This is a genomic window from Streptomyces sp. NRRL F-2580, from assembly GCF_000720115.1.
Classification (GTDB): Bacteria; Actinomycetota; Actinomycetes; order Streptomycetales; family Streptomycetaceae; genus Streptomyces.
Map to the genome: position 1 here is coordinate 1 of NZ_JOIR01000004.1, position 114,430 is coordinate 114,430.

General features: G+C 70.9%; 103 protein-coding genes, 3 tRNA genes and 1 pseudogene (1 of these 107 cut by a window edge). 38 read left to right on the forward strand and 69 right to left on the reverse strand.

The annotated features are described in order from the left end of the window. Nucleotides 1-93: 93 nt before the first annotated feature. From IF88_RS0104720 to IF88_RS0104730, 3 genes are all read right to left on the reverse strand, one after another. On the reverse strand, nt 94-873 hold the full coding sequence (locus IF88_RS0104720; RefSeq protein WP_030707575.1) for a TrmH family RNA methyltransferase: 780 nt from the start codon (nt 871-873) through the stop codon (nt 94-96). A gap of 210 nt (nt 874-1,083) precedes the next feature. After that, on the reverse strand, nt 1,084-2,247 hold the full coding sequence (locus IF88_RS0104725; protein WP_051836516.1) for an HTTM domain-containing protein: 1,164 nt from the start codon (nt 2,245-2,247) through the stop codon (nt 1,084-1,086). Beyond that, nucleotides 2,244-2,906 (reverse strand): DUF5819 family protein, encoded by a 663-nt coding sequence (locus IF88_RS0104730; protein WP_234323439.1) that lies wholly within the window; start codon nt 2,904-2,906, stop codon nt 2,244-2,246. The genes IF88_RS0104725 and IF88_RS0104730 overlap by 4 nt, the downstream gene beginning before the upstream one ends. A gap of 135 nt (nt 2,907-3,041) precedes the next feature. Between IF88_RS0104730 and paaA the strand changes: the two genes are divergently transcribed. The 6 genes from paaA (at nt 3,042) to IF88_RS0104760 (ending at nt 8,077) form a co-directional block, all read left to right on the forward strand. Continuing rightward, a complete protein-coding gene (paaA, locus tag IF88_RS0104735) occupies nt 3,042-4,091 on the forward strand; it encodes a 1,2-phenylacetyl-CoA epoxidase subunit PaaA (protein ID WP_030707582.1) in 1,050 nt (349 codons plus the stop codon). After that, entirely contained in the window at nt 4,088-4,372 is a 285-nt protein-coding gene (paaB, locus tag IF88_RS0104740) for a 1,2-phenylacetyl-CoA epoxidase subunit PaaB (RefSeq protein ID WP_030707584.1), read from the forward strand. The genes paaA and paaB overlap by 4 nt, the downstream gene beginning before the upstream one ends. After that, nucleotides 4,369-5,127: a 1,2-phenylacetyl-CoA epoxidase subunit PaaC gene (paaC, locus tag IF88_RS0104745; protein WP_030707586.1), complete on the forward strand. Its 759-nt coding sequence runs from the start codon at nt 4,369-4,371 to the stop codon at nt 5,125-5,127. The genes paaB and paaC overlap by 4 nt, the downstream gene beginning before the upstream one ends. After that, complete coding sequence (paaD, locus tag IF88_RS0104750) at nt 5,121-5,627, forward strand: 1,2-phenylacetyl-CoA epoxidase subunit PaaD (protein ID WP_030707587.1); 507 nt, start codon at nt 5,121-5,123, stop codon at nt 5,625-5,627. The genes paaC and paaD overlap by 7 nt, the downstream gene beginning before the upstream one ends. Beyond that, nucleotides 5,628-6,731, forward strand: a complete 1,104-nt coding sequence (locus IF88_RS0104755; RefSeq protein ID WP_030707588.1) for a 2Fe-2S iron-sulfur cluster-binding protein — start codon at nt 5,628-5,630, stop codon at nt 6,729-6,731. Nucleotides 6,732-6,934: 203 nt separating this feature from the next. After that, nucleotides 6,935-8,077 carry an acyl-CoA dehydrogenase family protein gene (locus IF88_RS0104760; RefSeq protein ID WP_030707589.1) on the forward strand — a complete coding sequence of 381 codons (1,143 nt, stop codon included), beginning with the start codon at nt 6,935-6,937 and terminating at the stop codon, nt 8,075-8,077. Nucleotides 8,078-8,083: 6 nt separating this feature from the next. Here IF88_RS0104760 and IF88_RS0104765 read toward each other — a convergent pair whose 3' ends face one another. The 6 genes from IF88_RS0104765 to IF88_RS0104790 form a co-directional block, all read right to left on the reverse strand. Continuing rightward, complete coding sequence (locus IF88_RS0104765; RefSeq protein ID WP_030383866.1) at nt 8,084-8,428, reverse strand: rhodanese-like domain-containing protein; 345 nt, start codon at nt 8,426-8,428, stop codon at nt 8,084-8,086. 80 nt (nt 8,429-8,508) lie between these two features. Beyond that, entirely contained in the window at nt 8,509-9,270 is a 762-nt protein-coding gene (locus tag IF88_RS0104770; RefSeq protein WP_107050477.1) for a hypothetical protein, read from the reverse strand. A 234-nt stretch (nt 9,271-9,504) separates the two neighbouring features. Continuing rightward, entirely contained in the window at nt 9,505-10,905 is a 1,401-nt protein-coding gene (locus IF88_RS0104775; RefSeq protein WP_030707593.1) for a DUF2252 domain-containing protein, read from the reverse strand. A 52-nt stretch (nt 10,906-10,957) separates the two neighbouring features. Further along, entirely contained in the window at nt 10,958-11,617 is a 660-nt protein-coding gene (locus IF88_RS0104780; RefSeq protein ID WP_037805511.1) for a response regulator, read from the reverse strand. Between the two features lie 8 nt (nt 11,618-11,625). Beyond that, nucleotides 11,626-13,314: a sensor histidine kinase gene (locus IF88_RS0104785; RefSeq protein WP_030707596.1), complete on the reverse strand. Its 1,689-nt coding sequence runs from the start codon at nt 13,312-13,314 to the stop codon at nt 11,626-11,628. Between the two features lie 206 nt (nt 13,315-13,520). Further along, a tRNA-Leu gene (locus IF88_RS0104790) sits at nt 13,521-13,603 on the reverse strand. Between the two features lie 293 nt (nt 13,604-13,896). On the opposite strand from IF88_RS0104790, the gene IF88_RS0104795 reads away from it, so the two are divergent. The 6 genes from IF88_RS0104795 (at nt 13,897) to pknB (ending at nt 21,994) form a co-directional block, all read left to right on the forward strand. Beyond that, nucleotides 13,897-14,754 (forward strand): FhaA domain-containing protein, encoded by an 858-nt coding sequence (locus tag IF88_RS0104795; RefSeq protein ID WP_030707599.1) that lies wholly within the window; start codon nt 13,897-13,899, stop codon nt 14,752-14,754. Between the two features lie 10 nt (nt 14,755-14,764). Continuing rightward, a complete protein-coding gene (locus tag IF88_RS0104800; protein ID WP_030707601.1) occupies nt 14,765-15,262 on the forward strand; it encodes an FHA domain-containing protein FhaB/FipA in 498 nt (165 codons plus the stop codon). A 138-nt stretch (nt 15,263-15,400) separates the two neighbouring features. Next, a complete protein-coding gene (locus IF88_RS0104805; RefSeq protein WP_037805523.1) occupies nt 15,401-16,861 on the forward strand; it encodes a PP2C family protein-serine/threonine phosphatase in 1,461 nt (486 codons plus the stop codon). Nucleotides 16,862-16,895: 34 nt separating this feature from the next. Continuing rightward, entirely contained in the window at nt 16,896-18,320 is a 1,425-nt protein-coding gene (locus tag IF88_RS0104810) for an FtsW/RodA/SpoVE family cell cycle protein (protein ID WP_030707604.1), read from the forward strand. Beyond that, on the forward strand, nt 18,317-19,783 hold the full coding sequence (locus IF88_RS0104815; protein ID WP_030707606.1) for a peptidoglycan D,D-transpeptidase FtsI family protein: 1,467 nt from the start codon (nt 18,317-18,319) through the stop codon (nt 19,781-19,783). The genes IF88_RS0104810 and IF88_RS0104815 overlap by 4 nt, the downstream gene beginning before the upstream one ends. A 195-nt stretch (nt 19,784-19,978) precedes the next feature. Then, nucleotides 19,979-21,994 carry a Stk1 family PASTA domain-containing Ser/Thr kinase gene (gene pknB / locus IF88_RS0104820; protein WP_030707612.1) on the forward strand — a complete coding sequence of 672 codons (2,016 nt, stop codon included), beginning with the start codon at nt 19,979-19,981 and terminating at the stop codon, nt 21,992-21,994. Between the two features lie 202 nt (nt 21,995-22,196). Here pknB and IF88_RS0104825 read toward each other — a convergent pair whose 3' ends face one another. The 6 genes and pseudogenes from IF88_RS0104825 to IF88_RS0104850 form a co-directional block, all read right to left on the reverse strand. Further along, nucleotides 22,197-22,919, reverse strand: coding sequence for a class E sortase (locus IF88_RS0104825; RefSeq protein ID WP_030707614.1), 723 nt, complete (start codon nt 22,917-22,919; stop codon nt 22,197-22,199). 14 nt (nt 22,920-22,933) lie between these two features. Continuing rightward, nucleotides 22,934-23,773 (reverse strand): annotated as a pseudogene (locus IF88_RS40035) (class E sortase); the annotation flags it as partial. Then, the gene (locus tag IF88_RS0104835) at nt 23,755-24,393 is read right to left on the reverse strand and encodes an aminodeoxychorismate/anthranilate synthase component II (RefSeq protein ID WP_030707619.1); all 639 of its coding nucleotides are present in this window, start codon (nt 24,391-24,393) and stop codon (nt 23,755-23,757) included. The gene IF88_RS0104835 and the pseudogene IF88_RS40035, both read right to left, overlap by 19 nt. Beyond that, nucleotides 24,390-24,566, reverse strand: a complete 177-nt coding sequence (locus IF88_RS47180) for a hypothetical protein (RefSeq protein WP_030707621.1) — start codon at nt 24,564-24,566, stop codon at nt 24,390-24,392. Before IF88_RS47180 ends, IF88_RS0104835 begins: the two co-directional genes overlap by 4 nt. A gap of 89 nt (nt 24,567-24,655) precedes the next feature. Next, complete coding sequence (locus IF88_RS0104845; RefSeq protein WP_051836469.1) at nt 24,656-25,438, reverse strand: class E sortase; 783 nt, start codon at nt 25,436-25,438, stop codon at nt 24,656-24,658. After that, nucleotides 25,410-26,183: a DUF881 domain-containing protein gene (locus IF88_RS0104850; RefSeq protein WP_030707623.1), complete on the reverse strand. Its 774-nt coding sequence runs from the start codon at nt 26,181-26,183 to the stop codon at nt 25,410-25,412. The genes IF88_RS0104845 and IF88_RS0104850 overlap by 29 nt, the downstream gene beginning before the upstream one ends. Before the next feature lie 91 nt (nt 26,184-26,274). Between IF88_RS0104850 and crgA the strand changes: the two genes are divergently transcribed. Further along, nucleotides 26,275-26,529 (forward strand): cell division protein CrgA, encoded by a 255-nt coding sequence (gene crgA / locus IF88_RS0104855; RefSeq protein ID WP_030383881.1) that lies wholly within the window; start codon nt 26,275-26,277, stop codon nt 26,527-26,529. 115 nt (nt 26,530-26,644) lie between these two features. Here crgA and IF88_RS0104860 read toward each other — a convergent pair whose 3' ends face one another. Further along, a complete protein-coding gene (locus IF88_RS0104860) occupies nt 26,645-27,526 on the reverse strand; it encodes a rhomboid family intramembrane serine protease (protein WP_030707625.1) in 882 nt (293 codons plus the stop codon). Nucleotides 27,527-27,637: 111 nt separating this feature from the next. After that, complete coding sequence (locus tag IF88_RS0104865; protein ID WP_030707627.1) at nt 27,638-28,165, reverse strand: peptidylprolyl isomerase; 528 nt, start codon at nt 28,163-28,165, stop codon at nt 27,638-27,640. Between the two features lie 175 nt (nt 28,166-28,340). Here IF88_RS0104865 and IF88_RS0104870 point away from each other — a divergent pair, with 175 nt between their 5' ends. Further along, a complete protein-coding gene (locus IF88_RS0104870; RefSeq protein ID WP_030707629.1) occupies nt 28,341-29,033 on the forward strand; it encodes a DUF5324 family protein in 693 nt (230 codons plus the stop codon). A 63-nt stretch (nt 29,034-29,096) separates the two neighbouring features. Here the strand turns inward: IF88_RS0104870 and IF88_RS48985 are convergent, their stop codons facing one another. Beyond that, entirely contained in the window at nt 29,097-29,651 is a 555-nt protein-coding gene (locus IF88_RS48985; RefSeq protein WP_051836471.1) for a LysM peptidoglycan-binding domain-containing protein, read from the reverse strand. A gap of 184 nt (nt 29,652-29,835) precedes the next feature. Between IF88_RS48985 and IF88_RS46425 the strand changes: the two genes are divergently transcribed. Together IF88_RS46425 and IF88_RS46430 are read left to right on the forward strand one after the other, a co-directional pair. Then, nucleotides 29,836-30,756, forward strand: coding sequence for a hypothetical protein (locus IF88_RS46425; protein WP_158754289.1), 921 nt, complete (start codon nt 29,836-29,838; stop codon nt 30,754-30,756). 85 nt (nt 30,757-30,841) lie between these two features. Further along, entirely contained in the window at nt 30,842-31,006 is a 165-nt protein-coding gene (locus IF88_RS46430) for a hypothetical protein (protein WP_158754291.1), read from the forward strand. A gap of 73 nt (nt 31,007-31,079) precedes the next feature. Here the strand turns inward: IF88_RS46430 and IF88_RS0104890 are convergent, their stop codons facing one another. After that, complete coding sequence (locus IF88_RS0104890) at nt 31,080-34,301, reverse strand: BTAD domain-containing putative transcriptional regulator (protein ID WP_078892719.1); 3,222 nt, start codon at nt 34,299-34,301, stop codon at nt 31,080-31,082. 176 nt (nt 34,302-34,477) lie between these two features. On the opposite strand from IF88_RS0104890, the gene IF88_RS0104895 reads away from it, so the two are divergent. Beyond that, nucleotides 34,478-35,920 carry an NB-ARC domain-containing protein gene (locus IF88_RS0104895; protein WP_107050472.1) on the forward strand — a complete coding sequence of 481 codons (1,443 nt, stop codon included), beginning with the start codon at nt 34,478-34,480 and terminating at the stop codon, nt 35,918-35,920. A 66-nt stretch (nt 35,921-35,986) separates the two neighbouring features. On the opposite strand, the gene IF88_RS0104900 is transcribed toward IF88_RS0104895, so the two are convergent. Genes IF88_RS0104900 through IF88_RS0104955 form a run of 12 tightly spaced genes read right to left on the reverse strand, consistent with a single transcriptional unit; the run spans nt 35,987 to nt 48,861 of the window. Beyond that, a complete protein-coding gene (locus IF88_RS0104900) occupies nt 35,987-36,991 on the reverse strand; it encodes an MmcQ/YjbR family DNA-binding protein (RefSeq protein WP_030707641.1) in 1,005 nt (334 codons plus the stop codon). A gap of 35 nt (nt 36,992-37,026) precedes the next feature. Further along, nucleotides 37,027-38,172 carry an NAD(P)/FAD-dependent oxidoreductase gene (locus tag IF88_RS0104905; protein ID WP_030707642.1) on the reverse strand — a complete coding sequence of 382 codons (1,146 nt, stop codon included), beginning with the start codon at nt 38,170-38,172 and terminating at the stop codon, nt 37,027-37,029. A 35-nt stretch (nt 38,173-38,207) separates the two neighbouring features. After that, entirely contained in the window at nt 38,208-39,470 is a 1,263-nt protein-coding gene (locus IF88_RS0104910) for an ATP-grasp domain-containing protein (RefSeq protein ID WP_030707644.1), read from the reverse strand. Nucleotides 39,471-39,475: 5 nt separating this feature from the next. After that, the gene (locus tag IF88_RS0104915; RefSeq protein ID WP_030707646.1) at nt 39,476-39,979 is read right to left on the reverse strand and encodes a YbaK/EbsC family protein; all 504 of its coding nucleotides are present in this window, start codon (nt 39,977-39,979) and stop codon (nt 39,476-39,478) included. Next, nucleotides 39,979-41,757: an ABC transporter substrate-binding protein gene (locus tag IF88_RS0104920; protein ID WP_030707648.1), complete on the reverse strand. Its 1,779-nt coding sequence runs from the start codon at nt 41,755-41,757 to the stop codon at nt 39,979-39,981. The genes IF88_RS0104915 and IF88_RS0104920 overlap by 1 nt, the downstream gene beginning before the upstream one ends. Further along, the gene (locus tag IF88_RS0104925) at nt 41,754-42,089 is read right to left on the reverse strand and encodes a hypothetical protein (protein ID WP_030707650.1); all 336 of its coding nucleotides are present in this window, start codon (nt 42,087-42,089) and stop codon (nt 41,754-41,756) included. The genes IF88_RS0104920 and IF88_RS0104925 overlap by 4 nt, the downstream gene beginning before the upstream one ends. Next, nucleotides 42,086-42,910, reverse strand: a complete 825-nt coding sequence (ddaH, locus tag IF88_RS0104930; protein ID WP_030707652.1) for a dimethylargininase — start codon at nt 42,908-42,910, stop codon at nt 42,086-42,088. The genes IF88_RS0104925 and ddaH (IF88_RS0104930) overlap by 4 nt, the downstream gene beginning before the upstream one ends. Then, nucleotides 42,903-44,150, reverse strand: coding sequence for an ATP-grasp domain-containing protein (locus tag IF88_RS0104935; RefSeq protein ID WP_030707654.1), 1,248 nt, complete (start codon nt 44,148-44,150; stop codon nt 42,903-42,905). Before IF88_RS0104935 ends, ddaH (IF88_RS0104930) begins: the two co-directional genes overlap by 8 nt. A gap of 14 nt (nt 44,151-44,164) precedes the next feature. Beyond that, a complete protein-coding gene (locus IF88_RS0104940; RefSeq protein ID WP_051836475.1) occupies nt 44,165-45,493 on the reverse strand; it encodes an MFS transporter in 1,329 nt (442 codons plus the stop codon). A 15-nt stretch (nt 45,494-45,508) separates the two neighbouring features. Continuing rightward, nucleotides 45,509-47,128 (reverse strand): class I tRNA ligase family protein, encoded by a 1,620-nt coding sequence (locus IF88_RS0104945; protein ID WP_030707657.1) that lies wholly within the window; start codon nt 47,126-47,128, stop codon nt 45,509-45,511. Next, on the reverse strand, nt 47,125-47,493 hold the full coding sequence (locus IF88_RS0104950; RefSeq protein WP_030707659.1) for a cupin domain-containing protein: 369 nt from the start codon (nt 47,491-47,493) through the stop codon (nt 47,125-47,127). Before IF88_RS0104950 ends, IF88_RS0104945 begins: the two co-directional genes overlap by 4 nt. 54 nt (nt 47,494-47,547) lie before the next feature. Continuing rightward, the gene (locus IF88_RS0104955) at nt 47,548-48,861 is read right to left on the reverse strand and encodes a SidA/IucD/PvdA family monooxygenase (protein WP_030707661.1); all 1,314 of its coding nucleotides are present in this window, start codon (nt 48,859-48,861) and stop codon (nt 47,548-47,550) included. A gap of 335 nt (nt 48,862-49,196) precedes the next feature. Between IF88_RS0104955 and ddaH (IF88_RS0104960) the strand changes: the two genes are divergently transcribed. Further along, complete coding sequence (gene ddaH, locus IF88_RS0104960; protein WP_030707664.1) at nt 49,197-50,063, forward strand: dimethylargininase; 867 nt, start codon at nt 49,197-49,199, stop codon at nt 50,061-50,063. A gap of 93 nt (nt 50,064-50,156) precedes the next feature. Here ddaH (IF88_RS0104960) and IF88_RS0104965 read toward each other — a convergent pair whose 3' ends face one another. Beyond that, nucleotides 50,157-50,933: an MGMT family protein gene (locus tag IF88_RS0104965; RefSeq protein ID WP_078892720.1), complete on the reverse strand. Its 777-nt coding sequence runs from the start codon at nt 50,931-50,933 to the stop codon at nt 50,157-50,159. Continuing rightward, entirely contained in the window at nt 50,930-51,544 is a 615-nt protein-coding gene (locus IF88_RS0104970) for an RNA polymerase sigma factor (RefSeq protein ID WP_051836477.1), read from the reverse strand. Before IF88_RS0104970 ends, IF88_RS0104965 begins: the two co-directional genes overlap by 4 nt. A gap of 437 nt (nt 51,545-51,981) precedes the next feature. Here IF88_RS0104970 and IF88_RS0104975 point away from each other — a divergent pair, with 437 nt between their 5' ends. Further along, nucleotides 51,982-54,183 (forward strand): BTAD domain-containing putative transcriptional regulator, encoded by a 2,202-nt coding sequence (locus IF88_RS0104975; RefSeq protein WP_051836479.1) that lies wholly within the window; start codon nt 51,982-51,984, stop codon nt 54,181-54,183. 16 nt (nt 54,184-54,199) lie between these two features. Here IF88_RS0104975 and IF88_RS0104980 read toward each other — a convergent pair whose 3' ends face one another. From IF88_RS0104980 to IF88_RS0105030, 11 genes are all read right to left on the reverse strand, one after another. Beyond that, complete coding sequence (locus IF88_RS0104980; RefSeq protein ID WP_051836481.1) at nt 54,200-54,844, reverse strand: LysE family translocator; 645 nt, start codon at nt 54,842-54,844, stop codon at nt 54,200-54,202. Between the two features lie 23 nt (nt 54,845-54,867). Beyond that, nucleotides 54,868-56,145: an ATP-grasp domain-containing protein gene (locus tag IF88_RS0104985; protein WP_051836483.1), complete on the reverse strand. Its 1,278-nt coding sequence runs from the start codon at nt 56,143-56,145 to the stop codon at nt 54,868-54,870. Beyond that, nucleotides 56,132-57,106 carry an alpha/beta hydrolase gene (locus tag IF88_RS0104990; RefSeq protein WP_051836486.1) on the reverse strand — a complete coding sequence of 325 codons (975 nt, stop codon included), beginning with the start codon at nt 57,104-57,106 and terminating at the stop codon, nt 56,132-56,134. Before IF88_RS0104990 ends, IF88_RS0104985 begins: the two co-directional genes overlap by 14 nt. Nucleotides 57,107-57,147: 41 nt before the next feature. Beyond that, on the reverse strand, nt 57,148-58,479 hold the full coding sequence (locus tag IF88_RS0104995; RefSeq protein ID WP_051836487.1) for an MFS transporter: 1,332 nt from the start codon (nt 58,477-58,479) through the stop codon (nt 57,148-57,150). Next, entirely contained in the window at nt 58,476-59,726 is a 1,251-nt protein-coding gene (locus IF88_RS0105000) for an ATP-grasp domain-containing protein (protein ID WP_030707682.1), read from the reverse strand. Before IF88_RS0105000 ends, IF88_RS0104995 begins: the two co-directional genes overlap by 4 nt. Nucleotides 59,727-59,868: 142 nt before the next feature. Next, nucleotides 59,869-60,246, reverse strand: coding sequence for a Rieske 2Fe-2S domain-containing protein (locus IF88_RS40040; RefSeq protein ID WP_107050473.1), 378 nt, complete (start codon nt 60,244-60,246; stop codon nt 59,869-59,871). Continuing rightward, nucleotides 60,237-61,652: an iron-containing redox enzyme family protein gene (locus tag IF88_RS0105010; RefSeq protein ID WP_030707683.1), complete on the reverse strand. Its 1,416-nt coding sequence runs from the start codon at nt 61,650-61,652 to the stop codon at nt 60,237-60,239. Before IF88_RS0105010 ends, IF88_RS40040 begins: the two co-directional genes overlap by 10 nt. Nucleotides 61,653-61,715: 63 nt before the next feature. Then, nucleotides 61,716-62,801, reverse strand: a complete 1,086-nt coding sequence (locus tag IF88_RS0105015) for a 50S ribosomal protein L11 methyltransferase (RefSeq protein WP_078892721.1) — start codon at nt 62,799-62,801, stop codon at nt 61,716-61,718. Nucleotides 62,802-63,060: 259 nt separating this feature from the next. Further along, complete coding sequence (locus IF88_RS0105020; RefSeq protein ID WP_078892722.1) at nt 63,061-63,852, reverse strand: 2OG-Fe(II) oxygenase; 792 nt, start codon at nt 63,850-63,852, stop codon at nt 63,061-63,063. A 66-nt stretch (nt 63,853-63,918) separates the two neighbouring features. Further along, nucleotides 63,919-64,473, reverse strand: coding sequence for a methylated-DNA--[protein]-cysteine S-methyltransferase (locus IF88_RS0105025; protein WP_051836490.1), 555 nt, complete (start codon nt 64,471-64,473; stop codon nt 63,919-63,921). A 216-nt stretch (nt 64,474-64,689) separates the two neighbouring features. Continuing rightward, nucleotides 64,690-64,762, reverse strand: a tRNA-Ala gene (locus tag IF88_RS0105030). A gap of 161 nt (nt 64,763-64,923) precedes the next feature. Here IF88_RS0105030 and IF88_RS0105035 point away from each other — a divergent pair. Then, entirely contained in the window at nt 64,924-65,472 is a 549-nt protein-coding gene (locus tag IF88_RS0105035) for a helix-turn-helix domain-containing protein (RefSeq protein WP_030707692.1), read from the forward strand. Between the two features lie 40 nt (nt 65,473-65,512). Beyond that, a complete protein-coding gene (locus IF88_RS0105040) occupies nt 65,513-66,799 on the forward strand; it encodes a serine/threonine-protein kinase (RefSeq protein ID WP_030707694.1) in 1,287 nt (428 codons plus the stop codon). On the opposite strand, the gene IF88_RS0105045 is transcribed toward IF88_RS0105040, so the two are convergent. The 11 genes from IF88_RS0105045 to dnaA all read right to left on the reverse strand — a co-directional run bounded on the left by IF88_RS0105045 (nt 66,786) and on the right by dnaA (nt 81,119). Beyond that, entirely contained in the window at nt 66,786-68,114 is a 1,329-nt protein-coding gene (locus IF88_RS0105045; RefSeq protein WP_037805528.1) for a hypothetical protein, read from the reverse strand. The two genes, IF88_RS0105040 and IF88_RS0105045, sit on opposite strands and share 14 nt — an antisense overlap. A gap of 122 nt (nt 68,115-68,236) precedes the next feature. Beyond that, the gene (locus IF88_RS47645; RefSeq protein WP_208809277.1) at nt 68,237-68,371 is read right to left on the reverse strand and encodes a DLW-39 family protein; all 135 of its coding nucleotides are present in this window, start codon (nt 68,369-68,371) and stop codon (nt 68,237-68,239) included. A gap of 144 nt (nt 68,372-68,515) precedes the next feature. Next, nucleotides 68,516-68,589: transfer RNA gene (locus IF88_RS0105055), tRNA-Ile, on the reverse strand. Between the two features lie 118 nt (nt 68,590-68,707). After that, a complete protein-coding gene (locus tag IF88_RS0105060; RefSeq protein ID WP_030707698.1) occupies nt 68,708-69,259 on the reverse strand; it encodes a DUF3566 domain-containing protein in 552 nt (183 codons plus the stop codon). Between the two features lie 114 nt (nt 69,260-69,373). Continuing rightward, nucleotides 69,374-71,989 (reverse strand): DNA gyrase subunit A, encoded by a 2,616-nt coding sequence (gene gyrA / locus IF88_RS0105065; RefSeq protein WP_030707700.1) that lies wholly within the window; start codon nt 71,987-71,989, stop codon nt 69,374-69,376. Nucleotides 71,990-72,032: 43 nt separating this feature from the next. Beyond that, nucleotides 72,033-74,093 carry a DNA topoisomerase (ATP-hydrolyzing) subunit B gene (gyrB, locus tag IF88_RS0105070; RefSeq protein ID WP_030707702.1) on the reverse strand — a complete coding sequence of 687 codons (2,061 nt, stop codon included), beginning with the start codon at nt 74,091-74,093 and terminating at the stop codon, nt 72,033-72,035. Between the two features lie 411 nt (nt 74,094-74,504). After that, nucleotides 74,505-75,038 carry a DUF721 domain-containing protein gene (locus IF88_RS0105075; protein ID WP_030707704.1) on the reverse strand — a complete coding sequence of 178 codons (534 nt, stop codon included), beginning with the start codon at nt 75,036-75,038 and terminating at the stop codon, nt 74,505-74,507. After that, complete coding sequence (recF, locus tag IF88_RS0105080) at nt 75,035-76,171, reverse strand: DNA replication/repair protein RecF (protein ID WP_030707706.1); 1,137 nt, start codon at nt 76,169-76,171, stop codon at nt 75,035-75,037. The genes IF88_RS0105075 and recF overlap by 4 nt, the downstream gene beginning before the upstream one ends. Nucleotides 76,172-76,250: 79 nt before the next feature. Next, the gene (gnd, locus tag IF88_RS0105085; protein ID WP_030707708.1) at nt 76,251-77,126 is read right to left on the reverse strand and encodes a phosphogluconate dehydrogenase (NAD(+)-dependent, decarboxylating); all 876 of its coding nucleotides are present in this window, start codon (nt 77,124-77,126) and stop codon (nt 76,251-76,253) included. A gap of 189 nt (nt 77,127-77,315) precedes the next feature. Beyond that, on the reverse strand, nt 77,316-78,446 hold the full coding sequence (gene dnaN, locus IF88_RS0105090) for a DNA polymerase III subunit beta (protein WP_030707714.1): 1,131 nt from the start codon (nt 78,444-78,446) through the stop codon (nt 77,316-77,318). 876 nt (nt 78,447-79,322) lie between these two features. Beyond that, a complete protein-coding gene (dnaA, locus tag IF88_RS0105095; protein WP_078892723.1) occupies nt 79,323-81,119 on the reverse strand; it encodes a chromosomal replication initiator protein DnaA in 1,797 nt (598 codons plus the stop codon). A gap of 357 nt (nt 81,120-81,476) precedes the next feature. On the opposite strand from dnaA, the gene rpmH reads away from it, so the two are divergent. The 9 genes from rpmH to IF88_RS0105130 all read left to right on the forward strand — a co-directional run bounded on the left by rpmH (nt 81,477) and on the right by IF88_RS0105130 (nt 87,971). Continuing rightward, on the forward strand, nt 81,477-81,614 hold the full coding sequence (rpmH, locus tag IF88_RS0105100) for a 50S ribosomal protein L34 (protein ID WP_008741645.1): 138 nt from the start codon (nt 81,477-81,479) through the stop codon (nt 81,612-81,614). 21 nt (nt 81,615-81,635) lie between these two features. Continuing rightward, complete coding sequence (gene rnpA / locus IF88_RS43185; RefSeq protein ID WP_078892724.1) at nt 81,636-82,010, forward strand: ribonuclease P protein component; 375 nt, start codon at nt 81,636-81,638, stop codon at nt 82,008-82,010. Next, nucleotides 82,007-82,288, forward strand: a complete 282-nt coding sequence (gene yidD / locus IF88_RS43190) for a membrane protein insertion efficiency factor YidD (protein WP_076043740.1) — start codon at nt 82,007-82,009, stop codon at nt 82,286-82,288. Before rnpA ends, yidD begins: the two co-directional genes overlap by 4 nt. 3 nt (nt 82,289-82,291) lie before the next feature. Then, nucleotides 82,292-83,395 (forward strand): membrane protein insertase YidC, encoded by a 1,104-nt coding sequence (gene yidC / locus IF88_RS0105105; RefSeq protein WP_030707718.1) that lies wholly within the window; start codon nt 82,292-82,294, stop codon nt 83,393-83,395. A 15-nt stretch (nt 83,396-83,410) separates the two neighbouring features. Beyond that, complete coding sequence (locus IF88_RS0105110; RefSeq protein ID WP_030707720.1) at nt 83,411-83,923, forward strand: protein jag; 513 nt, start codon at nt 83,411-83,413, stop codon at nt 83,921-83,923. Between the two features lie 161 nt (nt 83,924-84,084). After that, entirely contained in the window at nt 84,085-84,801 is a 717-nt protein-coding gene (rsmG, locus tag IF88_RS0105115) for a 16S rRNA (guanine(527)-N(7))-methyltransferase RsmG (protein ID WP_030707721.1), read from the forward strand. A gap of 275 nt (nt 84,802-85,076) precedes the next feature. Next, complete coding sequence (locus IF88_RS0105120) at nt 85,077-86,165, forward strand: ParA family protein (protein WP_078892725.1); 1,089 nt, start codon at nt 85,077-85,079, stop codon at nt 86,163-86,165. Continuing rightward, nucleotides 86,162-87,253: a ParB/RepB/Spo0J family partition protein gene (locus IF88_RS0105125; protein WP_030707723.1), complete on the forward strand. Its 1,092-nt coding sequence runs from the start codon at nt 86,162-86,164 to the stop codon at nt 87,251-87,253. The genes IF88_RS0105120 and IF88_RS0105125 overlap by 4 nt, the downstream gene beginning before the upstream one ends. 100 nt (nt 87,254-87,353) lie before the next feature. Continuing rightward, nucleotides 87,354-87,971, forward strand: coding sequence for a GNAT family N-acetyltransferase (locus tag IF88_RS0105130; RefSeq protein ID WP_030707724.1), 618 nt, complete (start codon nt 87,354-87,356; stop codon nt 87,969-87,971). A 63-nt stretch (nt 87,972-88,034) separates the two neighbouring features. Here the strand turns inward: IF88_RS0105130 and trxA are convergent, their stop codons facing one another. The 7 genes from trxA to IF88_RS0105170 form a co-directional block, all read right to left on the reverse strand. Further along, on the reverse strand, nt 88,035-88,370 hold the full coding sequence (gene trxA / locus IF88_RS0105135) for a thioredoxin (RefSeq protein ID WP_030707725.1): 336 nt from the start codon (nt 88,368-88,370) through the stop codon (nt 88,035-88,037). A gap of 46 nt (nt 88,371-88,416) precedes the next feature. Continuing rightward, entirely contained in the window at nt 88,417-89,382 is a 966-nt protein-coding gene (gene trxB, locus IF88_RS0105140; protein ID WP_030707726.1) for a thioredoxin-disulfide reductase, read from the reverse strand. 124 nt (nt 89,383-89,506) lie between these two features. Then, nucleotides 89,507-90,427 carry an anti-sigma factor family protein gene (locus IF88_RS0105145; protein WP_030707727.1) on the reverse strand — a complete coding sequence of 307 codons (921 nt, stop codon included), beginning with the start codon at nt 90,425-90,427 and terminating at the stop codon, nt 89,507-89,509. Then, nucleotides 90,424-91,119, reverse strand: a complete 696-nt coding sequence (gene sigM, locus IF88_RS0105150; protein ID WP_030707729.1) for an RNA polymerase sigma factor SigM — start codon at nt 91,117-91,119, stop codon at nt 90,424-90,426. Before sigM ends, IF88_RS0105145 begins: the two co-directional genes overlap by 4 nt. Before the next feature lie 97 nt (nt 91,120-91,216). Next, the gene (locus tag IF88_RS0105160; RefSeq protein WP_030707730.1) at nt 91,217-92,950 is read right to left on the reverse strand and encodes a protein kinase family protein; all 1,734 of its coding nucleotides are present in this window, start codon (nt 92,948-92,950) and stop codon (nt 91,217-91,219) included. 117 nt (nt 92,951-93,067) lie between these two features. Further along, on the reverse strand, nt 93,068-95,242 hold the full coding sequence (murJ, locus tag IF88_RS0105165; protein WP_030707732.1) for a murein biosynthesis integral membrane protein MurJ: 2,175 nt from the start codon (nt 95,240-95,242) through the stop codon (nt 93,068-93,070). A 46-nt stretch (nt 95,243-95,288) separates the two neighbouring features. After that, complete coding sequence (locus tag IF88_RS0105170; protein WP_030707733.1) at nt 95,289-97,553, reverse strand: DUF6049 family protein; 2,265 nt, start codon at nt 97,551-97,553, stop codon at nt 95,289-95,291. 185 nt (nt 97,554-97,738) lie between these two features. Here IF88_RS0105170 and IF88_RS0105175 point away from each other — a divergent pair, with 185 nt between their 5' ends. Continuing rightward, complete coding sequence (locus tag IF88_RS0105175; protein ID WP_030707735.1) at nt 97,739-99,205, forward strand: CCA tRNA nucleotidyltransferase; 1,467 nt, start codon at nt 97,739-97,741, stop codon at nt 99,203-99,205. Nucleotides 99,206-99,270: 65 nt separating this feature from the next. Here IF88_RS0105175 and IF88_RS0105180 read toward each other — a convergent pair whose 3' ends face one another. The 3 genes from IF88_RS0105180 to IF88_RS0105190 all read right to left on the reverse strand — a co-directional run bounded on the left by IF88_RS0105180 (nt 99,271) and on the right by IF88_RS0105190 (nt 102,380). Beyond that, complete coding sequence (locus IF88_RS0105180) at nt 99,271-100,539, reverse strand: MFS transporter (protein WP_030707737.1); 1,269 nt, start codon at nt 100,537-100,539, stop codon at nt 99,271-99,273. A gap of 106 nt (nt 100,540-100,645) precedes the next feature. Then, nucleotides 100,646-101,728 carry an inositol-3-phosphate synthase gene (locus IF88_RS0105185; RefSeq protein ID WP_030707739.1) on the reverse strand — a complete coding sequence of 361 codons (1,083 nt, stop codon included), beginning with the start codon at nt 101,726-101,728 and terminating at the stop codon, nt 100,646-100,648. Between the two features lie 49 nt (nt 101,729-101,777). Continuing rightward, nucleotides 101,778-102,380, reverse strand: a complete 603-nt coding sequence (locus tag IF88_RS0105190; RefSeq protein ID WP_030707740.1) for a PadR family transcriptional regulator — start codon at nt 102,378-102,380, stop codon at nt 101,778-101,780. 274 nt (nt 102,381-102,654) lie between these two features. Here IF88_RS0105190 and IF88_RS0105195 point away from each other — a divergent pair, with 274 nt between their 5' ends. Next, entirely contained in the window at nt 102,655-105,264 is a 2,610-nt protein-coding gene (locus IF88_RS0105195) for a transglycosylase domain-containing protein (RefSeq protein WP_030707741.1), read from the forward strand. A 94-nt stretch (nt 105,265-105,358) separates the two neighbouring features. Further along, nucleotides 105,359-106,819 carry a glycosyltransferase family 87 protein gene (locus IF88_RS0105200; protein WP_030707742.1) on the forward strand — a complete coding sequence of 487 codons (1,461 nt, stop codon included), beginning with the start codon at nt 105,359-105,361 and terminating at the stop codon, nt 106,817-106,819. A 9-nt stretch (nt 106,820-106,828) separates the two neighbouring features. Here IF88_RS0105200 and IF88_RS0105205 read toward each other — a convergent pair whose 3' ends face one another. The 3 genes from IF88_RS0105205 to IF88_RS0105215 form a co-directional block, all read right to left on the reverse strand. Then, nucleotides 106,829-107,860 carry an alanine racemase gene (locus IF88_RS0105205; RefSeq protein ID WP_030707744.1) on the reverse strand — a complete coding sequence of 344 codons (1,032 nt, stop codon included), beginning with the start codon at nt 107,858-107,860 and terminating at the stop codon, nt 106,829-106,831. A gap of 43 nt (nt 107,861-107,903) precedes the next feature. Further along, complete coding sequence (locus IF88_RS0105210) at nt 107,904-109,022, reverse strand: lipid II:glycine glycyltransferase FemX (RefSeq protein ID WP_030707746.1); 1,119 nt, start codon at nt 109,020-109,022, stop codon at nt 107,904-107,906. Between the two features lie 142 nt (nt 109,023-109,164). Then, nucleotides 109,165-109,467, reverse strand: a complete 303-nt coding sequence (locus tag IF88_RS0105215) for a hypothetical protein (RefSeq protein ID WP_030707747.1) — start codon at nt 109,465-109,467, stop codon at nt 109,165-109,167. 250 nt (nt 109,468-109,717) lie between these two features. On the opposite strand from IF88_RS0105215, the gene rpsF reads away from it, so the two are divergent. From rpsF to rplI, 4 genes are all read left to right on the forward strand, one after another. Next, nucleotides 109,718-110,008: a 30S ribosomal protein S6 gene (gene rpsF / locus IF88_RS0105220; protein WP_004950685.1), complete on the forward strand. Its 291-nt coding sequence runs from the start codon at nt 109,718-109,720 to the stop codon at nt 110,006-110,008. Nucleotides 110,009-110,080: 72 nt separating this feature from the next. Beyond that, nucleotides 110,081-110,677, forward strand: coding sequence for a single-stranded DNA-binding protein (locus IF88_RS0105225; protein WP_030707748.1), 597 nt, complete (start codon nt 110,081-110,083; stop codon nt 110,675-110,677). Between the two features lie 43 nt (nt 110,678-110,720). Beyond that, the gene (gene rpsR, locus IF88_RS0105230) at nt 110,721-110,957 is read left to right on the forward strand and encodes a 30S ribosomal protein S18 (protein WP_005315025.1); all 237 of its coding nucleotides are present in this window, start codon (nt 110,721-110,723) and stop codon (nt 110,955-110,957) included. An 18-nt stretch (nt 110,958-110,975) separates the two neighbouring features. Further along, entirely contained in the window at nt 110,976-111,422 is a 447-nt protein-coding gene (gene rplI / locus IF88_RS0105235; RefSeq protein ID WP_030707749.1) for a 50S ribosomal protein L9, read from the forward strand. Between the two features lie 135 nt (nt 111,423-111,557). Here the strand turns inward: rplI and IF88_RS0105240 are convergent, their stop codons facing one another. Beyond that, on the reverse strand, nt 111,558-112,895 hold the full coding sequence (locus IF88_RS0105240; protein WP_030707750.1) for an MATE family efflux transporter: 1,338 nt from the start codon (nt 112,893-112,895) through the stop codon (nt 111,558-111,560). A 452-nt stretch (nt 112,896-113,347) separates the two neighbouring features. Between IF88_RS0105240 and dnaB the strand changes: the two genes are divergently transcribed. After that, a protein-coding gene (gene dnaB / locus IF88_RS0105245; RefSeq protein WP_030707751.1) for a replicative DNA helicase crosses the window boundary here: on the forward strand, nt 113,348-114,430 show its 5' portion. 384 nt of this gene lie beyond the right edge of the window; the window shows 1,083 of its 1,467 coding nt (coding positions 1-1,083); its start codon is at nt 113,348-113,350; its stop codon lies beyond the right edge, outside the window.

Below are 114,430 nucleotides of genomic sequence, written 5' to 3' on the forward strand. Positions count from 1 at the left end.
TACAGTGCAGTCGCGAGGGTCTCCAGGTTTGTCGTCACAAACGAACCAACGAGACCCTCGCTTTATGCACCCGAAGACATCGGACTTACTCGTCTAGGCGTCCTCGCCGCCCTGTCCGCCGGCCGGCGGGCCGCCCCAGTGGAAGAGGGCCATGGCCACGCTGGTGGCGAGGTTGTAGCTGGAGACCTGCGGGCGCATGGGCAGGGAGACGAGGTGGTCCGCCCGGTCGCGGAGCTCGGGTGAGATCCCGTGGCGCTCCGAGCCGAAGGCGAGGAGGGCGTCGTCCGGGAGGGTGAGGGTACGGATGTCCACGCCCTCGGGGTCGAGCGCGTAGAGCGGCCCGGGCGGCAGCTCGTCCAGCGCGAGGCGCTCGACGGTGGTGGCGTAGTGCAGACCGGCCCCGGCCCGGACCACGTTCGGGTGCCAGGGGTCCAGGTCGCCGCGCGTCACCACGCCGGTGGCGCCGAAGCCGGCGGCGAGACGGACGACGGCGCCGACGTTGCCGAGGTTGCGGGGGTTGTCGAGCACCACGACGGGCGCGGACCTGGGCATCCGCCCGAGCCCGGCGAGAGCGGCCGCGCGGTCGGGACGTACGGCGAGGGCCGCGACGCCGGTGGGGTGCACGCGGGGGAGCAGCTCCTTGAGGCCGGCCCGGCGCACCAGCCGGGCCACGTCGGCCTCCACGTCGGGAGCGAGCTCGGCGGCGAGCGCGCGGACCGCGGCGGGGTCGTCCGCGAGGGCCATGCGTACGTCGGCGCCGAAGCGGAGGGCGTGCTTCAGCGCGTGGAACCCGTCGAGCAGCACAAGATCCGCCCGCCCGGCGGCCTCCCGCCACTCCCGCACGACCTCTTCAACGCTCTGACCTTCACTCATCCCCCGACCCTACGGTCTCCGGGGTGTGCCGCTGCGCGCGCCGATTGCGCCGGGCCTTGTACCGCTGCGCGGAGCCCTCCCGCCGCGCCATCCAGCCCCTCCGGCGCTTGAGGAGCGGGGTTCGGGGCGGAGCCCGGTCTTTCAGCCCGTCCGGCGCTTGAGGACCGGGGGTGTGGGGGCTGGCCCCCGGCAGCGGCGCCGCGGGCGGTGTCAGCGTTGGACCGGCTCGGGTTCGCGCGGTGCGGGGACCGGCTCGGCGGCGGGCACGGCGCGGCCGGACCGCACGGCGGCCGCGCGGACGCCGAGCCACACCAGGAAGCCCGTCGGCAAGAACACCGCGTCGGCGGCGATCATCGCCAAAGAGAAGAACGGCAGCCCCAACAGCACCGCGATCCCCACGTGCTCCAGCATCATCACGGCCAGCAGCACGTTCTTGATCCGCCGGTTGAACAGCGTGAACGGAAACGCCACCTGCACCGCCACCGTCCCGTACGACAGCAGCATCACCAGCGTCCCGCTGCCCGCGACCAGCGCCGACAGCCCCGGCCACGGGGTGAAGTAGTCCAGCCCGAGCGGGTAGTACAGCGCCGTACCGTCCTGCCATCGCGAGCCCTGGATCTTGTACCAGCCCGCCGTCGCGTAGATCAGGCAGACCTCCGCCATGATCACCAGCAGGCCCGCGTTGTGCAGCAGGTTGGCCAGGACGTCCAGGACCGCCCGCCCCTCGCCCTCCGGATCACGGCGGTCCACCAGCCACCACAGCCCGCAGACCACCCACACCGCCGCGAAGGCGGCCGGCCAGCCGTAGCCGGACTCGCCGGTCACGGTCCCGTACGCGAACACGAGCCCCAGCACGCCCCACAGCACCGGCCCGGCGGCTCCCGCGCAGGCCGACCCCTGCAGCCGGGCCCGCCGCGCGTCCAGCGACCACACCTGCGCGCACCGGGTCAGCACCAGGTAGATCGCCATCAGGTGGATGACGTTGTCCCCGCCGTCTCCCATGAACACGCTGCGGTTCTGCAGCGACAGCACCCCGACCATGAACACCACGGACGTCGCCCGCGTGCGCCAGCCCAGCAGCAGCCCCACGCTCGCCAGCATCGAGACGGCATAGACGATCTCGAACCACAGCGTCGAGTCGGACCACATCAGCACCGTGAAGGCACCGTTGGAGTCGGTCAGCCGCTCCGCGAGGCGCCAGCTCCACGGCCCGTCCGGCCCGTACAGCTCCGCGCGGTTCGGGAACTCGCACAGCAGGAAGAACAGCCAGGTCCCGGCGAAGCCGATGCGCACCACGGCGCTCTGGTAGGGGCCGAGCGCCTCTCCGGTGACCTTCGCGGCCGCCCGGCCGAGCACCGCGCGGGCCCGCCTCACACCGTCCACCACGGCAGCTCCCGGTAGTAGGTCTGGGTGTCGGTGGTCTCCGTGCTCCACTCCGGCGCGGGCACCGCCGTCGTCGCCGAGCGCAGCTGGATCCGCAGCATGTGGCCGCCCGGGTGCCGCGGGGAGAGCCGGTTCACGGCGATCCGCCGCAGGTACTCCTCGGACAGCTGGCCGCGATCGCCGGTGGGCTTGTTGTCCTCGTCATGGGAGCCGGTGAAGAAGTCCCAGGCCCGGCGCAGCTCGTTCTGCCGGATGTGGCTCGGCAGCAGGTTGTGCCGGATGGCGGCGGTGTCCTCGGCGCTCAGGTCGCGCCAGTCGGTGGTGATCAGCTCGCCGCCGGAGGTGCGCACCTCCGCGCGCGCCTCCACGGCGATGTTCTGCTGGAGCGGGTTGGGGGCGAAGAGCTTCCAGTTCTGTTCGAACTCGGGATAGATCCAGCTGTCGATCGTCCGCGCGTGCTGCTTGCTGACCGTGTTGGACGGGGCCACGTGCAGGAAGACGAGTGCGAGGTGCGCGCACGCCGCCACGGCGACGGCCCCCAGGGCCAGGGCCGTCACGACCCGGTACGGGGTGGACAGACCGGCCATTCCGGGCGCCCGGGGCGGTGGCGGAACGGCCCCTTCGGCGAGCTCGTGCCCGTTCGAATCCATCCCGCCCCGATCGTCCGGCGTCCACAGGGTTGACCACAGAGGTTGACACCCTACGGGCCGCCGTCTCACCATTGAAGCGGATGAACCGAACGATCGGTCGGTCGGGCGGACGGCAGACACTGACAAGGGGCCGGAATGGTGGCAGTGACCCCGGAGACGGGACCGGACACGGCCCTCGGGGCAGACAGGACGGACGGGACTGGCATGACTGCTGACCTGGGCGCACAGCTCGCGGCGGCGTTCGACGCTGCCGTGGCGGCGGACGAGCGCGTGGAGCCGCGCGACTGGATGCCCGACGAGTACCGCGCCTCCCTGGTCCGTCAGATGGCACAGCACGCCCACTCCGAGATCATCGGCATGCAGCCCGAGGCGAACTGGATCACCCGCGCGCCCTCGCTGCGCCGCAAGGCGATCCTGATGGCCAAGGTGCAGGACGAGGCCGGCCACGGGCTGTACCTCTACAGCGCGGCCGAGACGCTCGGCACCAGCCGCGACGAGCTGCTCGACAAGCTCCACTCGGGGAAGCAGAAGTACTCCTCGATCTTCAACTACCCCACCCTGACCTGGGCCGACGTCGGCGCGATCGGCTGGCTCGTGGACGGCGCGGCGATCACCAACCAGGTGCCGATCTGCCGCTGCTCCTACGGGCCCTACGCCCGCGCCATGGTCCGGATCTGCAAGGAGGAGTCCTTCCACCAGCGCCAGGGGTACGAGCTGCTCCTCGCCCTCTCGCGGGGCACCGAGGCCCAGCACGCCATGGCGCAGGACGCGGTGAACCGCTGGTGGTGGCCCTCCCTGATGATGTTCGGCCCGCCGGACGACGAGTCGGCGCACTCGGCACAGTCGATGGCCTGGCGGATCAAGCGCCACTCGAACGACGAGCTGCGCCAGCGGTTCGTGGACATCGCCGTCCCGCAGGCCGAGTCCCTCGGGCTGACCCTGCCCGACCCGGACCTGAAGTGGAACGAGGAGCGCGGGCACCACGACTTCGGGGCCATCGACTGGTCGGAGTTCTGGGACGTGCTCAAGGGCAACGGCCCCTGCAACGAGCAGCGGATCGGCCAGCGGCGCACGGCCCACGAGGAAGGCGCCTGGGTGCGCGACGCCGCCGCGGCGTACGCGGACAAGCAGGCGGCAAGGCAAGCGGCGGAGCACGCCGAACAGAACGAGGAGGCACGGGTATGACGCAGAACTGGCCCCTGTGGGAGGTCTTCGTGCGTTCGCGCCGCGGCCTCTCGCACACGCACGCGGGAAGCCTGCACGCCCCCGACGCGGAGATGGCCCTGCGCAACGCCCGCGACCTGTACACGCGGCGCGGCGAGGGCATCTCGATCTGGGTGGTGCCCTCCACCGGGATCACCGCCTCCTCGCCGGACGAGCGGGACCCGTTCTTCGCCCCGTCCGCCGACAAGCCGTACCGGCACCCCACCTTCTACGACATCCCGGAGGGGGTGAGCCACCTGTGAGCGGCACCGACACCACCGGCGTCGGCACGACAGGCACCTCCGGCACCCCCGTCGCCGCGGCTCTCGCGCTCGGCGACGACGCGCTGGTCCTCTCCCACCGCCTCGCCGAGTGGGCGGGGCACGCCCCCGTCCTGGAGGAGGAGGTCGCCCTCGCGAACATCGCCCTCGACCTGCTCGGCCAGGCCCGCATCCTGCTGTCCATGGCCGGCGACGAGGACGAGCTGGCCTACCTGCGCGAGGAGCGGTCCTTCCGCAACCTCCAGCTGGTCGAGCAGCCGAACGGCGACTTCGCCCACACCATCGCCCGCCAGCTCTTTTTCTCCTTCCACCAGCACGAGCTGTACGGGGAGCTGGCCCGCGGCGACGGCCCGTTCGCCCCGCTCGCTGCCAAGGCCGTCAAGGAGACCGCGTACCACCGCGACCACGCCGAGCAGTGGACCCTGCGGCTCGGCGACGGCACCGAGGAGAGCCGGCGCCGCATGCGGAACGCCCTCGACGCCCTGTGGAAGTACACCGGGGAGATGTTCCAGCCGGTGGAGGGGCTCGACGGCGTGGACTGGGCCGCCCTGGAAGAGCGCTGGCTGGCCGCGCTGACCGGCGTGCTGGAGCGGGCCGGTCTCGCTCTGCCCGAGGGGCCGCGCACCGGTGCCTGGGCCGCCGGCGCCGGCCGGCAGGGCCTGCACACCGAGCCGTTCGGCCGGATGCTCGCCGAGATGCAGCACCTGCACCGCAGCCACCCGGGGGCGTCATGGTGACCGCCGACGCCGGGGTGACCCGCCTGGAGGCGGAGCTGGCCGAGCTGGCCGGTTCCGTCCCGGACCCCGAGCTGCCCGTCCTCACCCTCGGCGAGCTCGGCGTCGTGCGCGGCGTGCGGATGCACGAGGACGGCCACGCCGAGGTCACCCTCACGCCCACCTACACCGGCTGCCCGGCCATCGAGGCCATGTCGGCGGACATCGAGCGGGTCCTGACCGGCCACGGCATACCCGAGGTGCGGGTGACCACCGTGCTGGCCCCCGCGTGGTCGACCGACGACATCAGCGCCGAGGGCCGCCGCAAGCTCGCCGAGTTCGGCATCGCCCCGCCCCGCCCGCACGCGGCCGGCGGGCCGGTCCCGCTCACCCTGTCGGTCCGCTGCCCGAACTGTGGATCGACCGACACCGAACTGCTCAGCCGGTTCTCCTCCACCGCGTGCAAGGCGCTGCGCCGCTGCGTCGCCTGCCGTGAACCGTTCGACCACTTCAAGGAGCTGTAGATGGCCGCCCCCCGCCACGGCGCGTTCCACCCGCTGACGGTGGCGGCAGTCGACCGGCTCACCGACGACTCGGTGGCGCTGACCCTCCGGGTTCCCGCGGAACTGCGCGAGGAGTACCGGCACGCCCCCGGCCAGCACCTGACCCTGCGCCGCACCGCCCCCGAGGGCGGCACGGAGGTCCGCCGCACCTACTCGATCTGCTCTCCCGCCCCGGCGCCGGACGGCCCGGGCCCGGCGGAGCTGCGGGTCGGGGTGCGGCTCGTGGAGGGCGGGGAGTTCTCCACCTTCGCCCACAAGGAGATCGCCGCCGGGGACGTCCTCGACGTCATGGTCCCGGCCGGCCGGTTCGTGCTGGAGCCCGCCGCCGCCCCGGCCTCGGGGCACTACGCGGCGATCGTCGGCGGCAGCGGCATCACTCCCGTGCTGTCCATCGCCGCGAGCCTGCTGGCCGCCCGCCCCGACGCCCGCTTCTGCCTCGTGCGCAGCGACCGTACGGCGGCCTCGACGATGTTCCTGGAGGAGGTCGCCGACCTCAAGGACCGGTACCCGGCGCGGTTCCAGCTGGTGACGGTCCTCTCCCGGGAGGAGCAGGAGTCCGGGCTGCCCTCGGGGCGGCTGGACGAGGAGCGACTGGCCGCCCTGCTGCCCGCGCTGCTCCCGGTGGCGGAGGTGACGGGCTGGTTCCTGTGCGGCCCCTACGGTCTGGTGCAGGGCGCCGAGCGCGCCCTGAGCGGCCTCGGCGTCGTACGGACCCGGGTGCACGAGGAGATCTTCCACGTCGAGGAGGTCACGGCGCCGGCCCGCACCGCGGCCTCGGCGGCCGCCTCGCACGGGCGGGTCACCGCGCGGCTCGACGGACGCTCCGGCACGTGGCCGGTCCAGGACGGCGAATCCCTGCTGGACGCGGTGCTGCGCAACCGTGCGGACGCCCCGTACGCCTGCAAGGGCGGGGTCTGCGGCACCTGCCGGGCCTTCCTGGTGTCGGGCGAGGTCCGGATGGACCGGAACTTCGCCCTGGAATCCGAGGAAACGGAGGCCGGATTCGTCCTGGCCTGCCAGTCGCACCCGCTGACGGAGGAAGTGGAGATCGACTTCGACCGCTAGGGAGACCCAGTCGGGAGTTCCCTCCGGGATTTCCTCTCGGGGAGTTCCGCTCCGGGAGTTCCGCTCCCGGAGTTCCCCTCCCGGAGTTCCGCTCCGGGAGTTCCCCTCCGGGAGTTCCCCTCCGGGAGTTCCTCTGTCCAATTTCCAGAACGTGTTCTATCTTGACGCACCGTCAGACCTGAACGCGCGCGGGAGGACAGGCAGTGGACTTCACCTTCACCGAGGAGCAGCAGGCCGCCGTCGAGGCGGCCAAGGCCGTGTTCGCGGACGTCGCACCCGACGGCGTGCCCAGCCCCGCGCTCACCCCGGGCGCCGTCGCCGACGACTTCGACCGCCCGCTGTGGGCCAGGCTCGCCGGATCCGACCTGCTGGGCCTGGTCCTCGCCGAGGAGCACGGCGGCGCCGGCCTGGACGCCATCGCCCTGTGCCTGGTGCTGCGCGAGGCGGGCCGGGTGCTGGCCCGGGTTCCGCTGCTGGAGCACTGCGCCGCCGCCATGGCGGTCCAGGCCCACGGCAGCCCCGAACTGGCCGCCGCCCTGCTGCCCGGCGCGGCGCGCGGCACGCTCGTGCTCACCGCCGCCGCGCACGGCCGCTCCGGCCACGACCCGGCCGAACTCGCCGTCACCGCCCGCCGCGAGGACGGGGCGTGGATCCTGGACGGCACGCAGACCACCGTCCCCTGGGCACAGAACGCCGACTGGATCGCCGTACCGGCCCACACCGGCGAGGGCGATGCCGTCCTCGCGCTCGTCCCGCGCACCGCCGAGGGCCTCGCCCTCGCCGAGCAGGTCTCCACCAGCGGGGAGCGGCTCGCCGAACTCGCCCTGGACGGCGTACGGGTGGAGGCCGCCCACCTCATCGACACCCCGGGAGCCTGGGAGCGGCTCCGCCAGCTCCTCGCCACCGGCACCTGCGCACTGGCCCTCGGGCTCGGCGAGAGCGTCCTCACGATGACCGGCCAGTACACCGGCAAGCGCGAGCAGTTCGGCTTCCCGGTGGCCACCTTCCAGGCCGTCGCCGTCCAGGCCGCCGACCGCTACATCGACCTGCGCGCCATGGAGGTCACCCTGTGGCAGGCCGCCTGGCGGCTCGACGCCGCGACCGGCGGCGCCGGCGGTCCGCTGCCGAGCTCCGGTGACGTCGCGGTCGCCAAGATCTGGGCCTCGGAGGGCGTGCGCCGGGTCGTGCAGACCGCCCAGCACCTGCACGGCGGCTTCGGCGCCGACACCGACTACCCGCTGCACCGCTACCACGCGTGGGCCAAGCAGCTGGAACTCCAGCTGGGCCCGGCCGCCGCGCACGAGGAGGCCCTGGGCGACCTGCTGGCCGCCCACCCCCTCGGCTGAGCGGGACTACAGCACGAAGGCCGGGTTCCCGTTGTCCGTCACCATCGGGCGCCCGGCACCGTCCCAGGCCTGCATCCCGCCGTCGACGTTCACGGCGTCGATCTCCTGGCGCACCAGGTACTGGGTGACCTGCGCGGAACGGCCGCCGACCCGGCACATCACGTACACCCGGCGGCCGTCCTCGACGGCCTCCGTGAGCTCACCGAAGCGGGCGACGAAGTCGCTCATCGGGATGTGCAGGGCGCCCTCGACGTGGCCGGCCGCCCATTCGTCGTCCTCACGGACGTCAAGGACAAAGCCTTCGGAGGGCACCGCGGCGGCGTCCACCGAGGGAAGCGGTCCGAAGTTCATACGTCGCCTTCTCTCATCGCAGATGGTCCTTCCAACCTATCCGACGGGCACGTTCGGCCCCGCCGGCACGGCCCGCCCGCTCACTCCGCGGCGAGCGCCGCCGCCAGCTCCGCCTCGCGCTCGGACACCTGCGCCAGCAGCTGCTCCGCGATCTCCTCCAGCAGCCGGTCCGGGTCCTCGGGCGCCATCCGCAGCATCGACCCGATCGCGCTGTCCTCCAGCTCCCGGGCCACCAGCGCCAGCAGCTCCTTGCGCTGCGCCAGCCACTCCAGCCGGGCGTACAGCTCCTCGCTCTCGCTCGGCGCGGCCGCCTCCGGGGCCGGTCCGGCCGCCCACTCCTCGGCCAGCACGCGCAGCAGCTCCGCGTCGCCCCGCCCGTAGGCGGCGTTGACCCGCGCGATGAACGCGTCGCGCCGCTCCCGCTCCGCCTCCTCCTGGGCGAGGTCGGGGTGCGCCCGGCGGACCAGCTCGCGGTACAGGCGGCGGACCTCCTCCGTGGGCCGCACCCGCTCCGGCGGCCGCACGGGCCGGTCGGTGAGCATCGCGCCGGCGTCGTCGGAGATCCCGTCCGAGCCCAGCCAGTCGTGGAACAGCTCGTCCACGCCCGGCATCGGCATGACCAGCGAGCGTGCCTCCCGGGCCCGGCGCAGGTCCTCGGGGTCCCCGCTGCGGGCCGCCTTCGCCTCGGCGATCAGCGCGTCCAGCTCGTCGAGCCGCGAGTACATCGGGCCGAGCTTCTGGTGGTGCAGGCGGGAGAAGTTCTCCACCTCCACGCGGAAGGTCTCGACCGCGATCTCGAACTCGATCAGCGCCTGCTCGGCGGCCCGTACGGCCCGCTCCAGGCGCGCCTCGGGGCGCTCGTCCGAGTGCTCGTCGGGGCGCGCCTCGGGGCGCTCCTCACCGGTGACGGAGGAGTCGCCGGAATCACCGGGGACTGTCTGCTCGGGCTGCTCGGTCTGCTCGCTCACCCGGCCAGCCTACGGCCCGCCCGCGCGGGCGATACCCCCACCGGGGCTTCCCCCCGGCGCCGGCCGGGGGGAGGGACACCGGCCGCCGCGCGGCGGCCCGACGCCGTACTAGACCCCGGGCTCCGCGGCGATCCGGCCCGCCCGCACCGCCGCCACCAGGTCGGCGTGGTCGGCCTCGGTCCGGTCGGCGTAGGCCACCGCGAAGGCCGCCATCGCCTCGTCCAGCTCCTCGTTCTTGCCGCAGTAGCCGGCCAGCAGCCGCGGGTCGGCGCTGTGCGCGTGCGCCCGGGCCAGCAGGGCGCCGGTCATCCGCCCGTAGTCGTCGATCTGGTCGGCGGTCAGCGCGGCCGGGTCCACGCTGCCCTTGCGGTTGCGGAACTGCCGGACCTGGAACGGCCGGCCCTCCACCGTGGTCCAGCCCAGCATGATGTCGGAGACCACCTGCATCCGCTTCTGCCCCGCGACCACCCGGCGGCCCTCGTGCTCCTCGGGCGGCGATACGAAGCCCAGCGCGGGCAGGTGCGGCAGCAGCACCGAGGGCCGGGCCTCCTTCACCTGGAGCACCAGCGCCTCGCCCCGGTGGTCCAGCAGCAGCACCACGTACGAGCGGGTGCCGACGCTCCCGGTCCCCACCACGCGGAAGGCCACGTCCTGGATCGCGTACCGGGCCAGCAGCGGCAGCCGGTCGCCCTGCAGCGTCCTGAGGTAGGGACCGAGCGAGGCCGCCACGGCCGCCGCCTCCCCGTCGCCGACCCGGCGCAGCACGGGCAGCGCGTCGACGAAGCGCAGCCCGCCGTCCGGCCCCGTCCGCGTGGACTTGGCGGCGAACCGGGCGGAGGTGTTGTTGCGGGCCTTCTCCGAGACCCGCTCCAGCGTGCCCAGCAGGTCCCGGGCGTCGGTGTGCGAGACGAGTTCCTCGTCCGCGATGGCGTTCCACGCGTCGAGGGCGGGCAGCTTGGCCAGCAGCCGCATGGTCCGCCGGTAGGCGCCCACCGAGTCCAGCGCGGCCGCCCGGCAGGTGCCCTCGTCCGCGCCGGCCACCCGGCCGGCCAGCACCAGCGAGGTCGCCAGCCGCTTGACGTCCCATTCCCACGGGCCGAACACGGTCTCGTCGAAGTCGTTCAGGTCGATGACGAGCCGCCCCTGGGCGTCCCCGTAGAGGCCGAAGTTCGCCGCGTGGGCGTCGCCGCAGATCTGCGCGCCGATCCCGGTCACGGGGCCGCCCGACAGGTCGTGGGCCATCAGCCCGGCCGCCCCGCGCAGGAACGCGAAGGGGTTCGCGGCCATCCGGCCCACCCGTATGGGAGTCAGCTCGGCGACCCGCCCCGCGTTGGACTCCTCCACCGCCCGGACCGCGTCCGGCCGCCCGGCCGGCGCCGCGAAGCCGGCGTGCGCCGACCGCGGCACGCGCACGCGCAGCGCCCTGCCCTCCGCCTTGGGCGAACCCGCCGCCGATCGCGGCGCGAAGCCCGCCACGTCCGGAATCCGCTGCCCCGCTACCGCCGCCATCGGCGCCGCCCCCACCCGTTCATCGATCGTTTCTCGAACGGGCTGACCGTATCTACAGCCCGGCGTCCCTGGCCAGCAGTGCGGCCTGGACCCGGTTCTCGCAGCCCAGCTTCGCCAGAATGCGGCTGACGTACGTCTTCACGGTCGCCTCGCTCATGTGCAGCCGCCGGGCCGCTTCCGCGTTGGACAGCCCCTCGCCCAGCAGCGCCAGCACGCCGCGCTCCCGCTCGCTCAGCTCCGCCACCTGCCGCCGGGCCTCCTCGCCGCGCGCGGCGGCCTTCCCCGACGCCAGCTGGTCCACGACGTGCCGGGTGGCCCCCGGCGAGAGGTACGCGTCCCCGGCCGCGGCGGCCCGGACGGCACCGATCAGCTCGCCCGGCGCCGAGTCCTTCAGCAGGAACCCCGCGCCGCCCTGGCCCAGCGCCCGCAGCACGTTCTCCTTCTCGCCGAAGGTGGTCAGGATCAGCGCGCGCACCTCCGGCGCGGCCCGCCGCAGTTCCGCCAGCGCCGTCAGCCCGTCCATCACCGGCATCTGGATGTCGAGCAGCATCACGGCGGGCGCGTGGGAGCGGGCCAGTTCCACCGCCTCCCGGCCGTTCGCGGCCTCCGCGACGACCTCGATGTCCGGCGCCGAGGTCAGGATCATCCTGATCCCGGCCCGGATCAGCGGCTCGTCGTCGGCGATCACCACGCGGATCACTTCGGCTGTCACCCGTGCTCCTACTGCTTGACCTCGTAGACCTGCTTGTCGACGAGCTTGCCGTCCTGGAAGCAGAACCGGAAAACCAGGTCCGTGCCCCAGCTCCCCGACGACTCCTCGGCCAGCAGGGCCAGGCACTCCGACCCCGGCGGCCTGGCCGGCCCCTTGCGCACCGCTCCCGCCGTCATGAAGCTCTCGCCGCTCGGCAGCCGGTCGCGGACGGACTGCTCCGACTCGCCCACGTGCACGGCGTCGTACTCGTCCCGGCCGATCATCGCGTCGCCCGCCGAGTCCACCAGCAGCACCACTCCGGCGCCGAGCACGATCACCAGCAGCACCACCGCCGCGAAGGCGATCCCGCAGCCCACCGCGACGCCGCCGGTCCGGCTGCGCACCCGTACGGCCAGCTCCTTGTCCACCGCCGCCCAGTCCATCGGCTGCTCCCCGGCCGGCGCGTGCGTCTGCGCGTGGGCCCGCTGCCCGAAGTCGTCGGCCACGTCCTCCACCCCGGCCGGCTCGGTCCCGTACGGGAGCACCCCGGCCACCCGGAACCCGCCGCCCTCGGTGGCGCCCGCGTGCACCATCCCGCCGACCAGCCGCGCCCGCTCGCGCAGCCCCGTCAGACCCTGCCCGCCCGAGACCACCCCAGGGTCCGCCGGACCGGCCGCCGGACCGTTGGCGATCTCCACCACCAGCGAGTCGTCCTCGTACCGCAGCTCGACGGCGATCGGCGCACCCGGAGCGTGCTTGTACGCGTTCGTCAGGGCCTCCTGGACGATCCGGTACGCGGCGTGGTCGCACGCCGCGACCAGCGGCCTGGGCTGCCCCGACGTGGTCAGCCGTACGTCGGTGCCCGAGCCGCGCGCCGCCTCCACGACCCCCGGGATCCCGGCCACGCCGCGCGCCGCGGGCTGGGCCTCCTCCACCGGCGCGGGCGCCTCCACGCCGTCGCGCAGGATGCCGACGACCTCGCGCAGTTCGTGCATCGCGGCCACCGAGGCCTGCCGCAGCACGCCCACCGCCTCGCGCTGACGGCCGGTGAGTTCCGGATCCACCTCCAGCGCCCCGGTGTGCACGGAGATCAGGGCGAGTTGGTGCCCCAGGCTGTCGTGCATGTCCTGGGCGATGCGCTGCCGCTCGCGCAGCCTCGCCTGCCCGGCGACCATGGCCCGCTCGCGCAGCAGCTGTCCGTTGCGCTCGTGGAGCGCCCGCAGCAGGGTGCGCCGCTGCGACCAGTACCGGCTGGCCAGACCCGGCATCACGATCATGGCCAGGAACATCAGCGTGGAGAACACGATCACCAGCACCGGCTGCATCTGCGCCGACTGGTCCGCCACGCTGGCACCGACCGCCGCGACGAAGGCCAGCGCGAAGGCGGCCACCGCCCGGCCCACCCCGACGATCCGCCGCCCCGCCGACCAGGCCAGCAGCGGCGTGATGAAGAACGTCCCCGGGAGGAGGGCGCCCACCGCCGAGGCGACCACGAGCGCGGTCCCCGGCAGCCGCCGGCGCATCAGGGTCAGCGCCACCACGACCACGGAGCCCGCGAGCATCCGCGGACCGGACCCGTCACTGAGCTCGTCGACGCCCAGCCCGAGGACGGCCAGCACCCCGCCGACCGCCAGGTCCGTCGCCAGCATCCGCCGGGTCCACGGCTCCGGCCCCCTCAGCCAGTCCCATCCCGCCCGCGTCTTCGCCTTCACATCCACCCGCCCGACCCTAGACACCCGTCCCCCGCCCGACTGCCCTCTTTCGTCGCCCCCGTCCCGACGAAAGTCGAACCTGGGCGGCGACTTCGACGACGTGTCCTGGATCACCCCCGGCACGGCGGCAGAAGTCACCGGGGGAAACAGAAGTGACGGGGAAACACGAAACGGCCGTCACCGCTTTCGCAGTGACGACCGTCTCGTCGATGTGGGCGAGGGGGGATTTGAACCCCCACGTCCCGAAGGACACTGGCACCTGAAGCCAGCGCGTCTGCCGTTCCGCCACTCGCCCGAGCAGCGTCCCAGTGGTTCTTCCCTTTCGGGCCGTTCCCCTGGCGACGTCGAAACATTAGCACGGTGAGCGGGGTGGTTTGAAATCGCTTTCCCGCCGCCCCCGCAGCCCGCCGTGGACGGCCCCTCCCGCACTCCGCTCCCGGTGCGGGACACTGTTCCTGCGACGCCCCTACGATCCCTTGTGAGGACCAACACTCGTCCTCACAGGAGCGACGGGGAACCACTGGAATCTGCCACGCGTGGATACGATCAGTAAGCAGTACAGGGCGACAACGACGGAGGAGGTGCCCCATGGGAGTTCTGAAGCGGTTCGAGCAGCGACTCGAAGGTCTGGTGAACGGCACCTTCGCCAAGGTGTTCAAGTCCGAGGTCCAGCCGGTGGAGATCGCCGGAGCCCTCCAGCGGGAGTGCGACAACAACGCCACCATCTGGAACCGCGAGCGGACCGTCGTCCCCAACGACTTCATCGTCGAGCTCAGCGCCGGTGACTACGACCGCCTGAGCCCCTACTCCGGGCAGCTCGGCGACGAGCTCGCGGGCCTCGTCCGCGACTACGCCAAGCAGCAGCGCTACAGCTTCATGGGCCCCATCAAGGTCGACCTGGAGAAGGCCGACGACCTCGACACCGGGCTCTACCGGGTCCGCAGCCGCACCCTCGCCTCCAGCACCTCCCAGCCGCAGGCAGGGCCGGCCTCACCGCAGGGCGGCTACGGCTACCCGCCGGAGAACCAGCCGCAGGGCGGATACGGCTATCCGCCGGTCGCCGCCCCGCCCATGCCCAGTGCACCGCCGCCCGGCGGCGCGGGCCCGCGCAGGCCCGCCCCCGGCGGACCCGCCGGACCGGCGCCCGCGGCCGGCTCGGGCGGCCCCCGGCGGCACTGGATCGAGATCAACGGCACCCGCCACCAGATCTCGCGTCCCACGCTCGTACTCGGCCGAAGCACGGAAGCCGACGTGCGGATCGACGACCCCGGCGTATCCCGCCGGCACTGTGAGATCCGGACCGGAACGCCCTCGACGATCCAGGATCTCGGGTCCACCAACGGCATCGTGGTGGACGGGCAGCACACCACCCGCGCTACGCTCCGCGACGGCTCGCGGATCGTCGTGGGCAGCACCACCATCATTTACCGGCAAGCCGAAGGGTGAAGCGGGGGCAATGTCAGAGCTGACCCTGACGGTCATGCGGTTGGGTTTCCTAGCCGTTCTGTGGCTGTTCGTCATCGTGGCCGTCCAGGTCATCCGCAGCGATCTCTTCGGGACGAGAGTGACCCAGCGCGGCTCCCGCCGCGGTGGGTCCACGGGCGCCCCGCAGCAGGCGGGCCGCCAGGCCGCGCCTCCGCAGCAGCGCCAGCGCCGCGGTGCGCCCACCAAGCTCGTCGTGTCCGAGGGCACCCTCACGGGAACCACGGTGGCCCTCGCCGGCCAGACGATCACGCTGGGCCGCGCCCACGACTCCACGATCGTGCTGGACGACGACTACGCGTCCAGCCGCCATGCCAGGATCTATCCCGACCGTGACGGCCAGTGGATCGTCGAGGATCTCGGGTCCACCAACGGCACGTATCTCGACCGGACCCGGCTGACCACCCCGACGCCCATTCCGCCGGGCGCACCGATCCGCATCGGCAAGACCGTCATCGAGCTGCGGAAGTAGTACGAGAATGAGCGAGCGGAGCGAGCGCGCGACGGCGATCCGTCCCACCGTGGACACGGACACGCGCGCGCTCCCGACCGGAGGGTGGGCAGTGTGGCTCGAGACCGGTTGTACCCGGAGCCGACCGGCGAGGTGCGCATGAGTCTGTCCCTGCGGTTCGCCGCCGGATCACACAAGGGCATGATCCGCGAGGGGAACGAGGACTCCGGCTACGCCGGCCCCCGTCTCCTCGCGATCGCCGACGGCATGGGAGGCCAGGCCGCCGGCGAGGTCGCGAGCTCCGAGGTGATCTCCACCCTCGTGCAGCTCGACGACGACGTCCCGGGCTCCGACATCCTCACCTCCCTCGCCACCGCCGTGCAGCGGGCCAACGACCAGCTGCGCGTCATGGTCGAGGAGGACCCCCAGCTCGAGGGCATGGGGACCACCCTGACCGCCCTGCTGTGGACCGGTCAGCGCCTCGGCCTCGTCCACGTCGGCGACTCCCGCGCCTACCTGCTCCGCGATGGCGTCCTCACCCAGATCACCCAGGACCACACCTGGGTGCAGCGCCTCGTCGACGAGGGCCGCATCACGGAAGAGGAAGCCACCACCCACCCGCAGCGCTCCCTGCTGATGCGCGCGCTGGGCAGCGGCGACATCGTCGAACCCGACCTCTCCATCCGTGAGGTCCGGGCCGGCGACCGCTACCTGATCTGCTCCGACGGGCTCTCCGGCGTCGTCTCGCACCAGACCCTGGAAGAGACCCTCGCCGACTACCACGGCCCCCGCGAGACCGTGCAGTCGCTGATCCAGCTGGCGCTGCGCGGCGGCGGACCCGACAACATCACGTGCATCGTCGCCGACGTCCTCGACACCGACAGCGGCGACACCCTCGCCGCCCAGGTCAGCGACACCCCGGTGGTCGTCGGCGCGGTCGCCGAGAACCAGCACCAGCTCTTCGACGGCGGCAACGCCATGCAGACGCCGGCCGGCCGGGCCTCGGGCCTCGGCCGCCAGGCCCCGCCCCCCGCCGGTGCCTTCGGCCCCCCCGGCAGCGGCGACGCCCCCGGCTACGGGTACTCCGAGCAGGGCCAGCGCGGCGGCGGTTACGGCAGCTTCGGCGAAGCCGACGGCTACGACGGCGACTCCGGCTACGAGGACACGTACGACCACCCCCGCAGGCGCCGCAGCAAAGGGCGCAAGTGGACCACCCGTACGCTGATCCTGCTCATCGTCATCGGCGTCATCGGCGGCGGCCTGTACGCCGGCTGGCGCTGGACCCAGACCCAGTTCTACGTCGGCAAGAAGGGCGAGCACGTCGCGCTCTTCCGCGGCATCAGCCCGAAGCTCGGCCCGCTGGAGCTCTCCAAGGTGGAGACCGACCGCCCCGACATCGAACTGAAGTACCTGCCGCCCTTCAAGCGGAAGCTGGTCGAGGCCACCATCAGCGAAGGCAGCCTCGACGTCGCCAAGAGGAAGCTCGACGACCTCGGCGTCCAGGCCTCCGCCTGCAAGAAGGACGAAGAGCGCCGCAACGCCGAGGCGCAGAACACTCCGACACCCGGTCCCAGCCTGACTCCCGAGGAGCAGCAGCTGGTCGGCCTGTGCGGGAAGTAGCAGTCATACGCGGGCGCAGGGGGCCTGCCACACCATGAGCGTTGTCACCAACACGACCACCATCGGGGCCATCGAGCTGCCGAGCCGGCGGAACACCGAGCTCCTGCTGCTCGTCTTCGCCGTGGTCATCCCGATGTTCGCCTACGCCAACGTGGGTCTCGCGATCAACGGCAGCCTGCCGCCCGGCATGGTGCTCTACGGCCTCGGCCTCGGCTGCCTCGCCGGGATCGCGCACCTCGTCGTGCGCCGGTACGCCAAGTACGCCGACCCGCTGCTGCTGCCGCTGGCCACGCTCCTCAACGGTCTGGGCCTCGTCCTGATCTGGCGCCTGGACCAGTCGGAGCGCCTGCAGAACCTGGCGAAGCGGTCCTTCGGCACCTTCTCCCCGTCGGCGCCCCGCCAGATGATGTACACGGCGGTGGCCATCGCCCTGTTCGCCGCCGTGCTGCTGATCCTCAAGGACCACCGCGTCCTGCAGCGGTTCACGTACATCTCCATGGCCGGCGCCCTGGTCCTGCTGATCCTGCCGGTCATCCCGGGCCTCGGCGCCGACGTCTTCGGCGCCAAGATCTGGATCAGCGTCGGCGGCTTCTCCATCCAGCCCGGTGAGTTCGCGAAGATCGTCATCGCGATCTTCTTCGCCGGCTACCTCATGGTGAAGCGCGACGCGCTCGCGCTGGCCAGCCGCCGCTTCATGGGCCTCTACCTGCCGCGCGGCCGCGACCTCGGCCCGATCCTGATGATCTGGGCGATGAGCCTGCTCGTCCTCGTCTTCGAGAACGACCTCGGCACCTCGCTGCTCTTCTTCGGCATGTTCGTGATCATGCTGTACGTGGCCACCGAGCGCACCAGCTGGATCGTCATCGGCCTGCTGATGTCGGTCGGCGGCGCCACCGTCGTCGGGGCCACCGCCAGCCACGTCAAGGCCCGCGTCACCGCCTGGCTCGACCCCTTCGCCTGCTACTCCACCTCCGGCGCCTGCGAGCAGGTCGGCCAGTCGATCATGAGCTTCGGCTCGGGCGGCGTCCTCGGCACCGGATGGGGCCAGGGCAACTCCGACCTCATCGGCTTCGCCGCCAACTCCGACTTCATCTTCTCCACCGTCGGCGAAGAGCTCGGGCTCGCCGGTGTGATGGCCTTCCTCCTGATCTACGGCCTGATCATCGAGCGGGGCGTCCGCACCGCCCTCGCCGCCCGCGACCCCTTCGGCAAGCTCTTCGCCATCGGCCTCTCCGGCGCCTTCGCGCTCCAGATCTTCGTCGTCGCCGGCGGCGTCATGGGGCTCATCCCCCTCACCGGCATGACGATGCCCTTCCTCGCGTCCGGCGGTTCCTCCGTCCTCGCGAACTGGATCCTCATCGCCGTCCTCATCCGGATCAGCGACACCGCCCGCCGACCGGCACCGGCCCCGGCCCCGTCCCCCGACTCCGAGATGACCCAGGTGGTCCGCCCGTCATGAACAAGCCCCTGCGCCGCATCTCGCTGTTCTGCGGGCTGCTCGTCCTCGCCCTGCTGATCCGTACGAACTGGCTGCAGTACGTCCAGGCCGAGGAACTCAGCACGCGCAAGGAGAACCGCCGGGTCCAGATCGCCCAGTACGCGACCGAGCGCGGCAACATCATCGTCAAGGGCGAGCCGATCACCGGCTCCGCGGTGACCGACGGCAGCGACTACAAGTTCAAGCGGACCTACAAGGACGGCGCGCTGTGGTCGCCCGTCACCGGGTACGCCTCGCAGGCCTTCGGCTCCACCCAGCTCGAATCGCTCGAGGACGGCATCCTCACCGGCAACGACGACCGGCTGTTCTTCGACCGCACCATCGGCATGTTCACCGGGGAGAAGAAGCAGGGCGGCAACGTCGTCACCACGCTCAACCCCGACGCGCAGCGGGCCGCCTTCAAGGAGCTCGGCGACAAGAAGGGCGCGGTCGCCGCCATCGACCCGCGCACCGGCGCCATCCTCGCCCTGGTCTCCACCCCCTCGTACGACCCCTCCAGCTTCGCGGGCAACTCCACGGCCGACGGGAAGGCCTGGAACGAGCTGAAGGACAGCGAGGACAAGAAGCTCGTCAACCGCGCCCTGCGCGAGACCTACCCGCCGGGCTCCACCTTCAAGGTGGTCACCGCGGCCGCGGCCCTGGAGCACGGCGTCGTCAAGAACATCGACGACCCGACGGACACCCCCGAGCCGTACATCCTGCCCGGCACCCAGACCAAGCTGCCCAACTCCCACACCGGGTGCGAGAAGGCCAGCCTCAACGAGGCCCTGCGCATCTCCTGCAACTCCGTCTTCGCGAACATGGGCGACAAGGTCACCCGCGACAAGATGGTGGAGACCGCGGAGAAGTTCGGCTTCAACAACGACAAGATCGACATCCCGGTCCGCGCCTTCGCCAGCATCTACGACAAGAAGATGGGCAAGGACGGCAACGCCCAGAGCGCCATCGGCCAGTTCAACACGGCGGCCACCCCGCTGCAGATGGCCATGGTCACCGCCGCGATCGCCAACGACGGCAAGCTGATGAAGCCGTACATGGTCGACCAGCTCACGGCCCCCAACCTGGACATCATCGAGAAGCACGAGCCGCAGGAGATGAGCCGGCCCCTCTCCGCCGCCAACGCGCAGAAGGTCCAGGAGATGATGGTCAACGTCGTCGAGAAGGGCACCGGCTCCAACGCCAAGATCAAGGACGTGAAGGTCGGCGGCAAGACCGGTACGGCGCAGCACGGCGAGGGCAACAAGAAGCGCCCCTACGCCTGGTTCATCTCCTACGCCGAGAACCCGGACGGCACCTCGCCCGTCGCCGTCGCCGTCGTCATCGAGGACAGCGAGGGCACCGCCCGTGACGACATCAGCGGTGGCGGTCTCGCCGCCCCCGTCGCCCAGGCGGTCATGAAGGCAGTGCTCAGCAGCCAGGGGTGACCAAGCAATGACGGGCCGGAGCGGAGTGACGCACCTCACTGAATTCCGCCCGGATCCGAGCGTACGGTACCGGTCCAGTATCAGCCTGTGGCCACGAACCGATCACGGACGATCGGCCGGTAGCCTTTGCGCGAACAGCACACCGCCGGACCACACACAGGTGCGGTCGGGACTGACGGAGAGGGCTGCAACGTTATGGAAGAGCCGCGTCGCCTCGGCGGCCGGTACGAGCTGAGCCACGTGCTCGGCCGTGGTGGCATGGCCGAGGTCTACCTCGCCCACGACACCCGGCTCGGCCGTACCGTCGCCGTCAAGACCCTGCGTGCCGACCTCGCCCGCGACCCGTCCTTCCAGGCCCGGTTCCGGCGCGAGGCCCAGTCGGCCGCGTCGCTGAACCACCCCGCGATCGTCGCCGTCTACGACACCGGCGAGGACTACGTCGACAACATCTCCATCCCGTACATCGTGATGGAGTACGTCGACGGCTCCACCCTGCGCGAGCTGCTGCACTCGGGCCGCAAGCTGCTGCCCGAACGCACCCTGGAAATGTGCATCGGCATCCTCCAGGCCCTGGAGTACTCGCACCGGGCCGGCATCGTGCACCGCGACATCAAGCCCGCGAACGTCATGCTGACGCGGACGGGCCAGGTCAAGGTCATGGACTTCGGCATCGCCCGCGCCATGGGCGACTCCGGCATGACCATGACGCAGACGGCCGCCGTCATCGGCACCGCCCAGTACCTCTCCCCGGAGCAGGCCAAGGGTGAGCAGGTCGACGCGCGCTCCGACCTCTACTCGGCGGGCTGCCTGCTCTACGAGCTGCTCAGCGTGCGGCCCCCGTTCGTCGGCGACTCCCCCGTGGCCGTCGCCTACCAGCACGTACGGGAAGAGCCGCAGCCTCCGTCGAACTTCGACCCCGAGATCACGCCCGAGATGGACGCCATCGTCCTCAAGGCCCTGGTCAAGGACCCCGATTACCGCTACCAGTCGGCCGACGAGATGCGCGCCGACATCGAGGCCTGCCTCGACGGCCAGCCCGTCGCCGCCACCGCCTCCATGGGCGCGGCCGGCTACGGCTACCCCGATCAGGGCCACGGATACGGGCAGCCCGGCTACGACCAGCCCACCACCGCCCTGCGCGCCACCGAAGGCGGCCAGACCGCGATGATGGCGCCGATGCCCCCGGGCGACGGCGGCTACGGATACGGCGACCAGGGCCACGGCGGCTATGACCAGGGCCCGAACCGCCGCCAGCAGAAGAAGAGCAAGGCCTCCACGGTCCTGCTCGTGCTGGCCGGCGTCCTCGTCCTCGTCGGCGCGATCCTCATCGGCCGCTCCCTCTTCAGCGAGACGGCCGACAACCGGCCCGCCGTGCCCAAGCTCGTCGGCCAGACCCTCGAACAGGCGCAGAAGAGCGGCGACAACGTCGGACTCAAGGTGGTCAAGGGCGGCGACGCGCCCTGCGACAACCAGCCCAAGGGCAACGTCTGCACGCAGGACCCGGCGGCCGACATCAAGGTCAAGGACGGTTCCACGGTCACGGTGACGGTCTCCTCGGGCGCGCCCAAGGTGCAGGTCCCCATCGTCACGAGGCTCACCTTCGAAGAGGCCGAGAAGACCCTGAAGGACAGGGGTTTCCAGGTCGAGCGCAAGACCGAGGAGTCCGACCAGACCCCCGGGCTCGTGCTGGAGCAGGACCCGAAGGGCGGCGAGGCGGAGAAGAACTCCGTCGTCAAGCTGACGGTGTCCAAGGAGCTGGCCAAGGCCGTGGTCCCGGAGCTCAAGGGCAAGACCAGGGACGACGCGGAGAAGGCGCTCAAGGACGTCAAGCTCAAGCTCGGCAGCGTGACGGAGGGCGAGCAGCCCGGAGCCGCTCCGGGGACGGTCGTCCTGCAGCAGTTCGCGGCGGGGCAGCAGCTCGAGGTGGGCAAGACGGTGAACATCACCATCGCCAAGGCCTCGACGGCGACCGTGGTGCCGAACTTCGCCGGCCGGACGCTGGGCCAGTACAAGGACGATCTGCAGCGCGCCAACCTGCGGGTCGGCATCGTCGGCGGCCCGACGGACGACAACGCGATCGTGGTGCAGACCAACCCGCCGCCCGGCACCCCGCTCAGCTCGGGGCAGCCCGTCAACATCGCCACCACCCAGGGCCAGCAGGACGGCGGCGGCCTCATCTCCGGCCTGACGGGCGGCAACGGCCGCAGGTAGTACGGAAGCCCGGAAGCCCGGCACACAGGTCCGGCCCTTCTCCCCCCGTCGTCGGGGGAGAAGGGCCGGACCTTTTCCGTACCCCGCCGCCGCGCGGCCGTCTGCGCCCCGCCCGGGACCGCTCGGGGCCCCGGTGGCCCCGGGGGCCCGCTGGGCCTCAGGAGGCGCCGCAGGAGCCCCTGGTGGCCCGTGGGGGCCTTCCTCAGCGCAGCTCCGCCGGCAGCGTGCGCTTCGCGTCCACCTTCTCCGTGCGGACCAGCTCGCCCCACACGATGTACCGGTACTTCGAGGTGTAGACCGGCGTGCAGGTGGTGAGGGTGATGTACCGGCCCGGGGCGGCCTTCCCCGACTCCTTCGGGACCGGGTTGATCACGTCGGTGTTGTACTTCGACGTCTGGCGCAGCTCCGCGAAGACCTTGTACACGTACCAGGTGTCCCGGGTCTCGAAGACGATCGCGTCGCCGTTCCTCACCTTGTCGATGTTGTGGAACTTCGCCCCGTGTCCGTCGCGGTGCGCGGCGAGCGAGAAGTTCCCCTTCTCGTCCCACGGCAGCGCCGACTTCACCGGCTCCGTGTAGTACCCGGCCACGCCGTCGTCGAGGACGTCCGGCGCCGTGCCCGGCTTGACGAGCACCTCGCCGTTCTTCATCGCCGGTACGTGCAGGAAGCCGACGCCGTCCTTGGTGTCCAGCGCCCCCGGCTCCGCGGGCCGGGCGGGTGTCTGCCACTGCTGGCGGACCTCGTCGCCCTTCGCGGAGGCCTGCCGGTCCGCGAGGACGTTCGTCCACCACAGCGAGTAGGCCACGAACAGGCCCAGCACCAGGCCCACCGTGATCAGGACCTCGCCCAGCAGGCTCAGGAAACCGGCGAGCACACTGCGGTTGCCGGCGGGCGGGGCCGCGGCGCGGCGGCGGGCTCGAGACACTGCTTGTTTCGTCCTTAACTGGTCAGCGCGGGCGGCGGACCCTGGCTGCGGGGCCGCTCCTCGGTCATCCTGCCCCATACGATCATCCGGTAGGTGCTGGTGAACTCCGGGGTGCAGGTGGTCAGCGTGATGTACCGGCCCGGGGAGGTGAATCCCGATCCTTCCGGCACCGGCTTGATCACCGCCACGTTCGTCGGCGGGGTCTGCGCGAGCGACGAGGTCATCTCGTACGTGTAGTACGCGTCCCGGGTCTCGACGACGACGGGATCCCCGGGCACCAGCCGGTTGACGTAGCGGAAGGGCTCGCCGTGGGTGTTGCGGTGACCGGCCACCGCGAAGTTGCCCTGCTCGTCCGAGGGCATCGCCGTCTTCAGCGCGCCCTCGCCGTAGTGCCCGACCATGCCCCGGTCCAGCACCCTGGGCTTGCTGATGCCTTCCGCCACCGGGACCTTCACGTCGAGCTTCGGGATGTGGAGGATGGCGAAGCCCTGGCCGGGCTCGAAGGCCGTCACCGGCGGCGCCGCGGCCCCGTCACCGCCCGGCGGGTGCTCCCAGGTCTGGCGCAGCGAGCCGGCGGCCCCGTTCGCCGCCCGCTCCGCCACGACGTTCGTGTACCAGAGCTGGTAGGCGACGAACAGCAGCATCACCAGCCCCACCGTGATGAACAGCTCTCCGCCCAGCCGGCTCGCGATGACCACCGGGCCGCCCGACGCCGGCCGCCTGCGCCGCCGTCCGCCCCGTCTCCGGGTGCGTCTGGCGGCCCGTTTCGCGGCCTCCTGAGCTGCCCTGCGTCGCGCGGCCCGGCCCTCCGTGGGCGCGGACGGCGCGACCGTCGTCACGCGACGGCCTTGCCCACCACCGGGGCCAGCCCCACCGAGCGCTCCACGGCACCCGCGTCACCGCACCGCACCAGCCAGTTCGCGAGCATCCGGTGGCCCCACTCGGTCAGCACGGACTCGGGGTGGAACTGCACGCCCTCGACGTCGTGCTCCCGGTGGCGCAGGCCCATGATGATCCCGTCCTCGGTGCGCGCCGTGACCTCCAGCGCGTCGGGCAGGGTGCCGGGCTCGGCGGCGAGGGAGTGGTAGCGGGTCGCGGTGAACGGCGAGGGCAGTCCCTCGAAGACGCCCAGCCCCTCGTGGATCACGGGCGAGGTCTTGCCGTGCAGCAGCTCGGGCGCCCGGCCGACGACGCCGCCGTAGGCGACGGCCATCGACTGCATGCCCAGGCACACGCCGAAGACGGGAACGGCCGTCCGCGCGCAGTGCCGGACCATGTCGATGCAAACGCCCGCTTCCTCGGGCGTGCCCGGCCCGGGGGACAGCAGGACCCCGTCGAATCCGTCCTGCGCGTGCGCGAGCTCGACCTCGTCGTTGCGCAGCACCTCGCATTCGGCGCCGAGCTGGTAGAGGTACTGGACCAGGTTGAAGACAAAGCTGTCGTAGTTGTCGACAACCAGAATGCGCGCGCTCACGGAGTGGCTCCCGATCCCTCGTCCACCGTCACATCGTTGAACGGCAGGAGCGGCTCGGCCCACGGGAAGACGTACTGGAACAGCACGAAGACCACCGCGAGGACCAGTACGAGTGAGATCAGTGCGCGGACCAACGCGTTGCCCGGCAGGTGCCGCCAGATCCAGCCGTACATGCCGCCTGTTTCCTTTTCGTCCACATTCGTTCAACGCACCGCGGGGGCGGTACGCGAACAGACTAAAGCCAGCGGCCCGACGGGGAGGGTCACCCGGACAAACCCTCCGGCCGGCCCTGCCCCACGGCGCGGGTCCCGGTCAGCTCCGCCCAGACGACCAGCCGGTGGCTGTGGCCCCACTCCGGATCGCAGGTCGTCAGGGTCAGGTACCGGCCGGGCGTGGTGAACGGCGACTTCTCCGGGACCGGGGCGACCACCCCGACCTGCGTCGGCAGCGTGCGCAGGGGCCCGCCCCGCACGGCGTACGTGTACCAGGTGCTCTCGTCCTTGAGGATGACCTCGTCCCCCGCGCGCAGTTCCGGGAAGTCCTTGAAGGGATCGCCGTAGGTGCGCCGGTGGCCGGCCACCGAGAAGTTCCCGGGGGCGCCGAGGCGGGCGGTGCCGGCGTAGTGGCCCAGGCCCTTCTTCAGCAGCTCGGCGTCCGTGCCCTCCAGGACGGGCTTGACCCAGTCCGGTCCGAAGCGCGGCACGTACATCTCGGCGAAGGCCCGGCCGGCGGGATAGGGGGGCGGTTCGGCCGGTCCGGCCGGCTCGGCGGGTCCGCCCGGCTCGGCGGGGGCCGCCGGCGGCGCGGACGGCGCGGACTGCGGCGCGGCCGCCGGGGCCGCCGCCGCCCAGCGGTCGCGCAGCCCGGCCCGCTCCCCGTCCATGGCCCGATCGGCCTTGACCCCGGTCCACAGCAGGACGTACGCGACGAACAGCACGATCAGCGTGCCCGCCGTCAGGCACACCTCGCTGAACGTCCGTACCACCAGGCGCAGTACGACGTCGCGACGGACCCGCTCACGGGGTGGGAGCCACCGGCTTCGCATAGTGGAGGTCCACTGTGCCGGAGTAGCCCGGAAGAGTCAGCGCCTTGTGCTCGTCCACTTTCCAGCCGAGCCCGTACGCGTTCACGTACAGCTGGTAGTTCTGCAGGGCCGGCGAGGCGGCCAGGGCCTTCTTCAGCGCGTTCGGATCGCCGACCGCCGAGATCTTGTACGGGGGCGAGTAGACGCGGCCCTGGAGGATCAGGGTGTTGCCCACGCAGCGCACCGCGCTGGTGGAGATGAGCCGCTGGTCCATGACCTGGATGCCCTGGGCGCCGCCCTGCCAGAGGGCGTTCACCACGGCCTGCAGGTCCTGCTGGTGGATCACCAGGTCGTTGGGCTGCGGCTCGGGCACGTTGGGGATGCGGGCGGTGGCGTTCGGCGGGGCGTCGTTGAGGGTGACCGTCAGCCCCTTGCCGGACAGCTCCTCGGTGCCCGAGGCCGCGCGCAGGGCGGCCAGCTTCGCGTCCTCGGCCTTGGTGCTGCCGTCGTCGCGGTCGGCGAGGGCGTCCACCCGGCGGCGGGCCACGCCGGTGCTCTGCTCCAGCTCCGCGTTGTCCTGGCTGCGCTCCTTGATGAGGTCCGACAGCTTGAGGAGCGATGCGTCCGTCCGGATGTTCGTACCCTTGGAGGTGTTGAAACTGGTGACGAAGAGCAGCCCGGCCAGGGCGAAGACGGCGGCCGTCAGCAGCCGGACCGGCCTGGCCCGGCGACGGGGACCCGCGGAGGAGTCGTCGGAATCGCTCAACGTACCCTTCTCCTTCAACGCCACAGGTCCACTACGCTAACGGACGCCCGGGGCAGGCAAGGTCCCCAGCGCATCGACAGGAGAGCCCCTCGTGCCGAAGTCACGTATCCGCAAGAAGGACGACTACACGCCGCCGCCCACGCGGCAGCCGCAGAGCATCCGGCTGACGAACCGCAGCTGGGTCGCCCCGGTCATGCTGGCGTTCTTCCTGATCGGACTCGCGTGGATCGTCGTCTTCTACGTGACCGAGACCCAGCTGCCGATCGAGGCACTGGGCAATTGGAACATCGTGGTCGGTTTCGGCTTCATCGCCGCGGGATTCGGTGTGTCCACGCAGTGGAAGTAGCACTTCTCGACCGCTGACGGAAGCTCTCCCCATGAGTTATCCACAGCGTCATCCACAGCTGAGGAAAAGACAGAAGATCTGTGGATAACTCTGTGGAGAGTTGACGCCGGTGTGATCAGGTGAGTTCCGCCGTGCGGGCCAGGATCACCGCCGCGACCAGCAGGAACACCCCCGCGCAGGTCCCCCACTGGATGAGTGCGCGGGTCCTGCCGGCGGCGGGCGTGAGCATGCCCAGCGCTACCAGGGCTCCGGTGACCAGGCCACCCACGTGGGCCTGCCAGGACACGCTGAGGCCGGTGCCGAGCGGCGCGAAGGTCAGCAGCAGCATCAGCGCGACCATGACGAGCACCGGGCGCATCTCGTACCGCAGCCGGCGCACCAGCACGACCGTGGCGCCCAGCAGGCCGAAGATCGCGCCGGACGCGCCGAGGGTCGGGGTGTTCGGCGCGGTCAGCAGATAGACGAGGGCGCTGCCGCCCAGGCCCGACAGCAGGTAGACCGTCAGGTAGCGGGCCCGGCCCAGGGCCGCCTCCAGCGGGCCGCCGATGACCCACAGGCCGATCATGTTGCCCGCGATGTGCCACAGCGCGGTGTGCAGGAACACCGAGGTCAGCAGCCGGTGGTACTCGCCGGTGGACACGCCCTCGATGGGGCCGGGTACGTACGCGGACTCCCGGTAGCGGCCGATCAGCTCCAGCTGGACCGCCAGGGCCGGGTCGATCGCGCCCACCAGGAAGACCAGGACGTTGATCCCGATGAGGATCTTGGTGACGAGGTGGGGGTCGGAGGCGACCACCCCGCCCGCGATGGTCCGCGGCGCGTTGGCGGTCGGCCGGTGCCCGGTGCCGGAGCCCTCGCGGACGCATTCGGGGCACTGGAAGCCGACCGAGGCGCTGATCATGCAGTCGGAGCAGATGGGGCGCTCGCACCGGGTGCAGCTGATCCCCGTGTCGCGGTCCGGGTGGCGGTAGCAGCCCGGCAGACGGTCGGTGTCCATCGGTTCCCTCGATCAGCGGCGAGGCAGGGGGGCGCCCCGCCGGTCCCGTATGCCCCATCACTTCATACGCATGCAGGACGGACGGGCGGGGCGGAAAGGTTCCCGGGGCCGTCAGCGCCTCTCGACGACCACGGACTTGATGATCACGTCGTCCAGGGGACGCTCGGTGCGCGGGTTGGTGGCGCTGCCGGCGATGGCGTCCACGACCTTCTGGGCGGCCGGGTCGGTGACCTCGCCGAAGATGGTGTGCTTGCGCGTCAGCCAGGCGGTGGGCGCCACGGTGATGAAGAACTGCGAGCCGTTGGTGCCCGGGCCCGCGTTGGCCATGGCGAGCAGGTAGGGCTTGGTGAAGGCCAGGTCGGGGTGGAACTCGTCGGCGAACTGGTAGCCGGGGCCGCCGGTGCCGTTGCCGAGCGGGTCGCCGCCCTGGATCATGAAGCCGCTGATGACACGGTGGAAGACGGTGCCGTCGTACAGCGGGTCCGTGGTCTTCTGGCCGTCGGTGGGACGGGTCCACTCCCGGGCGCCGGTGGCGAGCTCCACGAAGTTCCGGACGGTCTTCGGAGCGAAGTTCTCCAGCAGCTCGATCTCGATGTCGCCGTGGGTCGTCTTCAGGGTGGCGTAGAGCTTCTCGGCCACGGATCTGCCTTCCATAGTCATCACTGTCGGTCCAGATGGTCGCACGGAGCGCTCCACAGCACTGAAATCCTCCACCCGTATGCCCTGTCACGCATGCCTGTCGGCTATAGGAGAGGCATGATCCGACGAAGGGTGGAAAGGTGAACTGTGTCCGCCACCGAGGAGGAGGATCCCCGTGACCCGCAAGGACAGCGTGCGCCTGGCAGCCGAGAGCGCCAGGGAAAGTTTCCTGCACGCGGCGGAAGTGGTGGCACCGTACGCGGAATCCGCCAGGGACGCCGCGGTGCACTACGCCCAAGAAGCCAACGAACTGCTGGCGCCGAAGGTGTCGTACGCGGCCGACGCGGCCGCCCGGCAGGCGCGTACGACCTACGACAGCCATCTGCATCCCCGGCTCAAGGCGGCGCGCGCGCACGTGCCGCCGAACGTGGACCGGGCCGCGACGAAGGCGGTGCACCAGACCCGCGTCGCCGCGCGGCAGGCCGCCGACTACACCCAGCCGCGGATCGAGAGCGCGCTCGCGGCCGCCACGCCGGTGGCCGAGGAGGCCGCCTCGCGGTCCGCGGCGGCCTTCGCGGCGCTGCGCGGCCAGATCTCGGCCAAGGAAGTGCAGAAGCTGGTGCGGCGCCACGAGCGGCGGGAGCGCTACAAGGGCCTGCTGAAGGGTGCCGTCGTGGTCGGTGTGCTGGCCGGCGCCGCCTTCGCCGCGTGGAAGTGGTGGGACCAGCAGTCGAACCCGGACTGGCTCGTCGAGCCGCCGGCCGCCACGGAGCTGTCGACGCAGGACGCCGCTCCGGCGAGCTTCGACGACGAGCTCGCGGCCAAGGAACGCGAGTCCGGTCCGGCCGCGGACGACACGCAGCGCTGAGCGGCGCGGACACACGGAAGGGGCCCGGATCCGGCTGGATCCGGGCCCCTTCCGCGTGGATGCTCAGCCGGGGAGGGTGAGGACCATGCCCGGGCGGATCAGGTCGGGATTCGACCCGACGACACCCTTGTTCATGGCGTAGAGCTCCCGCCAGCGGGCCTCGTTGCCCAGCTCGCGGCGGGCGATCGCGGAGAGCGAGTCGCCGGGCTTGACGGTGTACGTGCGCTTCTTCGCGGTGGCCCCCGGCTTGGGCATCGGGGCCGCGGGCACGGCCTTGTGCGCGGCCGATGTGGGGGAGGGGGTGTGTGCGGCGCCCGCCGGCGCGGCGGGCGCGGGACCGGGCTTCGGCATCGGGGCGGGCTGGGGAGGGGCCGGCACGGCCTTGTGCGCGGCGGACGTGGGGCTCGGGGTCGCGGGGGCGGGCGTGGGCTTCGGCTTGGGCGGTGCGGCGGCCGCCATCCGCTCGGCGGCGGCCCTGGTGACCGCGGCGGCGTCGGCGGCCGAGCTCGCGGAAGGTGTCGCACGCGCGGCCGACTGCTGCTCCACCTGCTCCTTCGCCTTCTCGGCGGCCTCGTGTTCCTTCTTCTTGTCGGACTTCAGGAAGTCGAAGAGTCCCATGTGCGTACGCCTCCGGCGTGATGGTGCCCCCCTGGGCTCGGTGCCTTCCCCCACTGTCGGACACGGGGCGCCGGGCGGCCCTGTGACGGGGCCGTCCGGGGGACCTCCGGCGGTGCCCCGGCCGGCGGCCGGGAACAGGGCGGGAAGGGACCGGGAACGCGCGGCGCCAGCATCGTGGGACACGATGGAGGAGACTTCTGTGATCATCAACCAGTCCGCGGAACGGGTCGTGCTGGTCAGGCCCGGGCCAGGGCTCGTAAACGCCGCGGTCGTGGCGGGCCTGGACGTCTGGGTGGTGGCGGACATCGGCCCGTGTCCACCCCGGGCACGGCTTCCCGCCGAGCTGCCGCCGCAGCGACTCCTCCGGGTGGACTTCGACGACACGGCCGCGCTGCGCGCCCTGTTGTCGGACACGGTCGTCGAGCACGGCATCGGGCACGTCCTGTACCTCGCGAGCGATCTCGAGAAGGGTCTCGGCAGCGGGGCGGCGGCCGCCGCCGAGGAAGTGCTGCGGGAACTGCCCGCATGCCGGGAGACCCCCTCGGGGCAGCTGCCGGACGTGGTGACGATCCGGCGGATCCTCAACGAGAGCCGGACCTCGGCCGTACGCGCCGAGGAGGCGAGGTCCGTCGCCGAGGCGCGCTCGCTGGCGGAGGACTTCCCGCTGCCGGTGGTCATCAAATCGGCGGACAAGGCGGGCTGTTGGTGGACGGTTCCGGTGCACGACCGGCCCGCACTGGACCGGTGGGCCGAACAGGCCGTCACCGCCCGCCATTCGGCCCCCTATCTGGTCGAAGAGCTCTTGACGGGAGCCAAGTTCCGTGTGGAGACGCTGACGGTCGACGGAATGCACCTCGTCGCCGACATCACCCCCGAGGGGAACGCCGTACCGCTGCACGAGACGGAGCAGGCCGGGATCCGCGCGACGGTGCGGGCCCTGCTGGATCTGGCCGGCTACGAATCGGGCACCACACGGACGGACGTGCTGGTCAGCGCGCGGGGATCGCGGATCGCGGCGGCCACCGAGCCGGACCGGGAACAGGCCGGTAACGGCCGTTCCCGGCCCGCGGCCAGGAGCGGGATCGAGAGGGGAACGGACCGGTAAGGGCCTCGGCCAGTCTGTGTCTTGTCGAGAGCGGCCACCGCACCACACGGGAGCCGCACCGGTACACAACCTGGGGGTTCAACACATGCGCAGCAAGCTGGCCGGACTGATCGGGATCTTCGCGGCGACCCTCGTGATCGGCGTCGGTGTGACGGTCCAGTCCGCGGACGCCGGTCAGCCCTCCGGGTACGAGGTCCTCGCGGACGACAAGGGCCCCGGCGCCCCCTCCCCGGGCCCCACCACCCGCTGAGCAGCCGCTTCCCGCGCACCACGCGGATGTGCCCCGCACCGGATTCCGGTGCGGGGCACATCCGCGTGCCGGGTCAGTACGTCCGGCGGTGCTCCGGAAGACCCATGAACTCGAATAACTCCTCGACGGCCGCGCGGTGTCCGGCCGCCTCCGGGGAGCGGCCGAGCGCCTCCGCCGCACGGGCGAGGCCCACCAGAGCGGACGCCTCCTCGGCCCGGAAGCTCATCGGGGCCGCGATCTTGTGGGCGTGGGCGTGCAGGTCCAGCGCCTCCTCGTACTCCCCCCACGTCATGTGGAGCTGTCCGAGGACGTTCTCGACCTTGGCGAGCCGGATCGGGGCGCCGCTCGCACGGCCGAGGAACAGGGCCCGCTCGGCGAAGGAGCGGGCCTGCGTGCCGTCCCCCCGCTCCTGCGCCACCTGGGCGGACACCGCGAGCACCAGGGCGACGTCACCCGACGACCTGGTCTCGTCGCACAGGTCGCGGGCGCGCTTGAGGGTCTCGTGCGCGTCCGTGTAGTCGCCGAGGCCCACCTGGGCGAAGGCCAGATCGGCCAGGGCCACGATCTCGTTGCTGCGGTAGCCGAGGTCGCGGCCGATCCCGATCGCCCGGCGGGCGGCCTGGGCCGCTTCCGGGTAGCGGCCCCACCGCTCGTACAGCGTGCTGAGGGTGGTCAGGTTCTCGGCCTCCGCGCGCGGGTTGCCCAGCTCCCTGGACATGGCGAGAGAGCGCTCCAGAAGGGGCAGCGCCTCCCCGTACCTCCCGAGCATCGACAGCAGCAGCCCGATGGTCGATTCGCTGTGCGCCTCGGTGTGCCGGTCCCCGGCGCGCATCGCGGTGTCGCGCGCCTCCCTGGCCACCTCCAGCCCTTCCTCGAAGCGGCCGAGCTTCCAGCAGGCCGCGCCCAGATTGGCGAGGCTGATGCCGAGGAGCGCCGGATCGTCGAGCCGGCGGGCGGCGGCGACCGCGAGGTGGCCGACGCTCCAGAACTCGTCGAGCTGTCCGCGCGCGTGCAGGTGGAAGCCGACGTTGCGGCTCAGGCAGGCCGCGTACCGGTCGTGGCCGGACCGCTCGGCGAGGGAGACGGCGGCCAGCAGCCCGGCCTGCTCCCGGTCGAACCAGCTCACGGCCTGCTCGGCCAGCGTGAAGGTCGGCCGTTCGCCCTGGTAGGGCGGGATGCCGGTGGGCCGGCGCTCGCGACCGGGGAACAGCACCTCGCAGGCCGCGTTGGAGGTGGTCAGGTAGTAGCCGAGCAGCCGCTCGACGGCCGCCGCGTCGTCCTCCGCCGTCGCCGGTCCCCGCAGGCTCTGCGCGAAGCTGCGCACCAGGTCGTGGAAGGTGTAGAGGCCGATGTCGGGCTGCTGCACCAGGTGGACGTCGAGCAGGAACTCCAGGGCGTCCTCGGCGTCCCGGACGGCCGTGCCGAGCAGCGCCGCCGCCGAGTACACGTCGGTTCCCGCGCACGGGTACAGGCTCAGGATGCGGAACGCCGTGCGGTACTCCTCGTCCATCGCCAGGTACGACAGGCGCAGGGTCGCCGCGACGCTGCGCTCGCCCGAACTCAGCTCGTCCATCCGGCGTTTCTCGTCGCGCAGCCGCTCGACCAGGTAACGCACCGTCCAGCGCGGCCTGTTGCGCAGCCGGGCAGTCGCGATCCGCAGGGCCAGCGGCAGGTGTCCGCACAGCTCGGCCAGTTCGGCGGAGGCCTCCGGTTCGGCGGCCACGCGGGTCGTGCCGAGCGTCTCGGTCATCAGGCTGGTGCTGTCCTCGGGCTCCATCACCCCGATCGACACCCACTCGACGCCGTCGAGGTCCAGCAGCCGTCCCCGGCTGGTGATCAGGACCAGGCAGCCGGGCGAGGCCGGCAGCAGTGGCCGGATCTGCGCGGCGTCGACCGCGTTGTCGAACAGCAGGAGCATCCGCCGGCCGTCCAGCTTCGAGCGCCACAGGGTCGTGCGGCCCTCCAGGTCCTCGGGGATCCGGTCGCCCGGCGTACCGACGGTCCGCAGCAGGCTGTCGAGCGCGCTGGCCGGTGACACGGGCTGGCCGCCCGGGGTGAATCCGTGCAGGTCGATGTGGAGCTGCCCGTCGGGATACCCCCCGGCCAGGCGGTGTGCCGCGCGGACGGCCAGGGTGGTCTTGCCCATGCCGCCCATGCCGTCGATGGCCACGATCCGGGAGTACCGCTCGGCGCCCCGGCCCTCGTCCTGTACGTAGTCGAAGAGTTCGGCCAGTTCCTTGGCGCGGCCGGTGAAGTCGGGCAGGTCGTACGGCAGGGTGCATGGGGCGTCGGCCGGCCCGGCCGGCCCCGCCGGCGCCCCCGGCTCCCCGGGAACCGGATCCGGCGACCCGGCCGCCGCGGGCTCGGCGGCCGCCCGTACGGGAACGGCCGGCTCGGGCGCCTGCGGTACGGGGGCCGCCCGCTCGGCCGGCTCCTGACGTACGGGCGGGGCCGGTACGGGCGCCACGGGTACGGGCTGCGGGCGCTCGGGCGCGGCCAGCTCGGGGCTGTCCCGCAGGATCGCCTCGTACAGCCGGGAGAGCCGCGGTCCCGGATCGATCCCGAGCTCGTCGACGAGGAGCTCGCGGACCTCCCCGTACTCCTTGAGCGCCTCGGCCTGCCGGCCCGATCGGTACAGGGCGAGCATCAACTGGCCGCGCAGCGTCTCCCGCAGCGGATGCTGGGTGATCAGCGCGCGTAGCCCGGAGATGAGCTCGCCGCTCTCGCCCAGTGCCAGGCACAGCTCGAAGCGCTGCTCGGCCGCGGCCAGCCGGCGCTCCTCCAGCGCGGTCGCCGCGGCCTCGATCACCGGCCCGCCCGCGCCGGACAGCACCGATCCCCGCCACAGCGCGAGAGCGGCCCGCAGGTACTCGGCGGCCTCGGACTGCCGGCCCTCCCGCACGGCCTGGCCCGCCGCCCTGGTCAGTGCGTCGAACTCCAGCAGGTCAACCTGGTCGTCCGCCACCACCACGCGGTATCCGGGCCCGTCGGTCGCGATCACCGCGTTGCCGGCCGGTATGCGCCGCCGCAGATCGGCGACGGCCTTGCGCACCTGGTGCGCCGCGGTCACCGGCGGGTCCTTCTCCCAGGTCGCCTCGACCAATCGGGCGACGGGCACCACCCGGCCGGTCTCCAGAAGGAGCATGCACAGGACCCGTTCCTGAATCGCTCCCCCCAGCCTCAGCCGGACTTCTCCGTCCCACCCCTCAAGCGATCCGAGCACATGGAAACGCGGTCTTCCCCCCACGGGATCCGCGCTCCGTCTCTCCCCGGATTCCGCATCCGCCCCCGGCATCTGCTATCCACCCCCCAAGAACACGACCCCTGGCCAGGTCATGTCACCCGGATCATAGGGGTTCCCCCTAGCACGCGGTAAGCATCCGGTAGCAGATCGGGAATGGCGACACGGACAGTTCATGGGCAGGCCGCAGGAGCTGGCAGGACACAGAACGAGTGCCAAAGGAGCAAGGTGTGGGAAGACTGGAGCGACCACTGGCCCCCGATGCCGGACCAGTCACCGCGTTCGCCCGGGAGTTGCGCAGGCTGCGGACCGCGGCCGGCAGTCCCGGTTACCGCGACATGGCCACACGGGCCATGTTCTCCGCCTCGGTGCTCTCCGACGCGGCCGCCGGATACCGCCTCCCGACCCTTCAGGTGGCCCTCGCCTTCGCGGAAGCCTGCGGCGGGGACCGCGCCACCTGGGAGCGCCGCTGGCACGAGGCGGCGCGCGCCGACGGCGACGAGGGCGCGGCCCGCCCGGCGGCCAAGGCCGTGCAGCAGCACCAGGAGAACGAGCTGCGCGCCGCCGACGTGCGCGCCGTCCTGCCGCCGCCCGCCCAGCTGCCGATGGAGGCTCATCCCCTGGTGGGACGGATCGAACTGCTCCAGCGAGCCCGCGCGCTGACGGCCCCCTCCTACGGCGAACAGCGCCCGTCGGGACCGCTGCTGATAAGCGGTCAGGTCGGCGTCGGCAAGTCGGCCTTCGCCCTGCGGCTCGCCCACGAACTGGCGCCCGGCCTGCCGGACGGACAGCTCTACGCGAACCTGGACCCGGCCGCCGACGGACGCAAGGACGCGGCGGGAATCGCGGGCGGTTTCCTGGAGGCGCTCGGCATCCCCGCCGACCGCATCCCGAACGATCCCGGCCAGCGCATCGGCCTGTACCGCTCGCTGCTCCACCGGCGCCGGCTGCTCGTGGTGCTGGACGGTGTGCAGCACGAGCGGCAGGTACGGGAACTGCTCACCGCGGCGCCCGAGAGCCGTATCGTCATCACCAGCCGCTCAAGGCTCCTGGGACTGGACGGAATTGGCCGGATCAGGCTGCCCGCCCTGGACCGCGACGAGTCCATGGAGCTGCTCGCCCGACTGATCGGCGAAGACCGGGTCGGCACCGAGCCGCGCGCCTGCCTGCGTCTCGCCGACGCGTGCGGGGACCTGCCGCTCGCGCTGAACCTGGCCGGCCGGCGCATCGCGGCCCGGCCCGAGTGGATGCTGCAGGACTCCGTGGCCGAGCTGCTCGGCGAGGGACGGCGGGAACCCGGCCGTTTCCTGGGCCGGCTGCAGGTCGGCGACGACAGCCTGGGCAGCCGACTGGACAGCGCCTACCGGCTGCTGACCCCGTGGGCCCGCCTGATGCTGCGCCAGTTCGCCGTCTCCGAGAACCCGCCCTCCGTCGACAACGTGGTGTACGAGTCCACGGACGCGCTCGCCGTCCTGGTCGAGCGCTCCGCCCAGCCGGTGGAGGACCTCCTCGAACGCCTCCTCGACGCGGGCCTGGTCGAACACTCCGATCTGCCGGGGCAGTACGGGCTGACGCCGATGGCCAGGGCGTTCGCGCTGGCCCAGCCCGACCCGACGGAGGAGGAGCAGGTGCCCGTGGCGCGCTCCGAGGTGCTCGCGCGGGTCTCCCGCTAGTCCGCGGCCGCCCACCGGGAGGCGCCCCGCAGCTCCCGCTGCGGGGCGCCTTCGCGCGTCGTCCGCTCAGGCGTCGGAGCGCCCGGGGCCCTGCCTGCCCGCCGCGTGGGTGATCGTGAGGTAGAGGTGTTCGTCGAGGATCTTGGCGAGGGAGATCCCGGCCCGTCCGATGTCGGCGCACAGGGTCCGCTCGTCCGCGTCGCCGCCCTCCGCGAGCGCCGCCCGTGCCCAGGTCCGGCCGGTCTCCAGGTGGCGGGCGAAGGCGGCCCCGTCCCGTACCCCGTAGAGCCGGTCGGCGATGGCCGCGTCCCACGGCATGACCGAATCGGGACGCAGGGCGTACAGCGCCTTGGACGCGGCGGTCGGGCCGAGGCTGCGGCGGCCGATCGGCAGCGCGGCCAGTTCCTCGTAGGCCCGGGCGAAGCGGGAGATCTCGCGGGGGGTCAGCCGGGACAGCGGCGCGTGCGGCAGGGGGTGGCGCTCCCACCAGGCGGCGAGCCCGGCGCCGAACAGGTCGGGTTCCCCCTCCCGCGGGTAGCGGATCCGGCAGCCCCAGGAGTTCAGCCAGCGGTGCAGGGCGGTGCGGTGGGCGGCCACGGCGAGGTCGAGACCGGGCGCGGTCTCCTCGCGCAGCGCCAGCCAGCTCCGGTCCACCCCCGCGAAGCCGTTGAAGACCTCGGCCGAGGCCCGCAGTTCGGCCAGGGTGGGGGCGGGCGGGGGCGGCGGCGCGGCCGGGGCCGAGTGCGCGCGCGCCACCTTGGCCGGCACCACCATCCGCCAGGCCTCGGTGACCAGTTCCGTCAGCTCCTCCAGGTCCAGGGCCGCCATCCTGGCCTCGACCCAGTTGAAGCGCAGATCGGACTCACGGGGCATGAGGAACTTCGCCGGTTCGGCGGCGACGAGCGCCGCCCGCTCCTCCTTGGGGAAGGCGAAGCCCAGCTCGGTCTCGTCCCGGGAGAGCGCGAGGTAGACGATCTTCCCGATCCGGAACTTCACGCGGTCCCGGATCAGGTGCTCCTCGGTCCTCGGCAGGCTGAGCGCGAGCCCGCGCACGTCGTCCGTCGTGACCACCGTGTCCTCCTTCGGTTCCACCCTCGGCCGCCCGCTCACCGGCCCGCGAGCTGCGGGGCGAGCGCGTCGAGCGGCGGCCCGTCGAGCGCGCCGAGCCCGATCAGCGACGGGAGCCGGCCGGTCAGCCGGTCCGCCAGCGACCGCGCGATGAGCGGCGCGAACTTGAAGGATGTGCCACCGCAGGCCGCGTACGCGTACGCGTCGCCGCCGAGGGCGACCACCAGCGGTCCGCCGGTCTCGGAGAAGGAGGAGTAGTAGGCGTCCTTGGCGGCGGTGACCCAGGCCGGGCCGAAGCCGGGCAGCAGGTCCCCGAACTCCTTCTCCAGCCGGCGCTGCCAGTACGGATCGGTGGCGTGGTCGGTGAGTTCGTCCACCACCCGGCAGGCGGTGGCCGAGGTCAGCTTGAGGGCCGTGCCCGCCACCGGCGGGATCAGCCAGGCTCCCCCCTTGGTGCCGAGCGCGGGGATGGCCGGGGTGGACGCCCAGGCCTGCGCCTGCTGCCGGGGCACCCGGCAGTAGAGGAGGGACTGGCGGAAGAGCGTGAGCCGTTCGGCGATGCCCTCCGGCATCAGCCCTCGGGACCAGGGGCCCACCGCGACCAGGACCGCGTCGCCGTGCAGCACCCGCCCGTCCACCAGCCGTACGTTGCCGCTCTCGCCGTCGACGGCGGTCACGGCCCGGTGCTCGATGAGCTCGATGCCGGACTGCCACTTCAGCCAGCCGACGCACGCGGCGAGGACCCGTTCGGCGAGCAGGACCCCCGCCTCGTCCTCGAGTACCGCGCCGAGACCGCCGTCCACGCGCAAGTGCGGATAGCGGTCGGACAGGCCGGCCGCGGTCAGTTCGCTGACGCTGCCTCCGGCGTTGCCGAGCATCGCCGCCGCTTGCGCCGCCGCCGCGGGCGGCAGCACGGTGAGGGCGCCGACCTGCTCGTAGAAGCGGGTCAGGAAGAGCTCTTCCAGTTCGACCCAGCGGTGGTGCGCGCGCAGCGCGGCCGCCGTGGCCTGCGGATCCGAAGGGTGCAGGGCCCGCAGGATCCGGTGCTGGTCGAAAGAGGTGGCTCTGCTGTGCGGGATGGGGCCTTGGTCCACGACCGTGACCTTGTGTCCGTCGAGCACGCATTCGACTGCCGTGAGCAGGGCGATCACACCGCCGCCCACTACCGTCACCCTCGCCGACATCACACACCTCCTTTCCGTGTTCCGGTGCCGACGGGTCAGCTGTCGAGGACGATCGTGGTCAGTGCGGCGGCCTTGGCGAGGTGCTCCTCGCAGCCGGGGCGGTCGTCGCCGGCGCAGATCACGTTGGCGTACCGGCTGAGGTAGCCGTCCGGCGGCAGCAGCAGCGTCGTCCCGGGCCCGACCATGACGTTCGCCTCCAGCAACCCCGGGCTGTCGGACGCGGCAGGCACGTCGACCGAGCGGACGGTGCCGTTCTGGGGCGGGTAGAGGAAGCGGATGCCCACGGTGCGGGACCGGGTCGGTGTCCACTCGGGGCGGGTGCCGGTCGCCACTTCCGCGGCCACCTCGCCCGGCTCGATGCCGGTGGCGAGACTGCCCAGGTACGGGATGAGGTCGCCGCCCAGCCGGGCGTTCACCTCGATGATCACCGGCCCGCGGGAGGTCAGCTTCACCTCCGTGTGGGTGATCCCGTAGCCGACTCCCAGTTCCCGGTGGGCGTCCCGCAGGATGCCCAGCAGTTCCTCGTCGGCGAGGAGTGGGTCGGTGGCGCTGACCACGTGCCCGGTCTCCTCGAAGTAGGGCTCCAGGCCCACTTCCTTGTGCGCGAGGAAGAGCGGGGTCCACTCGCCGTCGAAGACCACGCCGTCGATGCTGATCTCGGGCCCGATCACGCACTCCTCGACCAGGGCGCCGCCCTCGTAGTCGCTGTTCCCGCCGTGGCCGGCGGCGTCGGCGACCTCGAAGGCCGCGCGGACCGCCTCGGGGCGGTCGACCCGGATGACGCCGATGCTCGCCCCCATGCCGCGGGGCTTGAGCACGACCGGGTAGCCGAAGGAGTCGGCCGCCGCGAGCGCCTGATCGGCGTCGGTCACGTAGGCGAAGTGCGGCTGGGGCAGTCCGGCGGCGGTCAGCAGCTGCCGGGTGTTGTGCTTGTTGCGGCAGTTGTCGGCGCCCCGCGAGGTCAGTCCGGGCAGGCCGAGCCGCTCGGCTATGAGCGCGGTGGTCACCACGAGCGTCTCGTCGTAGCTGAACACCCCCACCACCCGGTGTTCGGCGGCCACCGCCTCGGCGGCCTTGATCAGCCCTGCCTGGTCGGGCACCAGGCGTTCCCGGTCGAGCAGCCCGACGGTGGTCGAGCCGATGACGTACTCCTTCTGCCAGGTCGGGTCCACCGCGTCCAGGATCCAGATCGGGCGCCGGCGGGCGGCGCCCGCGAGCAGGTACTCGCGGTAGGCGCGCTGTCCGCTGCCGACCAGGATCACCACGCCGTCATCGGTCGTCTTGGCGTCTTCCGTCATCTTCGTCACCTCGCGGAGTGGGTCAGGACCCGGTCGCCGGCCGTCGCGATCGCCGCGAGCTGCGGCTGGGCGATGGCCAGGTAGTCGGGGGTGGACAGGGCCACGGAACGGTCCAGGCGGGCCGCGTTGAAGTAGATCTCTTCGGTGAGGATCAGGCCCTCGTCGACGACGAGGTGCAGATCGGGGTGGAAGCTGAGCGGCATCACCGTGCCGCAGACGCTGCCGGCCAGGCGCTCGGCGATCTCCGGCGTCGCGAACGCGGTCCGGCCGCCGCCGAACAGCGAGCCGACCGCCTCCAGGTCGACCTGCCGGTCACCGGGCACCACCGCGAGCACGTACTTGCCGACCCGCTTGGTGATGCTCACGCGGACGACGATGCACTTCGCGGCCTGCTCCAGCGGATGGCCGCGCAGCACGCTCGCCAGGTCCGTGCGGCCTTCGGCGGGGTGGTCGATCAGGCGGTAGCGGGCCCGGTGCCCGTCGAGGTGGTCGAGCAGCCTCTGGTACATCACAGCTCCTCGCCGACGTAGTGCCAGTCCTCGGGATTGATCAGCCCGAAGGGGTTGACCGGAGCCACGCCCCGGAGGTTCTTGGCGACCTCCAGGAGGCGGAAGGGGAAGTTGGGCATCCAGATGACCGGGACCTGCTGCGCGATGTAGTCCTGGTAGGCGTAGAGGTCCTCCAGGTCGTCGCTGACCACCGTGCGTGCGATCAGTTCGTCGGCCTTCGGGTCGCTGTAGCTGCCGAAGTTGACCGAGGATCCGGTGGAGTAGAGGGCCTCTCCGGTGGGGTAGAAGCCCGGGCCGTAGCCCCAGCCGCCGTTCCAGTCGCTGAACTCCCACAGGCACGGGCTGTCGGGGCCCGGGGTGCAGGTGGTGTCCTCCAGGACCAGGACGCTCGCCTCGACCTCGGTGAGCTCGATCTCGATGCCGGCCTGCGCGGCGTCCGCGGCGAACTTGCGCATGACCGCGGTCAGCGTCTCGTGCCCCTTGGCGTACCGCATGGAGAAGCGCAGCGGGGTGCCGGCCGGGATGCCCTCTCCCGCCTCACCGGGTCCGGTGCCCTCGCGGACGCAGATGCCCGGGGTGGTGCTGGTGTCCCAGCCGTTCTCGGTCAGGCAGCGGCGGGCCGCGTCGATGTCGAAGGGGTACGGGTCCTCGTGCGCGGCGGGCGAGAGCAGCGGGCTGTCCGGCAGGGCCGGGATGGGCCCGGTGGTCGGGTAGCCGTAGCCCTTGTAGACGTCGCGGATGGCGCCCCGGGAGTCGAGGCTGGACTGGAGCGCTTGGCGGAAGTAGAGCTGCTTGAAGATCTTTCCGGCGACGGTGGGGTTGTTGAAGTTGATCGGGAAGTAATGGATCTTGTAAGTGAGCTGGGGCACGAGGTCGTAGTGCTCGCCGAGCGGGTTGGGCCCGCCCAGCTGCGGGTCCTCGGCCGGCTCGGTGACCTCGTCGAAGGGCAGGAAGCCGATCTGCACGCCGTCGATGGCCTCGGGGCCCCGGCGGAGCATCTCGTACTGGTCGGTGTCCGAGTCGGTGGGCACCAGCCGGAACTCGTCCAGGTAGGGCTTGTTGGGGCCGCAGTAGCGCTCGTTGGGCACCAGGACGCACTCGCCCGCGGTGCCGTCGATGGTGTAACTGCTGAGCTTCCAGGGTCCGTTGACCACGCTCCAGACGGGGCTGGTGTCCCAGCCCTTGCGCTCGTCGTTGCAGGCCCGCAGGTAGGCGTAGACCGCGGAGGCCTGGGCCGGGTCGTGGGTGGCGTCGGCCGGGCGGTCGTCGCCGGTGCGGTCCCAGGCCTTCGGCAGCGGGGTGATGGTGCTGAACTGGTTCATCAGCACCCAGTTGTGCGAGTAGGCGCGGTCGAAGGTGAAGCTGACCTTGTCCTCGGCGACCTTCTCGTAGCCGGCCAGGTTGTCCGGGAAGAAGCCCGGCGTGTAGCCGCCGAAGCTGTCCTTCTCGGCCTCCAGGAGGTGCATCCACAGCATCACGTTGTCGGCGTTGACCGTCTCGCCGTTCGACCACTCGTACGGCTTGACGGTGATCGTCGCCGTGAGTCCGTCCTCGCTCCACTCGGGGGGCTCGGCGAGGCTGCGCTCGTAGTCGACGGTCGGCTGGCCGCCGGTGCCGTACCAGTACAGCGGGCGGTACATGAGGGTCTGGAACTCGTGCAGGTTGGCCACCCCGTAGTACTCGCCGGGGGTGAACGGGAAGATGAAGACCGGGCTGAAGCCGCTGGTGCAGGCCCAGGTCACGCTGCCCCCGCGGAGCGGGGTGGTGGGCGGGGTCATCTCGGTACCTCCTCCAGTGCGGATTCGCCGCTGTCCGAGTGGGCTCCGTAGCGCTCCCAGCGCTCGTTGAGCCGGATCCGTCCGTCGTCGAGGAACTCGGGGGTGCTCCAGCACCTGCCGGCGATCACCTCGCCGTCCGCGAGGACCATCGTGTAGGCGAATTCGAGGTTTCCGTCGGGCTCCACGCGGCCGTTCAGCGAGCCCCGGCGGACGGGGCCGCCGTCGAAGTCGGCCCAGAGCAGGTCGCCTTCCTGGCGGTAGTGGCCGACGGGGGCGTCCTCGCCCGCCGGGTAACCGGTGTTGCGGAAACTTCTGCCGTCGTAGTCGATCACCGGTGTCGTATCTCCTGAGTGATGCACTTGACCGCGCCACCGGCCTTCAGCAGTTCCGACATGTCCACGCCGTGCACCTCGAAGCCGCGCTCGCGCAGCTCACCGATCAGGTGCGTGGCGGTCTCCGTCAGGACCACGTTCAGTCCGTCGCTGACCGCGTTCAGACCGAAGGCGTCGGCATCGTCCCGGGTCGCGAGGATCGCGTCCGGGTAGAGCTCCCGCAGCACCTCCCGGCTCTCTTCGGAGAAGGCGGCGGGGTAGTACGTCACCAGGTCGTCGTCGAGGACGCACAGTGCGGTGTCCAGGTGGTAGAAGCGGGGGTCGATCAGGTCCAGGCCGACCACCGGCAGGCCGAAGAACGCACGGAGCTCCTCGTGCGCGACGGGGTCGCTGCGGAATCCCGCACCGGCCAGCACGCGCCGGCCGGCCGGGGCGAAGTCCCCCTCGCCCTCGTTGACGTGCTCCGGGACGAGGACCTCGGTGTAGCCGTGCCCTTCGAACCAGGCCCGGTACGCGTCGGCCTCGGCCGCCCGCTCCCGGTGGCGGAACTTCGCGATGAGCACCTTGTCGTCGATCACGGTGGCGCCGTTGGCGGAGAACACCATGTCCGGCAGGCCCGGGACCGGGTCGATGAAGGAGACCTCGTGGCCGAAGCCGAGGTAGAGGTCCCGGATCCGCTCCCACTGGGCCAGCGCCAGCTCGGCGTCCATCGGCTTGTCGGGGTTCATCCACGGGTTGATCGCGTAGCTCACCTCGAAGTGGGTGGGCCGGCACATCAAGTAGTGGCGCTTGGTGGCCGTGCGCCGCGGGGTCTCAGCCATGCTCCGGCCTCATCTCCGTACGGATGCGGCTGGCCACGATGTGGGCGGTGCTCAGCGCCTCCTCCAGCGACTGGCCCGTGGCGCCCAGGAAGCCGAGGATGTTGTTGCCCGCCGGCGGACGCTTGATGACGGTCCCCGCAGTGGCCGTGATCTTCAGGAAGAAGACGGCGTCCGGGACCTCCGCGGGCACCTCGATCGACTCCACCGTGCCCGCCCCGCTGATCAGGCACATGGCGGCGGTGTGCACACCGGTCGGCGCGTAGTGCGCGACGTCGGGCCGGGTGCCCCGGGCCACGTCCACCACGCACTTGATGGGGTCGTGGCCGGCGCTGATCCGCGCCATGTGGTCCAGTCCGCCGCCGCCGGGGCGGATCGCTATCTCCAGGATGAAGGGCTTGCCCTGGTGGAACCTCACCTCCGCGTGCAGCACGGACCGGCGCAGTCCCTGGGCGTGGGCCGCGTCCCGGACCACCTCGTGGACCGCGGCCACCTGCTCGGGGGTCAGCGAGCTCGGCGCGTGGTGGACGTCGTCGTCGAAGGTCCCGCTCTCCACGGTGATCCGGTCCACGATCGAGCCGAGGTACACCTCGTCGTCCCAGGCCAGCGCCTCGATGAGGTGCTCGTGGCCGTCGAGGTAGCCCTCGACGATGATCCCGTTCGGGCCGAGGTCCAGGCCGTCCGCCTCCATCAGCGCCCAGGTCATGGTCTCGATGCCCAGGGTGGCGTCCGCGAAGCGGGCCGCCATCTCCTCGGGGTCGTCGACCTTGAAGACGAAGTTGCTGGCGGCGCCCAGGGTCGGCTTGAGGATCAGCGGGTAGCCCAGCTCCTCGCCGGCGGCCAGCGCGGCCTCGACGTCGGGGGCGTACCGGAAGCCGGGGTGCGCCGCGCTGCCGCGCTCGTGCGCCTGGCGCATCAGCAGCTTGTTGCGGCTGGTGCGGGCCGCCTCGAACCCGATGCTCGGCAGGCCGAGGGCCTCGGCGACGACCGCCACCGTGACGACCCCGGACTCCGAGAAGGTCAGGACCCCCTCGAACTCCTCCTCGGCGTGCCAGACCTTGGCGGCCGTGACGATGTCCTCGATGTGCTTGGATCCCGCGATCCGGTACCGCTCCGCGTCCCAGAAGTCCTCGGTGCCCAGTCCGTTGAGGACGTAGACCTCCGCTCCGAGCTCCTGGACCTGCTGGTAGCGGGAGATGTAGTAGGTGGCGTTCTGGCTGGCCTCGATGGCGAGCAGCTTCATCTCTGCCTCCCCCCTCAGACCTTGGCCGGGACGGACTCGCGGGCCTCGGCCTCGGCGGCGGGCTCGCTGATCCCTGCCGCGGCGGCGGGCTCGGCGGCGGGCCCGGCGATGGATTCAGTCTCCGCCGCGGCGGCCGCGGCGGCGACCTCGCGGTCGTGCTTGCTGAGCGAGATCACGGTGATGGTGGCGATGACGACGACCAGGGCGGAGAGGGCGTAGAAGCCGTTCTTCACGTTGGTGGAGTCGACCAGGAGCGAGATCAGGACGACGGCGGTGGTGCCGGCCGCGAGGCCGAAGGCGTTGGTGGCACCGAAGACGAAGCCGGTCTTCTCCTCGGGCGCCGCGCTCATCAGGGCGGTGCGGGCCGAGATGCGTGCCACGCAGAAGGCGATGGCGGCGAAGGGGATGACGGCCATCATCGCGTAGAGGTGGATGGACTCCATGGACAGGAGCACCGCGAAGGCGAGGTAGCCGATCAGGGCCGTCTTCAGCACGGTGGCCTTGGAGCTGATCTTCTTGAAGGCCCAGGCCGCGAACAGCGCACCGATGCCGAACAGGGCGTCGACGATGCCGAGGTAGCCGGCGTTGGACTTGAAGCCCTCGATGACCAGGACCAGCATGATGCTGTTGCCGACGATGATGACGATGTTGCCGATGATGTAGAGCACCGCGAGACGGGCCAGCGGCGGGCGGGAGACGGCCAGCTTGGCTGCGGCGGCCGACGCGGCCTTGGCCGCGGCCTCGGTGAGGGCCTGGCCGGCCGGACGACGGCCGATGAAGAAGAGCAGGACGGCGGAGAGCAGGAACGTGATCGCGTTGAAGTAGAAGAGCGACGTGGTGCCGACCCAGACGATCACCCAGCCGCCGAGGGCCGCCGAGGCGAGCGTGCCGGCCTGGATGGCGATCTCGGCGTTGCCGTTGAACTGGGCGAGCCGGGACTCCGGGATGCGCTCCTTGATCAGGGCGTTGCTGGCCGGGAAGAAGAGGGCCGCGGAGATCGACAGGATGAAGCTGGCGACGTAGCTGACGGTCGACGGGTTGCCGCCGAGGGCCAGCCAGAGCGGCAGACCGATCGCGGCGGCGGCGCTGGCCAGGTCGGAGACCATCGCCAGGGTCCGGCGGTCGAAGCGGTCGGCGAGCTTGCCGAAGAACAGGGAGAGCGCCACCTGCGGGATGGTGACGGCGATCATCAGCCAGCTCACCGCGAGCATGGTGTTGGCCTCGGTGAAGACCAGGTACGAGGCGGCGGTGAGCTGGATGCCGTTGCCGAGGTTGGTGATGAAGGTCGCGGGGATGAGCAGGCGTTCTGCCCGATTGGGACGGGGCGGGGCGATCGTGGACACAGTGCTCCTCGGAGGTCAGGCTCGGATGTCGGCCGGCTCGGCCACGGGCGCGAACGCCCCGACCGCGGTGGACAGGAGGGGGAGTCGCAGCGGAGCGACGGGGTCGGTGGTGAACGCCCCGGCCGGCAGGGTCAGATCGGCCCCGGCCCGCTCGGCACGGGCCGCGAGGTCGACGAGCAGCGGAGCGGCGCAGGCCGTCAGCGTCCGGACGGCGAGGACCAGGTCACCGAGGTCGCTCGGGACGTCCACGGCCACCCGGTCCGCCTGCTTCAGCAGCCGGTCGAGGTGGACGACGACCAGGTCCGCCGCCCGGTGGAGGCTGAAGCTCTCCAGCTCGTAGTGGGAGCGGAAGCGCTCGACGACGATGCCCGCGTGGTCGGCGCCGGTCCGCGACACCGGGAGCAGCGCGTCCGCCGGGACGGCGGCGAGCAGTTCCTCCACGCGGCGGGCGAGCCGGTTCCACGGCTCGACCAGCCGGGAGCTCGCCAGGGTGTCGAGCGCCTCGCGGCTGAAGTTCGTCCGGGAGTGCTCCGGCGCGGTGAGCGCCAGGTAGAAGCGGACCAGGTCGCGGGGTACCTCGGCCACCAGATCGGCGGCCCAGACCACGTGGCCTTTGCTTGTTGAGAACTTCTGGTTCTCCAGCTCGTAGAACTCGTTCGACACGATGGCGTGTGGCTCGACGTACCGGTCGCCGTGCGCCATCAGCAGGGCCAGGTGCGTCATTCCCCAGAAGTAGACGTTGTCGAATCCGAGGAAGTACACGAGGTCGATGCCGTGCTCGGACAGCCAGTGCTCGTCGTACCGGTCGGTGTGCTCACCGAGCTGCTCGGCCGCGTACCACGTGCAGTACATCGAGGCGGCCATGCCCTCGGCCCAGGCGTTGAGGACCTGTCCGGGCGTCTCGACGAACGGCGCCGGGATGCCCCAGCCGGTGGGGTAGGTGATCGGGAAGTCCGGAAGCGGACGCTCCAGCGCCTCGCGGACCAGCTGCGCGGTGTGCGGCCGCAGCACGTCCCGGTGCCGGACGTAGTAGTCGGCGAGGCGGTCGCGGTACTCCTCCATCGGCAGGACGAGGATCTGCGCCTCGCGGTGCGTGACCACGGCGTCCGGGTCGACGGTGGAGCGCGGACGCAGCAGCTCGTCGAAGTTGTTGGGGTGTCCGCAGGACTCGCAGAGTCCGCCGCGGCTCTCCACCAGGCACACCGGGCAGTCGCCGGCGACCAGGCCCTCCATGAGGTACTCGCCGGTGGCCTCCACGTACGGCAGGCGCACGGTCTTCAGCCGGAACGCGCCGTCGTTGTGGAGGTCGGTGACGAAGTCGATGACGGTCTGCCGGTACCCCTTGTCGAAGGGGGCGAAGCCGTCCACGGAGATGCCCGCCGCCTCCAGGGTGGCGCGGATCTGCGTCGCGGAGCGCAGGGCCAGCTCCTCCGGCGTCAGGCCGGCCTTGGCCGCGCTGGACACCACGTAGGTCTGGCTGTCGTCGGTGCCGCTGGTGAAGATCACCGGGCGGCCGGAGGCCCGCAGGTAGCGCGCGTGCACGTCACCGGCCAGGTACGGGCCCGCCAGGTGCCCGGTGTGCAGATCCCCGTTGGGGGTCGGCGGCGGCGCGATGATGACCGTACGGCGTGTCATGCCTGGGCTCCTTCGTGGCGTGCTGCGAACCGCTGCGTCATGTCGAGGTCCCACCAGACCGAATACATCTCGAAGTCCTCCGCGGACTCGTTGATCACCCGGTGGTCCGAGCCGGGAGCGAAGTAGACGATGTCGCCGGTCACGAGGGGCTTGCGGACGCCCTGCGACTCCAGGACCGCGGTGCCGGAGACGGCGATGAAGATCTCGTACTCGTGGTGGGCGTGCGCCGTCGACGCGGTGCCGGGGCGTATCACGCACCAGGACCCCTCGAAGGGGGCGTTGAGCTCGGGCCAGGGCAGCAGGCGCTGGGCGTCCAGCCCGTTCTCGTGCGTCAGTGCGTCGCGGTCGAGTTGCTTGGTGAGCATGGGGGGCGTTCTCTCCTCGTCAGGCGGGTACGGCTCGTGAGGGGCGCGCGGGATTCAGACCGCGCCGGCGAGTGCCAGCTCGCGCTCCTGGGCCGGGATGTCCAGCGATCTCGTCCGGCGGTGCGCGAGGATGTCCTCGGTGATCTCGGCGGAGCGGCCGGCGAGCACGCTGAGCAGCGAGTCGGCGATGCCGTGGGTGGCCTCGTTGACGCCCTGCAGGTAGCAGGCGGCGGTCGCCGGGCGGCCCAGGTCGAGCCGGTACTTCCGGCTCACGTTGATCTCGTCGAGTCCGATCGACTGCGCGAGGGCCTTGACCGCCCACGGCATCTCGCGGACGAAACCGGTGCCCAGGAGCACGAGGTCCGTGCGCATCTCCCGCTCGGCACCCGACTTGCGGTCGACGAGGGTCAGGACGATCTCCTCGCCGTCCATCCGCGCGCCGGTCACGTCGGTCATGGGGTGGAGCGCCAGGCGCTCCTGGCCGCTGCGGCGGTCCTGGTAGAACTGGCGGTAGAGGCCGTCGAGGGTGGCCGGGGACAGACCGCCGTAGTTGGAGCGGTACATCTCGGCGAGCAGCTGCTGGCGGGCCTCGGGCGAGGACTCGTAGAACTCGTCGATGAAGGACGTGTAGTACAGCTCATTGGTGAACTTGCTGCTCTCGTAGCCGTTCAGCCCGATCGAGCGCATGATCATGGTCGGCCTGCACTCGGGCAGGTCCCGCAGCGCGGCGCCGAACAGCTCGGCCGCGCTCTGCGCCCCGCCGATGACCGCGACCCGGTGCGGCAGGTCCGCGCGCACCTCGGCGATGCGGTGCGTGTACTGCGTGCTGTGGATGACGCGCTCGGCCGGCAGGCCGTCGAACACCGCGGGGACGTGGGCGTCGCGGCCGGCGCCGATGACCAGGTAGCGGCAGCCGATGGTGTCGCCGTTGGCGAGGGTGACCACCCAGCCGGAGAGCTCGCCGTCCGCACCGTTCACGGCCTCGACGGAGGTGCACTCGCGGCCGTATTCGACCTTTACGGTGGCCAGTTCGTCGGCCACCCACTGCAAGTACTCGGATATCTCACTGCGGTACGGAACGAAGCTGGCCAGGTTGACGAAAGCGTCGAGCCGTTCCTGCGAGTGAAGGAAGTTGACGAAGGAAAAGCGGCTGCACGGATTGCGCATGGTGACCAGGTCCTTGAGGAAGGAGACCTGGCTGAGCGCGTCGGGCAGCAGCATGCCGCGCTGCCACACGATGTCCTGCTCGCGCTCGATCAGCAGGGTGTCGCCGGCCAGCTCGGGGGCGAGCTCCTCGACGGCGACCGCCAGCGCGAGGTTCGCCGGTCCTGCACCGACTGCGAGCAGTTCGACGTTGCGATGCGCCATGGAAGTACCTCCAGATGGAACAGGTGGACAGGTTCGTACGGTCGGGCAGGACGGTCCGGGGTCTCTTTCCCGTCCTTGCGTCGCCTCCCGAAACCGGGTGATGTCCACATTCCACGGGAGCGCCCGATTGCCCGGAAGCGAAGTCGGACACGGACAATCAACTCTGCGGAGGGCCTGGTCAGAGGGTTGATTGACCGGTGTTCCCGTCTACTTCCGGTCAATGCGGAACGCCTTTTCCATTGGCCGCAGTGATCAGTCGCGTTCGCGCTTCCGGCCGGCCCGCACATCCCGCGGGCCGCCGGGCCTCCCTCCCCACCCCATGATCAGGAGCCCTCGTGCCGCTCACCGAGCCCATCACCCCCGCCGGCGCTCTCTACCGTTCCGAAAGCCCCACCCGGGTCGCCACCCGCCGCCGTCTGCTGATGTGCCGGCCCCGGCACTACGACGTCACGTACTCGATCAACCCGTGGATGAACCCGCAGCACGCCACCGACAACGCCCTCGCGGTCAAGCAGTGGGAGGGGCTGCGCGAGCTCTACCTCGAACTCGGCCACGTGGTCGAGGAGATAGACCCCATCGAGGGCCTGCCCGACATGGTGTTCGCGGCCAACGGCGCCACCGTGGTCGACGGCAAGGTCTTCGGGGCCCGTTTCCGCCACGCGGAGCGCACCGCCGAGGGGCCCGCGTACCTGAGATGGCTGGAAGGCCGCGGTTACACGGACACGCTGTGGCCCGAGTACGTCAACGAGGGCGAGGGCGACATCCTCACCGTCGGGCGGCGCCTGCTGGCCGGCACCGGATTCCGCACCGACCCGCGCTCACACGCGGAGGCCCAGGAGTTCTTCGGCCTCCCGGTCACCTCGCTGACACTGGTGAACCCGGAGTTCTACCACCTGGACACGGCGCTCTCCGTGCTGTCGGACGACGAGGTCATGTACTACCCGGCCGCCTTCTCCCAGGGCAGCCAGGCGGTGCTGCGCGCCATGTTCCCCGGCGCGATCCTGGCCGACGCCGAGGACGCCGCCGTGTTCGGGCTCAACGCCTTCTCCGACGGCCGCCACGTGCTGCTGCCCGCCGCGGCCACCGGTCTGCACGCCAAGCTGCGCGCGCGGGGCTTCGAGCCGATCGGGGTCGAGCTCTCCGAGCTGCTCAAGGCCGGCGGCAGCGTCAAGTGCTGCACGCTGGAACTCCGCGACCGCTGAGCGGGAAGGTGACGGCCCGCGCCTTCCGTGCCGGCGCGGCGGCACGGAAGGCGGGACGGGCAGGGGGGCGGCCGGGCACGACCGGTCCGCCCGTCACACGGTGGCCGGCCGGCAGCTGCGGCACCCCCTGAATCCGGCGGCGGCGGCCTCGTCGGCCGAGGTGAACGGCACCTCGTGCCGGGCGGTGATCCGCCGCGCGTGCGCGCACGTCGGATAGCAGAAGATCCGCGTGGTCCCGCTGCCAAGGAAACGGGCACCGAGGCGCACGAACCGCTCCACCCGCTCGGCGTCCACGCCCTCCCATTCCCGCAGTCCCCGCTCGAATCCGGCCGGCAGCCCGCAGTCCGCCGGCAGCCCGTCGTCGCGGCACACCCGGTGCGCCGGTACGAGCACGGGCACGGGATTGGCCCGGACCGCCGCCATCACCTCCGCGGGGGCGAGGCCGGGCAGTCCGGCCTCGCGGGCCAGCCAGGCCGTCGGGCGCAGCTGCCCGAACGGGATGAGCCGGGTGGCCTGGAGGACCGCGCGCTGTTCCCCGGGCAGCGGCCCGAAGTCGTAGCGCAGGGTCCGGTCCCGCCCGCGCAGGGCCCGCGCCAGACCCGGCGGGGGCTTGGCCCCCGAGAGCACCGACCGCCGGGTCCGGGCCCGGTAGGCCTCCTCGAACTCCCCGTCGTCGGCGTACCAGTCCGTGGCGGCGGCACCCGTCACCGCTCCCCGCCCGTGAGCGACGTAGAGGGGGCCGACCGGGGAGTCGGCGCGTACGTAGCAGTCGTAGCGGTGCGCCGGAACACCGGCGCGCTCCAGCACACGTACCGCGAACCCCGCGGGTGCCACCTCGCGCAGGGTGCCCAACTCGTCCGGCAGTCTCATCCCGCCGCCTCCTTCCGTTCCTCTCGGGCCGGTCCGTACCGGGTGCGGTCGACGGCCAAGGCGGGCTCGGCGCGCAGAGTGGCCAGACCCCGCGACACCTGCGCCTTCACCGTTCCGACCGGACAGTCCAGGACCGTGGCCATTTCCTGGTAGCTCAGCTCGCCGATGTACCGCAGGACCACCGGCAGCCGGTGGTGGTCCGGCAGACCCGACAGCGCGGCCACCAGCCGGGCCCGCCGCGCCCCGTCGAGGGCGCGCTGTTCCGGCCCCGGAGCGTCGTCCAGGGTCTCGGCACACGTCGCTTCGACACCGTCGGCCACGCCGGGCCGGCGGCTCAGGGTGCGCAGGTGGTTGCGCCACACGTTCGCCGCGATGGTGAGCAGCCAGGCACGCGGCTGGAGCTGCCGACGGCGCTCGGCGGAGTACGCGCGCAGAGCCGAATAGGCCCGCAGGAAGGTCTCCTGCCCCAGGTCGTCGGCTTCCCGCGCGGAGCCCGAGAGACGCAGCAGAACGGAGCGCACGGCACCCGCCTGGGTGCGGACGAGTTCGGTGAACCCGTCGTCCAGGTCGGTCGCGAGCAGTTCCGTCAGCGGGAGCGGCATCTCGTCCATCGTCCTGGTAAACACCGGACCGCGCGAGACCGTTGCACCGGGCGCACGCCGGCACACAACAATTTTTCGCTTCTGGCCAAAACAACGGTGTTCTTGGCCAGAATCCACCCGTGATGGTCAAGGCTTTGGAGTTACGGTCGGATCGTGGGCGCTGAACCGCGCCCCCACGGTTCGAATTGTTCATGGTCCTGCGGGATTTCGGGGGACACGATGTCAACCATTGTGCACGGGGTATTGGGAAAATCTTTTTCCGGGCGTTGTCCTCTCCCGCTCTTTCCTGTCGCGGCGCGCCGTCCTGCACCGCGCAGTGACCCGATATCCGAAGATCCCAAAAGATCCCAACGGACTGCGTCCCGCGCGTTCCGTCGCCGCGCACCTTCCGCTCGCAGCCGCTGGAATGGGACCACCGCGCTGCACCTCAGCCACCAGGGGGAACGTTGGAGAACCGCGTTTTCGGGACGAGATCCACGGAGGACTGCGGCTGGTCGTTCGGTGAACGGCTGCGCTCGTTCCGGGGGCGGGCCGGCCTGCCCCAGCACGAACTGGCGGAGCGCGCCGGAGTGAGCGTGCGGACGCTGCGCGACATCGAGCAGGGCCGGGTGCTCCGCCCGCAGACCCGGACCATGCAGCTGCTGGCCGACGCGCTGGGCCTCGACGCGGACGCGGCGCGCCAGCTCTCCTTGCCCGCGCGCGGTGCCGTACGCCCCGCCGGCGGGCGACCCGGTGACCGGCGCCCTGGTGACGAGCGCCTCCACATCGGCATCCTCGGGCCGCTCTCCGTCCGGTACCGGGGCGCCGAGACACCCGTACAGGCGACGAAAGTACGGCGCTTACTGGCCCTGCTGGCGCTCCAGCACCCGGAGCCGGCCAGCCTGGGGGAGATCACCCACGCCCTGTGGCCGAACGACCCGCCCCGCTCGTACCAGAGCCTGGTCCACACCTACGTCAGCCAGGCGCGCCGGCTGCTGCTGCCCTCCGACTCCGTCGCCGGGTTGCCCGCCGAGTCGTTCCTGACGCGTACGCCTACCGGGTACGCCCTGGCCCTGGATCGCGACCAGGTCGACCTGACCCGCTTCCAGGACCTTTCGCTGCGGGCGCGGCAGGCGCACCGGGCCGGGGACGCGGCGGCCGCCCACGAGCTGGCCGGACGCGCCTACCGGTGCTGGCGCGGCCCCCTCTTGGGCGGCGAACCGCTGCTGCCGCACCATCCCGCCGCCACGGCGGCCGCCCGGGAACGGGTGGAGAGCCTGCTGCTGTACGCCGACCTCGCCCTGCACCTGCACCGGCCCGGTCAGGTGGTGCAGGAGCTGCGCGGCGCCGCCGAGGAGGAGCCGCTGCACGAGGGCCTCCAGGCAGCGCTGATGCTCGCGCTGGCGAGCTGCGGGGAACAGCAGGAGGCGCTGCGGGTCTTCGCCGCGGTGACGGACGGGCTCGACCAGGAACTGGGCGTCCAGCCGGGCGCCGAACTGCGCCGCGCCCATCTGCGGATCCTGCACCAGGAACTTCCGTGGCCGAGGACGGGACCGGTGGCCGAACGGACGCCTGCCGGCCCGGCGGCGCCCGTACGGCGGCCGGCCACCGCGCCGCCGCCGCGGCCCCGGCCGTCCCAGATTCCGGCCGCGAGCACGGGATTCGTCGGCCGCGGCGCCGAGCTGGACCAGCTGGACCGGCTCCTGCTGCTGCCCGCCGGCGAGCGGGGCGGACAGGTCCCGGCGGCGCTGATCACGGGCTTTCCCGGAGTGGGCAAGACGGCGCTCGCCGTGCGCTGGGCGCACCGGGCGAGAGAGCGCTTCCCGGACGGGCAGTTGTACGGCGACCTGCACGGGTACGGCGACCGGCGCGCCCTGGACCCGGGGAGGGTGCTCGCCTCGTTCCTGCGGGCGCTGGGCGTGCGGGACACGGAGATCCCCGACACCCTCGACGAGGCCGCGAACCTGTACCGCACCCTGCTGTCGGACAGGCGGATGCTGATCGTGCTGGACAACGCCCGCGAGGAGAGCCAGATCCGGCCGCTGGTGCCGGGGACGGCGCGGTGCGCGGTCCTGGTCACGAGCCGCAACACCCTGCCGGGGCTGGTGGCCCGGGACGGTGTGCCCCGGATCGACCTCGACGTGCTCGACCGGGACGAGGCGCTCGCACTGCTGGGCCAGCTGGTGCGCGGCGGCCGCGTGGAGGCCGAGCCGCTGGCCGCGATGGCACTGGTCCGGCACTGCGGCGGGCTCCCGCTGGCGATCCGGCTGCTCGCGGCCCGGCTCGCGGAGTATCCCGGGAGCGGTATCGCCCAGCTCTGCGTCGAGTTGCAGGAGGCCGGGGCGTTCGCGGACCTGCCCGTCGCGAGCGACGACCTGTTCGCCGCGGCCCACGCGGCGTTCGAACCCTCCTACCGGTCCATGCCGGAACCCGTGCGCCGCTGTTTCCGGCTGCTCGCGCGGACCGGGGGACGGCTGGTCAACGCGTACACCATGGCGGACCTGGCGCAGACGACCCCGCCGGAGGCGACGCACGTGCTGCGGCGCCTGGTCGGTGCGAGCCTGCTCCGCGAGGGCGTGCCCGGCCGCTTCTCGCTCCCCGCGCCGCTCCTGCGCTACGCGCGCAGGCTGGCGCTGCGGGAGGACACGGAGCGGTTGCACGCGGTGTGACGCGGCGGCGGCCGCGTCATCCGCCGAGTGCCAGCCGGACGGCGAACACGCCGAACACGACGGCGGTGAGCCCGTCGGCGATGCGCAGCGTCCGCGGGGACCGCAGGTGCCGGGCGAGCCGGTGGACCAGTCTCATCCAGGTCAGGAGCCAGATCAGGCCCAGGGCCAGGTAACAGGCCGCCAGCAGGGGCACTCCCGCCTCGGGGGTCATGCCGACGGGCACGAACTGCGGCAGGAACGCCATCAGGAAGATGCCCACCTTGGGGTTGGACCCGGTGCACAGCAGGCCCTGCACGAAGGCCTGCCGTTCGGAGGGGCCGGCTGCCGTGACCGCGGCGGCCCCGGCCGGAACCGCCCCGGCCTCCGGAACGGTCCCGGCCGCCGCGCCCTCGGAGCCGGCCGGGCGGGAGAACCGCCGCAGGGCGAGCACCGCCCAGCCGAGCAGGACGAGCGCGCCGGCCCACCGGAAGGCCGCGAACAGCTCCGGGCTGGCGGCGAGCAACGCGGCCAGCCCGGCCGCACCTAGCCCGGCCTGGACGGCCCCCGCGGTGATCATCCCGAGGGCCGCCGCGGTGGCCACCCTCAGGGACCCGTTCAGCACCAGACCCGTGATCAGGACGAGGTCGGGGCCCGGCATCATGATCACGATCAGGGAACTCACCAGGAACGCGGCGGTGTTGATCTCTACTCCTGGATGGACAGGAGGCGCTCCGCCGCTCGGACCGCCTCGTAGTCGCGCCGGATCTGCTCCTCGTCGGGGTGGGCGAGGATCACGAACCCGAAGTTGAGGCTGTCGACCAGGTCCCGGGTGGCGCGGACGTGGTCGCCGTCGTTCAGGCTCTGCACCGAGAAGTGGTGACTGGGCAGGTCACGGATGAACTCCAGGGCCGCCGTGCCGGAGACGGTCCCGGTGCGGGGCGCGATGTGGAAGACGCACATCTGGTGCAGGAGCAGCTCGTAGCCCTGCGGGAGTTCGCCCCCGGTCAGCCACCGCACGGTCCGGTCGATCTGGCTGTCGGAGGTGGCGTTGCGGTTGAAGCGCGGCTGGCCGCCTCCGTGCGGGCGGGCACCGAGCTCGATGAGCAGCGGACCCTCGGCGGTGCCCATCACCTCGACGTGGGCCGAACCGAAGCGCAGGCCCACCGCGTCCAGGACCCCGAAGACGTACTCCGTGAGGCCCGGGATGGCCGGGTCGTCCGGCGGGAGCCACCGCATGGTGTCGTAGACGGCCATGTGCGGGCCGTTGTCGACCTTGCGGTAGGCACACACGTCGACCACGGCGTGCTTCCCGTCGTGGCTGAAGGTGTCGATCACGTACTCGGTGCCGGTGACGAACTTCTGGACGATGAGCCGGTCGTCCGTCTCGCCGAACTGGTTGGTCCGGCCGAGCTGGCGGCCGAAGACCGCCCGCCAGTCCGCGCCGCCCGCCAGTTTGATCACGCCGTCGGTGCTGGCGCTCTTGGGCGGTTTGACCACCAGGTCCGCCCCGGCCAGGCCCTCGCGTTCCAGCCAGGCCGCCACCTCCTCGGCGTCGTCGGTGCAGATCTGCGGGATGACCGGCAGGCCGGCCGCCGCGACGGCGGCCGCCATGCTGCTCTTGTCCCGCCGGGCCGCGGCCAGTTCGGGCACGTTGCTGCGCGCGGGCACCACCCGGGGGGCGAGGCGCTCGGCCAGTTCCACCCCGGACTCGCAGCCGGCCAGGACGGCCCGCGGATCCAGCTCCCGCAACCGCTCGACGACCGGCTCCAGGTCCCCCTCGTACACGATGGTCTCGGCGAAGTCCTGCGGCCGCCACGAGGAGGCGTAGGCCTCCGGCGGGCGGGGGCCCGTGACCACCGCCACCACCGGGACGCCGTGTCCGGTCAGCGGCTCGGCGAAGAGGGCCCCCGAGGAGTAGGGGTCGACGATCACGCAGGGCCCGTCGCCCCGCGGTGCGCCCGTCCCCCGGTCAGCGTCCGTCACGGCCGGCCGCCTTTCCGTCCTGACCGGCCGGCGCGGCCAGAGCGGCCACGGCGTCGCAGTAGCGCGCGAAGAACTCCCCGGCCGGTTCGCTGATGCGGCGGGCGCGCACCGGAGCGTGCACCATGCCCGGCTCCATGACGTACGTCACCGGCGTCCCGTTCTGCCGCAGCCGTTCGGTGTACTTCTCGGCGTCGACGCGCAGCGAGTCCATCTCGCAGCCCACCACGTAGGCGGGCGGCAGGTCGTGGAAGTCTCCGGTCAGCAGCGGCGAGACGTACGGGTCCTCCGCCTGTTCGGGCTCGGGGCAGTAGCAGGCGGTGTAGAACTCCATCTCGCCGCCGGAGAGCAGGGGGGCGTCCTCGCCGCCGTGCCGCCACCGGGTGAAGTCCAGGACCGGGCTGATCACGGCCTGTCCGCGCAGCCGGGGGCCGCCCCGGTCGCGCGCCATCATCGAGAGGACCACGGCCATGTTGGCCCCCGAGCTCTCCCCGCAGAGCACCGCGGCGTCGGGGTCGATGCCGTCGAGCCCGAGCGCGGGCAGGTCGGCCAGGGTTGCGCACAGGCCGGCGTAACAGTCCTCCAGCGGACCGGGGTACGGGTTCTCCGGGGCCATGCCGAAGTCCAGGGCGACCGCCACCAGACCGGTGCGGTCGGCGAGTTCGGCGACCAGGCTGTGGTGGCTGTGGAGCGAGCCGATGACGAAGCCGCCGCCGCGTATGTAGAACAGCGGGGCGTCGCCCGTGCGCCGGGCCGGTTCGTAGACGCGGATCCGGGCGGTGCGGCCCGCGTGGGTGACGGTCGCGTCCCGGTGGCTGACCCCCTCGGGCAGCGGGATGGGCAGCACCTCGGTCAACGCGTCGTACAGGGCGCGCTGTCGTTCGACGGGGTAGGTGTAGAAGTCGGGTGGCAGGGCGCCGTCGACGGTCTCCACGAACTTCTCGATGCCGTCTGCGTAGGCCATGGGCAGCTTCGCTCACTTCCGGATGCGGGGCGGGGAGGTGCTCAGGGGGTTTCCGCGGTCGCCGGTGCGGCCGGGCCGCCGGAGGCCGCCGCGGTCGGCGTGGCGGGACGGGCGTCGGCCGCTCCGGGCTCGGCGGCCCGTTCCTTCTCGGCGGCCGGTGGTTCGGCCATGCCGAAGAGGGTGGCGACGACCGCCACCGCGGTCAGGCCGCCGCACAGCCACCACACGGAGGCCGCCGACGCCTGCCAGGCGGCGATGCCGATCACCGGGCCGACGGCGTAGCCGATCTGCATGGGGAACGCACAGGCGGCGATGTACCGGCCGCGCAGATGGGCGGGGGCGACCCGGCCCGGCCAGGCGGAGGCGGTCGGGGTGCCGACGATCTCACCGATCGTCCACACCACGGTCGCGACGACGAACACGGCCATGCCGGGGCCGGCCACGTACAGGTTCATGCCGACGCCGACCAGGCCGATGCCCAGGGCGACCGCGAACCGGGCCGGGAGGTGCTGCACGTACTTGGTGAACAGCAGCTCCAGGCAGATGACCATGGCCGCGTTCATCGACAGCAGGACCGAGTAGAAGGTCGGGCCGTGGCCGTCGGCCTTGAGCTGGAGCGGCAGGGCGGAGGTGTGCTGGATGTAGACGACGGCGTTGAGGAACAGCGCCAGCAGGAAGAGCAGGTAGCGCCTGTCCCGCAGCACGGCCGCGTACGAGCGGCTGCCCTCCTGCGGCTTCGGCCCGGCGGAGGCGGCGGTCGTGCCGGTGCGGACCAGGACCAGCGCCAGCAGGGCGAAGGCGGCCTGCGCCCCCGCCTCGGCGTAGAACATCAGGTTGTACGAGTACGTGATGAGCAGGGCGCCGATCAGCGGTCCCGCGGTGGTGCCGAGGTTGAACGCCATCCGGTAGACGGCGAACACCATCACGTGGTGTTCCTCTGGGGTGGCCTCCACCAGCAGCGCCGAGGAGGCGGGCCGGTAGGCCTGCGCGACCACGCCGATCACCGCGGCCACCGCGATCACCAGGGGCAGGGTGTCCAGGTAGACCAGGCTGAGGGTGAGCAGGCTGGCGAAGGCCATGGAACCGACGATGGTCCGCGCGTAGCCGATCCGGTCCGAGACCGAACCGCCGACCAGGACGCCGACGACCGAGCCCACTCCGTACGCGCCGAGCGCGAAGGCGGCCGCGGAGGTGCTGAAGCCCTTGTCGGTGAGGTAGAGCACCAGGTAGATCTGGAGGAAGGTGCCCAGCCGGTTGATCAGCATGCCGACCAGGACCAGCCAGATCGGGCCGGGGATCCCCCTCAGTGTCTCGGTGACGGAGGGCCGGCCGGCCTTCTGCCCCTCCGGGGAGCCTTGTCCGGTGGTGCTCACGGAGCCGGCACCTCCACCGGCCGGGAGGCGACTTCCACGATCTCCGGGGCGCGCAGCAGCGCGGCGCGCGCCTGCTCGACGGAGTCGGACAGGGCGATCACGCGGGCGTAGCGGGAGATGTAGCCGCGGGGCGGCAGGCGCAGCACCGCACCGGGATCGACCATGGCCTCGGCGCTGTGCACGTCGGGACCGAAGCGGTCCTCGTGGACGGTCACGGAGTCGATCTCGACGTCCTCGTCGGGGTAGAGGAACGCGATCGCGGCGGCCTTGCGGTGCCGCGCCGCGGTGTCCGGCGTACGGCCCGCGGCGGTGTCGGCCGCCGCCATCGCGACGTCGACCCCGGTGGCCAGCTGCCCGAGGTAGGGGATCATGTCGCCGCCGAGGCGGGCGTTGACCTCCATCAGGCGCAGCCCGCCGGCGGTGATGCGGAACTCGGTGTGGCTGACTCCCGTGTGGAAGCCGAGCGCGGCGTGCGCGGCGCGCAGCGCCTCCAGCAGCTCGGGGTCGGTCAGCAGCGGGTCGGCCCCGTCGACCTCGTGGCCCGTCTCTTCGAAGAAGGGCGCCAGGCCGACCTGCTTGCGGGCCACGACGAGCGGCACGCACGCGCCGTCGAAGAAGACCGCGTCGACGCTGATCTCCGGGCCGTCGGCGTACTCCTCCACCAGGACCGACACGTCGAAGACGGGCACTCCGGGGTAGGAGGCGCCGGAGGCGGCCCGGTAGGCGCTCTCCATGTCCTCGGGCCCGTCCGCCCTGCGCACGCCCATCCCGCCGGCCAGGCCGCGCGGCTTCACCACGACGGGGAAGCCGATCTTCTCCGCCGCGGCCCGCGCCTCGCCCAGCGAGCGGACGCCGATCGAGACCGGCTGCGGGACCCGGGCCGCGTCCAGCGCGATCCGGGTGGCGTTCTTGTCGCGGCAGGCGGTCACCGCCTCGGGGGAGTTGCCCGGCAGCCCGAGCGCCTGCGCCACGTGGGCGGCGGGCGTGACCAGTCCCTCGTCGTAGCAGAACACCCCGGCCACCTCGTGCGCGGCGGCCACCTGACGGGCGGCCTCGACCAGGGCGTCGGGGTCGGTGTTGTCGACGACCGTGCTCCCCGCCACGTACGGGTCCTCCCAGCTCACCGGTGCGGGCTGGAGGAGCCATAACGCGTAGCGCCGGCTCACCGTCCGCAGGATGAACTCCCTGCTGCGCCGGCCACTGCTCCCGATCAACAGCAGCAGGGGCTTCTGCCCGTCCCACGCCATGGTCCACTCTCCTCGTTCGTCGTCATGCGTCCGGCGGGTGCGGTGCGGGCCCTTCACGGCCCCGCGCCGCACCCGCCATCACCTGTAGAACACCGGCCCGGCCCACGGCGTTGCAGCCGCCCGGGGGCTTGGCCGGAAGGGGTCAGACCGCCGCGCCGGGGCGGGCCAGTTCGGGCGACAGCGGCCGGTACTCCCGGCTTGTGACACCGCACGGGCGGCCGGATACCGCCGGCCGCCCGGCCGGCCGGCGGTCGGGGAAGACCGCGGTGACCCGGCTGCCGGCCCGTACCGCGGGGATCTCGGCGCGCAGCCGCGCCGCGGACGTCCTGCGGTCGTGCCAGGGGCAGACGAGCCGGGAGGCGTCCGGCGTCACTCCGGCCAGGTGCAGCGGACCGCCGCGGTGCGGGCACTCGGCGTTCATCACGAAGCCCCGGCCGTCGACCGTCGCGTACACGTACGAAGTGCCCGCGACGACCACGCAGTTGTCCCGCCCGGCGACGGGGAAGGTCACTACAGGCATTTGCGGTAGTCCCCCACCGAGTGGATCTCGTAGACGCACTCCTCGGACAGGATGTCGGCGCCGTGCAGCCGGTTGCGCCGGATGACGACGCCCTCGCCGGCCTCCAGCGTCAGCGAGGAGCCCAGCCCGCTCTCGAAGCGCATGGTGCCCGAGACGATGTGGCAGAGCTCGTCGCCCTCGTGGCAATGGGTGTTCGACAGCTCGTTGAACGGCTCGACCAGGTGCGCCACCGGCGCCTCCACCCGGCCCTCCCGGATGGCCTCGTAGACGGGACCGTGCAGCTTCTTGAGCTCCGGCTGGTCGTCCATCCAGCCGATCTGCGCGCAGAAATCCTGGTCGGCGACCTCCAGGAGTACGCGGTACTCCTCGATGCCCCGGACGATCTCGGGGATGATCCCCTCGCCGTGGGCCTCGATCAGCGGCGCGATGATCTTCTCGCGCGCCATGCGGCCGTGGTGCTGGTCGATGTGGACGTGCTCGGTGAAGTACGTGGTGTCGACGGAGTCGCCGAAGACCCCGTGCAGCAGCCGGTCGGCGCGCTGGCAGAAGTCGACCAGCGAGCTCTCCGTGTAGAACAGCGCGCCCACGTAGCGGAAGAACAGCTCGTGGTTCTTGCCGAGGTAGTGGAAGTAATTGTTCAGCAGCAGGCTGCTGTTGAGGTAGTACTGCCAGTACCGGTGGAGGTCGGCCTGGAGGCCGACGGACTCCAGCGTCCGCTCGAACAGGGTGCTGTGCTTGGTGTCGTGCACGCCGTAGCCGTACTCGTCGATGACGACCTTGAACCACTCGGACTGGACGGGACCGTAGTAGCCGAGCACGTTGCGGATCATCGGCGACGCCTCGGAGAGGAAGTCGGCGGCGAACTGCACCAGCCACATGCGCGCCGCGCGTTCGGGGTCGCTGGACCCGGTGATGGCCTGCTCCACCGGCGTCCGCTCCTCGCCGCCGCCCATGTCGAGGGAGTCCAGGTAGCTGTCGAGGCTGGCCTTGGTCCACTTCCCCGAGGTCTCGACCTCGTCGTCGAGGAAGCCGAAGGCGTACCGCTCCAGGGCGGGGCGGACGCGCTCGCCGAGCGCGCGGTTGGCCGGGCTGTAGAACGCCCGGAAGTCCTCCTCCTTGCCCTCCAGCCCGGACTTGGGGAAGAACACCAGGTCGGCCTCGTATATGGAGGTGAGCAGGCGCTGCACGGCCAGGCTCGTGTAGTCGAGGATGTTCTCCCGGCCCGGCACCTTGTCGAAGTCGAGGTGCGGGAGCACCTGCGGCCGCAGCTGTCGCCGGTACGGATTGTCGTGGTTCTGCCAGTCCGTGTTGTCGAGGAAGATCGGATTCGTGGCGTACTGCACGATGGCGTCGCGCAGGGCGGCGCCGCTGAGCTCGAACGGGATGTGCTCGGGTACGTGACTCATCGCGTGCTCCTTGGTCCGGATCGCAAGACGTACGGCCGTGTGCCTGGTGGGCGGGCCGGTGGGTCAGATGTGCGCGCTGAGGGAGAAGTCGCTCCAGCGCAGGCGGAGGGGGAGCGTCTCGCCCGTCTTCACCGGCACCGGCTTCTCCAGGGGGACCCACCCCTGCATCCAGTGCGAGCGGGTGCCCTCCGGGGAGTTGCACAGCGTGGTGCCGTGCCCCATGTCCAGTTCGAACCAGACGACCAGGGCGTGCGCCTCGCCGTCGGCACGCGCGAGCAGGTCGACCGACCGCTCGCCCGGCTCCAGGGCGTCCTCCGCCAGGTCGAACGCCAGTACCTCGGCGGCGTCGGACAGGAACCGGTGGGGCCAGGTGTTGAGCCGCACCGGGAGGTGACCGCGGGTGGCGAGCACGTTCATCAGGGAGACGTCGAAACCCTCGGCCGTCGTCACCTGGTTGAGCCGCAGGATGTCCTCGCTGCTGACGAGCCGGCCGTACAGCCGGCCCGCGGACGGGAGCATGATCCCGTCGGGTTTCAGCAGGTTCCGGCGCGCGTGCCGGATCGACGGCAGGAGGCCCTCGCCGATGAGACCGCAGTCGACGATCTCCGAGATCAGCACGTCCACCGGACCGTCGAGGTCGGGGCCGATCTCCAGCAGATGGGAAGGCTTCCCGATCACCGTGATGACATCGCTGAACCCGTGGGCGTCGACCACCTGACGGGCGACCTCCGCGAGCATCGGGTTCATCTCACAGGTGATCACGCGGCCCGCGCCGGCCCGCGCCGCGGCCATGGCCAGCAGCCCGCTCCCCGAGCCGATGTCCAGGACGGTCGCCCCGACCGGTATGCCCCGCTCCAGGGCGCCGACGAGGGCCTCGTTGCGCTCGGTGTCGTTCAGCATCGCGAAGTGCCAGCGGGGCACGGTTCTGCGGGCGATCCGCCCGAAGACCTCGGAGTCGGTGGCCGCGCCGCCCGCCGGCGTCGTGAGCAGCGCCGACGCCTGCTCGGCGATCTCGTTCATCTGCTGCGCCAGCGTCTGCAGCGAGGCCGTGATCAGGCGGTGCTGCGAGCTGGTGGCCGACGGACCCGGACCGTCCGGTCCGGGGTCCAGCCTCGTCGTCGCGCCCTCCGCGCCCTGGACCTGCTGCATGTTCGCTCCTCCCGTTGAACCGCCGGATCAACCGTGGTGCACGAGCGGCCGGCAAGATCCCCGCGCCGTCGCAAGGTCGACCGTACGGAAGGTCGGTGGTGCGAAACTCCAGCGATCCTCCAGCCGTACCGGCGGTTCTGCCAGGCATTGACTCCCGGGAGGCAGGGGTTGACCTGCGAACGTGACAGTGCTGCCGGTTCACTGGAAGCAGGCGGCAGAAACCGGGTCCCCGCGCCGGTTGATTCCGGCGATTCCGCCGCTACCGGGCGTCGTGGAAGATCACGCCCAGCACGTGGCGCTGCCCGCTGGTCACGGAGCTCACCCCGTGCCTCAGGGTCACCCGGCTCCAGCCGCGCACCGAGCGCACCGGGCGGTGGCTGACCGTGAAGATCATCCCCTGCCCCTGTCCGGGCCGCCTGACGAGCGGGCGGGACTGGGCGCGCGGGCGCTGCTCGACGAACACGCTCTCGCCACCGGTGAAGTCCTCGTCCGGCCGGTCGAGCATGATCGCCACCTGGAGCGGGAAGGTCAGGTCGCCGTAGACGTCCTGGTGCAGGCAGTTGTAGCCGCCCCGCTCGTACCGGAGCAGCAGCGGCGTCGGGCGGTGCTGCCCGGCGGCCGCGCACGCCGCGATCAGTCCGTCGAACTCGGGGGCGAACGCCGGCTGCCCCAGGCGCCGCGCCCAGTCGTTGGCGATCCGGGCGAGCGGCGGGTACAGCTGCTCCCGCAGGTTCTGGACGAGCTCGGGCAGCGGGTGCGAGAAGTAGCGGTAGAGGCCCTCCCCGAAGCGGTGCCGCGCCATCGTCACGGTGCTGCGGAACGCGGTGGGATCGTCGAAGAGCTCCCGGAGGTCCGCGCACTGCCCGGCCGTCAGCAGCGGCGGGGTCAACGCCACTCCCTCCTCGTCCAGTTCGGCGGCGAGCGCCCGCCAGTCGAGGTTTCCCGGCGGCGGAGCGCCACCCGTCACCCGGGCGCCTTCCGGCGGGTACGGGGCGACGTCCGGGCCGGGCAGGTCGAAGCCCGGAAGCTGCGGGGGCTCGTAGACGCTCACGTGCTCTGCTTTCCGTAGCGGGGAGGGGCGGGAATGGCGGGAAAGGCGGCGACGGGCCGGGACGGGTCAGTGCGCGGCCGGTGCGCCGGAGGCCTCCAGGGCGAGCAGATCGCGCTTGGCCTCCGGCCCTCCCGCGTACCCGCTGAGGCTCCCCGTGGAGCCGATGATCCGGTGGCAGGGCAGCACCACGCACAGCGGATTCGTGCCCAGCGCGGTGCCCACGGCGCGTGCGGCCCGGGGCCGGTCGAGCGCCTCGGCCAGCTGCCCGTAGGTCGCGGTCCGCCCGTACGGGACGAACTCGGTGAGCAGCAGATTGGTACGCCGGCTGAACGGGGTGGCCAGTCGCAGGTCCACCGGAACGGTGAATTCGCGGCGCCCGCCGCTCAGGTACTCGTCGATCTGCGCCCGGGCCTCGTCCAGCACCTTGAGCCCCGGCGCTCCCGCCTCCCCCGGCTCCACCGGCCCCAGTCCGGCCCGGCCCAACCGCTCCGCCGCGATATCGGCCGTGCCGTAGCAGCACAGGATGAGCGCGTCGTCCGTGGCCGCCAGCACGAGCGACCCCACGCGCGTGGCATGGAACGCCACCGTGGCGACGCCGGTGGCAGGGCTGGTGGTCGGCATGGCGCGACTCCTTCGTTCGTCGTGATCCTCGTGCAGCCCGCTCGCGTTCCGCTCGGGAAACCCACGAGGCGGCCGACGGTAGAAACACCGCCTCCGTGCGAACAGTTGCGAAATGCCGCGCCCCACCCCCACCGGGCCCGTCCACAGCGGTCGCCCAGGGCACACAAAAAGGTCCCCTGACCGGCGTTTCCGCAGGTCAGGGGACCTTTGATGATGTGGAGCCTAGGAGATTCGAACTCCTGACATCTGCCTTGCAAAGGCAGCGCTCTACCAACTGAGCTAAGGCCCCGTGAAACTGGACGCACCCGTCCCACGCGGGAAGGGGGTCGTTCCGCAGAACAGAGTACCGGGTGTACCCCCTCATCTCGCAAAATGATAGGGACTCCCGTCGTGCGACCACTCTCCGTAAGATGCTCGCGAGGTTCGCACCAGCGAAGGGGAGTAGTAAGAGTGGACGCAGTACAGCAAGAGGCCACGGCCAGAGCCAGAGAGCTTCAGCGCAGTTGGTACGGGGAGCCGTTGGGAGCGCTCTTTCGCCGGCTCATAGATGACCTCGGCTTGAACCAGGCCCGCCTCGCTGCCGTGCTCGGCCTGTCGGCGCCCATGCTGTCCCAGCTGATGAGCGGCCAGCGCGCCAAGATCGGGAACCCGGCCGTGGTGCAGCGCGTCCAGGCCCTCCAGGACCTCGCCGGCCAGGTGGCCGACGGGAGCGTCAGCGCCGGGGAGGCCACGGACAGGATGGACGAGATCAAGAAGACCCAGGGAGGATCCGTCCTGAGCAACAGCGGCCAGACCACCATCAGCTCCGGCGCACCCACGGTCAAGCGGGTCGTCCGCGAGATCCAGTCGCTGCTGCGCTCGGTCTCCGCGGCCGGCGACATCATCGACGCGGCGAACACCCTCGCCCCCAGCCACCCGGAACTGGCAGAGTTCCTCCGGGTCTACGGCGCGGGCCGCACCGCCGACGCGGTCGCCCACTACGAGGCCCACCAGAACTGACGGCACGAGGGCGGACGACGGACGGGGGACGGGCACAGCCATGGGTGAGATCTTCGGCGGTCGGTATGAGCTGATCGATCCGATCGGGCGCGGTGGCGCGGGTGCCGTGTGGCGGGCCTGGGACCACCGCCGTCGCCGCTACGTCGCCGCGAAGGTCCTCCTGCAGAGCGACGCCCACACCCTCCTGCGCTTCGTGCGGGAACAGGCCCTGCGGATCGACCACCCGCACGTGCTCGCTCCCGCCAGCTGGGCGGCCGACGACGACAAGGTCCTCTTCACCATGGACCTGGTCGGCGGCGGCTCCCTCGGACACGTGATCGGGGACTACGGCCCGCTGCCGCCCCGCTTCGTGTGCCTGCTGCTCGACCAGCTCCTGTCGGGGCTGGCCGCGGTGCACGCGGAAGGCGTGGTCCACCGCGACATCAAACCGGCCAACATCCTGATGGAGGCCACCGGAACCGGGCGGCCGCACCTGCGGCTGTCCGACTTCGGCATCTCCATGCGCAAGGGCGAGCCCCGGCTGACCGAGACCAACTACGTGGTCGGCACCCCGGGCTATTTCGCCCCCGAGCAACTGCTGGGCGCCGAGCCCGACTTCCCCGCCGACCTCTTCGCCGTCGGGCTGGTCGCCCTGTACCTCCTCCGGGGCTCCAAGCCCGACTCCCAGGGCCTCGTCGAGCACTTCCTGGCCCATGGCACCCCGGGCGCCCCGGAGGGCGTCCCCGCCCCGCTGTGGGACGTCCTCGCCGGTCTCCTCCAGCCGGACCCCCAGAGCCGGTTCCGTACGGCCACAGGGGCGCGCAAGGCCCTTGCCGAGGCCGTGGAACTGCTGCCGCCGCCCGCCCCGGACGAGGATCCGGTGGAGGTGTTCGACCAACTCGGCCCGCTCCCGCCCGCTTTCGGCCCGCAGGGACCGTTGGCCACGGCCGCGGTGACCCCGCAGGCGCCCACCGCCGGCGTGGCGCCGCTCGGCGCGTCCGCCTCCGTGCCGACGGCCGCGGAGCCCACCCGTACCGATCCGCGCGCGACGGCGTCGACGGCGTCCACCGCGCCCGCGGCCGCGACCGCGCCCAGCGCGCCCAGCGCGCCCGCTGCCCCGTACTCGGCCGTCCCGGCCCAGGTGCCCGCGTACGGGCCCTCGGAGACGGGCAGCTTCCACCTGCCGCCGCCCTCAGCGGCGACCGTGCCGACGACGCTCGCCTCCACCGCCCCGCCCGTCCGGACGGGCGGCGGCATCGCCCCGCCTCCGGCCAAGGCCGTGGCCTCGATCCTCGCCGCGGCGCTGCTCTGCTTCGCCGTCGGCGTCTGGGCCCTCACCCAGTTGTAAGGGGGCGGCGCCCGCGCCGCCCGAGCAGCGTCCAGCCGCCGAGTACGAGCAGCAGCACCGTCCCGGTGCCGAAACCGGCCCCGGCGACGACCCGCATCACGGACTGCTTGTCGGCGGCCGCCGCGGCCTCCGGGGCGGTCAGCCCCTCCTCGGCGGCGGCCCGGTCCGCCTCGCCCACCCCGAAGCCGCCCGCGGCCGGACTCCCCTTGTACGCGGGCGCCTTGGCCGGGGTGCCGCCGACCTCCAGCCGCAGGGTCAGCGGCACGGGCACCGCGTCCTCGGTGAAGTCGGCGACCTTCGAGCCCATCGTCACCGCCACGTAGTACCAGCCCGCGACGGCCACGGGCCGCACGGCCCGGTCACTGGCGAACCGGTTCTCGTAGGCGACGGGAGGGGTCTTCCCCAGGGTGATCCCGGCCTGCTTGCCGTCGTACGAGACGTCCTTGTCGGAGATCAGGCCCCGGTACGGGGTGTAGAGCGCGACGGTGAGCCCGCCCGAGGCGGAGCCGTACGGCTTGGTCATCCGGGCGGCGGCGAGTTCGGCGCCGACGCCCAGCTGCTGTCCCCAGTCCAGCGGGACCCGGTAGTACCGGGTCTGGCCGGGCCGCATCTCGTCGCGCCACACGCCGGCGCCGAGGGCGCGCGCGTCGTTGAAGCCGGTGCCCCCGGTGCGGCCCACCGCCTCGGTCCCCGGCAGGGCGGGGGCCCCGGAGGGCCAGCTGCTCGGCGCGGTGGTGGGAGCGCCCGCCCCGCGCCCCGGTTCCCGCTGCACCTTGATCTCCAGCGGCCAGGGGCTCTGGTCGTAGCCCTTGGCCGACGTGCGGGTGATCTTGGCGTAGTACACGCCGGCGTCCGCGCAGTCCTCGTCCTCCCCGCCCCACCGGACGCCGGCCGCGCTGATGGGGTAGGGGTCGTAGCCGAAGTGCGCCCGGCCGGCGCTCTCCCGGCAGGAGCTCCCGGCGGTGGTCATGATCTCCACCTCGATGCCGTCGCCGCCGGACACCTTCGCGCCCGCCGCCGGCCGGACCACGGCGGAGACGTAGACGTTCGAGTCGTCCTTCTCCAGGACGAGCCGGTACACGCGCTCCCCGGGGCCGAGCGTGTCCTTGTAGACGCCGCCGGGCTCGATCTGCGGGGCGTCCGCGCTGGAGGGCTTGCCCTCGATCGCCTTGGCGCCGTCCGCGGCCCGGTACGTCGGCGCCGACTGCGGCTGTGCGTCCTCCGCGCCGGCGGCCGCCGGCAGCGCGGCCGCCAGGCCCAGGGCCGCCGCCCCCACCACGGCTCCCAGCCGCACCGTCGTCCGCACCCGACCCATCACGTCCACCCCGAGTTTGCTAGCGCAAGCCAAATCTTTGCATAACGTAAGTTTTCGTCACAGAACAGCACAAAGCCCCGGCCGCAGCGGCAGCCGGGGCTTCATGGGATCAGCCTTGGGTCTCACACACCGGAACCAGAAGGCACGGAGTCAGTTGCCTCCGTCCACAGGTCCTGCTCGGCGCGGTCCGCCTGGATCTGGCGGTACACGAGGAGCCCGCCGATGGCGGCCAGTGCGACCAGGAGCAGCTTCTTCACCGCGCGACCTCGTCTTTCGTTGACGTAGGGGACTTCTGGCAGCCAACAATACACACCGACCGATACCGATCGGTGACCTGGGAACCCGCCAACTGGTCCTACGACAAAGACCCCCAGGCCTTGGCCTGGGGGTCTTCGACACTGTGGGGCTAACAGGATTTGAACCTGTGGCCTCATCCTTATCAGGGATGCGCTCTAACCAACTGAGCTATAGCCCCATCCGCGCTGCGCGCTGACTCCTGAAGATTAGCGCACAGACCCGGTCAGGCCAAAATCCGTTCCGACGGGGCGTCTGCGCAGGTCATCCGACCCCTCGCGGACACTTCGGCGAAGGCCCTATTCGTCCTCGGCGAGGGTCAGCTCCACACCACCGACGAAGCCCGCCGACAGGTTGTAGATGAACGCGCCGAGCGTGGCCAGTGCCGTCGCCAGCACCACGTCGATCACCGCGATCACCGACGTGAAGGTCAGCACGCGCGGCAGCGACAGGAACGACTGGAGGTCGAAGCCGTTGCTCTCGTTCGAGCCGGTCGCCTCGCTGATGGTGCCGCCGACGGTCGAGAAGACGCCCATCGCGTCCATGACCATCCACAGCACCGACGCCGCCACGATCGTGCAGATGCCCAGCGCGATCGACAGCAGGAAGCTGACCTTCATCACCGACCACGGGTCGGCCTTGGCCACCCGCAGCCGTGCCTTGCGCGTCCTGGGCGCCGTACGGACCCCAGGACGCGGCTTGCGCTGGGCGGCGGCTCCCCCGCCCGTCTGCGGCGTGCCCGGGCCCGAGGGCGCCGCGTACGCCTGCGGCGGCTGGTACGGCGGCGGCGCGGGCCGGTCCTGGCCGGCTTCCGCGCCGGCCGTCGGCTGCGGCCCTCGGGTGTCCGTCACGGCGATTCCCCTGCCCTCGGCGGTGGCGTCGCCACCCTGGGAGTCCGCGGCGGGGCCACGGGCACCGTTCGCCCCAGTCTTGGCCGGTCCGGCGCCCGTGGCTCCACTCACGACTTACTCCTCGTGCTCCCCGGCCGAAGGCTGCGTGCCCTCGGCGGCCTCGGCGGCCTGTCCGTCGGCCACCTCGGTCTCGTTCTCGTCGGCCTCGACCTCGTCAGCTTCCTGACCGGCCTCGGCGTTCCGGGCGATGCCGACCACGGCATCACGCTTGCCCAGGTTGATCAGCTGGACGCCCATGGTGTCACGGCCGGTCTCCCTGACTTCGTTGACGCGCGTACGGATCACACCACCGCCCAGCGTGATGGCGAGAATCTCGTCCGTTTCGTCCACCACGAGCGCCCCTACGAGCGACCCGCGGTCCTCCACGATCTTCGCGGCCTTGATACCCAGACCGCCACGACCCTGGACGCGGTACTCGTCCACCGGCGTCCGCTTGGCGTAGCCGCCGTCGGTCGCGGTGAAGACGAACGTACCCGGCCTCACAACGCTCATGGAGAGCAGTTCGTCACCTTCGCGGAAACTCATGCCCTTCACGCCCGAGGTCGCGCGGCCCATCGGGCGCAGCGCGTCGTCGGTCGCCGTGAAGCGGATCGACTGCGCCTTCTTGCTGATCAGCAGCAGGTCGTCCTCGGCGGACACCAGCTCGGCGCCGATCAGCTCGTCGTCACTGCCGTCCGCGGTCTCCCGGAGGTTGATGGCGATCACACCACCCGAACGGGGCGAGTCGTAGTCCTTGAGCGCCGTCTTCTTCACCAGGCCGCCCTTGGTGGCCAGGATCAGGTAGGGCGCCGCCTCGTAGTCGCGGATCGCGAGGATCTGGGCGATCTTCTCGTCCGGCTGGAAGGCCAGCAGGTTCGCCACGTGCTGCCCGCGGGCGTCGCGGCCGGCGTCCGGCAGCTCGTACGCCTTGGACCGGTAGACGCGGCCCTTGTTCGTGAAGAACAGCAACCAGTGGTGCGTGGTGGAGACGAAGAAGTGGTCGACCAGGTCGTCCTGCTTCAGCTTCGTGCCGCGCACGCCCTTGCCGCCGCGCTTCTGCGAGCGGTAGTCCTCGGTCTTGGTGCGCTTGACGTAGCCGCCGTGCGTGATCGTGACGACGATGTCCTCTTCGGCGATCAGGTCCTCGATGGACATGTCACCGTCGAAGGGCACCAGCTTGGAACGCCGGTCGTCGCCGAACTTCTCGACGATGGCCGCCAGTTCCTCGCTCACGATGGAGCGCTGACGCTCCTCCGAGGCCAGGATCGCCTGGTACTCGTTGATCTTGGCCTGGAGCTCGTCGTGCTCGGCGACGATCTTCTGCCGCTCCAGGGCCGCGAGGCGGCGGAGCTGCATCTCCAGGATCGCGTTGGCCTGGATCTCGTCGATCTCCAGGAGGCCCATCAGGCCCTCGCGCGCGATCTCGACCGTGTTGCTGCGCCGGATCAGCGCGATGACCTCGTCGATCGCGTCCAGCGCCTTGAGCAGACCGCGCAGGATGTGGGCGCGCTCCTCCGCCTTGCGCAGGCGGAACTTCGTGCGCCGGACGATGACCTCGATCTGGTGCGTCACCCAGTGGCGGATGAAGGCGTCGATCGACAGCGTGCGCGGCACGCCGTCCACCAGCGCCAGCATGTTCGCGCCGAAGTTCGTCTGCAGATCGGTGTGCTTGTAGAGGTTGTTCAGCACGACCTTCGCGACGGCGTCCCGCTTCAGGACGATCACCAGGCGCTGGCCGGTCCGCGACGAGGTCTCGTCACGGACGTCGGCGATGCCGCCGACCTTGCCGTCCTTCACCAGGTCCGCGATCTTCTGCGCGAGGTTGTCGGGGTTGGTCTGGTACGGGAGCTCCGTGACCACCAGGCACTGGCGGTTCTGGATCTCCTCGACCTCCACCACCGCGCGCATCGTGATGGAGCCGCGACCGGTCCGGTACGCCTCCTCGATGCCCTTGCGGCCCACGACCAGGGCGCCCGAGGGGAAGTCCGGGCCCTTGATCCGCTCGATGAGCGCGTCCTGGAGCTCCTCGTGCGAGGCCTCCGGGTGCTCCAGCGCCCACTGGGCACCGGCCGCGACCTCGCGCAGGTTGTGCGGCGGGATGTTGGTCGCCATGCCGACCGCGATGCCGGCGCTGCCGTTGACCAGCAGGTTCGGGAAGCGCGCCGGCAGGACCGTCGGCTCCTGGTTGCGGCCGTCGTAGTTGTCCTGGAAGTCGACGGTCTCCTCGTCGATGTCCCGGAGCATCTCCATGGCCTGCGGCATGAGCTTGCACTCGGTGTAGCGCATGGCGGCCGCCGGGTCGTTGCCCGGGGAGCCGAAGTTGCCGTTGCTGTCCACCAGCGGCATGCGCATCGACCACGTCTGGGCCAGGCGGACCAGGGCGTCGTAGATCGAGCTGTCACCGTGCGGGTGGTACGTGCCCATGACGTCACCGACGACGCGGGCGCACTTGTAGAAGCCCTTCTCGGGCCGGTAGCCGCCGTCGTACATCGCGTACAGCACGCGGCGGTGCACCGGCTTGAGGCCGTCCCGCACGTCCGGCAGGGCGCGCGAGACGATGACGGACATCGCGTAGTCGAGGTAGGAGCGCTGCATCTCCGTCTCGAGCCCGACGGGCTCGATGCGCAGCACGGGCTGGTCCTCCGCGGCGTTCTCGGCGTTCTCTGCGGTGGGGGTGGTTTCGTCGGCCATTGCTGGTCAGAAGTCCTTTCAGGCGGCGGTCAGCGGAGCCGACTCAGATGTCGAGGAAGCGGACGTCCTTGGCGTTGCGCTGGATGAAGGAGCGGCGCGCCTCGACGTCCTCGCCCATCAGCACGGAGAACAGGTCGTCGGCCTGCGCCGCGTCGTCCAGCGTGACCTGGCCGAGGACACGGTGGTCCACGTCCATGGTGGTGACGCGCAGCTCCTCGGCGTTCATCTCGCCCAGACCCTTGAAGCGCTGGATCGAGTCTTCCTTGATCCGCTTGCCGTTCTGCTTGCCGAGCTCCACCAGCGCGTCGCGCTCGCGGTCCGAGTACGCGTACTCGAAGTCGTCCCGGCCCCACTTGATCTTGTAGAGCGGCGGGCGGGACAGGTACACGTGACCGGCCTCGACCAGCGGCCGCATGAAGCGGAAGAGGAAGGTCAGCAGCAGGGTGTTGATGTGCTGGCCGTCGACGTCGGCGTCCGCCATCAGGATGATCTTGTGATAGCGGAGCTTCTCGATGTCGAAGTCCTCGTGCACACCGGTACCGAAGGCACTGATCAGCGCCTGGACTTCGGTGTTCTGGAGGATCTTGTCGATCCGGGCCTTCTCGACGTTCAGGATCTTGCCGCGGATCGGCAGGATGGCCTGGTACATCGGGTTGCGGCCGGACTTCGCGGAGCCACCGGCCGAGTCGCCCTCGACGATGAAGATCTCGCACTTGGTCGGGTCGTTCGACTGGCAGTCGGACAGCTTGCCCGGCAGCGAGGCGCTCTCCAGCAGGCCCTTGCGACGGGTGAGGTCACGGGCCTTGCGGGCCGCGACGCGCGCGGTGGCCGCCTGGATCGACTTGCGGATGATGTCCGCGGCCTCGACCGGGTTGCGGTCGAACCAGTCGTTCAGGTGCTCGTGGACGACCTTCTGCACGAAGGTCTTGGCCTCGGTGTTGCCCAGCTTGGTCTTCGTCTGGCCCTCGAACTGGGGCTCGCCCAGCTTCACCGAGATGATCGCCGTCAGACCCTCGCGGACGTCCTCGCCGGCGAGGTTGTCGTCCTTCTCGCGCAGCAGCTTCTTCTCGCGCGCGTAGCGGTTGACGAGACCCGTCAGCGCCGCACGGAAGCCCTCCTCGTGCGTACCGCCCTCGTGCGTGTGGATCGTGTTCGCGAAGGAGTACACGCCCTCGGTGTACTGCGAGTTCCACTGCATCGCGATCTCGACCGAGAGCATGCGCTCCTTGTCCTCGGCCTCGACGTCGATGACGGTCGGGTGGATGAGCTCGCCCTTGCGCGAGTTCAGGTACTTCACGAAGTCGACGATGCCGCCCTCGTAGTGGTACTTCACCGTGCGCGCCTGGGGCTCGGCCGCGTCCGCGTCCGGGTCGTCGGCGCCGGCGGTGGCCTTCGCCGACTCGCGCTCGTCGGTCAGCGACAGGGTGAGGCCCTTGTTGAGGAAGGCCATCTCCTGGAAGCGCCGCGACAGCGTCTCGAAGGAGTACTCGGTCGTCTCGAAGATGTCGCCGTCGGCCCAGAACGTCACCGACGTGCCGTGCTCGTCGGTCTCCTCGTTCTTGGCCAGCGGGGCCGTCGGCACGCCCAGCTTGTAGTCCTGGGTCCAGCGGTGGCCGTCCGTCTTGACCTCGACCGCGACCTTGGTCGACAGGGCGTTCACGACGGACACACCGACGCCGTGCAGACCGCCGGAGACGGCGTAGCCGCCACCGCCGAACTTGCCGCCCGCGTGCAGGACCGTCAGGACGACCTCGACGGCCGGCTTCCCCTCGGACGGCACGATGCCGACCGGGATGCCTCGGCCGTTGTCGATGACCCGCACCCCGCCGTCGGCGAGGATCGTGACGTCGATGGTGTCCGCGTGCCCGGCCAGGGCCTCGTCGACCGAGTTGTCGACCACCTCGTACACGAGGTGGTGGAGCCCGCGCTCACCGGTCGAGCCGATGTACATGCCTGGCCGCTTGCGGACCGCGTCCAGGCCCTCGAGGACCTGGATCGCACTGGCGTCGTACGAGGCGGTGACCTCGCCGTTCCCGCCGGCTGTGGACTGGTTGTCGTTGGGGTTGCCGGAATCGGCCACGAAGCGCCCTTTCTGGCACAGCACAGGCCGTACTCCGGGCCAGCAGGCATGCAAGCAGGAGCGGCTGCGTCAATCTGCGTTGTCAGCGTGTATCAGCTAGATCCCGCAATCGGGCGGGATTCGCTTCAGTCTACCGGTACCACGGACATGAATGGGGGTTTGCCGGTACCTGAGTCCGCATGTGCCGCCCTGAACCTCCTCTCTCCGACTCCCCACATCCGGGAAGGGGCTCAAAGAGGCTCACACGGGCATCCAGCGCTTCGGCCTGTCAACCTCCGGCTACCGTGAGGGACGCCACCCAAAACAGCCCCGGCCGCACCTTCCGGCCCCGCCGCACCCGCCGGCGTTTGAGGCGCGGGGTCCGGGGCGGGGCCCCGGGTCCCGCGGAGCGGGCTGTCCGTAGCAGCACGGGCATGCCCGCAGGGCCACGGCGGCCTAGCCGTAGGTGTCCCCGGGACCCTTGCTGCCGGGCGCCCGCCACGGCCCGTACCCCTTCGGCCGCCCGCCCGGCCCCTGCACCTTGATCATCCGCACCGTCCCCTGCCCCAGATCCGCGTTCAGCCGCGCCACCAGCTGCGGCGCCAGCAGCTTCAGCTGCGCCGCCCACGCCGAGGAGTCGCACCGCACGACAAGCTCACGGTCCTCGTACCGCTCCGGTTCACAGTGCGCCGCGATCTCCGGGCCGACGATCTCCGGCCAGCGCTCCATCACGCCCGCCACCGCCATCGGCATCTCCCAGCCGCGTTCGGTGCGCAGCCGGTCCAGGGCCGCCATCAGCGGCATCGGGTCCCGGCCGTCCGCGCGGGCCCCCGAGCGCAGCCCCGGCTGCCGGCCCTTCCTGGCGCCGGCCGCGTTGCCCCGGGCCCGCGCCTGCTCGCGCGCGGCCGCGAGGGCCTGGCGGGCGAGGTCCACCCCGGAGACCTCCGGGGCCTTGCGGCCCTCTTGCGGGTTCTTGCCTTGCTCGCTCACAGCCGGGTCACCTCACCGCCGGACACCGCGAACCGCGTCCCCACCAGCACCCCCGGGACGTCGTCGTCCACCGCCGCCGTCACCAGCACCTGTTCGCCCGGCGCCACCAGCTCCGCCAGCCGCTCCCGGCGCCGCGCGTCCAGTTCCGCGAACACGTCGTCCAGGATCAGCACCGGCTCGCTGCCCTCCGAGCGCAGCAGCTCGTAGGAGGCCAGCCGCAGCGCCAGCGCGTACGACCACGACTCTCCGTGGCTCGCGTACCCCTTCGCGGGCAGTTCCCCGAGCCGCAGCAGCACGTCGTCGCGGTGCGGGCCCACCAGGGTCACGCCGCGCTCGACCTCCTGCTTGCGCACCTCCGCCAGCGCGGCCAGCAGCACCTCGTAGAGCGCCTCGCGGGTACGCGCCGTGCCGTTGTCCACCGGTTCGCCGGCCGAGGACTTGTACGCCAGCCCCAGCGGGCCGCCGCCGGGCGCGAGCTGCTCGTACGCCTTGTCCGCGAGGGGCAGCAGCGTCGCGATCAGGTCCAGCCGCTGCGCCAGCAGCTCCGCGCCCGCGCGCGCGAGGTGCTGGTCCCACACGTCGAGGGTGGACATGTCCATCGAGCGGCCGCCGTGCCGGCGCGCCATCGCCGCCGACTTCAGCAGGGTGTTGCGCTGCTTGAGCACCCGCTCGTAGTCGGAGCGGACCGCCGCCATCCGCGGCGAGCGCGCGGTGACGAGCTCGTCCAGGAACTTCCGCCGCTCCCCGGGGTCGCCCTTGACCAGGGCCAGGTCCTCCGGCGCGAACAGCACCGTGCGGACGATCCCCAGCACGTCCCGCGGCCTGACCTGCGAGGACCGGTTGATCCGGGCCCGGTTCGCCCGCCCCGGGTTCAGCTCCAGCTCCACCAGCTGCTGGCGCTCGCCCTGGGTGACGGCCGCGCGGATGATCGCCCGGTCCGCGCCCATCCGGACGAGCGGGGCGTCTGCGGAGACCCGGTGGCTGCCCAGCGTCGCGAGGTAGCCGATCGCCTCGACGAGGTTGGTCTTGCCCTGGCCGTTGGGCCCCACGAAAGCGGTGACGCCCGGGTCGAGGGGAACCTCGGCCCGGGCGTACGAGCGGAAGTCGGCCAATGAGAGATGCGATACATGCATACGGCGCCGACCTCCCCCGGCTTCCCACTACTCGCTGTGGTGCTGTGCTGCTGGTGATCCTGTGCGGCTCTGTGAGCCGCTACTTCTTCTCGACCGCGTGGCCGCCGAACTGGTTGCGCAGGGCGGCGATCATCTTCATCTGCGGGGAGTCGTCCTGCCGCGAGGCGAACCGCGCGAACAGCGACGCGGTGATCGCGGGCAGCGGTACGGCGTTGTCGATCGCCGCCTCCACCGTCCAGCGGCCCTCGCCCGAGTCCTGCGCGAAGCCGCGCAGCTGTTCCAGGTGCTCGTCCTGGTCGAGGGCGTTCACGGCCAGGTCCAGCAGCCAGGAGCGGATGACGGTGCCTTCCTGCCAGGAGCGGAAGACCTCGCGGACGTCGGTGACCGAGTCCACCTTCTCCAGGAGCTCCCAGCCCTCGGCGTAGGCCTGCATCATGGCGTACTCGATGCCGTTGTGGACCATCTTCGCGAAGTGGCCCGCGCCGACCTTGCCGGCGTGTACGGCGCCGAAGTCACCCTCGGGCTTGAGGGCGTCGAAGATCGGCTGGACCCTGGAGACGTGGTCCTTCTCGCCGCCGTACATGAGGGCGTAGCCGTTCTCCAGGCCCCACACGCCGCCGGAGACACCGCAGTCGACGAAGCCGATGCCCTTGGCCGCCAGCTCCGCCGCGTGCTTCTCGTCGTCGGTCCAGCGGGAGTTGCCGCCGTCGACGACGATGTCGCCGATCGAGAGCAGCTCCGCGAGCTCGTCGACGGTGGACTGGGTCGCCGCACCCGCCGGGACCATCACCCACACGACGCGGGGGGCCTGCAGGCTGTCCACAAGTTCCCGCAGGCTGTGGACATCGGCGAGGTCCGGGCTGCGGTCGTATCCGATGACGGTGTGGCCTGCGCGGCGGATGCGCTCGCGCATGTTGCCGCCCATCTTGCCGAGACCGACGAGACCAAGCTCCATCAGGTGGTTCCTTAAGCGTTGTGGCCGTCTTTGCCGGGGCGTCCGTGGATCCCGGGGACACCCCAGGCCCCGAGCCTACGCCGGGCCGGGCCGCCCGTCCCCATGGGGCGCGCGCTGCCGGCCGGCTGTCCCGGCACGTGCGCAGGCCCGGTCTCGCGGACCGCGAAACCGGGCCTGACCTGCGAAGAATCAGCCGGAGAGGCGTACCGGCATGATCAGGTACTTGTAGGTCTCGTCGGCTTCCGCGTCGACCGCCGGACGGCCGCTGAGCAGCGCGGGCTTGGTGGACGTGGTGAAGCTCAGCTGCGCCACCGGGGAGGCGATCGCGCTCAGGCCGTCCAGCAGGAAGGTCGGGTTGAAGGCGATCGAGATGTCGTCGCCGTCGAGCTGTGCGTCGACCCTTTCCACAGCCTGTGCGTCGTCGGAGGAGCCGGCCTCCAGGATCAGCACCCCCTGCTCGAAGCTGAGGCGGACCGGGGTGTTGCGCTCGGCCACCAGGGCCACGCGCTTGACGGCCTCGACGAAGGGCGCGGTCTCGATCACGGCGACGGAGTTGAACTCCGTCGGGAAGAGCGTCCGGTACTTGGGCAGGTCGCCTTCGAGCAGCCGGGTGGTGGTGCGGCGGCCGGCGCCCTCGAAACCGATGAGGCCTTCGCCCGCGCCGGAGCCGGACAGCGCCAGGGTGACGGTGTCACCGCTGGTCAGCGAGTTGGCGATCTCCTGGAGCGTCTTGGCGGGCACCAGGGCCACGGCCGACGCGTCCGGGTTCTCCGGCTTCCACAGGAACTCGCGGACCGCGAAGCGGTAGCGGTCGGTGGAGGCCAGGGTGACGCGGTCGCCCTCGATCTCGATGCGGACACCGGTCAGCACGGGCAGCGTGTCGTCGCGGCCGGCGGCGGTGGCCACCTGCTTGGCGGCGGAGGCGAAGACCTCGCCGGGCACGGTGCCGGTGGCGGTGGGCATCTGCGGCAGCGCCGGGTATTCCTCCACAGGCAGGGTGTGGAGTGTGAATCGCGAGGAGCCGCAGACCACGGTCGCCCGTACACCGTCTGTGGAAATCTCCACCGGGCGGTTGGGGAGGGCGCGGCAGATGTCGGCGAGCAGCCGGCCGGAGACCAGGACGGTGCCGTCCTCCTCGACGTCCGCCTCGACGGAGACGCGGGCCGAGACCTCGTAGTCGAAGCCGGAGAGGCTCAGCGTGCCGTCCTCGGCCTTGAGCAGCAGCCCCGCGAGAACGGGCACCGGCGGCCGGGCCGGGAGGCTACGGGCAGCCCAGGCCACCGCCTCCGCGAGTACGTCGCGCTCCACCCGGATCTTCACCGGAACCGCCTCCTGCTGTTGCTCGCTCGTCTGCCGGCCTTCGTCGTCGGCTCGTCGATGCCTCGACCGATGCCGGGGACCAGTCTGACGTACGGCGCCGACAGTCCGTGCGGCCGGCGGTCAAGTCGGGAGCGAGGCGCCGGGGCGGGCTCTCGACGAGTTGTGCACAGGACCCGCTTGAAAACCGAAACCGGCCTAACTCTCTATGGGGGTAGTAGTAGGGCCTGTGGAAACGGTGGATAAGCCCGTTTTCGCAGGTCACACCGCGTTTTTTATCCACCGACCCTGTGGGTGACACCGGTGGACAACCCCGCGTCTCTGTGGAGAACGAAAAGTTCTGCACAGGCCGTCCCCAGGGGACCCCGACTACTCCACAGGTGTGTCCCCAGCTTTCCCCCGGTACTCCACAACCCAAACGTCTACTTCCGTGTGACCGCTTTCACTCCGGGCGGTGAGAGGGGCTGGTGTGTTGCCGAACAGTGGACAAGGGTGTGGAGAACAGACCCGATCCTGTGCACAGGGTGCGCGAACCTGTGGGGAGGCGGTGGACAACGTCGTGGACAGGCCTGTGGACGAAATATTTGTCCACAGCCTGTGGATGACGCTTGCGCACAATTCCACAGGGTGCTGACCTGGCCTGATGGAACCTCACCCCGCAGGCCTGTGGACAGATTGTGGGTGACGGAACCCGTCCCCAGGGTGTGGACGGAAGAAAGTCCCGGAATCTGTGGATGAGTTGCTCCCCAGGGGGCGTATTCGAACAGGTCAGGGGCGCACGGACGAAGAAGGGCGCCCCCGTCGCAGCCCGGGAGCGCCCTCTGAAAGCGTGTGAAGGGGCCCTTTCACGGCCCTGGCGAGCGGTACGGGAGCCCGCGCTCAGCCGTTCTTGATGCGGTTGGTGAGCTCCGTGACCTGGTTGTAGATGGATCGCCGTTCGGCCATCAGAGCGCGGATCTTGCGGTCCGCGTGCATCACCGTGGTGTGGTCGCGGCCGCCGAACTGGGCCCCGATCTTGGGCAGCGACAGGTCGGTGAGCTCCCGGCAGAGGTACATGGCGATCTGCCGGGCGGTCACCAGGACCCGGCTGCGCGAGGAGCCGCACAGGTCGTCCACGGTCAGACCGAAGTAGTCGGCGGTGGCCGCCATGATGTCGGAGGCGGTGATCTCGGGGGCGCTGTCCTCCCCGCCCGGGATCAGGTTCTTCAGGACGTCCTCGGTGAGGCCCAGGTCGACCGGCTGCCGGTTGAGGCTCGCGAAGGCCGTGACCCGGATCAGCGCCCCCTCCAGCTCGCGGATGTTGCGCGAGATGCGGGAGGCGATGAACTCCAGTACCTCCGGCGGGGCGTTGAGCTGCTCCTGGACTGCCTTCTTGCGCAGGATCGCGATCCGGGTCTCCAGCTCGGGCGGCTGGACGTCGGTGATCAGGCCCCACTCGAAGCGGTTGCGGAGCCGGTCCTCCAGGGTGACGAGCTGCTTGGGCGGCCGGTCGGAGGAGAGCACGATCTGCTTGTTGGCGTTGTGGAGCGTGTTGAAGGTGTGGAAGAACTCCTCCTGCGTCGACTCCTTGCTCGCGAGGAACTGGATGTCGTCGACGAGCAGGATGTCCATCTCGCGGTAGCGCTTGCGGAACGCGTCGCCCTTGCCGTCGCGGATGGAGTTGATGAACTCGTTGGTGAACTCCTCGGAGCTCACGTACCGCACGCGGGTGCCGGGGTAGAGGCTCCGCGCGTAGTGCCCGATGGCGTGCAGCAGGTGCGTCTTGCCGAGGCCCGACTCCCCGTAGATGAAGAGGGGGTTGTAGGCCTTCGCCGGCGCCTCGGCGACGGCCACCGCGGCCGCGTGCGCGAAGCGGTTGGAGGCGCCGATGACGAAGGTGTCGAACAGGTACTTGGGGTTCAGCCGGGCGGTCGGCTCCAGCGGGCCCGAGGTGGAGCCGCCGGACGGGGCCGGGGGCGCGGCGGGCCGGCCGGGGGCCTGGCGCGGCGCGGGCTGCTCGTACTGCTGCTGTTCGTACTTCTGTTGCTCGTATTGACGTGACTGGTGCGACTGGTGGGGCTGCTGAGGCTCGTACGGGGACTGCTCGTACTGCTGCTGCTCATAGGAGCCCTGGTCGTAGCCGGAGGGCTCGGACTGCTGGAGGTAGCCCGGCTGCGGCGAGGCGTAGGGGTCGCGCTCGGGGAAACCGCCGAGGCGGGGCTGCTGCCAGCCGTAGTCGTCCTGCTGGCCGCCGCGGGGCCAGGCGCCGGGCTCGGGGCGCTGCTGCTGGTAGTCCGGGTAGGCGGGTCGGGCGGTGGGGAGCTGGTCGTCCCCGTTGCCGGTGCCGCCGCCGGGGCGCTGGCCGCCGTACGGCTCGTACCCGCCGGACTGCTGCGCGGGCGGGGCGGGGGGCGCGGGCTCGCCGGCGGAGTCGTCCACCGTGATGGCGATCCGGATGGGGCGGCCGCATTCGCGGCTGAGGGCGTCACTGATCAGCGGGGCGAGCCGGCCCTCGAGGACGCGCTTGCCCCATTCGTTGGGGACGGCGAGCAGTGCGGTGTCGGCGACGAGTGCCAGGGGCTGGCACCTCTCGACCCACTGCTTGTCCTTCGGCTCGATCCCCGGCTGTCCCTCCCCGAGGAGCTTTTCGAGCACCCTTGGCCACACTGCGGCAAGATCGGCAGGTACGTCAGCCACAGAGCACGCTCTCTCACAGGGGTCCCACGAATGTGTGGTTCTTTGGGACGGTCGGGACAAAAAAACCGGGGTCGGACAACGGTAGTCAGGCCAGCGGGTACGGTTCAAGTCGTTGTCCACAGCCTGTGCACAGTGTGCGGCCCCGTCGGCTCGGTTTGACCGGATGGCGTAGCCGCGCGTACCGTAACGAGGTCGAGTTGTCGATGGCTGCTGCCGCCTGCCTACCGATGGGCGAAGGTCACTAATAGTGATCATTTAGCGGTGCCACTCGGGCGAACACGCGAGTTTCTCCTCGTGGGCGCACGGTGACAGCCAGGCGATGTCCCGCCACAACGATTCATTCTCTGGAGCCCCCGAGTGAGCAAGCGCACCTTCCAGCCGAACAACCGCCGTCGTGCCAAGACCCACGGCTTCCGTCTCCGGATGCGTACCCGTGCCGGTCGCGCGATCCTCGCGAACCGTCGTGGCAAGGGCCGCGCCGCCCTTTCCGCGTAACAACACGCAGGTCGTGACGTCGTGCTGTCTCCCGAAAATCGGCTGAGGCGGCGCGAGGACTTCGCGAGCGCGGTACGCCGAGGTCGCCGGGCTGGTCGCCCGCTCCTCGTCGTCCACCTACGTACAAGCGGTGCAACGGACCCGCACGAGTCGGGGGAGATCGATCCCTCGTCGCGTGCGGGTTTCGTCGTCAGCAAGGCTGTCGGCAACGCCGTCATACGTAACCGGGTGAAGCGCCGTCTTCGCCATCTGGTCCGGGAGCGGCTCTCTCAGCTGCCCGCCGGTAGCCTGGTGGTGGTACGTGCGTTGCCCGGAGCGGGTGATGCCGGCCCCGAGGAACTGGCCCGGGACCTGGATGCCGCTCTGGTGCGGCTCCTGGGAGGCGTGGCTCGATGAAGTACCCGCTGCTCGCTTTGATCAAGCTGTACCAGTGGACGATCAGTCCGCTGCTCGGGCCGGTGTGCCGGTACTACCCGTCGTGTTCGCACTACGGGTACACGGCCATCGACCGGCATGGTGCGGTGAAGGGGACGGCCCTGACCGCCTGGCGGATCCTGCGGTGCAATCCGTGGTCCCCGGGTGGTGTGGACCACGTCCCACCCCGTAAACGCCCGCGTTGGCACGAGCAGCTGCGCAGTGCGTTGCGTAGATCTCGCAATGCTCAAGGAGCCTGATTAGTGGACACGATTGCCAGTCTGTTCAGCTTTATCACCACGCCCGTCTCGTGGGTCATCGTCCAGTTCCACTCGCTGTACGGCGCCATCTTCGGCGCGAACAGCGGATGGGCCTGGGGTCTTTCCATCGTGTCCCTGGTGGTCTTGATCCGCATCTGTCTGATCCCGCTCTTCGTGAAGCAGATCAAGGCGACGCGAGGCATGCAGGCGCTCCAGCCGAAGATGAAGGCGATCCAGGAGCGCTACAAGAACGACAAGCAGCGCCAGTCCGAAGAGATGATGAAGCTGTACAAGGAGACGGGTACCAACCCGCTCTCCTCGTGCCTTCCGATCCTGGCGCAGTCCCCGTTCTTCTTCGCGCTCTACCACGTGCTGGCGAGCATCGCCAACGGTGAAGAGATCGGCTACATCGACGGTCCGCTGCTGGCCAGCGCGCGTGAGGCCCACATCTTCGGGGCCCCGCTGGCCTCCAAGTTCACCGACAGCGCCGCCGAGGTCGCCGCCCTGGGCGCCTCGATCACCGACGTGCGCATCGTCACCGCCGTCATGATCGTCCTGATGTCGCTGTCGCAGTTCTACACGCAGCGCCAGCTGATGCAGAAGAACGTCGACCTCTCGGTCAAGACGCCGTTCATGCAGCAGCAGAAGATGCTGATGTACATCTTCCCCGTGATCTTCGCGGTCATGGGCATCAACTTCCCCGTCGGTGTTCTCGTCTACTGGCTGACCACGAACGTGTGGACCATGGGCCAGCAGATGTACGTGATCAACCAGAACCCGACGCCGGGCAGCAAGGCGCAGGACCAGTACCTGACCCGCCTGCTGAAGCACATCGGCTCGCACGGTGACGTCAAGGGCCGGAGCAAGAAGAAGATCGTCGCGGCGATCGTGGCCAAGGGCCCGGACCGCAACGACAACGAGCGGAAGTTCATCACGGCTCTGACGAAGCAGGGCCTCGCCGCCCAGCCGGACGGCTCCGTGATCAAGAGTTCCGAGGCCACGGCGGATTCGGATGCGGCGAGCGGCGGTGTCGCGAAGCGGCAGCAGCCGAAGCGGCAGTCGAAGTCGCAGCGTCAGACGCCCAGCAAGCCCTCTCCCAAGAAGTAAGAAGGAGTCCCTCCCGTGACGGAAGGCACCACCACCGCCGCCGCTGAGAGTGGCGACACCCTGACCCGCCTCGAGCAGGAGGGTGAGATCGCGGCCGACTACCTCGAGGGTCTGCTGGACATCGCCGACCTGGACGGCGACATCGACATGGACGTCGAGGCCGATCGGGCCGCGGTGTCGATCGTCAGTGACTCCGCCAGCCGCGACCTGCAGAAGCTCGTGGGCCGCGACGGTGAGGTTCTGGAGGCTCTGCAGGAGCTGACCCGCCTCGCCGTGCACCGGGAGACCGGGGACCGCAGCCGGCTGATGCTGGACATCGCCGGGTTCCGCGCGAAGAAGCGCGAGGAGCTGGCGGCGCTGGGCGCTCAGGCGGCGGCGGATGTGAAGGCTTCGGGCGAGCCGATGAAGCTGGCCCCGATGACCCCGTTCGAGCGGAAGGTCGTCCACGACGCCGTGGCGGCCGCCGGTCTGCGGAGCGAGTCCGAGGGCGAGGAGCCGCAGCGCTTCGTCGTTGTGCTCCCGGCCTGACCCCTGGCGCGAGTATTCGGCCCCGTCTGTCTCGCAGGCGGGGCCGATGTTTGTCAGCCTGGCTTGTGAACGACTGGCTTGTGAACGACTGGCATGTGAACGACGCGGCATCTTGAAGACGTGGTTTCTCCAGAACCATGCGGTACGGAAGGACGGTCCCCGTGACGGAGGCAGCTGAGCTTCCCCCGGCGCCTGAAGAGGCGCGCGCGGTGTTCGGTGAGTTTTTCCCGGAAGCTGTGCGATACGCGGAGCTGCTGGCGGACGCGGGAGTCAAGCGGGGCCTGATCGGGCCGCGTGAGGTGCCGCGGCTGTGGGAGCGGCACCTGCTGAACTGCGCTGTGCTGTCGGAGGTGGTGCCTCAGGGCGTCACCGTGTGCGACGTGGGTTCGGGCGCCGGTCTGCCCGGTATCCCGCTGGCGCTGGTGCGCCGGGATCTCAAGATCACACTGCTTGAGCCGCTGCTGCGGCGCACGACCTTCCTCCAGGAGGCCGTGGAGCTGCTGGGCCTGGACCACGTCACGGTGGTGCGCGGCCGGGCCGAGGAGGTTCTCGGCAAGGTGCAGCCGGTGCACGTGGTGACGGCCCGTGCGGTGGCCCCGCTGGACCGGCTGGCCGGCTGGGGCGTGCCCCTGCTGCGCCCGTACGGGGAGATGCTGGCGCTCAAGGGCGACACCGCCGAAGAGGAACTGGTGTCGGCGAAGACCGCACTGGCGAAGCTCGGTGTGGTGAAGACCTCGGTACTGCACGTGGGCGAGGGTCTGGTGGACCCGTTGTCGACGGTGGTCCGGGTCGAGGTCGGGGAGAGCCCCGGTGGGGTGAGGTTCGCGGCCAAGCGGGCTAAGGCGGCTCGGGTGGGACGCACCCGCCGTCGCCGTTGATTCTCTGACGTGTGGGGGCCCGACGGAGATTTCACCTCCGTTGGGCCCTATAGGTATGGATTTCGGAGTGTCGTAGCGGCCCGAAGACCCTGTCTGGGCACTGTCCGGGCATCGTGTTTCACGTGAAACGTCGCTCTCTGCTGCACGGAATCATCAGCCGCGGTCGTGCGGCTGCGTCCCCCCCTCACCGCAAGGACGCAAGGGGGACGGAGTTGTCCACATCGGTGGATTCATCCACAGGAGTACAGGCCCCGCTGGTTCGCGACCCGGGTGACATGGCAGGCTCTGTTCATCGCGAGCCTGATGTCGAGGAGAGTGACACCGTGCGGTCCGACGCCAACCTCGCGGGGCCGATGGCCGATCCGGTCCCCGGTCCCCGCTCTGAATCGGCGGGAGACGATGTTTCACGTGAAACATTGCCTCCGCCCCTTGTAGACAACGACACCCCCATCGGCCGAGCCGCCCAGCAGGCGGTCGAGGCGCTGGGACGTACCGGAGAGAGGCTGCCCCGGCCGGAGCAGACCCGTGTCATCGTGGTCGCCAACCAGAAGGGCGGCGTGGGCAAGACCACGACGACCGTGAACCTGGCGGCCTCCCTGGCCCTGCACGGGGCGCGGGTCCTCGTGGTCGACCTCGACCCGCAGGGCAACGCCTCTACGGCCCTGGGCATCGACCACCACGCGGACGTGCCGTCGATCTACGACGTACTCGTGGACAGCCGGCCCCTCCTGGAGGTAGTTCAGCCGGTCGTGGACGTGGAGGGTCTCTTCTGTGCTCCCGCCACGATCGATCTGGCGGGCGCGGAGATCGAGCTGGTGTCGCTCGTGGCGCGGGAAAGCCGGCTTCAGCGGGCGATCCAGGCGTACGAGCAGCCCCTCGACTACATCCTGATCGACTGTCCCCCCTCCCTCGGGCTGCTGACGGTGAACGCGCTGGTGGCCGGCGCGGAGGTGCTGATCCCGATCCAGTGCGAGTACTACGCGCTGGAGGGCCTGGGTCAGCTGCTGCGCAACGTCGACTTGGTGCGGGCCCACCTCAACCCGACGCTGCACGTGTCGACCATCCTGCTGACGATGTACGACGGCAGGACCCGGCTGGCCTCGCAGGTGGCGGAGGAGGTGCGCAGCCACTTCGGCAAGGAGGTGCTGCGGACGAGCATCCCCCGATCGGTGCGCATTTCGGAGGCGCCGAGCTACGGCCAGACGGTGCTCACGTACGACCCGGGATCAAGCGGTTCCCTCTCCTATCTGGAGGCGGCGCGAGAGATCGCGTATCGAGGGGTCGGAATGCAGTACGACGCTCAGCACGCCCATCTGGGCGCGGGCATGAACAGCACGCAGAGTGTGGCGGAGGGGATCCAGTGAGCGAGCGACGTAGAGGTCTGGGGCGGGGGCTCGGTGCGCTGATTCCCGCGGCCCCGCAGGAGAAGACACCGCCGGTGATCAGTGGCGGTTCGACGTCTCCGTCGGCGGTGCCGGTCATGACGTCGGAGCGCGGGGTCGCGGCGGCGAAGCTCGCTTCGCTGGCGCAGGCGGATGTTTCACGTGAAACATCGCTCGCGATCGTGCCGGCGCAAGAGCCGGATCCGGTGCCTGCTGAGACCAATGGAGTGGCGGGAGCCACGTTCGCGGAGCTTCCGATGGACGCGATCACGCCGAACCCGCGGCAGCCGCGCGAGGTGTTCGACGAGGACGCGCTCGCCGAGCTGGTGACCTCCATCCAGGAGGTGGGCCTGCTTCAGCCGGTGGTGGTGCGGCAGTCGGCCCCGGGTCGCTATGAGCTGATCATGGGTGAGCGGCGCTGGCGTGCCTGCCGGGAGGCCGGGCTGGAGGCCATTCCGGCGATCATCCGGGCGACGGACGACGAGAAGCTGCTGCTGGACGCGCTGCTGGAGAACCTGCACCGGGCTCAGCTGAACCCGCTGGAGGAGGCTGCTGCGTACGACCAGCTGCTCCAGGACTTCAACTGCACGCACGACCAGCTGGCGGACCGGATCGGGCGTTCGCGTCCCCAGGTGTCGAACACGCTGCGGCTCCTGAAGCTGTCGCCGCCGGTGCAGCGCCGGGTGGCCGCGGGCGTGCTCTCGGCCGGGCACGCGCGGGCACTGCTCTCCGTGGACGACTCCGAGGTGCAGGACCGGCTGGCGCACCGGATCGTGGCCGAGGGCCTGTCGGTGCGCGCGGTCGAGGAGATCGTGACGCTGATGGCTTCGGAGCCTTCGAGCGGGGTGAAGCCGAAGGGGCCGCGCGCGGGCACCCGGGTGGCTCCGGCGCTCAGCGAGCTGGCGACGCGGCTGTCGGACCGGTTCGAGACGCGGGTGAAGGTGGATCTGGGTCAGAAGAAGGGCAAGATCACCGTCGAGTTCGCGTCGATGGAGGATCTTGAGCGGATTCTGGGAACGCTGGCGCCGGGCGAGGGCCGGGTGCTGGAGCAGGGTCTTTCCGCGGAGTGATCGCAGAGCCGCCGAGGGGCGGGTCGTGCCGGTGAACCGGCGCGGTCCGCCCCTTTGTCGTGCTGTCGAAGAACGAGGGGCCAGTGGATACGATGCCGTCATGGGTCGTCGGCTGGTACCGCTCACGCTGGACAACCTCCAGGATCTGCCGCGTCGTTGCCGGTCCTGTGTGTTCTGGGAACTGGACCCGGTCAGTGGTGAGGCCGCTGTGAAGGCAGGGACTCCGGCACTGGAGAAGGAGGCGTGGATCTCCGCTGTCCTTCTGGAGTGGGGATCCTGTGGCCGCGTGGTCTACGTAGACGAGGTTCCGGTGGGGTTCGTGCTGTACGCGCCGCCGGCCTACGTGCCGCGGGCCACTGCGTTTCCGACCAGCCCGGTCTCGCCGGACGCGGTGCAGCTGATCACCGCGTGGATCATGCCGGGGTATCAGGGGCAGGGCCTGGGGCGGGTCATGGTGCAGACGGTGGCGAAGGACCTGCTGCGGCGCGGCTTTCGGGCGATCGAGGCATTCGGGGACGCGCGCTGGGAGGGTCCGGCGTGTCTGCTGCCCGCGGACCATCTCCTGGCCGTGGGCTTCAAGACCGTACGGCCCCATCCGGTGCATCCCCGGCTGCGACTGGAGCTGAGGTCGACGCTGTCCTGGAAGGAAGATGTGGAGCTGGCGCTGGACCGGCTGCTGGGCGCGGCGCGCAAGGAGCCGGCGCTGCGTCCGCTCTGAGCGGGGTACGTGAAACGGGACCGCCCCCAAGGGGCGGTCCCGTTTCACGTGAAACTCTGCGCGTCAGGCGGTCTTGACCTGGACGAAGTCCGAGAGGTCACGCAGGATGGCGGCCTTCGGCTTGGCTCCGACGATCGTCTTGGCGACCTCGCCGCCCTGGTAGACGTTCAGCGTCGGGATGGACATGACGCCGTACTTGGCAGCCGTGGCCGGGTTCTGGTCGATGTTGAGCTTGACGATCTCGATCTGGTCGCCGTACTCAGCGGCGATGGCCTCGAGGGACGGCGCGATCTGGCGGCACGGTCCGCACCATTCGGCCCAGAAGTCCACCAGTACGGGCTTCTCGCTCCTGAGGACCTCGGCGTCGAAGTCAGCGTCGGTCACGGTCTTGAGAGCCACGGCGGGCCTCCTTCTTTCCTGCGGGGTGGGGTGTGGGGTGAAGCGGTCAGACAGTGGCGGTCGCGGTCGCCTTCTCGGCGTCCGCGAGGGCAGCGAGGAAGCGCTCTGCGTCGAGGGCGGCAGAGCAACCCGTGCCCGCAGCGGTGATGGCCTGACGGTACGTGTGGTCCACGACGTCGCCGGCGCCGAACACGCCGGTGACGCTGGTCCGGGTGGAGGGGGCGTCGACCTTGAGGTAGCCCTCGTCGTCGAGGTCCAGCTGGTCCTTGAACAGCTCGGTGCGCGGGTCGTGGCCGACGGCGATGAACAGGCCGGTCACGGGCAGCGCGGAGGTCTCACCGGTCTTGGTGTTGCGCAGGGTGAGGCCGGAGAGCTTCTGGTCGCCGTGGATCTCGGCGACCTCGCTGTCCCAGGCGAACTTGATCTTCGGATCGGCGAAGGCGCGGTCCTGCATGGCCTTCGAGGCGCGCAGGCTGTCACGGCGGTGGACGATCGTGACGGACTTGGCGAAGCGCGAGAGGAAGGTGGCCTCCTCGATCGCGGTGTCGCCGCCGCCGACGACGGCGATGTCGTGGTCCTTGAAGAAGAACCCGTCGCACGTGGCGCACCAGGAGACACCGCGGCCGGAGAGGGCGTCCTCGTTGGGCAGGCCGAGCTTGCGGTGCTGGGAGCCGGTGGTGACGATGACGGCCTTGGCGCGGTGCACGGTGCCGGCGGTGTCGGTGACGGTCTTGATCTCACCGCTGAGGTCCACGGCCACGATGTCGTCCGGGACCAGCTCGGCGCCGAAGCGCTCGGCCTGACCGCGCATGTTGTCCATGAGGTCCGGTCCCATGATCCCGTCCTGGAAGCCCGGGAAGTTCTCCACCTCGGTGGTGTTCATCAGCGCGCCACCCGCGGTGACCGCGCCTTCGAAGACCAGGGGCTTGAGCGAAGCGCGTGCGGTGTACAGGGCGGCGGTGTAACCGGCCGGCCCGGAGCCGATGATGATCACGTTTCGTACGTCGCTCACGGGTTTCTTCCTCGTCTCTGCGGACTGCGTGCTGCCTACCGGGGGCCGGTGCGGACTCTCACCCCACCCAACGGATCCTACGGCGCATGCATTCCCCACCCGTCCCCCTGCGGAGCTGAACCTGTCAGCTCCGGGGATAGGTGCGCGTCAGGAGGACCTTTCCGGGGGTGGCCGAACCGCTGTTCTCGCAGCCCGAGTCGACCAGGTAGGCATCCACGCGCGCGGAGTCGTCCGGGTGCGGCAGGACGAGGAGGTAGACGCCGGCGCCCTGGTAGGTGCCGCGCTCGGCGGCGAGCGGGGAGTCCGGGCGGCCGGTGGCGCCCTGGACGCAGGCGGGGACGGACACCGCCGCCCGCTTGTCGCCAGGGGCGACACCCGGGGCCGGAGCCGTGTTCTCCATGCCGTAGGTGTTGTTCTGCTCGCCGGGAGCGGTCTTGGCGCCCTGGGTGGCGATGAGCCCACGCACGGAGTCCTGGAGCCCCTCAGTCGTGTAATCGCCGCCGGACGCGACGGCCGCGCCCCGATCTGCGGAGCTCGGGGTCTCGGTACGGGCGGCTGTGTCACCGGTGGGAGTGCCGGAGAAGTCGCCGAACAGGAAGAGGCTGAGGGCACAGGCGGCGGCTCCCACCAGGCCCGAGAGCACGGCGATCCGACGGCGGGCGCGACGCCTGCCCGGGCCGGTTGGGCCGGTCGGGTGACCGGCGGGCGATGTTTCACGTGAAACATCGCGGTCCGGGGTGCGCGGCCGTGCGTCGGGCGCGGCGTGGATCCGGGGTTGGGTGGCGTCGAGGAGGGCCTCGGCGGCGAGGGCCGCGTCGATGCGGCCGGCGATGTCAGCGGGCATCCGGACCGGCCCCGGAAGGGTGCCGAGGAGCCCGCGGATCTCCTCCAGGGAGGCGCGGACGTCGGCGCACAGGGCGCAGTCGCCGAGATGACGGCGGACTTCGGCGGTACGGGACGGGGAGAGGAGACCTTCGGTCAGGTCGGAGATCTCCGAGACGTCCGGGTGCCGGATCGTGCCGGTCGTGCCGGTTGTGGGGCTCACGGTCGTCCACCTCCGCCCTTCACAGCGTCTGGGTCTGAATGCCTGGGTTCTGCCGCTGGTGGGACGGGTGGACCCGGCGTCCGGTTCCTTCCCCGCTCGGTGGCGGTGTTATCCCCGGCATTCGTGCGCAGATGAGTGAGGAGGGGGACGAGTTTCGCCCGGCCGCGTGCGCAGCGGCTCTTCACCGTGCCGGTGGGGACCTCAAGGAGGCGGGCGGCTTCGGCGACGGGGTAGCCCTGCATGTCGACGAGGACCAGCGCGGCCCGCTGATCGGCCGGGAGGGTGCTGAGGGCGGCCAGCAGCTGGCGGTGGAGGTCCTGGCGCTCCGCAGGGGCCTCAGCGGACTCGTGGGGCTCCAGGAGCCGCTCCAGGCGGTCCGTGTCGTCGAGGGGAGAGGTCCTGCGTGAGGCGGCCTTCCGGGCGCGGTCGAGGCAGGCGTTCACGGTGATGCGGTGCAGCCAGGTCGTGACGGCGGATGCCCCGCGGAAGGTGTGGGCGGCCCGGTAGGCGGAGACCAGGGCGTCCTGCACGGCGTCCGCGGCCTCCTCGCGGTCTCCGAGGGTCCGCAGCGCCACCGCCCACAACCGGTCCCGGTGCCGCCGCACGAGCTCCCCGAACGCATCGGGATCGCCGGCCACGTGCCGGGCCAGCAGGTCCGCGTCACTGGCGTCGCCGGTCGTCGCGTCGTGCATCACACCTCGCCTCCCGGAGGGAGATTACGGCTTGGGCGGGGGAATGACGAGGGCCCGCCGTGCCGGTGCGCAGCGGGCCCGCGAGGGTGGACGGGACCTAAGGGTTCGTACCGAGGATCTTGATCTCGCTGATGCCGCCCCGGTAGCTGTCCGACCCCTCGGAGGGCAGCGCGGTGATGTGGATCAGGATGTAGCGGGTCTTGATCGTGTGCCCGAGCGTGACGGCGAGATTCTTCTCGACGGTCTTCTCCTCGGCGATCTGCTCGGGGAACTTGGCCAGCGACGTCGGTGAGGAGGCGTCGGGCGCGGCGGCGCGGACCTGGAGCTTGTGCCCGGGGGCATAGAGGGCCAGGTCGATGCCCGCGACCTCCTGCACGCTGCCGAGGTCGACGATGATGCCGCTGCCGGCCTTGCGGTTGTGGGTGTCGAGGTTTCCGAAGTTCGCGTAGCCGTCGTACCGCGGGGTGATCCAGCTGGTGGACGGGTCACTGTCGACCGTCTTGCCCGCGTCCTCCGGCTTCAGCGGATCCCCACCGGGTGCGAACACCGAGACGCCGTTGACGGTGAGGGCTTTGCCGAGCGTCACGGGCTTCGGGTCTTCCTCGGAATCGGTCTCCGTCTGGTTCGGGCCGTTGGTGCCGCCGTTGTTGCGGCCCAGGAGGGTGCCGGCCAGCTGCCAGCTGCCCAGGCCGAGGGCGGCGATGAGCAGGGCGGCGACGCCCCACTTGAGGGCCCGGCCGGTACGGCTCTGCAGAGGGGGAGGGGGCGGCTGAACGGGCCGGATCTGGGCGGTGTGGGCACCCGGAGGCGTGGGACGGCCGTAGTTGCCCTGCTGGTAGGTGGTGTGCTGGTACTCCGGCGGGGCCGTGAAGGCCGGCTCCGGCGGCCGGATGCGGGGCATCGCGGCGACGGCCTTGGCCAGCTCCTCCGGGCTCGTGCAGGCGGGCTCCTGGCGGGAGGCGGTGGCCCCGTCATTGGCGAGCGCCCGCATGGCGAGTTCGCCCAGACCCCGGTGGACACCGGCGCGCACCTGGTCGGGCGCGATCAGGCCCACGCCCTTGGGCAGACCGGCGAGGCCGTACGCGTCGTTCTCGTACGGCCAGCGCTGGGTGAGTGCGGCGTACAGGAGGGCGCCGATGGCCTCGGTGTCGGCGCGCTGCGGGGTCTCACTGGTGATGCCGCGCAGGGCGGCGTTCACGGCGAGGCCGCGGATCCGGTACTGGCCCGTGGAGGTGCGCAGTATCGCGCTGGGCGTCAGCCGCAGATGAGCCAGGCCTTCGCGGTGCGCGGCGGCCATGGCCTGGGAGACCTGGCTGACGAGCTGGTAGGCCTCGTGGGGCTCCAGGGGGCCTGCGGCGAGGAGGGCGGTGAGCTCGGTGGCGTCGGGCAGCCATTCGTGGACGACGTAGACGAGGTCGTTCTCCTCCACGGCGTCGAGGACCTGGACGAACCGGGGGTCGCCGAGGAGGGCGGAGGAGCGCGCGGCGGCCAGGACGGAGCGTGCCCGCGCGTGGTCGGCGGGCATCAGGTGGACGCCCACGGCACGCCGCAGTTTCTCGTCCATCGCGCGCCAGCTGCTGAATCCGTCCACACGGGTGACGCACTCCTCCAGCCGGTAGCGTCTGGCGAGCTTGTGGCCGCTGTGGAGTTCGGGTGCGGCCGCGGGGGCCGCCTTCGTGCGTTCGCCGTCCTTGTCGGGCATGGGTCCGTCCGCGGCTCGTCCGTTCTGGGTGTCCACCCCGTCGGACGTGGCCTTTGCCGCTTGCGCGGCCAGCGGCTCATCGCCGCTGTTGTCGGCCACGTCGACGGCAGCCGTGCTACGTTCCGCCACCGTCGTTCCTGCCTCCCCATCCGTTGCGCGCTGTAGGCCAGTCTGCGAAGCCATGCCAATTGTGCCCACAGTCCGACGCTATGCACGACACACGAACGGGGGCGACGGTTGTGCGCATCAGCGCCCCAAACGTCCGCGGACCATCCCGACCATCGCGTTGAGCTCTTCGATCCGCATCCGCTTGGCGGCGATGAGGAACACGGCCGCCAGCGCGATTCCTCCGGCCACCAGGGCAGCGGCGGAACCGGCGACTCCACTGCCCAGCCACTGGGTGACCGCGTAGGCGGCGGCGCCGGCCACCGCGGCGGCGGGGACGCAGGCTCCGGTGAGGCGGGCGTAAGTGCGCATCACGTGGGCGCCGTCGAGGTCACCGCCCAGGCGGGTCTTGAGCCGGCGCCAGGCGACGCCCACGCCGACGGTGTAGCCGAGACCGTAGGCGGCGGCCATGCCGACGACCGCCCAGCGGGCGGGGAGCACGAAGAAGGAGGCCGCGGAGACCGCCGCATTGACGGCGGCGACGATGACCGTGTTGTAGAAGGGCGTCCGGGTGTCCTCGTAGGCGTAGAAGCCGCGCAGGACGACGTACTGGACGGAGTACGGGATCAGCCCGAGGCCGAAGGCCATCAGGATGTAGCCGATGTTCTGCGCGCCCGAGCCGGAGCCGGCGTAGAGCAGCGTGGCCATCGGCACGCCGAGCGCGAGGAACGCGAAGGCGCACGGCACGATCGCGACCGCCGAGGTGCGCAGCCCGTAGGAGATGTCGTCGCGGACCGCGGCGGCGTCCCCGTCGTGGGCCGAGCGGGAGATGCGGGGCAGCACGGCCGTCATGACGGAGACGGTGATGATCGCCTGCGGCATCTGCCACAGCAGCAGCGCGTAGTTGTAGGCGGTGATGCCGGTACCGGAGTGGCCCTGCTTCTCGGCGACGGATCCGGCCCAGGTGGCGAACTGGGTGACGACGACGAGGCCGATCTGGTTGGCGAGGACGAAGAAGAACGTCCACTTGGCCAGGCGGGCGGCCTTGCCGAGGCCGTGGCCCTTCCAGTCGAAGCGCAGGCGCGGCCGGAAGCCCGCGTCGCGCAGGTAGGGCAGCATCGCGAGGGCCTGGACGGTGAGGCCGAGCAGCGTGCCGACACCCAGCAGGCGCACACCGTCGGCGGTGACCGTGGTGGCGTTGACCCCGGAGGTGGTGAAGCCGCCGAAGGCCCAGATGAAGGCGCCGAACGTGGCGATGACCACGATGTTGTTGAGGACCGGGGTCCACATCATGGCGCCGAACCGGCCGCGGGCGTTGAGGATCTGACCGAGCACCACATGGATGCCCATGAAGAACATGGTGGGCAGGCAGTAGCGGGCGAACGCGACGGCCACTTCCATCTGCTGCGGGTCGGAGGCGATCTTCGGCGACATCATCGTGATGAACACGGGTGCGGCCAGGACGCAGATGGTGGTGATGGCGGCCAGCAGGACCACGACGAGGGTCAGCAGCCGGTTGGCGTACGCCTCTCCGCCGTCGTTGTCGTTCTTCATGGCCCGGACCAGCTGCGGGATGAAGACGGCGTTGAGGGCGCCGCCACCGACCAGCACGTAGATCATCGTGGGCAGGGTGTTGGCGATCTGGTACGTGTCGTTGAACGTGCCCACGCCGATCGCGCCGGCGATGACCAGGGTCCGCAGGAAGCCGGTGATGCGCGAGACGATCGTGCCCGCGGCCATGAGCGCGCTGGACTTCAGGAGGCTGGAGGCGCGGCCGGCGGGCTTGCTCGGTGCCGGCGCTGCGATGGGGGCTTCCTCGGCGGGGGTGCGGGGCGCCGCCTCCTGGTCCCGGTAGAGGTGAGCGAAGGCATCGGGTTCCGGCTGCTCGTCCGCGGCCTGGGTGACGAGGGAGTCGACGCCGACGAACTGGGTGGTGGTCGCGTGGTCGCCGTACGGCAGGTGGCGGGAGGGGCCGTCCGGCTCGGGCGGCGGGGTCTGGGCCCAGACGCGCGGGTCGGGGGAGTACGAGGGCGCGGTCGGCGCCGCGTAGAGCGGCCCGGGCTCCTGGTAGGTGCCGGGCGGCGGCGGGGGGTGCGAGGCGCGGTCGTAGAGGACCTCGGCGACGGGGTCCTGGGCGGACAGGTCCTGGGCCCGGTACGGGTCGTAGTCGTAGGCATCCTGGACATACGGGTCGCGTTCCGGCGCGGGCGCAGGCGCGGGAACCTGCCCGGGCACCGGGGTGCCCGGGGCAGTGCCCTGGGAGGGCGCAGGCCCACCAGTGCCCTGCGCGCGGTCACCGTCGTACGGCGCGTTCATCGAAACCCCACCTCATCGTCCCCAGGCCGACCGGCCACGGCATCGCTCAACGGTCCACTGTCTCACCCGTGCCGGACCCCTCGGTGCTTTGCGGTCCGGTGTCCGTGGACTCGTCACTCGGCTGCGTGCTCTCCTCGGCGGCCGCGCGGGCTGCGACGCGTTTGCGGCTGGCGTACATCTTGATGCCTGCCAGGACCAGGAGGAGCACACCGCCGGCGATGACGAGCATCACGGTGGGGGTGATCTCCGTGGCCTCGACGGTGAACCGTCGTTCCTTGCCGTAGGGGACGCCGTCCTTGGTGAAGAGCTGCGCCGTGACCTCGACCGGACCGCTCGCGGTGGCGTTGGCGGTGAACTTCACGGTCTGGGTGTGGTCGCCCTGGACGGTCACCTGCTGCTCGGCCTGGCCGCTGTCGCCGAACATCAGGCGGGTCGGGTTGGCTGACTTCACCCGCAGGACCAGGTCGTGGACGTCCTGGACGAGGCTGTTCTGGACGCTGACCGGGATGGTGGCGCTGTGTCCGGACAGGGTGGCGTCGGACTTGGGGATGACCTTGACCTTCTCGGTGAGACCGATCAGGTAGTCCTGCGCCTGGTCCCGGTAGAGGCGGGCCTCCTCGGGACGCCCGCGCCAGGACGTGGACATCTCCCGGTTGGTGGTGTTGCCGAAGGGGATCTCCACGCGGTCGGGCGCGGCCAGGATCACCTTGAAGTGGTCGAGGCTGTTCTGCGTGGTGCGGATCTTCTCGAAGGCCGACACCGGCAGCTCCTGCTTGCGCAGGGCCTCGGGGTACTGTCCGGCGCCCGGCACCTGGGTGGCGGCGCCGGGATCGGGCTTGGCGGCGGCCGCGGCCTCGAGGTCCCCGGGCTGCGTCCACCGGCCCGCCTGGAGCCCGCGTACGGCCGCGGCCATCGTCTGCACCTGGCTGACGGTGGGCATCCGCTGCGGGGCGACGACGAAGCTGCGCTGCTCGTCGGTCTTCTGCAGGTTGAGGGCGAGGCTGTGGGCGAGGAACCGCTGCACGGCCAGGGTGGAGGCCCCGGCGTTCAGCATGTCGCCCTCGAAGGCGGTGGACAGATCGGCGTCCGCGACGACGGCGGTGGTGCCGGCGCCGATGGGCCGGGCGGCCGAGGGCGTGTAGCCGAGTGCTCCGCTCTCCACGAGGCTGTCGCTGCGGGTGAGGACGTTGTGGGCGCCGGCCGAGGTGGCGACGTTGACGATCGAGGGGTCGATGGCGCCGTCCACGGGCCAGGAGAAGTCGGTGGACGCCGTGACGTGCAGGACGGTCTGGACGGCCTGCTTCGCCTTGTCGGTGGCGGGGCGCAGCTGACCCAGGGTGCCCGAGACGTCCTTGCCGTGGTGGGCGAGGGAGGCGAGGTCGGGATCCGCGAAGGGCAGGGCGACGACCTTCTTGCCCTGGACGGCGGCTTCCAGGGAGCTCAGCCACTGTTCGGCGACGGCCTTGTTCTTCCCCTGGACGGGTTTTCCGCCGGGAGTGCGGACCCGGTAGCCCTTGGTCATCGCGTCGACCGTGTAGAGCAGGTCGGGGTCGATGACCCAGGTGATCGGCAGGTCCTTGCCGAGGGTGACCATCTGCTCCAGGCGGCCGCCGGCCTTGAGCTCGTCGGCGAGCGAATCGTCGAGGAAGACGGGGGTCTGCAGCTCGTCGGAGCCGGTCTCCGCGGTCACGCGGGTGGTGGAGATCAGCGGCCACGCGTAGGTGAGCTGGGAGCGCTTGGAGGCGGCTTCCGGCTGCCAGGGCAGGAAGGTCCGCTTGATCCCAAGGACCTGTTCGGACGGGCGGCTCTCGGTCGCCCCGGACAGGGAGACCCCGAGCTGGTAGACCCCGTCCTTGTCCAGTTCGAGCTTGTTCACCGGGACGGTCAGGGTGAAGTCCTGGCGGACCTTCGACGGCAGCGAGGCGATCTTCACGGCGTAGGCCGGATCGATCTCGCCCGGGTCGGCGCCGGCCCGGAACCCGTTGCGTTCCGCCGCCTCGTCGATGGAGGAGCGGTCCGCGAGCGCGGGCCCGACCCGCAGGCCGACGTGCGCGTCGTTGATCGTCTCGGAGCCGGTGTTCAGCACGGTGCCGGAGATCGTCAGGGTGTCCCCCTTGACCGGCGCGGCAGGGGTCATGGAGGTCAGCTGGACGTCCACACCGGTCGCCTGGACCGCCTGGGCCTTGGGGGCGGGAGAGTAGACCAGGGCGGCCATCACGGGCGTCCCGGCGAGCAGGACGATCGCGCGCCGCAGCCAGCGGCGCCGGACAGGAGCGGGGGACGCCCCCTGGATGTCTGCCGCCTCGGCCACGCGCTAGCCCGTTCCTCGAAGTGTCAGTGCTCGTCTTTTGTGCGTCCACGCATGGTAACGAGGCCCGCTGTGTGCGAGTGCCGCACCTTGCTCCACATGATCGGCTCAGCCCCGGGGCGGCCGCCGACCGGGGTCGCGCAAAACGGGGCGGCTCCCGGTGGGCCGGGCACGTACCCTTTTCTGTTGTGCCGAACGCCAACGAAGACACCCCCAGTGCCCTGAGTCAGGTGCAGCGCCGCGCGGTCAGTGAACTGCTGCGGGTCGCCCCTGTCGCCGACGAGCTCGGCCGCCGATTCCAGGAGGCGGGCTTCCGCCTCGCCCTGGTCGGCGGGTCCGTCCGCGATGCGCTGCTCGGGCGTCTCGGCAACGATCTCGACTTCACCACCGATGCCCGCCCCGAGGACGTGCTGAAGATCGTCCGGCCGTGGGCCGACTCGGTGTGGGACGTGGGCATCGCCTTCGGCACCGTCGGGGCACAGAAGAGCGCCCGCGTCGGGGACGTCGTGCGGAACTTCCAGATCGAGGTGACGACGTACCGCTCGGAGGCCTACGACCGCACCTCGCGCAAGCCCGAGGTCTCCTACGGCGACTCGATCGACGAGGACCTGGTCCGGCGCGATTTCACGGTCAACGCCATGGCCCTGGCCCTGCCCGAGCAGGAGTTCATCGACCCGCACGGGGGCCTGGAGGACCTGGCCGCCGGTGTGCTGCGCACTCCCGGGACCCCGGAGGACTCGTTCTCCGACGATCCGCTGCGGATGCTGCGGGCGGCGCGGTTCTCCGCGCAGCTGGACTTCGAGGTCGCCCCGGAGGTCGTGGCGGCCATGAAGGCGATGTCCGACCGCATCGAGATCGTCTCGGCGGAGCGGGTCCAGGGCGAGCTGAACAAGCTGATCCTGTCGGCCAACCCGCGCCGCGGTCTGGGACTCCTCGTGGACACGGGGCTGGCGGACCGGGTCCTGCCCGAGCTGCCCGCGCTGCGGCTGGAGAGTGACGAGCACCACCGGCACAAGGACGTCTACGACCACTCGCTGATCGTGCTGGAGCAGGCGATCGCCCTCGAGGAGGACGGTCCGGACCTGGTGCTGCGCCTCGCGGCCCTGCTGCACGACATCGGCAAGCCCCGCACCCGCCGCTTCGAGAGCGACGGGCGTGTCTCCTTCCACCACCACGAGGTGGTGGGCGCGAAGATGACCAAGAAGCGGCTGACCGCGCTGAAGTACTCCAACGACATGATCAAGGACGTGTCCCGGCTGGTGGAGCTGCATCTGCGCTTCCATGGCTACGGCGACGGGGAGTGGACCGACTCCGCGGTGCGGCGCTACGTCCGTGACGCCGGTCCGCTGCTGGAGCGCCTGCACAAGCTGACCCGGTCCGACTGCACCACGCGCAACAAGCGCAAGGCGAACGCCCTCTCCCGGACCTACGACGGGCTTGAGGAGCGCATCGCGCAGCTGCAGGAGCAGGAGGAGCTGGACGCGATCCGGCCCGACCTGGACGGCAACGAGATCATGCAGGTCCTGGACGTCGGCCCGGGTCCGGTGATCGGCAAGGCATACGCCTTCCTGCTGGAGCTGCGGCTGGAGAACGGCCCGATGGGGCGTGACGCCGCGGTCGTCGCGCTGAAGGAGTGGTGGGCCGCGCAGGCCTGAGCAAGGACCGTCGGCGTCGATGTTTCACGTGAAACATCGACGCCGGCCGTCGGTCAGGGGCGTCCTCAGACGAGACGTCGCTCCTGCCGGCCCAGCAGCAGCGCGGTCGCGGCGTAGAGGGCGGACACACAGAGGATCAGGGCCACCGAGCGCCCGTCGACGGGGAGCATGAGGGAGGCCACCGCCGCCGCTCCCACGAAGGCGACGTTGAAGAGCACGTCGTAGACGGAGAAGACGCGGCCGCGGAAGTCGTCGTCCACCCGGGACTGGACTTCCGTGTCGGTGGCGATCTTGGCCCCTTGGGTGGCGAGGCCGAGGACGAAGGCGGCGACCAGCATCGGCCCGGGGGCGAAGAACAGGCCGAGGGCCGGCACCAGGACCGCGGCTCCCGCGGAGCAGGCCGTGATCCAGCCGAGGGTGCCCAGCCGGCCCGCCAGCCAGGGGGTCACGACGGCGGCCGCGAAGAACCCCGCCCCGGAGGCGCCGACCGCGACGCCGAGCAGGGCCAGCCCGTCGGCCTCGTTGTCCGACCAGGAGTAGCGGCAGAGCATCAGCAGCATGACGAACAGGGCGCCGTAGCAGAACCGCATCATGGTCATCGCGGCGAGCGCCCGGGCCGCCTCGCGCCGGCCGGCCAGGTGCCTGAGGCCTTCGGCCATGCCCCGCACGGTGAGGGCGACTCCTTCGGCGACGGAGGGGTGGAGCCGGCCAGGGGGGTGGTCGGGCCCGAGCAGGCCGATGGCCAGGTGCAGGGAGACGAGGGCCGCACACAGGTAGAGCCCGGCCCCGAGCAGGACGACCAGGGCGTTGGAGTCGGAGGCCAGCAGCCGGACGAGGAAGGCCAGGCCGCCGCCCGCGACCGCTGCCAGGGTGCCGGCGGTGGGGGAGAGAGCGTTCGCGGTGACCAGCTGGTCGGGGCCGACCACGCGGGGCAGCGAGGCCGCGAGCCCGGCCAGCACGAAGCGGTTGACGGCGGTCACGGACAGCGCCGAGGCGTAGAACAGCCAGTCGGGTACTGCCGCGACGATCAGCATCCCGGTGACGCAGGCGAGGAAGGCGCGCAGCAGGTTGCCGTAGAGGAAGACCTGACGCCGGCGCCAGCGGTCGAGCAGCACCCCGGCGAAGGGGCCGATCACCGAATAGGGCAGGAGCAGCACCGCCATGGCCGAGGCGATGGCCGTCGGCGAGGTCTGTTTCTCCGGGGAGAAGACCACGTAGGTGGCGAGGGCGACCTGGTAGACGCCGTCCGCCGCCTGGGAGAGCAGCCGTACGGCGAGCAGGTTGCGGAAGTCCCTGAGGCGCAGGAGTACGCGCAGATCACGTACGACAGGCATGAGGGCAAGGGTCACATACGCGGAGGGTCCCCGGGCAATATGCCCGGGGACCCTCCGCGGAAGAACAGCCGAAGTCCAGGTGTCCTCGCGGACCCTTGGGGTTCGACTAGCGCTCGACCTCGCCCTTGATGAACTTCTCGACGTTCGCGTAGGCCTCGTCGTCGAAGTACTGCACCGGCGGGGACTTCATGAAGTAGCTGGACGCCGACAGGATCGGGCCGCCGATACCGCGGTCCTTGGCGATCTTCGCGGCGCGCAGGGCGTCGATGATGACACCGGCGGAGTTCGGGGAGTCCCACACCTCGAGCTTGTACTCGAGGTTCAGCGGGACGTCACCGAAGGCACGGCCTTCGAGGCGGACGTAGGCCCACTTGCGGTCGTCGAGCCACGCGACGTAGTCGGACGGGCCGATGTGGACGTTCTTCTCGCCGAGCTCACGGTCGGGGATCTGCGAGGTGACGGCCTGCGTCTTGGAGATCTTCTTCGACTCGAGGCGGTCGCGCTCGAGCATGTTCTTGAAGTCCATGTTGCCGCCGACGTTGAGCTGCATGGTGCGCTCAAGACGGACACCGCGGTCCTCGAACAGCTTCGCCATCACGCGGTGCGTGATGGTGGCGCCGACCTGGGACTTGATGTCGTCGCCGACGATCGGGACACCGGCCTCGGTGAACTTGTCAGCCCACTCCTTGGTGCCGGCGATGAAGACCGGGAGGGCGTTGACGAAGGCGACCTTGGCGTCGATGGCGCACTGGGCGTAGAACTTCGCCGCCGCCTCGGAGCCGACCGGCAGGTAGCAGATCAGGACGTCGACCTCGCGGTCCTTGAGGACCTGGACCACGTCGACCGGAGCCTCGGCGGACTCCTCGATCGTCTGGCGGTAGTACTTGCCCAGACCGTCCAGGGTGTGGCCGCGCTGAACGGTCACACCGGCGTTCGGGACGTCGCAGATCTTGATGGTGTTGTTCTCGCTGGCGCCGATGGCGTCCGAAAGGTCGAGGCCGACCTTCTTCGCGTCGACGTCGAACGCGGCGACGAACTCGATGTCACGCACGTGGTAGTCGCCGAACTGGACGTGCATCAGACCGGGGACCTTGGCCGCCGGGTCGGCGTCCTTGTAGTACTCGACGCCCTGCACCAGCGAGGCGGCGCAGTTGCCTACGCCGACGATGGCTACGCGAACCGAACCCATTCCGGTTGCTCCCTGTTTGTTCTCGGACGAGGTCTGCGAGATGCAGGCCTCATTTTTCAGTTTCGTCGGACGGACCGGACCGTCTCCGATCCCGTCCTGCCCGCTCGCTCTCGATGAGCTCGTTCAGCCAGCGCACTTCGCGCTCCACGGACTCCATGCCGTGCCGCTGCAGCTCGAGCGTGTAGTCGTCGAGGCGCTCCCGCGTACGGACGAGGGAGGCGCGCATCTTCTCCAGACGCTCCTCCAGCCGGCTGCGGCGGCCCTCCAGTACCCGCATGCGCACGTCTCGTTCGGTCTGGCCGAAGAAGGCGAAGCGGGCGGCGAAGGACTCGTCCTCCCAGGTGTCGGGGCCCGTGTGGGAGAGGAGCTCCTCGAAGTGCTCCTTACCCGCGGCCGTCAACCGGTAGACGATCTTGGCGCGGCGCCCTGCGAGTGAAGCGGCGAGAGCGTCCTCCGGGGCGTTGCCCGGTTCTTCGATCAACCAGCCGTTGGCGACGAGCGTCTTGAGGCAGGGGTAGAGCGTCCCGTAGCTGAAGGCTCGGAACACCCCCAGTGAGGTGTTGAGCCGCTTGCGCAGCTCATAGCCGTGCATGGGGGACTCGCGCAGCAGGCCGAGGACGGCGAACTCGAGGATGCCTGAGCGTCTGCTCATCCGCCTTCCTCTCCTCCGCCCCTGAGCCTTTATGCCGAGCTGATGTATCGACTCGATACATCCAGACGATAGAACGGGGCGCCCTGATCGACAAGGGGTGATCTGGTGACCGGTGTCACATCACCAATTCGCACCAGTGGAGTTGCCTGATTTGGGGTGAACTTCGGCACTGGTCGGGTTTTGAGCGTGCGTAGTCTGTGGGCCATGACACCGGGGGAACCGGAATTCATCTGCCGCTTCCAGGCCACTCGCCTGCCCGAGGAGTAGTCGTTCGATGAGCGAGCACCGCCGCAAACCGCCGCAGCCCCAGGGTGGTGGGCGGGCTTCAGCCCGCCGCGCCGCTCAGCAGCGCCCCGGCAGGGGCGCCCCGGCCGGACGGGACGTCCCCACCGCGTCGCACAGCGGCCCGTACCCGCAGGAGTCCGTGCCGGCCAGTCGTGCCGAGGCACGCCGGGCTGCCCAGAGAGGGGCCGGGGGCCGCGGACGCGGCGCCGCGAACTCAGCTCGCGGCGCGGGCCGCCCCGACAAGCGGCTGATCAACTACCCGCGGTCCGACCGGGACGGCTGGAAGCGCTTCGTGCCCTCCTGGAAGTTCGTCTCCGGCACCGCCCTGGGTTTCATCGCGGTGATCATCGCCGGTGCCGGCATCGGTATCGCCATGGTGAGCACGCCGGACCCGAACAAGGCGGCCAAGGCGCAGAACAACGTCTTCTACTGGGCCGACGGCAGCCAGATGGTGGCGACGGGCGGTTCGATGAACCGGCAGATCGTGCCCATCTCGAGCATTCCCCGGTCGATGAGGGACGCCGTGATCGCGGCGGAGAACGAGTCCTTCGAGACGGACAAGGGCGTGGACCCGATGGGCATCGCCCGCGCCGTCTGGAACATGGGCACGGGCGGCTCCACCCAGGGCGGCTCGACCATCACCCAGCAGTACGTGAAGAACACCTACCTGGACTCCGACCAGACGCTCAAGCGGAAGGCCACCGAGCTCTTCATCGCGATAAGGCTGGGCGTCTCCGAGGACAAGGACACGGTCCTCGCGGGCTACCTCAACACCGCCTACTACGGACGCGACGCCTACGGCATCCAGGCCGCGGCCCGTGCCTACTTCGGCAAGGACAGCCAGGACCTGAACCCCTCCGAGTGCGCGTTCCTGGCCTCCGTGCTCAAGGGCCCCAACCTCTACAACCCGGACGGCGGCATCGGCCCCGCGGCCACCCCCGAACTCAACGAGGACCGGGCCCGCAAGCGCTGGGCATGGGTGCTGGACCGCGAGGTCGAGGTCGGCCGGATGGACAAGACCGAGCGGGCGAAGTACACGGACAAGGACTTCCCCGCCCGCGTCGAGTCGGAGCAGGCCCGCGGCATGACCGGCCAGATCGGCTACCTGGTCGACACGGCCAAGGCGTACGTGATGAAGACCAAGGGCATCACCGTCGAGCAGATGGCCCTGGGCGGCTACCGGATCAAGACCACCTTCGAGAAGCCGAGGGTGGCGGCCCTGGCCAAGGCCGTGGCGGACGCCCGCGACGGCTTCATCGACGAGAAGAAGCGGCCCGACACCGACACCTTCGTCCAGTTCGGCGGGGCCTCCGTGGACGTCAAGTCCGGGGCGCTCGTGGCGCTGTACGGCGGCCCGGGCTGGGACCAGAAGTACTTCAGCAACAACGCCAACACCAGCGGTGTCCCGGTCGGCTCGACCTGGAAGCCGTACGTGCTCGCGGCGGCCATGCAGTACGGCACCCAGAACTCCAACGGGCGGGGCATCTCGGCCGACAGCAAGTACCAGGCCAACGACCTCACGGTGATCAACAACCGTGAGGGCAGGCCGCTGCGCGACGCCAAGGGCAACCCGTTCAGGCAGAAGAACGAGAGCCCGACCGCCTACGGATACGTCACCCTCAACGAGGCGATGGAGAAGTCCATCAACGTCCCGTTCGCCCAGCTGATCTTCGACGTCGGCCACACCAAGGTGCGGGACCTGGCCAAGTCCACCGGCATCCTCGAGGAGTCGATCAACCCGAACACGGACGCCTCCTCCGCCCTCGGCACCTCGACCCCCAGCGCCATCCGGATGGCCGACTCGTACGCCACGTTCGCCGCCTCGGGCACGCACCACGAGCCCTACTCGGTGACCGAGGTCGAGAAGGACGGCGAGAAGCTCCCCGGCTTCGAGCCGCCCAAGCCCCAGCGGGCCATGGACAACGCCGTCGCGGACAACATCACCAAGGTCCTGCAGAACGTCGTCAAGAACGGCACCGGCAAGGAGGCCAAGAAGCTCGGCCGCCCCGCCGCGGGCAAGACCGGTACGACGGACGAGAACAAGTCGGCGTGGTTCGTCGGCTACACCCCGGAGCTGTCCACCTCCGTCGTCCTCTTCCGCACCGACCCCAACTCGCCGGACCGGAAGCTGCAGTCCATGAACGGCGTGGGCGCCATCCCGTCCATCCACGGTGGTGACATCCCGGCCGAGATCTGGACCCAGTACATGCGCGAAGCGCTCAAGGACGCCCCGATCAAGGAGTTCCCGGAGCCCGACGAGGTCGGTGTCACCGCCGACTCCGCAGGTGCCCCCTCCCCCACTCCGTCGGCCCCCGCTTCGCCGTCCCCGTCCCCGTCGACGACCCCGCCGACCTCCCCGACGCCGTCCCCGAGCCCGTCGAAGGGCGGGAAGCCGTCCTGCCCGCCGTGGAAGCTGTACTGCGACCCGGACGACCCCACGCGCGGGACGACCAACGGCGGCACGAACACCGGCACCAATTCGGGGATCATCGCCGGCACCCAGGGCGGGGCCAGTGGATCGCCGTCCCCGTCGAACAGCGGCAGACCGGGCCGCCCGGGCGGCACCACCGGAGATACCACCGGCACCGTGCCGGACTGACCCGCCCCGCCGCCCCGTGAACACAGGAAGGCCGTCGCACCCGTCGTGTGGCGGCCTTCCCCCGTGCCCGGCCCCGTACGGCAGGATGACCCCCATGACCCAGGTGCACGAGGACCGTCCCGTACTGCCGACGCAGCAGGACGAGGTCGCAGCAGCCGGCAGCGAGTTCATCGGAGGCCCGCTCGGCCGCTACGCCCGGCTCGGCGGCCATTGGCTGGGGCCGGTCCGCGTCGTGGCCCTCCTCGCCATCGGCATGTTCGCGCTCGGCATGGTGCAGAAGCTGCCCTGCTACGACTGGGCGTGGTTCCGGGGAGCGGGCTCGCAGTACACCCACGCCTGCTACTCCGACATCCCGCACCTGTACGCGGTACGCGGCTTCGCCGACAACCTGACGCCCTACTTCGACCGGCTGCCCGGCGACATGGAGTACCTGGAGTACCCGGTGCTCACCGGGCTCTTCATGGAGATCGCCTCCTGGCTGACCCCCGGCAGCGGCTCCATGCAGCACCGCGAACAGATGTACTGGATGGTCAACGCGGGCATGCTGATGGCCTGCGCGGCGGTCATCGCCGTGTGTGTCGCGCGCACCCACCGCCGCCGGCCCTGGGACGCCCTGCTCTTCGCGCTCGCGCCCGCCTTCGCACTGACGGCGACGATCAACTGGGACCTGCTGGCCATCGCCCTGACCGCCGCCGGGATGCTCATGTGGTCCCGGGGGCGGACGGTCCTCTTCGGCGTCCTGATCGGCCTGGCCACCGCGGCCAAGCTCTATCCCGTCCTGCTGCTCGGGGTGCTGTTCGTGCTCTGCTGGCGGGCCGGGAAGTGGCGCGCCTTCGGCGCGGCCGTCCTGGGCGCGGCCGGGGCCTGGCTCGTGGTGAACCTGCCCGTCATGCTCTTCGCCTGGGACGGCTGGACGAAGTTCTACACCTTCAGCCAGGAACGGCCCATCGACTTCGGCTCCGTGTGGCTGCTGATCTCACAGCGCTCGGGCAACCCCCTGGAAGACGCCAACACGTACGCGACGGGGCTGACGCTCCTGCTGTGCGGGGCGATCGGCCTGCTCACCCTGACCGCCCCGCGGCGGCCCCGGTTCGCGCAGCTGGCCTTCCTGGTCGTCGCCGCCTTCATCCTGTGCAACAAGGTCTACTCGCCGCAGTACGTGCTGTGGCTCATCCCGCTCGCCGCCCTGGCCCGGCCGCGCTGGCGGGACTTCCTGATCTGGCAGGCCGGCGAGATCGTCTACTTCCTCGGGATCTGGTTCTACCTCGCCTACACGAGCAGCGGGGACAAGCACCAGGGCCTGCCCGTGGAGGGTTACCAACTGGCGATCGCCGCCCACCTGCTGGCCACCCTGTACCTGTGCGCGGTCGTCGTACGGGACATCCTGCTGCCCGAGCGGGACGTCGTACGCCGCGACGGATCGGACGACCCGTCGGGCGGTGTCCTGGACGGGGCCGAGGACGTGTTCGTGCTGTCGGACGCGGCGAGGGCGCCGCGGTACGCGGCGCCCTCGGGGGGACAGCGGGTCGACTGGGGCCTGGACCCCAAGGACTGACGGGCCGGCTCAGGCGTCGAGCACCCGGTCGAACTGCGTGGTGGTGTGGCGCAGGTGCGCCACGAGCTCGTCGCCGACCTTCGGCTCCGTCGCGTCCGAGGGCACGAACAGGATCGACACCTGCATGTGCGGCGGCTCCGCGAACCAGCGCTGCTTGCCCGCCCACACGAACGGCGACAGGTTCCGGTTCACGGTGGCCAGGCCGGCCCGGGCGACGCCCTTGGCGCGCGGCATCACGCCGTGGAGGGCCTTGGGAGCCTCCAGGCCGACGCCGTGCGAGGTACCGCCGGCGACGACGACGAGCCAGCCGTCGGAGGCGGCCTTCTGCTGGCGGTAACCGAACCGGTCGCCCTTGGCCACGCGCGTGACGTCGAGGACCGCACCGCGGTACTCGGTCGCCTCGTGGTCGCCCAGCCACAGCCGGGTGCCGATGCGGGCCCGGAAGCGGGTCTGCGGGAACTGCTGCTGGAGCCGTGCCAGCTCCTCGGCCCGCAGGTGGCTGACGAACATGGTGTGCAGCGGCAGCCGGGCCGCGCGCAGCCGGTCCATCCAGCCGATGACCTCCTCGACGGCGTCCGAGCCGTCCGGGCGGTCCAGCGGCAGGTGCAGGGCGAAGCCCTCCAGCCGGACGTCCTCGATGGCCCCGTGCAGCTGGCCCAGATCCTGCTCGGAGATGCCGTGGCGGCGCATCGAGCTCATGCACTCGATGACCACGCGGGCGCCGACCAGACCGCGGACCCCGTCCAGCGAGGACACCGAACGGATGACCCGGTCCGGCAGCGGCACCGGCTCCTCGCCCCGCCGGAACGGGGTGAGGACGAGCAGGTCGCCGCCGAACCAGTCCTTGATGCTCGCGGCCTCGTACGTCGTGCCGACGGCGAGCACGTCGGCGCCCATGCGGGTCGCCTCCTCGCACAGCCGCTCGTGGCCGAAGCCGTAACCGTTGCCCTTGCAGACCGGGATCATCCCGGGGAACTGGTCCTGGATCTGCTTCTGGTGCGCACGCCAGCGCGCGGTGTCGACGTAGAGCGTGAGCGCCATGGCCCGTCCGGCACCTTTCTCGATAACAGCGGGGGTCAGGGGATCAGCGGCGCGACATGTAGATGTCGAGCGCCTTGTGCAGCACCTTGTTGAGCGGGAAGTCCCACTCGCCGACGTACTCGACGGCCTCGCCGCCCGTGCCGACCTTGAACTGGATCAGTCCGAACAGGTGGTCGTTCTCGTCCAGCGTGTCAGAGATGCCGCGCAGGTCGTAGACGCTGGCACCGAGTGCGTAGGAGTCGCGCAGCATGCGCCACTGCATCGCGTTCGAGGGCCGGACCTCGCGCTTGTGGTTGGCGGAGGCACCGTACGAGTACCAGACGTGCTGGCCGACGGTGAGCATCGTGGCGGCGGCCAGCGGCTCCCCCTCGTGCGTGGCGATGTAGAGGCGCATCCGGTTGGGGTCCTCGGCGTTGAGGGCCGTCCACTGGCGCTGGAAGTAGCTGAGGGGGCGCGGGCGGAACTTGTCGCGCTCGGCCGTGATCTCGTACAGGTGCTGCCAGGTCGGCAGGTCGTCGTAGCCGCCCTGGACCACCTCGACGCCGGCCTTCTCGGCCTTCTTGATGTTGCGGCGCCACAGCTGGTTGAAGCCCTTGAGGACGTCGTCGAGCGAGCGGTTGGCCAGCGGCACCTGGAAGACGTAGCGGGGCTGGACGTCGCCGAATCCGGCGCCGCCGTCCTCGGCCTGCTGCCAGCCCATGCGGCGCAGCTTGTCGGACACCTCGAAGGCGCGGGGCTCGATGACCGAGGCCTCCACGTCGCGCAGGCGCTTCACGTTCGGGTCCTGGATGCCGGCCTTGATGGCGGTCGAGTTCCAGCGGCGGATGACGACGGGCGGGCCCATCTTCACGGTGAAGGCGCCCTGCTGCTTGAGGTGGGCCAGCATCGGCTGGAGCCACTCCTCCAGGTTCGGGGCGTACCAGTTGATGACCGGGCCCTCGGGGAGGTAGGCGAGGTATCGCTTCACCTTGGGCAGCTGGCGGTACAGCACGAGGGCGGCACCGACGATTTCCTCGGACTCGTTGAACCATCCGAGGTTCTCGGAACGCCACTCGTTCTTCACGTCGGCCCACGCCGGGACCTGGCAGTGGCTAGCCGAGGGCAGGCTCTGGAGGTAACCCAGATGCTGCTCTCGGCTGATGGTCCTCAGGGACAGGCTCATGCGGGGCGTCTCCTCCGGCGGCTTCGCTGGCTATGGCGCGAAGCCTACTGCGACAGGGGCGCCACCCTTCTGGGGGACGGGCCGGAGGCCCGGGCCGGGGCGGAGCCGGCGCCCTGCCGCGGAGGTGCCCCGCTCGGCCCCGTCAGCCGCCGAAGAGGCCGCCGTGGAACATGCCGAGGTAGAAGCCGATGGCAGACGCGCCAAGGCCGATGATCAGCGCGAAGCGCTCGCGTGTCGTGACGGAGACGAACTGTCCGTACGCGCCGGTCAGAATTCCGAGCAGTCCGGCCCAGGAGCTGAGCAGGTGCAGGTTGTGGAAGAAGGCCGTGACGAACGCCACGGCGCCGAGGGTCAGAGTGACCGCCATCAGGGTGTCCTGCAGCGGGTGCGGCTTGCCGTCGGTGGAGAGCAGGGAGATGGGCTGACGTTGCATGGCCTGTGCCATCGGAAGGCACCTCCTGGCTGACGCAGAGCGGTGTGCCGGGGCGGCCTCCGGCAGGGGCCGGGGGCATAGCACCGAGCACACCCGTTGGATACAGATTGGGGCCCCCTCCCGTCGGATTTCAACCGGAAGGAGTCGAGGAGGTAGTCTGTACAGCTGCGCGGTGTCTGCTCTCGGACACCGTGCGCACGCATCACGACCCTCCTGCCACGGAACGACCGTGGCCGCTGAGTCCAAAGGAGGTGGGTTCCACATGCGTCACTACGAAGTGATGGTCATCCTCGACCCCGATCTCGAGGAGCGCGCTGTCTCCCCGCTGATCGAGAACTTCCTCTCCGTCGTCCGTGAGGGCAACGGAAAGGTCGAGAAGGTCGACACCTGGGGCCGTCGTCGTCTCGCTTACGAGATCAAGAAGAAGCCCGAGGGCATCTACTCGGTCATCGACCTTCAGGCCGAGCCTGCGGTCGTCAAGGAGCTTGACCGACAGATGAACCTGAACGAGTCGGTTCTCCGGACCAAGGTCCTTCGCCCCGAGACCCACTGAACTTCGGTTCAGCGGTAATCGGGACCGAGTAGCACAGCAGCCCAGCAGCAATCCCCGCCGAGAGGTTCATCCATGGCAGGCGAGACCGTCATCACGGTCGTCGGCAATCTCGTCGACGACCCCGAGCTGCGCTTCACCCCCTCGGGTGCGGCGGTCGCGAAGTTCCGTGTCGCGTCCACCCCCCGCACCTTCGACCGCCAGACCAATGAGTGGAAGGACGGCGAAAGCCTGTTCCTGACCTGCTCGGTGTGGCGGCAGGCGGCGGAGAACGTCGCCGAGTCCCTCCAGCGAGGCATGCGCGTCATCGTGCAGGGCCGGCTGAGGCAGCGGTCGTACGAGGACCGTGAGGGTGTCAAGCGCACGGTCTACGAGCTGGACGTCGAGGAAGTCGGCCCCAGCCTGAAGAACGCCACGGCCAAGGTCACCAAGACCACCGGTCGCGGCGGTCAGGGTGGATACGGCGGCGGTGGCGGCCAGCAGCAGGGTGGCGGCGGTGGCTGGGGCGGAGCCCCCAGCGGCGGCGCCCCGCAGGGCGGCGGAGCTCCCTCCGACGACCCGTGGACGTCCAGTGCGCCGGCCGGTGGCCAGCAGCAGGGCGGCGGCGGGGGCGGCTGGGGCGGAAGCTCCGGCGGCTCCGGCGGTGGCTACTCGGACGAGCCGCCCTTCTAGGGCAGCTCGCATCCCCACTTCTTGATCACACAGGAGAGACACAATGGCGAAGCCGCCTGTGCGCAAGCCTAAGAAGAAGGTCTGCGCATTCTGCAAGGACAAGACCGCGTACGTGGACTACAAGGACACGAACATGCTGCGGAAGTTCATTTCCGACCGCGGCAAGATCCGTGCCCGCCGCGTTACCGGCAACTGCACGCAGCACCAGCGTGACGTCGCCACGGCCGTGAAGAACAGCCGTGAGATGGCGCTGCTGCCCTACACGTCCACCGCGCGATAAGGAAAGGGTGACCGACTAATGAAGATCATCCTGACCCACGAGGTCTCTGGCCTCGGCACCGCCGGCGATGTCGTCGACGTCAAGGACGGTTACGCTCGCAACTACCTGGTCCCGCGTGGTTTCGCGATCCGCTGGACCAAGGGTGGCGAGAAGGACGTGGCGCAGATCCGCCGCGCCCGCAAGATCCACGAGATCGCGACCATCGAGCAGGCCAACGAGATCAAGGCCAAGCTCGAGGGCGTGAAGGTGCGTCTGGCCACCCGTGCGGGTGACGCCGGCCGCCTCTTCGGCTCCGTGACCCCGTCCGACATCGCCACGGCGATCGAGGCTTCCGGTGGTCCGAAGGTCGACAAGCGCCGCGTTGAGCTGGGCGCCCCGATCAAGACCCTCGGTTCGTACCAGGTCTCCGTGCGTCTGCACAGCGAGGTCGCCGCGAACGTGGGCATCGAGGTCGTCGCCGCCTAAGGGCTGCGCATGAAGGGCCGTACCCCTCGGGGTGCGGCCCTTCGTGGTTTCCCGATGTTCCACGCCGATGTTTCACGTGAAACATCGGCGTGGAACCGTGGAACACGTCGGCGTGGAACCGTGGAACACGGACGACTAGCGGGTGGCCCCCGCGATCAGCCAGCGGCCCGAGCGGGCGCGCACCCTGAGCGTGACCATCCGGACCAGCATCATCAGGGTCATGGCCCACCAGAGCGTCGTGATGCCGCCGCCCAGGACCGGGACGAGGAGGGCGGCGGGGACGAACGCGGCGAGCGTCACGAGCATGGCGCGGGCCAGGTAGCGGCCGTCGCCCGCGCCCATGAGGACACCGTCGAGCACGAAGACGATGCCCGAGACGGGCTGGGACAGGGCCACGACCAGCAGGGCGGGGAGCAGGGCGGCCTCGACCGCCGGATCGCTGGTGAACAGCGGGATGAACACCGGGCGGGCCAGGACGACCAGCAGGCCGAGCACCACGCCCGAGACGATGCCCCACTGCACCATGCGGCGGCAGACGGTCTTCGCGCCTTCCGTGTCACCCGCGCCGAGGTAGCGGCCGATGATCGCCTGTCCGGCGATCGCTATGGCGTCGAGCGCGAAGGCGAGCAGGCTCCACAGGGCGAGCAGGATCTGGTGGGCGGCGATGTCGGCGTCCCCGAGCCGGGCGGCCACGGCTGTCGCGATCATCAGGATGGCGCGCAGGGACAGGGTGCGGACCAGCAGGGGTGCGCCGGCCTGGGCACAGGCCCGTATGCCCGCGGGGTCCGGGACCAGGGAGGCGCCGTGCCGACGGGCTCCGCGGACGACCACGAAGAGATACGCGGCCGCCATCGCGCACTGGGCGATGACCGTGCCCCAGGCAGAGCCGCCGATGCCGAGCCCCGCGCCGTAGACGAGGGCGGCGTTCAGGCCCACGTTGAGGGTGAAGCCGCCCACGGCGACGTAGAGCGGGGTGCGGGTGTCCTGGAGACCGCGGATGACCCCGGTGGCGGCCAGCACCATGAGCATGGGCGGGATGCCGAAGGCGGAGATGCGCAGATAGGTGATGGCGTAGGGGGCGACGGTGTCGGAGGCTCCGAAGAGGGAGATCAGCGACGGAGCCGCGGGCAGCACCACGGCGATGACGGCCACGCCGAGCAGGAGGGCGAGCCAGATCCCGTCCATGCCCTGCCGGATGGCCGCCTGCAGGTCGCCCGCGCCGACCCGGCGGGCGACGGCCGCCGTGGTGGCGTACGCGAGGAAGACGAAGACGCTCACGGCGGTAGTGAGCAGAGCGGCGGCGATGCCGAGGCCGGCGAGCTGGGGCGTGCCGAGGTGTCCCACGATGGCGCTGTCGGCCATCACGAAGAGGGGCTCGGCGACGAGCGCGCCGAAGGCGGGGACGGCAAGCGCGAAGATCTCTCGGTCGTGCCGTCGCGGCCCAGCCTCGGGTGCTGTGAGGGCCTGTGTCATGGGCTCAATCTAATCTTCCACAGGTAATGGATGCAACCCATCTGTGATCCTTACTGTGGCCCCGATGTGAGCCTTCTCCGCGACTCGTTGGAGGCGATCTCGAGACAGGGGCCAAGATTTTTCCTCCCCACCGTCTCCTGAGGGAGAAATGCCAGGTCAGGTGGGGTGAGGGGGTGGCGCGGGTGATTTTGTCCACAGCGCCGTCCCCCGGTCCGTACACAGCTTCCGGGGAGTTACCCACAGCATTGGCGCCGTCATCCACATCTCATCCACACAGCCTGTGGATAACAAGATTGGCTGACGCCGCTCCCGGCCCTACCGTGGTGCGTTGCCCGACTCGCCGACAGCCGATTCGGGTGCCCCACATGTCAGAGCCGTGTCGTAGAAAGAGTGGCACGGCAAGGTCCGCTTTGCGGACGGGAGGAGGCGGCCCGGTGAGTATGCCCGAGCCCATGGACGACCCCTGGGCCGACAGCGGTCCAGGTGACCGTCTGCCCGCCCGTTCGCGCCGTAACAGCGAAGGCCGTGGCCGCGGGGACGAACAGCACGACCGGGGCCGCGAGAGCGGCTCCTGGGATGGCGGCGGCGGTGGCGGCTTCGAGCGCGTCCCTCCGCAGGACCTCGACGCCGAGCAGTCGGTGCTCGGCGGCATGCTCCTCTCGAAGGACGCCATCGCCGACGTCGTCGAGGTCATCAAGGGCCACGACTTCTACCGGCCCTCCCACGAGACGATCTTCCAGGCCATCCTCGACCTGTACGCCAAGGGCGAGCCGGCCGACCCGATCACCGTCGGCGCCGAGCTGACCCGGCGCGGCGAGATCAGCAAGGTGGGCGGGGCCTCGTACCTGCACACCCTGGTCCAGTCCGTGCCGACCGCGGCGAACGCCGAGTACTACGCGGAGATCGTCCACGAGAGAGCCGTCCTGCGCCGCCTGGTCGCCGCCGGCACGAAGATCACGCAGATGGGCTACGCGGCCGACGGCGACGTCGACGAGATCGTCAACAGTGCCCAGGCCGAGATCTACGCCGTCACCGAGCAGCGGACCTCCGAGGACTACCTGCCGCTCGGCGACATCATGGAGGGCGCCCTCGACGAGATCGAGGCGATCGGCTCGCGCAGCGGCCAGATGTCGGGCGTTCCCACCGGTTTCACGGACCTGGACTCGTTGACCAACGGCCTGCACCCGGGGCAGATGATCGTCATCGCCGCCCGTCCCGCGATGGGCAAGTCCACGCTCGCCCTGGACTTCGCCCGGGCCTGCTCCATCAAGAGCAACCTGCCGAGCGTGATCTTCTCCCTCGAAATGGGGCGCAACGAGATCGCCATGCGCCTGCTCTCGGCAGAGGCCCGGGTGGCGCTGCACCACATGCGCTCCGGCACGATGACGGACGACGACTGGACCCGGCTGGCCCGCCGGATGCCGGACGTCTCCGCCGCCCCGCTCTACATCGACGACTCCCCCAACCTGTCGATGATGGAGATCCGGGCCAAGTGCCGCCGGCTCAAGCAGCGCAACGACCTCTCGCTCGTGGTC

Coding starts and splice junctions, on each gene's coding strand:
- IF88_RS0104810 (WP_030707604.1), top strand. CDS start 16,896: ATGAGCGTTGTCACCAACACGACCACCATCGGGGCCATCGAGCTGCCG.
- IF88_RS46425 (WP_158754289.1), top strand. CDS start 29,836: ATGGAGGAGACTTCTGTGATCATCAACCAGTCCGCGGAACGGGTCGTG.
- IF88_RS0104950 (WP_030707659.1), bottom strand. CDS start 47,493: ATGCTCACCAAGCAACTCGACCGCGACGCACTGACGCACGAGAACGGG.
- IF88_RS0105040 (WP_030707694.1), top strand. CDS start 65,513: ATGGGTGAGATCTTCGGCGGTCGGTATGAGCTGATCGATCCGATCGGG.
- IF88_RS0105195 (WP_030707741.1), top strand. CDS start 102,655: ATGAGCGAGCACCGCCGCAAACCGCCGCAGCCCCAGGGTGGTGGGCGG.
- IF88_RS0105025 (WP_051836490.1), bottom strand. CDS start 64,473: ATGCCGACCACCAGCCCTGCCACCGGCGTCGCCACGGTGGCGTTCCAT.
- IF88_RS0105185 (WP_030707739.1), bottom strand. CDS start 101,728: ATGGGTTCGGTTCGCGTAGCCATCGTCGGCGTAGGCAACTGCGCCGCC.
- IF88_RS0104955 (WP_030707661.1), bottom strand. CDS start 48,861: ATGGCGCATCGCAACGTCGAACTGCTCGCAGTCGGTGCAGGACCGGCG.
- IF88_RS0105010 (WP_030707683.1), bottom strand. CDS start 61,652: ATGAGTCACGTACCCGAGCACATCCCGTTCGAGCTCAGCGGCGCCGCC.
- IF88_RS0105130 (WP_030707724.1), top strand. CDS start 87,354: ATGGGTCGTCGGCTGGTACCGCTCACGCTGGACAACCTCCAGGATCTG.
- IF88_RS0104990 (WP_051836486.1), bottom strand. CDS start 57,106: ATGGCCTACGCAGACGGCATCGAGAAGTTCGTGGAGACCGTCGACGGC.
- IF88_RS0104935 (WP_030707654.1), bottom strand. CDS start 44,150: ATGAAGCTGCTCGCCATCGAGGCCAGCCAGAACGCCACCTACTACATC.
- IF88_RS0104720 (WP_030707575.1), bottom strand. CDS start 873: ATGAGTGAAGGTCAGAGCGTTGAAGAGGTCGTGCGGGAGTGGCGGGAG.
- IF88_RS0104730 (WP_234323439.1), bottom strand. CDS start 2,906: ATGGATTCGAACGGGCACGAGCTCGCCGAAGGGGCCGTTCCGCCACCG.
- IF88_RS0104755 (WP_030707588.1), top strand. CDS start 5,628: ATGGCCGCCCCCCGCCACGGCGCGTTCCACCCGCTGACGGTGGCGGCA.
- IF88_RS0104945 (WP_030707657.1), bottom strand. CDS start 47,128: ATGACACGCCGTACGGTCATCATCGCGCCGCCGCCGACCCCCAACGGG.
- gnd (WP_030707708.1), bottom strand. CDS start 77,126: ATGGAGCTTGGTCTCGTCGGTCTCGGCAAGATGGGCGGCAACATGCGC.
- IF88_RS0104845 (WP_051836469.1), bottom strand. CDS start 25,438: ATGCGAAGCCGGTGGCTCCCACCCCGTGAGCGGGTCCGTCGCGACGTC.
- IF88_RS0104815 (WP_030707606.1), top strand. CDS start 18,317: ATGAACAAGCCCCTGCGCCGCATCTCGCTGTTCTGCGGGCTGCTCGTC.
- IF88_RS0104890 (WP_078892719.1), bottom strand. CDS start 34,301: ATGCCGGGGGCGGATGCGGAATCCGGGGAGAGACGGAGCGCGGATCCC.
- IF88_RS0104905 (WP_030707642.1), bottom strand. CDS start 38,172: ATGTCGGCGAGGGTGACGGTAGTGGGCGGCGGTGTGATCGCCCTGCTC.
- IF88_RS0105015 (WP_078892721.1), bottom strand. CDS start 62,801: ATGCAGCAGGTCCAGGGCGCGGAGGGCGCGACGACGAGGCTGGACCCC.
- IF88_RS0105240 (WP_030707750.1), bottom strand. CDS start 112,895: ATGACACAGGCCCTCACAGCACCCGAGGCTGGGCCGCGACGGCACGAC.
- IF88_RS0105180 (WP_030707737.1), bottom strand. CDS start 100,539: ATGCCTGTCGTACGTGATCTGCGCGTACTCCTGCGCCTCAGGGACTTC.
- IF88_RS0104920 (WP_030707648.1), bottom strand. CDS start 41,757: ATGACCCCGCCCACCACCCCGCTCCGCGGGGGCAGCGTGACCTGGGCC.
- IF88_RS0105225 (WP_030707748.1), top strand. CDS start 110,081: ATGGCAGGCGAGACCGTCATCACGGTCGTCGGCAATCTCGTCGACGAC.
- IF88_RS0104915 (WP_030707646.1), bottom strand. CDS start 39,979: ATGTACCAGAGGCTGCTCGACCACCTCGACGGGCACCGGGCCCGCTAC.
- IF88_RS0104910 (WP_030707644.1), bottom strand. CDS start 39,470: ATGACGGAAGACGCCAAGACGACCGATGACGGCGTGGTGATCCTGGTC.
- recF (WP_030707706.1), bottom strand. CDS start 76,171: ATGCATGTATCGCATCTCTCATTGGCCGACTTCCGCTCGTACGCCCGG.
- IF88_RS0105210 (WP_030707746.1), bottom strand. CDS start 109,022: ATGAGCCTGTCCCTGAGGACCATCAGCCGAGAGCAGCATCTGGGTTAC.
- IF88_RS46430 (WP_158754291.1), top strand. CDS start 30,842: ATGCGCAGCAAGCTGGCCGGACTGATCGGGATCTTCGCGGCGACCCTC.
- pknB (WP_030707612.1), top strand. CDS start 19,979: ATGGAAGAGCCGCGTCGCCTCGGCGGCCGGTACGAGCTGAGCCACGTG.
- IF88_RS0105190 (WP_030707740.1), bottom strand. CDS start 102,380: ATGAGCAGACGCTCAGGCATCCTCGAGTTCGCCGTCCTCGGCCTGCTG.
- IF88_RS0104965 (WP_078892720.1), bottom strand. CDS start 50,933: ATGAGACTGCCGGACGAGTTGGGCACCCTGCGCGAGGTGGCACCCGCG.
- IF88_RS0105200 (WP_030707742.1), top strand. CDS start 105,359: ATGACCCAGGTGCACGAGGACCGTCCCGTACTGCCGACGCAGCAGGAC.
- sigM (WP_030707729.1), bottom strand. CDS start 91,119: ATGCACGACGCGACGACCGGCGACGCCAGTGACGCGGACCTGCTGGCC.
- IF88_RS0104795 (WP_030707599.1), top strand. CDS start 13,897: ATGGGAGTTCTGAAGCGGTTCGAGCAGCGACTCGAAGGTCTGGTGAAC.
- rpsR (WP_005315025.1), top strand. CDS start 110,721: ATGGCGAAGCCGCCTGTGCGCAAGCCTAAGAAGAAGGTCTGCGCATTC.
- IF88_RS0104775 (WP_030707593.1), bottom strand. CDS start 10,905: ATGGCGGCGGTAGCGGGGCAGCGGATTCCGGACGTGGCGGGCTTCGCG.
- paaA (WP_030707582.1), top strand. CDS start 3,042: ATGGTGGCAGTGACCCCGGAGACGGGACCGGACACGGCCCTCGGGGCA.
- IF88_RS0105215 (WP_030707747.1), bottom strand. CDS start 109,467: ATGGCACAGGCCATGCAACGTCAGCCCATCTCCCTGCTCTCCACCGAC.
- IF88_RS0104800 (WP_030707601.1), top strand. CDS start 14,765: ATGTCAGAGCTGACCCTGACGGTCATGCGGTTGGGTTTCCTAGCCGTT.
- IF88_RS0104860 (WP_030707625.1), bottom strand. CDS start 27,526: ATGGACACCGACCGTCTGCCGGGCTGCTACCGCCACCCGGACCGCGAC.
- paaB (WP_030707584.1), top strand. CDS start 4,088: ATGACGCAGAACTGGCCCCTGTGGGAGGTCTTCGTGCGTTCGCGCCGC.
- rplI (WP_030707749.1), top strand. CDS start 110,976: ATGAAGATCATCCTGACCCACGAGGTCTCTGGCCTCGGCACCGCCGGC.
- IF88_RS0104805 (WP_037805523.1), top strand. CDS start 15,401: ATGAGTCTGTCCCTGCGGTTCGCCGCCGGATCACACAAGGGCATGATC.
- IF88_RS0105120 (WP_078892725.1), top strand. CDS start 85,077: ATGGCAGGCTCTGTTCATCGCGAGCCTGATGTCGAGGAGAGTGACACC.
- ddaH (WP_030707652.1), bottom strand. CDS start 42,910: ATGGCTGAGACCCCGCGGCGCACGGCCACCAAGCGCCACTACTTGATG.
- IF88_RS40040 (WP_107050473.1), bottom strand. CDS start 60,246: ATGCCTGTAGTGACCTTCCCCGTCGCCGGGCGGGACAACTGCGTGGTC.
- IF88_RS0104765 (WP_030383866.1), bottom strand. CDS start 8,428: ATGAACTTCGGACCGCTTCCCTCGGTGGACGCCGCCGCGGTGCCCTCC.
- murJ (WP_030707732.1), bottom strand. CDS start 95,242: ATGAACGCGCCGTACGACGGTGACCGCGCGCAGGGCACTGGTGGGCCT.
- yidD (WP_076043740.1), top strand. CDS start 82,007: ATGAAGTACCCGCTGCTCGCTTTGATCAAGCTGTACCAGTGGACGATC.
- IF88_RS0105045 (WP_037805528.1), bottom strand. CDS start 68,114: ATGGGTCGGGTGCGGACGACGGTGCGGCTGGGAGCCGTGGTGGGGGCG.
- IF88_RS0104970 (WP_051836477.1), bottom strand. CDS start 51,544: ATGGACGAGATGCCGCTCCCGCTGACGGAACTGCTCGCGACCGACCTG.
- gyrA (WP_030707700.1), bottom strand. CDS start 71,989: ATGGCCGACGAAACCACCCCCACCGCAGAGAACGCCGAGAACGCCGCG.
- IF88_RS47180 (WP_030707621.1), bottom strand. CDS start 24,566: ATGTACGGCTGGATCTGGCGGCACCTGCCGGGCAACGCGTTGGTCCGC.
- paaD (WP_030707587.1), top strand. CDS start 5,121: ATGGTGACCGCCGACGCCGGGGTGACCCGCCTGGAGGCGGAGCTGGCC.
- IF88_RS0105205 (WP_030707744.1), bottom strand. CDS start 107,860: ATGGCGCTCACGCTCTACGTCGACACCGCGCGCTGGCGTGCGCACCAG.
- IF88_RS0105000 (WP_030707682.1), bottom strand. CDS start 59,726: ATGGCGTGGGACGGGCAGAAGCCCCTGCTGCTGTTGATCGGGAGCAGT.
- IF88_RS48985 (WP_051836471.1), bottom strand. CDS start 29,651: ATGGGACTCTTCGACTTCCTGAAGTCCGACAAGAAGAAGGAACACGAG.
- rpsF (WP_004950685.1), top strand. CDS start 109,718: ATGCGTCACTACGAAGTGATGGTCATCCTCGACCCCGATCTCGAGGAG.